The 111,736-nt window shown below is 41.8% G+C and carries 96 protein-coding genes and 1 other RNA gene (1 of these 97 only partly in view); 49 read left to right on the plus strand and 48 right to left on the minus strand.

What is annotated here, in order from left to right; genetic code table 11:
* Positions 1–177 carry the start of a glycosyltransferase family 2 protein gene (locus tag A3IE_RS0104585; RefSeq protein ID WP_020394416.1) on the minus strand. 810 nt of this gene lie to the left of the window's left edge, so the window shows 177 of its 987 coding nt (coding positions 1–177); its start codon is at positions 175–177; its stop codon lies off the left edge, out of view.
* A gap of 14 nt (positions 178–191) precedes the next feature.
* Positions 192–1,589, minus strand: a complete 1,398-nt coding sequence (locus tag A3IE_RS0104590) for a glycosyltransferase family 39 protein (protein ID WP_020394417.1) — start codon at positions 1,587–1,589, stop codon at positions 192–194.
* A gap of 150 nt (positions 1,590–1,739) precedes the next feature.
* On the opposite strand from A3IE_RS0104590, the gene A3IE_RS0104595 reads away from it, so the two are divergent.
* Positions 1,740–2,885: a pyridoxal phosphate-dependent aminotransferase gene (locus A3IE_RS0104595; protein ID WP_020394418.1), complete on the plus strand. Its 1,146-nt coding sequence runs from the start codon at positions 1,740–1,742 to the stop codon at positions 2,883–2,885.
* Between the two features lie 8 nt (positions 2,886–2,893).
* Positions 2,894–3,679, plus strand: coding sequence for an amidohydrolase (locus A3IE_RS0104600; RefSeq protein ID WP_020394419.1), 786 nt, complete (start codon positions 2,894–2,896; stop codon positions 3,677–3,679).
* Positions 3,680–3,713: 34 nt separating this feature from the next.
* Here the strand turns inward: A3IE_RS0104600 and tssA are convergent, their stop codons facing one another.
* Entirely contained in the window at positions 3,714–4,763 is a 1,050-nt protein-coding gene (tssA, locus tag A3IE_RS0104605; protein WP_157832834.1) for a type VI secretion system protein TssA, read from the minus strand.
* Between the two features lie 193 nt (positions 4,764–4,956).
* On the opposite strand from tssA, the gene tssB reads away from it, so the two are divergent.
* The 21 genes from tssB to A3IE_RS0104710 all read left to right on the plus strand — a co-directional run bounded on the left by tssB (position 4,957) and on the right by A3IE_RS0104710 (position 33,320).
* Positions 4,957–5,514 carry a type VI secretion system contractile sheath small subunit gene (gene tssB / locus A3IE_RS0104610; RefSeq protein ID WP_020394421.1) on the plus strand — a complete coding sequence of 186 codons (558 nt, stop codon included), beginning with the start codon at positions 4,957–4,959 and terminating at the stop codon, positions 5,512–5,514.
* Positions 5,514–7,004: a type VI secretion system contractile sheath large subunit gene (gene tssC, locus A3IE_RS0104615; RefSeq protein WP_020394422.1), complete on the plus strand. Its 1,491-nt coding sequence runs from the start codon at positions 5,514–5,516 to the stop codon at positions 7,002–7,004. The genes tssB and tssC overlap by 1 nt, the downstream gene beginning before the upstream one ends.
* A 37-nt stretch (positions 7,005–7,041) precedes the next feature.
* Entirely contained in the window at positions 7,042–7,527 is a 486-nt protein-coding gene (locus tag A3IE_RS0104620; RefSeq protein ID WP_020394423.1) for an Hcp family type VI secretion system effector, read from the plus strand.
* Positions 7,524–8,315, plus strand: a complete 792-nt coding sequence (locus A3IE_RS0104625; protein WP_020394424.1) for a type VI secretion system accessory protein TagJ — start codon at positions 7,524–7,526, stop codon at positions 8,313–8,315. The genes A3IE_RS0104620 and A3IE_RS0104625 overlap by 4 nt, the downstream gene beginning before the upstream one ends.
* Positions 8,315–8,911, plus strand: coding sequence for a type VI secretion system baseplate subunit TssE (gene tssE, locus A3IE_RS19885; protein WP_020394425.1), 597 nt, complete (start codon positions 8,315–8,317; stop codon positions 8,909–8,911). The genes A3IE_RS0104625 and tssE overlap by 1 nt, the downstream gene beginning before the upstream one ends.
* 2 nt (positions 8,912–8,913) lie before the next feature.
* Positions 8,914–10,785 carry a type VI secretion system baseplate subunit TssF gene (gene tssF / locus A3IE_RS0104635; protein ID WP_026154781.1) on the plus strand — a complete coding sequence of 624 codons (1,872 nt, stop codon included), beginning with the start codon at positions 8,914–8,916 and terminating at the stop codon, positions 10,783–10,785.
* Positions 10,749–11,759, plus strand: coding sequence for a type VI secretion system baseplate subunit TssG (gene tssG, locus A3IE_RS0104640; RefSeq protein WP_020394427.1), 1,011 nt, complete (start codon positions 10,749–10,751; stop codon positions 11,757–11,759). The genes tssF and tssG overlap by 37 nt, the downstream gene beginning before the upstream one ends.
* 114 nt (positions 11,760–11,873) lie before the next feature.
* Entirely contained in the window at positions 11,874–13,139 is a 1,266-nt protein-coding gene (locus A3IE_RS21875; protein ID WP_083900574.1) for a vWA domain-containing protein, read from the plus strand.
* Positions 13,140–13,155: 16 nt separating this feature from the next.
* Positions 13,156–14,676, plus strand: coding sequence for a serine/threonine-protein kinase (locus tag A3IE_RS0104650; RefSeq protein ID WP_020394429.1), 1,521 nt, complete (start codon positions 13,156–13,158; stop codon positions 14,674–14,676).
* A gap of 102 nt (positions 14,677–14,778) precedes the next feature.
* Positions 14,779–17,505: a type VI secretion system ATPase TssH gene (gene tssH, locus A3IE_RS0104655; RefSeq protein WP_020394430.1), complete on the plus strand. Its 2,727-nt coding sequence runs from the start codon at positions 14,779–14,781 to the stop codon at positions 17,503–17,505.
* Between the two features lie 10 nt (positions 17,506–17,515).
* Entirely contained in the window at positions 17,516–19,039 is a 1,524-nt protein-coding gene (gene tagH / locus A3IE_RS0104660; RefSeq protein WP_020394431.1) for a type VI secretion system-associated FHA domain protein TagH, read from the plus strand.
* Entirely contained in the window at positions 19,029–20,363 is a 1,335-nt protein-coding gene (gene tssK / locus A3IE_RS0104665) for a type VI secretion system baseplate subunit TssK (protein WP_020394432.1), read from the plus strand. The genes tagH and tssK overlap by 11 nt, the downstream gene beginning before the upstream one ends.
* Before the next feature lie 13 nt (positions 20,364–20,376).
* On the plus strand, positions 20,377–21,684 hold the full coding sequence (gene icmH, locus A3IE_RS19895) for a type IVB secretion system protein IcmH/DotU (protein ID WP_020394433.1): 1,308 nt from the start codon (positions 20,377–20,379) through the stop codon (positions 21,682–21,684).
* Between the two features lie 15 nt (positions 21,685–21,699).
* A complete protein-coding gene (gene tssM / locus A3IE_RS0104675) occupies positions 21,700–25,119 on the plus strand; it encodes a type VI secretion system membrane subunit TssM (protein WP_020394434.1) in 3,420 nt (1,139 codons plus the stop codon).
* Entirely contained in the window at positions 25,104–25,883 is a 780-nt protein-coding gene (gene tagF / locus A3IE_RS0104680) for a type VI secretion system-associated protein TagF (protein ID WP_020394435.1), read from the plus strand. Before tssM ends, tagF begins: the two co-directional genes overlap by 16 nt.
* Positions 25,884–25,892: 9 nt before the next feature.
* Positions 25,893–26,630, plus strand: coding sequence for a PP2C family protein-serine/threonine phosphatase (locus A3IE_RS0104685; protein WP_020394436.1), 738 nt, complete (start codon positions 25,893–25,895; stop codon positions 26,628–26,630).
* A gap of 11 nt (positions 26,631–26,641) precedes the next feature.
* Positions 26,642–28,828, plus strand: coding sequence for a serine/threonine-protein kinase (locus A3IE_RS21880; RefSeq protein WP_020394437.1), 2,187 nt, complete (start codon positions 26,642–26,644; stop codon positions 28,826–28,828).
* A gap of 12 nt (positions 28,829–28,840) precedes the next feature.
* Entirely contained in the window at positions 28,841–30,553 is a 1,713-nt protein-coding gene (locus A3IE_RS0104695; RefSeq protein WP_026154784.1) for an FHA domain-containing protein, read from the plus strand.
* Positions 30,546–31,952, plus strand: coding sequence for a serine/threonine protein kinase (locus A3IE_RS19905; RefSeq protein ID WP_020394439.1), 1,407 nt, complete (start codon positions 30,546–30,548; stop codon positions 31,950–31,952). Before A3IE_RS0104695 ends, A3IE_RS19905 begins: the two co-directional genes overlap by 8 nt.
* A complete protein-coding gene (locus A3IE_RS0104705) occupies positions 31,949–32,416 on the plus strand; it encodes a hypothetical protein (RefSeq protein ID WP_020394440.1) in 468 nt (155 codons plus the stop codon). The genes A3IE_RS19905 and A3IE_RS0104705 overlap by 4 nt, the downstream gene beginning before the upstream one ends.
* A gap of 34 nt (positions 32,417–32,450) precedes the next feature.
* A complete protein-coding gene (locus A3IE_RS0104710) occupies positions 32,451–33,320 on the plus strand; it encodes a Tll0287-like domain-containing protein (RefSeq protein ID WP_020394441.1) in 870 nt (289 codons plus the stop codon).
* 131 nt (positions 33,321–33,451) lie between these two features.
* Here the strand turns inward: A3IE_RS0104710 and A3IE_RS0104715 are convergent, their stop codons facing one another.
* The 10 genes from A3IE_RS0104715 to A3IE_RS0104760 all read right to left on the minus strand — a co-directional run bounded on the left by A3IE_RS0104715 (position 33,452) and on the right by A3IE_RS0104760 (position 45,711).
* Positions 33,452–34,099 carry a CHAP domain-containing protein gene (locus tag A3IE_RS0104715; protein WP_020394442.1) on the minus strand — a complete coding sequence of 216 codons (648 nt, stop codon included), beginning with the start codon at positions 34,097–34,099 and terminating at the stop codon, positions 33,452–33,454.
* 34 nt (positions 34,100–34,133) lie between these two features.
* Complete coding sequence (locus A3IE_RS0104720) at positions 34,134–34,526, minus strand: hypothetical protein (protein ID WP_020394443.1); 393 nt, start codon at positions 34,524–34,526, stop codon at positions 34,134–34,136.
* Between the two features lie 47 nt (positions 34,527–34,573).
* Positions 34,574–35,047 (minus strand): hypothetical protein, encoded by a 474-nt coding sequence (locus A3IE_RS21885; RefSeq protein WP_020394444.1) that lies wholly within the window; start codon positions 35,045–35,047, stop codon positions 34,574–34,576.
* A gap of 21 nt (positions 35,048–35,068) precedes the next feature.
* Positions 35,069–38,503, minus strand: coding sequence for an RHS repeat-associated core domain-containing protein (locus A3IE_RS0104730; RefSeq protein WP_169333049.1), 3,435 nt, complete (start codon positions 38,501–38,503; stop codon positions 35,069–35,071).
* Positions 38,504–38,513: 10 nt separating this feature from the next.
* Positions 38,514–39,479, minus strand: a complete 966-nt coding sequence (locus A3IE_RS19915) for a PAAR domain-containing protein (protein ID WP_020394446.1) — start codon at positions 39,477–39,479, stop codon at positions 38,514–38,516.
* A gap of 1 nt (position 39,480) precedes the next feature.
* A complete protein-coding gene (locus tag A3IE_RS0104740) occupies positions 39,481–40,605 on the minus strand; it encodes a tetratricopeptide repeat protein (RefSeq protein ID WP_157832835.1) in 1,125 nt (374 codons plus the stop codon).
* 113 nt (positions 40,606–40,718) lie between these two features.
* The gene (locus tag A3IE_RS0104745; protein WP_020394448.1) at positions 40,719–42,905 is read right to left on the minus strand and encodes a type VI secretion system Vgr family protein; all 2,187 of its coding nucleotides are present in this window, start codon (positions 42,903–42,905) and stop codon (positions 40,719–40,721) included.
* 142 nt (positions 42,906–43,047) lie between these two features.
* On the minus strand, positions 43,048–44,274 hold the full coding sequence (locus tag A3IE_RS0104750; RefSeq protein ID WP_020394449.1) for an NAD(P)/FAD-dependent oxidoreductase: 1,227 nt from the start codon (positions 44,272–44,274) through the stop codon (positions 43,048–43,050).
* Positions 44,275–44,298: 24 nt separating this feature from the next.
* Entirely contained in the window at positions 44,299–44,610 is a 312-nt protein-coding gene (locus A3IE_RS0104755) for a MocE family 2Fe-2S type ferredoxin (RefSeq protein ID WP_020394450.1), read from the minus strand.
* 18 nt (positions 44,611–44,628) lie between these two features.
* On the minus strand, positions 44,629–45,711 hold the full coding sequence (locus A3IE_RS0104760) for a fatty acid desaturase family protein (RefSeq protein ID WP_020394451.1): 1,083 nt from the start codon (positions 45,709–45,711) through the stop codon (positions 44,629–44,631).
* A gap of 136 nt (positions 45,712–45,847) precedes the next feature.
* On the opposite strand from A3IE_RS0104760, the gene A3IE_RS0104765 reads away from it, so the two are divergent.
* Entirely contained in the window at positions 45,848–46,876 is a 1,029-nt protein-coding gene (locus A3IE_RS0104765; protein ID WP_020394452.1) for a LacI family DNA-binding transcriptional regulator, read from the plus strand.
* 127 nt (positions 46,877–47,003) lie between these two features.
* Entirely contained in the window at positions 47,004–47,837 is an 834-nt protein-coding gene (locus tag A3IE_RS0104770; RefSeq protein WP_020394453.1) for a TIM barrel protein, read from the plus strand.
* A 38-nt stretch (positions 47,838–47,875) separates the two neighbouring features.
* On the opposite strand, the gene A3IE_RS0104775 is transcribed toward A3IE_RS0104770, so the two are convergent.
* Positions 47,876–48,247 carry a hypothetical protein gene (locus A3IE_RS0104775; RefSeq protein WP_020394454.1) on the minus strand — a complete coding sequence of 124 codons (372 nt, stop codon included), beginning with the start codon at positions 48,245–48,247 and terminating at the stop codon, positions 47,876–47,878.
* A gap of 78 nt (positions 48,248–48,325) precedes the next feature.
* Positions 48,326–48,694 (minus strand): hypothetical protein, encoded by a 369-nt coding sequence (locus A3IE_RS0104780; protein WP_020394455.1) that lies wholly within the window; start codon positions 48,692–48,694, stop codon positions 48,326–48,328.
* A 327-nt stretch (positions 48,695–49,021) separates the two neighbouring features.
* Between A3IE_RS0104780 and A3IE_RS0104785 the strand changes: the two genes are divergently transcribed.
* From A3IE_RS0104785 to A3IE_RS0104795, 4 genes are all read left to right on the plus strand, one after another.
* A complete protein-coding gene (locus A3IE_RS0104785; RefSeq protein ID WP_020394456.1) occupies positions 49,022–49,444 on the plus strand; it encodes a hypothetical protein in 423 nt (140 codons plus the stop codon).
* Positions 49,445–49,448: 4 nt separating this feature from the next.
* Positions 49,449–51,689: a M48 family metalloprotease gene (locus A3IE_RS0104790; RefSeq protein ID WP_020394457.1), complete on the plus strand. Its 2,241-nt coding sequence runs from the start codon at positions 49,449–49,451 to the stop codon at positions 51,687–51,689.
* Positions 51,690–51,828: 139 nt separating this feature from the next.
* A complete protein-coding gene (locus A3IE_RS22415) occupies positions 51,829–52,011 on the plus strand; it encodes an IS1 family transposase (protein WP_083900575.1) in 183 nt (60 codons plus the stop codon).
* 76 nt (positions 52,012–52,087) lie between these two features.
* Positions 52,088–52,279, plus strand: a complete 192-nt coding sequence (locus tag A3IE_RS0104795) for a hypothetical protein (RefSeq protein WP_020394458.1) — start codon at positions 52,088–52,090, stop codon at positions 52,277–52,279.
* Positions 52,280–52,304: 25 nt separating this feature from the next.
* On the opposite strand, the gene A3IE_RS0104800 is transcribed toward A3IE_RS0104795, so the two are convergent.
* From A3IE_RS0104800 to A3IE_RS0104825, 7 genes are all read right to left on the minus strand, one after another.
* Positions 52,305–52,655 (minus strand): RidA family protein, encoded by a 351-nt coding sequence (locus tag A3IE_RS0104800; RefSeq protein ID WP_020394459.1) that lies wholly within the window; start codon positions 52,653–52,655, stop codon positions 52,305–52,307.
* A gap of 108 nt (positions 52,656–52,763) precedes the next feature.
* Positions 52,764–54,878 (minus strand): GmrSD restriction endonuclease domain-containing protein, encoded by a 2,115-nt coding sequence (locus tag A3IE_RS0104805; protein WP_020394460.1) that lies wholly within the window; start codon positions 54,876–54,878, stop codon positions 52,764–52,766.
* 363 nt (positions 54,879–55,241) lie between these two features.
* On the minus strand, positions 55,242–55,919 hold the full coding sequence (locus tag A3IE_RS23035; protein ID WP_211206799.1) for an ABC transporter permease: 678 nt from the start codon (positions 55,917–55,919) through the stop codon (positions 55,242–55,244).
* A 39-nt stretch (positions 55,920–55,958) separates the two neighbouring features.
* The gene (locus tag A3IE_RS23040; protein WP_020394462.1) at positions 55,959–56,291 is read right to left on the minus strand and encodes a hypothetical protein; all 333 of its coding nucleotides are present in this window, start codon (positions 56,289–56,291) and stop codon (positions 55,959–55,961) included.
* Between the two features lie 32 nt (positions 56,292–56,323).
* Positions 56,324–57,856 carry a sugar ABC transporter ATP-binding protein gene (locus A3IE_RS0104815; protein ID WP_020394463.1) on the minus strand — a complete coding sequence of 511 codons (1,533 nt, stop codon included), beginning with the start codon at positions 57,854–57,856 and terminating at the stop codon, positions 56,324–56,326.
* 74 nt (positions 57,857–57,930) lie between these two features.
* Complete coding sequence (locus A3IE_RS0104820; RefSeq protein WP_020394464.1) at positions 57,931–58,863, minus strand: sugar ABC transporter substrate-binding protein; 933 nt, start codon at positions 58,861–58,863, stop codon at positions 57,931–57,933.
* Between the two features lie 399 nt (positions 58,864–59,262).
* Positions 59,263–59,973, minus strand: coding sequence for a hypothetical protein (locus A3IE_RS0104825; RefSeq protein ID WP_020394465.1), 711 nt, complete (start codon positions 59,971–59,973; stop codon positions 59,263–59,265).
* A gap of 117 nt (positions 59,974–60,090) precedes the next feature.
* Here A3IE_RS0104825 and A3IE_RS0104835 point away from each other — a divergent pair, with 117 nt between their 5' ends.
* The gene (locus tag A3IE_RS0104835; RefSeq protein ID WP_020394466.1) at positions 60,091–61,200 is read left to right on the plus strand and encodes a right-handed parallel beta-helix repeat-containing protein; all 1,110 of its coding nucleotides are present in this window, start codon (positions 60,091–60,093) and stop codon (positions 61,198–61,200) included.
* A gap of 35 nt (positions 61,201–61,235) precedes the next feature.
* Here A3IE_RS0104835 and A3IE_RS0104840 read toward each other — a convergent pair whose 3' ends face one another.
* Positions 61,236–62,501 carry an MFS transporter gene (locus tag A3IE_RS0104840; RefSeq protein ID WP_020394467.1) on the minus strand — a complete coding sequence of 422 codons (1,266 nt, stop codon included), beginning with the start codon at positions 62,499–62,501 and terminating at the stop codon, positions 61,236–61,238.
* Positions 62,502–62,613: 112 nt separating this feature from the next.
* Positions 62,614–63,225, minus strand: a complete 612-nt coding sequence (gene gstA, locus A3IE_RS0104845; protein WP_020394468.1) for a glutathione transferase GstA — start codon at positions 63,223–63,225, stop codon at positions 62,614–62,616.
* A gap of 245 nt (positions 63,226–63,470) precedes the next feature.
* Here gstA and A3IE_RS0104850 point away from each other — a divergent pair, with 245 nt between their 5' ends.
* The 5 genes from A3IE_RS0104850 to ppnP all read left to right on the plus strand — a co-directional run bounded on the left by A3IE_RS0104850 (position 63,471) and on the right by ppnP (position 68,089).
* The gene (locus tag A3IE_RS0104850; protein ID WP_020394469.1) at positions 63,471–63,746 is read left to right on the plus strand and encodes a YiaA/YiaB family inner membrane protein; all 276 of its coding nucleotides are present in this window, start codon (positions 63,471–63,473) and stop codon (positions 63,744–63,746) included.
* A gap of 11 nt (positions 63,747–63,757) precedes the next feature.
* Entirely contained in the window at positions 63,758–64,423 is a 666-nt protein-coding gene (locus A3IE_RS0104855) for a PspA/IM30 family protein (RefSeq protein WP_020394470.1), read from the plus strand.
* A 175-nt stretch (positions 64,424–64,598) separates the two neighbouring features.
* Complete coding sequence (gene htpG / locus A3IE_RS0104860; protein ID WP_020394471.1) at positions 64,599–66,488, plus strand: molecular chaperone HtpG; 1,890 nt, start codon at positions 64,599–64,601, stop codon at positions 66,486–66,488.
* A 158-nt stretch (positions 66,489–66,646) separates the two neighbouring features.
* Positions 66,647–67,759, plus strand: a complete 1,113-nt coding sequence (locus A3IE_RS0104865) for a hypothetical protein (protein ID WP_020394472.1) — start codon at positions 66,647–66,649, stop codon at positions 67,757–67,759.
* An 18-nt stretch (positions 67,760–67,777) separates the two neighbouring features.
* Entirely contained in the window at positions 67,778–68,089 is a 312-nt protein-coding gene (gene ppnP / locus A3IE_RS0104870; protein ID WP_020394473.1) for a pyrimidine/purine nucleoside phosphorylase, read from the plus strand.
* Here ppnP and A3IE_RS21890 read toward each other — a convergent pair.
* Positions 68,086–69,291: a TlpA family protein disulfide reductase gene (locus A3IE_RS21890; protein WP_020394474.1), complete on the minus strand. Its 1,206-nt coding sequence runs from the start codon at positions 69,289–69,291 to the stop codon at positions 68,086–68,088. The two genes, ppnP and A3IE_RS21890, sit on opposite strands and share 4 nt — an antisense overlap.
* 103 nt (positions 69,292–69,394) lie before the next feature.
* On the minus strand, positions 69,395–69,946 hold the full coding sequence (locus tag A3IE_RS0104880; RefSeq protein ID WP_020394475.1) for a DUF4124 domain-containing protein: 552 nt from the start codon (positions 69,944–69,946) through the stop codon (positions 69,395–69,397).
* A gap of 548 nt (positions 69,947–70,494) precedes the next feature.
* Here A3IE_RS0104880 and A3IE_RS0104885 point away from each other — a divergent pair.
* Positions 70,495–71,676, plus strand: a complete 1,182-nt coding sequence (locus A3IE_RS0104885) for an acetyl-CoA C-acyltransferase family protein (RefSeq protein ID WP_020394476.1) — start codon at positions 70,495–70,497, stop codon at positions 71,674–71,676.
* Positions 71,677–71,796: 120 nt separating this feature from the next.
* Entirely contained in the window at positions 71,797–75,687 is a 3,891-nt protein-coding gene (gene purL / locus A3IE_RS0104890; RefSeq protein WP_020394477.1) for a phosphoribosylformylglycinamidine synthase, read from the plus strand.
* Here purL and A3IE_RS22420 read toward each other — a convergent pair.
* The gene (locus A3IE_RS22420) at positions 75,659–75,862 is read right to left on the minus strand and encodes an IS1 family transposase (protein WP_083900576.1); all 204 of its coding nucleotides are present in this window, start codon (positions 75,860–75,862) and stop codon (positions 75,659–75,661) included. The genes purL and A3IE_RS22420 overlap by 29 nt on opposite strands.
* Before the next feature lie 267 nt (positions 75,863–76,129).
* Here A3IE_RS22420 and A3IE_RS0104895 point away from each other — a divergent pair, with 267 nt between their 5' ends.
* The 4 genes from A3IE_RS0104895 to A3IE_RS0104910 all read left to right on the plus strand — a co-directional run bounded on the left by A3IE_RS0104895 (position 76,130) and on the right by A3IE_RS0104910 (position 79,200).
* Positions 76,130–76,663, plus strand: coding sequence for a DUF2878 domain-containing protein (locus tag A3IE_RS0104895; protein WP_020394478.1), 534 nt, complete (start codon positions 76,130–76,132; stop codon positions 76,661–76,663).
* Positions 76,641–77,162, plus strand: a complete 522-nt coding sequence (locus tag A3IE_RS0104900) for a chalcone isomerase family protein (RefSeq protein ID WP_110721364.1) — start codon at positions 76,641–76,643, stop codon at positions 77,160–77,162. Before A3IE_RS0104895 ends, A3IE_RS0104900 begins: the two co-directional genes overlap by 23 nt.
* Before the next feature lie 13 nt (positions 77,163–77,175).
* Positions 77,176–77,727, plus strand: a complete 552-nt coding sequence (locus A3IE_RS0104905; protein WP_020394480.1) for a DUF3833 domain-containing protein — start codon at positions 77,176–77,178, stop codon at positions 77,725–77,727.
* Positions 77,728–77,874: 147 nt separating this feature from the next.
* Positions 77,875–79,200: a hypothetical protein gene (locus A3IE_RS0104910; RefSeq protein ID WP_020394481.1), complete on the plus strand. Its 1,326-nt coding sequence runs from the start codon at positions 77,875–77,877 to the stop codon at positions 79,198–79,200.
* A 38-nt stretch (positions 79,201–79,238) separates the two neighbouring features.
* On the opposite strand, the gene A3IE_RS0104915 is transcribed toward A3IE_RS0104910, so the two are convergent.
* The 17 genes from A3IE_RS0104915 to A3IE_RS0104995 all read right to left on the minus strand — a co-directional run bounded on the left by A3IE_RS0104915 (position 79,239) and on the right by A3IE_RS0104995 (position 96,513).
* Entirely contained in the window at positions 79,239–79,985 is a 747-nt protein-coding gene (locus A3IE_RS0104915; RefSeq protein ID WP_020394482.1) for a hypothetical protein, read from the minus strand.
* 29 nt (positions 79,986–80,014) lie between these two features.
* Positions 80,015–81,412: a hypothetical protein gene (locus tag A3IE_RS0104920; RefSeq protein WP_020394483.1), complete on the minus strand. Its 1,398-nt coding sequence runs from the start codon at positions 81,410–81,412 to the stop codon at positions 80,015–80,017.
* Positions 81,413–81,493: 81 nt separating this feature from the next.
* Positions 81,494–82,126, minus strand: a complete 633-nt coding sequence (locus A3IE_RS21895) for a tail fiber protein (protein ID WP_020394484.1) — start codon at positions 82,124–82,126, stop codon at positions 81,494–81,496.
* The gene (locus tag A3IE_RS0104930; RefSeq protein WP_020394485.1) at positions 82,126–82,587 is read right to left on the minus strand and encodes a hypothetical protein; all 462 of its coding nucleotides are present in this window, start codon (positions 82,585–82,587) and stop codon (positions 82,126–82,128) included. Before A3IE_RS0104930 ends, A3IE_RS21895 begins: the two co-directional genes overlap by 1 nt.
* Positions 82,588–82,639: 52 nt before the next feature.
* Positions 82,640–84,451, minus strand: a complete 1,812-nt coding sequence (locus A3IE_RS0104935) for a hypothetical protein (RefSeq protein WP_020394486.1) — start codon at positions 84,449–84,451, stop codon at positions 82,640–82,642.
* Position 84,452: 1 nt separating this feature from the next.
* Positions 84,453–86,075, minus strand: a complete 1,623-nt coding sequence (locus A3IE_RS0104940; protein ID WP_020394487.1) for a baseplate J/gp47 family protein — start codon at positions 86,073–86,075, stop codon at positions 84,453–84,455.
* Positions 86,068–86,469, minus strand: a complete 402-nt coding sequence (locus A3IE_RS0104945; protein ID WP_020394488.1) for a contractile injection system sheath initiator — start codon at positions 86,467–86,469, stop codon at positions 86,068–86,070. The genes A3IE_RS0104940 and A3IE_RS0104945 overlap by 8 nt, the downstream gene beginning before the upstream one ends.
* A 10-nt stretch (positions 86,470–86,479) precedes the next feature.
* Positions 86,480–87,127, minus strand: a complete 648-nt coding sequence (locus A3IE_RS0104950; RefSeq protein WP_020394489.1) for a hypothetical protein — start codon at positions 87,125–87,127, stop codon at positions 86,480–86,482.
* The gene (locus A3IE_RS0104955; RefSeq protein WP_020394490.1) at positions 87,127–88,377 is read right to left on the minus strand and encodes an anthrax toxin-like adenylyl cyclase domain-containing protein; all 1,251 of its coding nucleotides are present in this window, start codon (positions 88,375–88,377) and stop codon (positions 87,127–87,129) included. The genes A3IE_RS0104950 and A3IE_RS0104955 overlap by 1 nt, the downstream gene beginning before the upstream one ends.
* 27 nt (positions 88,378–88,404) lie before the next feature.
* A complete protein-coding gene (locus A3IE_RS0104960; RefSeq protein WP_020394491.1) occupies positions 88,405–89,040 on the minus strand; it encodes a phage baseplate assembly protein V in 636 nt (211 codons plus the stop codon).
* Between the two features lie 12 nt (positions 89,041–89,052).
* Positions 89,053–90,219, minus strand: a complete 1,167-nt coding sequence (locus A3IE_RS0104965) for a hypothetical protein (protein ID WP_020394492.1) — start codon at positions 90,217–90,219, stop codon at positions 89,053–89,055.
* Between the two features lie 28 nt (positions 90,220–90,247).
* Entirely contained in the window at positions 90,248–91,678 is a 1,431-nt protein-coding gene (locus A3IE_RS21900) for a DUF6046 domain-containing protein (protein WP_020394493.1), read from the minus strand.
* A gap of 13 nt (positions 91,679–91,691) precedes the next feature.
* Positions 91,692–92,723: a hypothetical protein gene (locus A3IE_RS0104975; RefSeq protein ID WP_020394494.1), complete on the minus strand. Its 1,032-nt coding sequence runs from the start codon at positions 92,721–92,723 to the stop codon at positions 91,692–91,694.
* Entirely contained in the window at positions 92,720–93,811 is a 1,092-nt protein-coding gene (locus tag A3IE_RS0104980; RefSeq protein ID WP_157832836.1) for a hypothetical protein, read from the minus strand. Before A3IE_RS0104980 ends, A3IE_RS0104975 begins: the two co-directional genes overlap by 4 nt.
* A gap of 1 nt (position 93,812) precedes the next feature.
* Positions 93,813–94,724 carry a hypothetical protein gene (locus tag A3IE_RS21905; RefSeq protein WP_157832837.1) on the minus strand — a complete coding sequence of 304 codons (912 nt, stop codon included), beginning with the start codon at positions 94,722–94,724 and terminating at the stop codon, positions 93,813–93,815.
* A gap of 8 nt (positions 94,725–94,732) precedes the next feature.
* Positions 94,733–95,128: a hypothetical protein gene (locus tag A3IE_RS0104990; RefSeq protein WP_020394497.1), complete on the minus strand. Its 396-nt coding sequence runs from the start codon at positions 95,126–95,128 to the stop codon at positions 94,733–94,735.
* A gap of 11 nt (positions 95,129–95,139) precedes the next feature.
* Positions 95,140–96,513 carry a phage tail sheath C-terminal domain-containing protein gene (locus tag A3IE_RS0104995; protein ID WP_020394498.1) on the minus strand — a complete coding sequence of 458 codons (1,374 nt, stop codon included), beginning with the start codon at positions 96,511–96,513 and terminating at the stop codon, positions 95,140–95,142.
* A gap of 458 nt (positions 96,514–96,971) precedes the next feature.
* Here A3IE_RS0104995 and A3IE_RS0105000 point away from each other — a divergent pair, with 458 nt between their 5' ends.
* The gene (locus A3IE_RS0105000; RefSeq protein ID WP_020394499.1) at positions 96,972–97,661 is read left to right on the plus strand and encodes a response regulator transcription factor; all 690 of its coding nucleotides are present in this window, start codon (positions 96,972–96,974) and stop codon (positions 97,659–97,661) included.
* Here the strand turns inward: A3IE_RS0105000 and A3IE_RS0105005 are convergent.
* The 4 genes from A3IE_RS0105005 to A3IE_RS0105015 all read right to left on the minus strand — a co-directional run bounded on the left by A3IE_RS0105005 (position 97,612) and on the right by A3IE_RS0105015 (position 104,072).
* On the minus strand, positions 97,612–98,928 hold the full coding sequence (locus A3IE_RS0105005; protein ID WP_020394500.1) for a sensor histidine kinase: 1,317 nt from the start codon (positions 98,926–98,928) through the stop codon (positions 97,612–97,614). The genes A3IE_RS0105000 and A3IE_RS0105005 overlap by 50 nt on opposite strands.
* 102 nt (positions 98,929–99,030) lie before the next feature.
* Complete coding sequence (locus A3IE_RS21910) at positions 99,031–101,529, minus strand: tetratricopeptide repeat protein (RefSeq protein ID WP_020394501.1); 2,499 nt, start codon at positions 101,527–101,529, stop codon at positions 99,031–99,033.
* 312 nt (positions 101,530–101,841) lie between these two features.
* Positions 101,842–102,202, minus strand: a transfer-messenger RNA (tmRNA) gene (gene ssrA, locus A3IE_RS22425).
* Between the two features lie 55 nt (positions 102,203–102,257).
* Entirely contained in the window at positions 102,258–104,072 is a 1,815-nt protein-coding gene (locus A3IE_RS0105015; protein WP_020394502.1) for an endonuclease/exonuclease/phosphatase family protein, read from the minus strand.
* Between the two features lie 116 nt (positions 104,073–104,188).
* Here A3IE_RS0105015 and A3IE_RS0105020 point away from each other — a divergent pair, with 116 nt between their 5' ends.
* The 7 genes from A3IE_RS0105020 (at position 104,189) to A3IE_RS0105055 (ending at position 111,248) form a co-directional block, all read left to right on the plus strand.
* Positions 104,189–104,935 (plus strand): AzlC family ABC transporter permease, encoded by a 747-nt coding sequence (locus A3IE_RS0105020; protein ID WP_020394503.1) that lies wholly within the window; start codon positions 104,189–104,191, stop codon positions 104,933–104,935.
* Positions 104,932–105,258, plus strand: a complete 327-nt coding sequence (locus A3IE_RS0105025) for an AzlD domain-containing protein (protein WP_020394504.1) — start codon at positions 104,932–104,934, stop codon at positions 105,256–105,258. Before A3IE_RS0105020 ends, A3IE_RS0105025 begins: the two co-directional genes overlap by 4 nt.
* A gap of 240 nt (positions 105,259–105,498) precedes the next feature.
* Positions 105,499–106,491, plus strand: a complete 993-nt coding sequence (locus A3IE_RS19950; RefSeq protein WP_020394505.1) for a nuclease-related domain-containing protein — start codon at positions 105,499–105,501, stop codon at positions 106,489–106,491.
* 86 nt (positions 106,492–106,577) lie between these two features.
* Complete coding sequence (locus A3IE_RS0105035) at positions 106,578–108,554, plus strand: peptidase U32 family protein (protein WP_020394506.1); 1,977 nt, start codon at positions 106,578–106,580, stop codon at positions 108,552–108,554.
* A gap of 13 nt (positions 108,555–108,567) precedes the next feature.
* The gene (locus A3IE_RS0105040; RefSeq protein WP_020394507.1) at positions 108,568–109,197 is read left to right on the plus strand and encodes a LysE family translocator; all 630 of its coding nucleotides are present in this window, start codon (positions 108,568–108,570) and stop codon (positions 109,195–109,197) included.
* Positions 109,198–109,923: 726 nt separating this feature from the next.
* Positions 109,924–110,697 carry a hypothetical protein gene (locus A3IE_RS0105050; RefSeq protein WP_020394509.1) on the plus strand — a complete coding sequence of 258 codons (774 nt, stop codon included), beginning with the start codon at positions 109,924–109,926 and terminating at the stop codon, positions 110,695–110,697.
* Between the two features lie 38 nt (positions 110,698–110,735).
* A complete protein-coding gene (locus A3IE_RS0105055) occupies positions 110,736–111,248 on the plus strand; it encodes a hypothetical protein (RefSeq protein ID WP_020394510.1) in 513 nt (170 codons plus the stop codon).
* The last annotated feature ends 488 nt before the right edge of the window (positions 111,249–111,736 follow it).

Here is a 111,736-nt window from a genome sequence, read left to right on the forward strand (position 1 = left end):
GTTTTTAATGGTTTGATCGGTATGATCTGAGCTACCATCATTCACAATGATAAATAAAAAGTTCGGTATGGTATTTTTTAAACTAGCGTGTAGTGCTTCAATAAAGCTTTCTAAATTTTCCGCTTCATTATATGCTGGAATAACACAGCTTAGTGTAAATTGTTCAGGTCTTGACATTGTTCAAAGAAGCCCTAATTGCTTTGGATAATGCCCAAATAATAAGTTTGGTTTTGGATAGTCAGTGGCTCTTGCCATTGAGTAGTTAATTGATACTGATCCTGTAGTGCTTTAGCTAATGCTGTGGACTCACTAATGACAATAGCGCCTTGTTGCTTTAAAGTCCCCAAATTAATCCAAGGCGATTTGTTTAAGTCCCCATCAATAAAAACTAAAGGGCGTTGAGTGCTATGAAAGCTAGCATTACCCGCTAGCCAATGTGAACCAATAATAGCGTAGGGCGCTGTTTTGTTTTTCCAGACGCTTTGCCATGCTAGGCTTAATGCTTCACCTTTGAAGTTCATTCGACTAAATACTTTGCCGCTTAATTGGGCGCTTATTACTACACTAATAAACAATACATTGACGGCTAAAATAAGTCTAATAAAGCGTTTAAGTGTCGTTGGGCTTAAGTCGCTGGTGTGGTAATGGAGTAGATATAAGGGGATGAAGCTTAATAGCGGTGTTCCCCACATGCTACGTAGACGCATTCCTGTCATGAGGCCAATGAATAAGCTCAGCATCAGGGGCAGCCAAGCTAAGGCAAAAAGCGGGGTCAAGCTTAAGGGGGATCTTTTAAAGGGGAACAGCATTAGCCCTATGCCAACGAATACTAAGGCACCAGCTTGAACGAGGCTAAAATTGAGCGGGGATAATAAATGATTAGCAATAAAGCTAGATTCTGAGCTAGCACCGCGTCCTAGCGCATAGCGAAACGGTAAAAAATCATGCTGTATTAGCCACATCAAGTGTGGTACTAGCAAGAGTATACAAACTGTAAGCGCTATATAAGGTTTTGCTGTGGTGAGATGCTTCCTAGCAGTTTGATTTAGAAAGAAAAATAATACGAGAGTTAGGCCTAGTAAGACGCTGAAATATTTTGTGTAAGCCGCCAGTGCCAATAAGATTCCTAGCCCTAGCCAATCGCGCCAGCGATTCGTTTGTAATGAGCGTATAAAAAAGTAGCCAACCCAAGCCCAAGTAGCTAGTTGTAAGGTATTAGGGTTAAATTCAAGGCTGGTGACATTGAAATAGTAAATCATGCTGAGGGCTAGCGTGGCTAAGCAGGCACGTGTCGGATCAGTCAATAGGCGTGCACTGTAATAGACACCTAGCATCGCAGTCAGGATGGTTAATTGGGCTAATAAGAAATACCCGAAAGGGTGGGTATGAAAAACATGATAAGTTGCTTCCAATAACCAAGCTTGCAAAGGGGGGTGTTTGTAATAGCCCCATTGCAGAGTTTGCCCCCACATAAAACCCTCATTGACATCCAGCGGTGGATTAGGAAATAGCCATGTCGGTAATAAAGTCCAAATCAGTGTATGTAGAATAATAAAGAGCCAAATGGATTGCGGGCGTGATAGAGGCATGAATAATCGTTTTAAGCGAGTTAACAAAGCATGCAGTATCGCATAACTCGTTCTAGCAGGTAGCACTCTCTTAAGAGCGCTTTGTGTGCTTAACTTTCAGAGGCATTCGCTGCTAGACTAGGTTTTTTTGATCTTGTTGAGTGCGAGCTGATGCGCTATCCCGCCACAAAACTCCCCAAAGTGGGTACAACGATTTTCACCGTCATGTCACAACTGGCTTTGGAGCATAAGGCGATTAATTTGTCACAAGGTTTTCCTGATTTTGATGGGCCGTCAAGTCTGTTGGCTGGCGTAGGCGAGTATATTGCTAGTGGCGCTAATCAATATGCTCCTATGGCGGGTATGCCGGTGTTGCGTGAGCAAATTGCTGCAAAAGTAGCGCGCTTATATTGCAATCCGGTTTCTGATCAGGAGGTCACCGTTACTTCGGGCGCAACGGAAGCGATTTTTGATGCGATTGCGGCAGTGGTGCGGGCAGGTGATGAGGTGATTGTCTTTGATCCAGCTTATGACAGTTATGAGCCAGCTATTGCATTGAATGGCGGAAAAACAGTGCATTTGCAGTTGCAGCCACCTAGCTTCCACATCGATTGGCAGCGCTTAGCAGATGCTATTACTAATAAAACTCGCCTGGTTATCATTAATTCGCCGCATAACCCAACAGGTGCTGTGTTAAGCCGAGCGGATTTGGATCAATTGGCGGAAATAGTACGCGATACGGATATCTTACTATTGGCGGACGAAGTGTATGAACACATCGTATTTGATGGGCGCGTGCACCACAGTTTCCATACGCACCCTGAGTTGTATGAACGTAGCTTTGTGATTTCTTCCTTCGGAAAAACCTATCACACCACAGGCTGGAAAATCGGCTATTGTGTTGCCCCTGTACCCTTGACCGCTGAATTTCGCAAAGTGCATCAATATGTCACTTTCTGCACCAGCACGCCGATGCAATTAGCGTTGGCGGATGTATTGCGTGATCACCCTGAACATGCCGAACAATTACCGCAATTTTATCAGCAAAAACGCGACCAATTTTTGCAACTCATGCAGGGTAGTAAGTTCCAGATGCAGCCTGCGGAAGGGACTTATTTCCAATTAGCTGATTACAGCACCCTTAGCGATTTGTCGGATCAGGCTTTTTGCCAGTGGCTGATTCGTGAGGCCGGTGTGGCGGCGATTCCCGTTTCCGTATTTTGTGAAACACCGCCTGAGATGCGTTTAGTACGTTTTTGTTTTGCAAAAGGTACAGCTACCTTAGAACAGGCCGCACAACGCTTGCGAGCACTATAGGATTTCTTATGAATAACAGTATTTTACGTGTCAGCTTGGTTCAAACCGAACTAACTTGGCAGAATGCAGCGGCGAATCGTGCGCGCTTTACTGCGCTACTAAAACCCTTGGCAAACCACACGGATTTAATTGTTTTGCCGGAAATGTTTACCACAGGTTTTATGATGCAGCCCGAAGCTTATGCAGAAGCTTTTGAGGGTGAAACATTAACGTGGCTAATACAAGAAGCTCGGCAGTTAAATGCGGCTATCGCTGGATCCGTCGCTATGAAAGTGGCGCAAGGTTTTGTCAATCGCTTACTGTTCGTCACCCCCGAAGGCGATGTGGATTATTATGATAAGCGCCACTTATTCCGCATGGGCAATGAGCAGCAGCATTATCAGGCCGGAACCGAACGCAAACTATTCAATTATCGGGGCTGGCGCATTTTGCCACAGGTTTGTTATGACCTACGGTTTCCCGTATTTATGCGCAATCGCAATGATTATGATCTAGCCATTGTTGTAGCCAATTGGCCTGCAGCACGTCGTTTGGCGTGGCGCACCTTGTTGCAAGCGCGGGCGATTGAAAACCAGTCCTATGTAGTAGGTGTCAATCGTGTGGGCAAGGATGGTAATGGTTTGGAATATAGCGGCGATTCTTTAACCATCAATTTTCGCGGTGAATTGATGATTGATCAATCGATTGGTGAAGCCTTTATGGAAACAGCGCGTTTAGATTTAGCAACGCTGCAAACCTTTCGCAAGCAATTTCCCGCTTGGCAAGATAGCGATACTTTTGAGCTAAAGCTTTAATCTAAACACTGACTTGTCTAGCTGAATAATAGTTTTAGTCTTTGATCCCAAAGAGTTGCTCAATGTGACTGACACTGTCAGGGTTTAAGTCTTCTACAATAGCAATAAAACTCTTACCCACTAAACGTTGGGCGCGTTTAAGTAAAAAAGGAATTGGGCTACTGGGCTCATAACGTGCGTAATAAGCACATATTTGCTCTAAAGCTTGAATAACCTGCTCATTATTCTGAATGGGCATAGTTTTATCGCGTACACTATTCGACATGTTCTGGACTTGTGCGGGGGAGTCATGGTTTGTTGACGCCTGTATGTCTGTTGGCTCATTCGAAATAGGTTCTGCAGTAAGCTGTTTAATTTTGTTCTCTAACAGTTTGCTGGCTTTAGTTAGTAGCTCAGTCAGTGCATTTAGCTCAAGCGTTTCCTCATTCGATATCGTGTGACTATCAAATAACTCGTTAATCGTTTTGACTTGTTGTGTACAGGACTGTAAGACCTGTAAGCTGCTGTTTAAGTGCTCAGGCTCAAGCTCTTGAAATAGACCCTCTATGAGACGGTAACGGTGTTGTTCTTCTTCTACAGTGGAGTTCTGAAAAGCCAAGCTTTCTTGCAATTGGCTAAAGCTAAATTTGCCAAGGCGTGGCGAGGCTAAGAGGGGTAACTTACTGACGCCTTGTACAAAACGCAAACTGGTCAATTCTAGTAAAGCATTTCTACGCATGAGTGCCGGTGTTGAATCTTCAGGATCTAGCTCAGGATATAAGCACTCCCAGTAGTTAGTTAAGAGTTTGTGAATCACATGTAGACCTTGTTCTAAGCCTTGAAACCCTTCTAGGTAAGTGAGCGCAAGGGTTAGATTGCTAGCGACGCGAAGGTCATGAGTAGTTTTGGAGAGCTTTAAGGCTTGCACTTTAACCTCTTTCCAATTCGGTTCGACCGCCGCTATGACGGAATCACCGATTTGGCGTTCTGGTTCCCCTTGCTTGGCTTTTTCCATGGCTAGGAATGCCTCATGGTATTCTGCCAGCTCACCACAAGCTTGCTGGTCGCTAATAGGTTTTGTGAGGTCTTCAAGATCAATCATCATTATTTCCATAAATAAAAATAATTAAATATAGATAAATTATATTAATTTTTGGTATTTAGAAGTACCAAAAAAGACTAACTTATATCTATACTAAAATTCAGGTTATCAATCCAATTATAGTTAAGTCTTACCTTCAGCTTTTAAAAGTAGTTGAATTAGGTTTTTAGTCGCTGTCAGCGTTTAGGAGGTTGCTATGGCTAAACAAAGTAGCCAAAAATTTCTAGCGAAAAATCGAGCTCCACGCGTTCAAATTGAATATGATGTAGAAACTTATGATTCTGATAAAAAAGTTCAACTGCCTTTTATCATGGGAGTAATGGCCGATTTATCGGGTAAACCCGCCGAAGCACTTCCATCGATTGATAAGCGCCAATTTCTTGAAATTGATGTGGATAATTTTGATGAGCGTATGAAAGCCATGAAGCCACGGGCTGCTTTTGTAGTGCCCAATACCTTAACAGGTGAGGGTAATCTTAGCGTCGATCTTACTTTCGAAAGTATGGATGATTTTTCGCCTGATGCGGTGGCACGCAAAGTAGACTCTTTGCGCCAATTGCTGGAGGCAAGAACCCAGCTTGCTAATCTCTTAACCTTCATGGATGGTAAATCAGGGGCAGAAGACTTGATTACCAAGGCACTCAATGATCCAACGCTGTTACAAGCGTTGGTTGCAGCACCTAAGCCTAAAGCAACTGAAACACCTGCCCCTAGTACAGATGAAGGCAGCGATAAGACCCAGACGGAGGCTTAATGATGGCAGAGCTTATGCAGCAGGGTGCTTCCACATCCTTGGGGTTAGCAGAAACTGATACTTTCGCTGAGTTATTGAAAAAGGAATTCAAGCCGAAAACGGATGAGTCGCGTACTGCGGTTGAAAAGGCCGTAAAAACCTTAGCTGAACAAGCGTTAGCAAATACGACCTTAGTAACCGATGATGCGATTAATAGTATTCAGTCAATGATAGCTTTGATTGATAAACGTTTGTCTGAACAGGTCAATTTAATTATTCACCATGCCGACTTTCAAGCTTTAGAAAGCAGTTGGCGCGGCTTGCATTATTTGGTGAATAACACGGAAACCGACGAGATGTTGAAAATCCGTGTTTTGAATATTTCTAAAAAAGATCTTTATAAAAATCTCAAGAAATTTAAAGGAACAGCTTGGGATCAAAGTCCGGTCTTTAAAAAAATCTATGAAGAGCAATATGGCCAGTTTGGTGGTGAACCATTTGGTTGTTTAATGGGCGATTACTACTTTGATCAGAGCGCACCGGATGTTGAGCTGTTAGGGGAAATTGCAAAAATTTCCGCAGCCGCACACGCCCCTTTTATCTCAGCTCCTTCCCCGACCTTATTAAACATGGATAGTTGGCAGGAGCTCAGTAATCCGCGTGATCTCACTAAAATTTTCCAAACCCCTGAGTATGCTGCATGGCGTTCTTTACGTGAGTCAGAAGACGCACGTTATATTGGCTTGGCTATGCCACGTTTTCTGGGACGCCTACCCTATGGGGCGACTACCAATCCAGTCGAAGACTTTGCTTTTGAGGAAGAAGTCAAAGGAACCAATCACGAGCGTTATTTATGGGTGAATGCTGCTTATGCGATGGCACGTAATATTAATCGTGCTTTCAAACTTTATGGTTGGTGTTCGCGCATTCGCGGTATTGAATCGGGTGGGGCGGTAGAAGATTTACCTGCTCATACTTTCCCCACCGATGATGGTGGGGTGGACATGAAATGTCCTACTGAGATTGCTATTAGCGATCGACGCGAGGCTGAATTAGCGAAGAATGGTTTTATGCCTTTATTGCATAAGAAAAACTCAGATTATGCGGCTTTTATTGGTGCTCAATCCTTACAAAAGCCTACCGAATACGATAATCCTGATGCTACGGCGAATGCTAATTTATCAGCACGTTTGCCTTACTTGTTTGCGACTTGCCGTTTTGCACATTTCTTAAAGTGCATTGTGCGCGACAAGATAGGTTCTTTCAAAGAGCGCTCCGATATGGAGGATTGGCTGAATCGTTGGATTCTTAATTATGTAGAACCGAACCCTGCTAATGCTTCGGAAGAGGATTTAGCCCGTAAGCCTTTAGCAGCCGCTCAAGTCGTAGTGGATGATGTGGAAGGTAATCCGGGTTATTACACCTCAAAGTTCTACTTAAGACCGCATTATCAGTTGGAAGGTTTGACTGTGTCACTGCGTTTAGTTTCCAAGCTTGATCGGAAACAATAGCTTATTAATCAAAACTGTTAAACGGAGGAGGTGAATAATGGCTGTTGATATTTATTGTAAGATTGAAGGGATTGAGGGCGAAAGCTCTGATGCTAAGCATGATAAATGGATCGAGTTAGATCATTATCATGTTGAAGTGTCTCAACCTGTTTCGGGTGAAAGTCGTACGGGTGGTCGTTCGGCTGGCAAAGCGGATTTTAAGGAGTTTACCATTCAAAAAACCGTGGATAAGTCGACACCTGATTTAAATATTTATTGTGCAAGCGGTAAACATATCCCTAAGGTGGAGATCGAGTGTTGCTTGGCTTCTGAGGAAAAGCATGTCTTCATGAAATACACCTTGGAGGATGTCATTATTAATGGTGTTACTGGTGGCGGCGCACACTCGGATACACGTCCTGCTGAAACAGTCAGATTCCGCTATGGCAAAATTAAATGGGAATACACCCCTATTGATCATAAAGGAAAGCCAGGGGCAAAAGTGGATCGTACTTGGGACATTGAGAAGAACCAAAAAGCATGAAGTATGAAGCATACTTGCGGTCAGGACAGTTGGAGGAGGCGCTTAATAGCCTTCAAGAGCAAATTCGTGCTGAACCTAATGTCGCCAAGTATCGTATCTCCTTGTTTCAACTCTTACTCATTTTAGGCGAGTGGCAACGTGCCTTAAAACAATTAGATGTATTACGGCAGATGGATACCAGTACACTAGCAATGGTGTATTTGTATCGTCCTGCCATTATCTGTGAAATGGTACGCGAACAGGTATTTAAGGCTAAACGTGCGCCCGTATTTGTGGGACAACCCAGCGATTGGCAGGCTTTATTAGTTCAAGTGTTAGGTTTAGTAGCGGATGGACGTTATGCCGAGGCGAGTAGCTTAAAAGATCAAGCATTTGAGTTAGCCTCAGCTAGCCAAGGTCAAATTGATGCTAAGCCTTTTGAGTGGTTAGCCGATGCAGACAGTCGTCTGGGGCCTAATCTGGAAGTGATTATGGAAGGAGGCTATCGATGGGTGGCCTTCAACCAAATTCAAGCGATGAGTATTGAGAAGCCTACTGATTTGCGAGATTTAGTCTGGTTACCAGCTCGTATTCGTTGGGTAGCAGGTGGTGATACAGCCGTGCTAATTCCTACCCGCTATCCTGATTCACAGAAACGTGCTCATGATTTTGCGTTGGCACGTAAAACGGAGTGGGAAGCGTTGACAGATGACTTTTATATTGGTTATGGACAGCGCATGTTGACTTCTAACCTAGATGATCATGCTTTGTTGGATACGCGTTTGATTGAGTTTTCTGGCAGCACCTAATGACGCTTACTTATCTGCCTTCTATTTTAGATCGTCTCGCAGATAATTCCTATGCACATAACTCTTTGGAGCTACATCGTCAATCGATTGCAAAGCTCGAAAATCAGTTAGCTGCTCCAGAATTATTAGAAGGGGATAGGCAAGCATTAGTGAATGAGCTACGTCAACAACGCTTGAGCTTTACCCTGTTGCAAAATACCTTAGGCTCATTACAAGGGATACGGGATTGTGTAAAACGTGATTTAGCATGGCTATTGAACGCTACCAATTTGTGCAGTGCTGAGCTATTGGAGTCCTATCCTGAGGTTACAACTTCGGTATTGAATTATGGTTTACCTGATTTAGCAGGCAAGACAGCCTCTAGTTTAGAAACCCTTAAATTAGAGTCTATGCTTGAAAAGGTTATTCGTACTTTTGAACCCCGTATCTTATCTGATTCTTTAAAGGTCAAATTAATCCATGACCCCACGGCTCAGTCCCATAATGCACTCGTGTTTGAGATTAATGGGTGGTTATGGTCTGAGCCTACGCCTTTGCGCTTACAACTGACTACGCAACTGGATTTGGAAAGTGGCGATATGAAGGTTATTGATTAGCTATGCACCCAAGGCTGCTGGAATATTACGAGAAAGAACTAAGCTTTTTGCGTGGAATGGGCAAGGAGTTTGCAGAGCGTTTTCCTAGTGCAGCACAACGCTTAGATTTGGGACGTTTTGAGTGTGCTGATCCTTATGTTGAGCGATTGCTAGAAGGATTTGCCTTTTTAACGGCACGTATTCAATTAAAAATAGATGCAGAGTTCCCACAGTTTACTCAGTATCTATTAAATATGGTTTACCCGCATTATTTATCCCCGATTCCTTCTATGTCGATTGTGCGTTTTAATCCTGACCTAGACGGAGGAGTAACGGAAACTGGTTTTGATTTACCTAAAGGCACTCGGCTTTTTACCCGATCGGTAGTAAGCAATGATACGCGCTGTGAATTTCGTACAGCACGTGATGTGAGGCTTTGGCCTATCCAACTGACGAAAGCGGATTATTTGGTGGCAGCCGAAGCAGGCTATTATCCTATTAAACCTAAAATCCCTAAAGCAGGTTTAAGGTTCAATCTCCAAGCTTGCAATGGCATTCCTTTAAAAGCCTTAGCTTTAGATGATCTAGTTTTCTATATTGATGGTGTCAGAGAAACAAGCGGACGTATCTATGAGTTACTGGCTGCACATACCTTAGCCATTATTGCCCAGCCCGTTACCGACGCTAATAGGACGCCAACGTGGCGTCAGGTATTGCCAGTCAGTGCGCTAGAGCTATTAGGGTTTGGCAAAGATGAAGCCTTATTGCCTTATACCGATGCTTCATTTGAGGCTTATCGGTTATTGCAAGAATATTTTGCCTTTCCAGAGCGCCTGCTATTTTTTAGGATCACAGGCTTAAAAAATATTTTACAACAGCTTCATGAGCAAGAATCATTAGAGTTAGTCTTTTTATTTAAAGAAAAAAATGAATTACTGCAAGGTGTATTAAGTACAGAAAATTTTATTTTAAATGCTGTTCCAGCCATTAATTTGTTTTCAAGGCGTGCTGATCGCATTCATGTCTCTACTACCACTCACGAGCATCACCTTGTTATTGACCGAACTCATGCTCAGGACTATGAGGTTTATGCCATACAAGAGGTCGTGGGTTTTGATGTTAACTTACGTGAACAACAAAGCTTTCGTTCTTTTTATGATTATCGTGGTGATCAAAAAGAGGGTAGTGCTTATTATACATGGCGACGTGTCCCTCATTTGCCACCTGCCAATCAACAAGCGGGGCGTCATTATCAAGCCAGTGAAGTTTATTTATCTTTAGTTGATAACAAATCAAGCCCTTATGCAGCCGATTTACACCAACTTGGGGTGACTGCTTTATGCACCAACAAAGACATTCCAGCCTACAGTTTTTATAATAAAGGCCGAGTCGCCTTTACTTTAGATGCCAGTGCACCAGTGAAAAGTGTCGAAAGTTTGGCAGGGCCAAGTCAACCCTTGCCTGCAGTAGTGGAAGGTGAATACGCTTGGCGGCTCATTAATCATCTCTCCTTAAATTATTTATCCCTGTTGGATAATGACCAACAACAAGGCGCTGCGGCTTTGCGAGCTTTGCTGAAGCTCTATGCAGATTTAGGTGTGGCGAGTAGACGCAAACAAGTTGAGGAGGGCGTGCTTTCGGTTAAAAGCAGGCCTATAGTACGCCGCATAGCGGGTGGAGGCCCCATTGCTTTTGGGCGAGGTATCGGTATTGATCTTCATTGTCAAGAGCGAGCATTTGATGGCTTAGGTGCTTTTTTATTGAGCTCGGTATTGGAGAAGTTTTTTGCCAAATACGTGACACTTAATAGTTTTACCCAATTAAGTTTAAGTACCGTGGAACGTGGGGAGGTAATGCAGTGGCCGATTCGCACAGGCACGACCATCCTGTTATAAAAGCTTTACATGAACAGCCCACTCATTACGAGTTTTATGCTGCCTTGCGCCAACTAGAGTGTTATTTTCGTGATAAACCCCGTTTGGGTGAAAGTGTGCGCTCAAGCGATGATCCAGTCCGTTTGGAACAAGAGCCTTCCAATCTCTTTGCACCTTCTAGCTTGTTTTCCTGCTCCACACAAGCAGATGGATATATGCGCTTACGTGTACTATTTTTCGGGCTGTTTGGGCCTAATGGTGCCATGCCTAATCACTTTACCGAATATGTACAAGAACGTAGACGTGTTGAGGTGCGTGATGAAGCGACACTGGCTTTTTTCAATTTATTTCATCATCGCTTATTAAGTCTTTTTTATCGTGCATGGGCAGAAAAAGAGCCAACCGTTCAACGCGATCGGCCAGAGACTGACCACTTTAATCAATATGTAGGTTCTTTACTAGGGCTGGGCATTGAAGAGCTTCAGAATCGTGATGTCATGCCAGATGACAATAAACGCTACTTCTCAGCTTATTTAGGCGATTCGCGTCATCATGTCAGTGGTCTCGTTTCTATCGTTGAGACATTTTTGAAGATTCCTTGCCGTATACAAGAATTCGTTGGTGAATGGTTGTGCATTCCTGAAGAGGCTCGCTCGCGTCTAGGAAAAAGCTCAGGTGGTCATTTAGGTATCGATACAGTATTAGGCTCACACAGTTGGCAGTGTCAATACAGGTTTCGCCTTATAGTAGGGCCGATGGACTTGGATGATTATGAATCCCTCTTACCTAGGCAAGCCAAATTTGATTTATTAAAAGCCCTAGTGCGGAATTATTTGGGTGATGAATTAAATTGGGATGTGCAGTTGATTTTGAAAAAAGAACAAGTGCCCACGAGTCAATTAAAGCACTATGGTTTATTAGGTTGGAATACGTGGCTTAAGGCAACAACGCGTTTAGAAAATGCCAAAGAACTAATTTTGGGAAGGCATCGTTAGTACCTATTATTGTAGATGTGTTGATTTTTTCACAAAATATCCTGTTGGTGATAATGAATATGCCTTTCTAAAGGCGCTAGTTTTAATCCTTCACTATTTTTTATAAGGGGACAAATGATGAAACATATTTTCTTTTACCTAAATTTAGGCTTGCTACTTGTCTTTTCACCTCTAGTACAGGCTAAAGATAGTGCTGTTATTGTTTTTGATGGCTCTGGTAGTATGAAAGCCAAGGTTGAGGGTAAATCAAAAATTGAAATTGCTCGCGAGGTAATGGGTGATCTTATCAAAGATTGGAACGAGGATATTGATTTGGGTTTGATGATTTATGGTCATCGTACCAAGTCTTGTGACGATATTGAGATGGTCGTGCCTGTTGGAAAGCCAGATGGAAATCGCATTATTGAGTCAATTAAAGCAATTTCACCTAAAGGAGAAACACCTATTGGAGAGTCCTTAAAGCAAGCTGCTGATAAACTGAATTATGTGGAAAGTCCCACTACCGTTATTTTGATCAGTGATGGTGAAGAGAGTTGTAATTCCGATCCTTGTGCTGTAGCAAAAGAATTAGAAGCGAAAGGTGTTAATTTTACGGCACACGTCATTGGCTTTGATGTCAGTGGAGAAAAACAAGCAAAAGCGCAAGAACAATTAAAATGTGTCGCAGAGAGTACCGGCGGAAAGTTCTTTGAAGCAAAAAATGCTGAAGGTTTGAAATTGGCTTTAGCAGAGACTGCTAAGGCGGTAGCACAACCGGCTCCCATAGAAAAAGCTGAGCCCATTAAAGCGTCTATGGAGGGAGATATTATATGGGAGGATTCGTTTGACCGTGATGACTTAGGTGAGGCTTATGAAGTAGTGGATGCCGATACCGATCGTATGGCGTTATCGGAAGGACAAATTATGATGGCTGCCAATGATCAAGGTAAGAATCGAATTCGCTTGAAACAAACGCTGGACGGGGATTTTGTTGCTAGCTTGAAATTAAGTTCTGATTTAAATCCATTTAATTATGCAGGGATCAAATTTGTTGCGGATGATACTAATTCAGTGGGATTATGGTTTGGATGTTTTAATCCAGGCTATGTCGTGGATGTGGCTTTAATTAAATATATAGGTGATGATGATAATAGTGTATCCAAACGTTCAGAGACTGAATGTAAAGAATCCAATATTTTAACAAAATACCTAAAACTAGAGAAAAAAGGCTTTAATTTTAAGGCTTATGCTAGTAATGATGGTGCAGTATGGGATTATGTTGGGGAGCAAACTATCTTTAAAAAAACAGGAAATATTGAAATATATAGTGGCAAAGAATACGGTCACGCAGTAGATGGCACTTTTTACTTAGATGATTTAGTGATCAGAAAATTAAAGTAGAGGTTTGTTTAATGGTATGACTAATCTACCAAAACTGATTAACTACGATATCAAACAGATTCTTGGGCAAGGTGGGATGGCAACGGTTTATCTCGCCGAACATATCTTATTGAAACAATCACGCGCTATTAAGTTAATGGCGGCAGAAATGTCTCAGGATAATCTGTTGGAGGCAAGATTTATCCGCGAAGGCCAGATTATAACTCGTTTGCAACATCCGCATATTGTTACTATTTATGACATTGGACTGTCAGATGCTGGTTATTTCATGGTCATGGAGTATTTAAGTGGGGGAAGTTTAAAAGATAAAATTAAACAAAAGGGTCGGTTATCCCAAGAAGAGTCATTGTCTATTGCCCGACAAATGGGTTCAGCTTTAGATTATGCCCATCAACAAGGTGTTATTCATCGTGATGTGAAGCCAGCTAATATTCTATTTCGTGAGAATGATATAGCTGTTTTATCTGACTTTGGTGTTAGTAAACAACGAGATTATGCAGGGGATTTAACCCGTGTCGGCTATACTATGCTGGGTACGCCCCGCTATATGAGTCCAGAGCAAATTACTGCAATGCCTGTGGATGGACGTTCAGATTTATATTCTTTGGCCTTAATTTTCTATGAAATGTTGACAGGAAAAACGGCTATTCAAGGTGATACGACCGTTCAGATAATGCGCGAGCATACGCTTGAGCCAAGCCCTACTTTACCTTCACCTTATCAACATTTTCAAGCAGTTTTAAATAAGGCTTTAGCTAAACAAGCTGAAGATCGATATGCAAGCGCTGGGCAGTTTATTGATGCTTTAGAAACAGCGGCTAAAACTAGCTCAGAAGAAGATACGATAATCATGGATCGGGGTGCATTAGTCACTAGCGCTAAGTTTGAGTCAGATTTACAATCTAAAAAAATCAAGCAAAAGTCTTGGAGTTATATAGTTGCTTCACTAGGCATTTTGTTAGTCTTAGTTAGTGGGGGATTGTGGTGGTGGCATACTATGCCAATAAGCAAAACACCTGTAGAGCAAAATAATTTGCATCCGGTAGTAAATGTAGAAAGTGATAATAAATACTCAGAACCTCTTATCCACCCAACCAGTCCAAATGAGCACCAAGCAATAATACCAAAGAAGCCTGTTGAAGCTTCTTCAGTAAAGTCTGAAACATTAGCACCTGCTATAAACGTCAACCCACAGAGCCTATCGCTTAAGAATCAGCAACCCTTAGAACCTCAATCCTCTAGTTCTTATGAAGGGAATGCGGCTAAGCTTGATGATCAAACTCCCATAAGCTCAACAACGCTAGTGAATACTCATGTGTCCAGAACGGCTGATTTCGTTCGTTTAGCTGCTAAAAAACCTTATATCACGCTCTATGATAGCTTTACAGAGAATCGATCTTCTTTGGCCTTAGTGCCAACTGGATCTGAGCTTAGGGTTCTTAATACTCTGAAGGATTCGGAGGGTATAGAGTGGTATGAGGCCGAATTTGAGGGTAAAAAAGGTTTTGTAAAAGTAACCCAAACAAAACCAAAGTGATCTACAAACCTGTAGAAAGGATATATACTTAAATCCTAGTCATCCAATATTGGTTTATTTTGGTTATAAATCCAATAAATCGATTGCACAAGGAGAGAGTCAATGTCCGAAATCAGTCGTGCAGCCTTGTTCAGAAAGCTTAATCCTCTCACTTACAAATCTGTTGAAAGTGCTACCGTATTTTGTAAATTGCGCGGTAATCCAAACGTTGAATTAGGGCATTGGTTTAATCAAATACTTCAACTACAAGACTCAGATCTACATCGTATTATTCAGGCTAGTCAGCTTAATCTTGCTCATTTAAGTCGCGACCTCACTGAGGCGACAGAGCGTTATCCTAGCCGCGCTAATGTGAGTTTAGATTTTTCATCAGATGTGATGAATGCTATTGAGCGTGGGTGGGTTTATGGAACTTTGATGTTTGGTGCTAGTGCGGTACGTTCTGCTTATTTGCTCATAGGTATTTTGAAGACAGATAGTTTACGAGATGTTTTATATGCCTTATCCAAGCAATTTACCAAAATTAATATTGAACAGTTAAGCACCGATCTAGCAAGCATTATTGCAGGCTCACCAGAAGATGTCCAAAAAGCGACGGATGGCTCACATTTAGGGGATGGTCCCCCCGGGGAAGACACAGGTGCTATTGCTCCAGCAGCGATGGGGAAACAAGAGGCTCTCAAGCAATTCACGATTGATCTAACCGAGCAGGCGCGCAGTTCAAACTTGGATCCTATTGTAGGGCGCGATACCGAAATTCGGCAAATGGTCGATATTCTCATGCGGCGTCGGCAGAACAATCCTATTTTAACGGGAGAAGCGGGCGTTGGTAAAACCGCAGTAGTAGAGGGATTTGCGCAGCGTATTGTCAAAGGCGATGTGCCGCCTGCCTTAAAAGATGTATCGATCCGAACCTTGGATCTCGGTCTATTACAAGCAGGTGCCAGTATGAAAGGCGAATTTGAGAATCGCCTTAAACAAATTATTGAAGAGGTCCAAGCCTCTGAAAAGCCTATTATTTTATTCATTGATGAAGCCCATACGCTTATTGGTGCAGGGGGGGCTGCCGGAACAGGAGATGCCGCCAATCTATTAAAACCGGCATTAGCGCGCGGTACTTTGCGCACTATTGCTGCGACGACGTGGGCGGAATATAAAAAGTATTTCGAAAAAGATCCTGCGTTAACACGCCGTTTTCAGGTGATCCAAGTTGAAGAGCCGAGTGAAGAAAAAGCCGTACTCATGCTGCGGAGCGTGGCGTCGGTCATGGAGAAGCATCATCAGGTTTCGGTACTTGATGAAGCCTTAGAAGAAGCGGTAAAGCTTGCGCACCGCTATATTCCTGCGCGCCAATTGCCGGATAAAGCAGTTAGTGTCTTGGATACCGCTAGTGCGCGAGTCGCGATTAGTCAACATGCAACACCGGCTGAAGTAGAGGACTGTCAAAAGCGCATTCAAGCTTTACAAGTAGAGCTTGACATTATTGCGCGTGAGGCTGCCGTCGGCTTTGATGTCACTGAGCGTCAGACCTTAGCTTCCCAGCGTTTATCTGAGGAGGAACAGTGTTTAGCAGCATTATCACAACGCTGGAATGAAGAGCGTGAACTCGTTAAGCAAGTCTTAGCCATACGGCAACAATTACGCACGGGTGCTAATCAGGCAGAAGGAACCCATACTGATCGAGAACAAGCAAGTGATGCGTTGGTAGAAACCGCTCAGGATAATTCAAGTCGTGCGCAATTATTGGACGAGTTAAAACAGTTGCAAGCTAAATTAACGGAGTTGCAAGGGGAGGCTCCTTTAATTTTGCCTGTGGTGGATGGACAAGCTGTGGCTTCTGTAATTGCTGACTGGACCGGGATTCCTGTAGGGCGCATGGTCAGAAATGAAATTGCGGCTGTCTTAAATTTGAGTGAGCGTTTAAACGAGCGGGTTATTGGGCAGCGTCATGCCTTAGATATGATTGCACGTCGTATTCAAACCACTCGTGCTGGCTTAGATAGTCCTGATAAACCGATCGGTGTTTTCTTATTGGCGGGCCCTTCTGGAGTGGGTAAAACTGAAACGGGTATCGCCTTAGCTGAGGCGTTATATGGGGGTGAGGAAAACATCATTACTATCAATATGAGTGAATTTCAGGAGGCGCATTCAGTATCCACCTTAAAAGGTTCGCCGCCGGGGTATGTTGGTTATGGTGAGGGTGGCATTCTAACGGAAGCGGTAAGACGTCGACCTTATAGTGTTGTTTTATTAGATGAGGTGGAAAAAGCGCATGCTGATGTCCATGAAATCTTTTTCCAAGTTTTTGATAAGGGTTGGATGGAAGACGCCGAAGGACGCTATATCGATTTTCGTAATACTTTGATTTTGCTGACCTCGAATGTAGGAACGGACTTAATCATGAGTATGTGCGCTGACCCTGAGCTCATGCCTGAGGTTGAGGGTTTAACGGCTGCGTTAAAAGAACCTTTACTTAAAGTATTTCCACCCGCCTTACTAGGACGCGTTGTCACTATTCCTTATTTCCCATTAAGTGATGAGGTATTGCATCTCATTATTCGTTTGAAGCTCAACAAAATTGTGCGTCGTGTTGCACATAATCATGGTGTGAACCTGAATTATAGTGATGAAGTAGTCCAGTTATTAGCGGCGCGTTGTAATGATGCAGAGAGTGGTGCACGGGTGGTTGATGCGATTCTAACCAACACGGTGCTGCCGACTATTAGCCAAGAGTTTTTAGAGCGGATGCTGGAAGCTAAGCCTTTGGAGTCAGTACACATTAGTGTCATGGATGGCAATTTCCACTACTCATTTGGTGCAAGTGCGTAAAGGATAGTGTATGGAGCTGACGCTAACGGTAACCTCATACAACAATCGACCACCCGAGCAGGTGCTTACTTATACATGGTTACAACAAGGTGGCAGTTTAGGGCGTTCGGTAGATAATGCGTGGGTTTTACCGGATCCACAGAAGATTGTTTCTGGAAAACATGCGCTGATTGAATACCACGATGATGGCTATTGGATTTGTGATACCAGTACCAATGGCTTATTTGTTAACGGGAGCGTGAAACCTTTAGGGAAGGGGAATCGGGTACGCTTGCAGGCTGGTGATGTATTGCGTTTAGGTTTGTATGAATTAACCGTTGCTTTAAAAGAGAGTAGTCTAGATCCTTACGCCGTTCTGAACCCTATTAATAAGCATATCCCTGCCGCTTTGCCTGATCATTTTAGTAATCAGTCTGATCAGATTATTGCGAATTATTCTAATGACGACCCTTTTGATTTTTTGATACACGATGCTATAGCTGTCCGTTCGGCAGAACAGCCTAAGCAAGCTCGACCCTCATTGGTGGCTGAGCAGGTTATCTATATGCCAGAGCCACAGCCTGTGGAGCGTGTTGCGCAAAAAAACGTGGAAAAAGTGCTTGTTGATACCAATCCTAAACCTGAGCCCATACCGAATGATCTGCGAGTACCGCTAGGGTGGGTTAATTTACTGGATACCCCAAATCCTCCTATGCCTGAGCTAGGGGGGGAGCACCAACGCATTGATGAGTCGATAGAAAAGATCATCCCAGATCTCATACTAGAGCAGCCGGAGCCTTTAGGATCTGCTCCTCAACTTGGTGCTGGATTTGATCCCTTTCTTGAACTTAATAAGCCGCCAAGTCGTGAAGCAGTGGTGAGTCCTACCCCCAATTTGAGCTTGCCCGAGCAGCCATCTTTATCTGATACCGTAAGAGCCCCTAATGATAATCAAGTGATTGTTGCTTTTTTTCAAGGACTTGGTTTGGAGCTCACTCAAGCACAGGTATTGTCGAAAACGCCTGATGAGTTATTGGCCTTGGGGCGTCTGATGCGCATTGCTATTCAAGGCACCTTGGATGTGTTACATGCCCGTGCTGAAATTAAAAGTGCCTTGCGTATGGATATGACCACGATTCAACGTATTGGTAATAATCCACTGAAATTCTCTATTAGCGCAACAGATGCCTTAAACAAATTATTGCTAGCTCGATCTGAGGCTTATCTGAGTCCGGAGCAGGCGCTGAATGAGGCTTATGAAGATATTAAGGCGCATCAATTAGCTGTCATGGCTGGTGTGCAAAGTGCTTTAAAACAAGTATTGAAACGTTTCGAGCCAAACAAATTGGTCGAGCGTTTAGAGAAAAATAACCCGATTAGCGCCAATATTCCCATTCAACGTCAAGCTAAATTATGGGGCTTATTTGAAACTTTATATACCGAGTTAGAACAGGAATGTGCTGATGATTTTCAGCGCTTATTTGGACTGGAATTTGTGCGGGCGTATGAGGCACAGATAGCTCAACTCAAGGGAGCTTCACACGATGGAAAGTAGTAGTGTTATCTGGCAAGAGGGTTTGTTTTTACGTCCGCAGTTATTTCAGCAGCAAGAGCGTTTTTTTCTCAATTGGATCGAGCAGCGTTGTAGTGTGTTAAGACCTTATCATTGGGGTTTGACGGAGCTGAAAATTGACAATGAATCCTTGGCACTGGGAAAGTTAGCTTTATTATCTTGCAAAGGCGTTTTTCCTGATGGCACTCCTTTTGATGCACCCACCAAAGTACCTTTGCCAGCGCCTCTCAATATTCCAGCTGATTTGAAGGATTGCAGGATTTTTCTGGCGCTAGCCCTTCAACAAGAAGGGGTAAGTCCCGTCGCTAATTCGAATGAGCTTAATCCTTTAGCACGTTATGAAGTCACCGATAAACCTATTCAGGATCTATGTACACCCGGATTAAATGAGACAGCGGAAGTACAAGTGGGTGTATTACGTTTATCCCTGCTGACCCAACACGATAATACACGAGCATTTGCCCTCATTCCTTTGGCACAAGTTCTAGAAAAAACCAGCGAAAATCTTGTGCGCTTATCCACTAGCTTTATTCCTAGCGTTCTACACTACCAAGCGACCCAGCCCTTAATCGGCTTTGTGCGTGAAATTTGTGGACTATTAAAGCAGCGCGGAGATGGTTTAGCTCAAGATTTGGCGAGCCCAGGCGCTGGCGGTGTGGCTGAAGTGAGCAATTTTCTTCAACTTCAACTGATTAATCGCTATGAATTATTGTTTGCTCATATAGAGCGTATGAGTGAATTACATCCTGAAGAAATCTATCGTTTACTACTAATGTTAGCAGGTGAATTAGCCACGTTTACCCGCAATGAACGGCGCACAGTGGCTTTGGATGCTTATTATCATCATGACCTAGAACTTTCTTTTAAACCTTTGATGTTGGAAATTCAGCGTGCTTTTAGTACGCATACCATCAAAAAAGCCTTACGTTTGGAAATTACCGAGCATAAATATGGCATTTGGGTAGGGAAAATTCCTGATAAGACCCTACTGAGTCAGGCCAGTTTTGTCTTGGCATCCAAGGCTAATGTAGCTCCTGAAAAGATTCGCCAAGCTTTCCCCAAGCAAACCACGATTTCGACTATTGAAAAAATTGCGACCTTAGTGAATTCGCATTTACCCGGTATTGATCTTTATCCCATGGCCGTTGCGCCACCGCAGATTCCTTATCATGTCGGCTTTACTTATTTTGAGATCAATACACAAGATGCTAATTGGAAGTTATTAGAAACATCAGGTGGTTTAGCGGTGCACATTGGCACAAGCTTTCCGAATTTAGAGCTTGAATTATGGGCTATTCGTAACTGAGAGGAGTTAAATAATGAGCCCAAATAACGATGATCCCTTTTTCATGTTCTCCTCCGATAGTGATCGTACCGTAATCCGACCGATACCCGGAGGTCGTACCCAAGATATACAGCAGCGTGGTCTTCCCAAAAGTCCGCCGGTTCAAACGATCTCCCTAGATCAATTAAGTAAAATTAACCCTTTAATCAATGCTGCATCCACTTTGTTGGGTTTATCCGCTAGTTTATATGGGCGACCTTCCCATCCTGCACCTAAACAATTACGCCAACAGTTATCGGCTGAACTACGTCAGTTTCAACAAAAAGCCTCTCAAGTTGGCATTGACCGACAAACTATTCAACTGGCCAGCCATGCACTCTGTACTACTTTGGATGAGGCTATTTTTAATACGCCTTGGGGACAAGAAGCTGGTTGGGCAGAACATAGTTTATTAAGTGAGTTTCATAGTTCGGTAGCCGGTGGTGATGAGTTTTTTCAGCACTTACGTGACCTTGGTAATAACCCTGCCCAAAATTTACACCTATTAGAACTCATGTACCTTGCTTTGAGTTTTGGTTTTAAAGGCCGTTATCAATTAGTCCAAGATGGAAAAACCAAACTAGAACAAATTCAGTCTTGGTTAGTACAGCTTATTCGCCAGCAACGTGGAACCAGTGACAAAACGCTGTCACCACATTGGCAAGGTGTTGAAGCAAAAAATCGTGGCGTGAAACGTTTTATACCGCTCTGGGGTATTTATGCTTTATCTGCTGCTGTGGCAGTACTCGCGTTTTCTGGTTTTTTACTATCGCTCGGGGCAAATGCTAGTCCCATTAAGCAAAAAATTAATGAAATAAACTTTGCCGCGAATACGGTGGTTCCTACCCCTGTAGTACCAGCGATAGGTGCAAATTTGAAACAGTTTCTTGCACCAGAAATTCAAGCCAATTTGGTTTCAGTGGGCGTTGCTAAAAATGGTCATCCTTTGATTCGCTTGAGAGGGGAACAAGGTTTATTTCAATCGGGGAGTGATGTTCTGTTGAGCCAGCGCGAGGCAGTAGTCAATAAGATTGCGGATGCTCTTGCCGATCCTCGTTTTGCGATAGGTGCTCTGACGGTGATAGGGCATACCGATAATGTACAGCTCAGCAATCGGATTCGTTTCAACGATAATTTTGATTTATCCAAAGCACGTGCAGAAAGTGTCAAGCAATTATTAGTATCACGTCAGCCTAAGCTGAAAATTAGTGTGCAAGGTAAGGGGCCGATGGAAAGTATTGGGGATAACAAAACTCCTGAAGGACGTTCTGTCAATCGACGCGTTGAAATCATCTTGGACTAAGCACGGAGCTACTTTATGCGTTGGTTGAGTACGATTATCAAAAGTTGGTTAGGGTCTTTAATCGGTTTACTGGCCTTAGGTAGTCTTATTTATTTCTTAGGCCCTGCCTTAAGTATTAAAGGTTTTCGCCCACTGGATTCAGCAGTATATCGCTATTTAGTGATTGGTTTACTGTTCATGCTTTGGGCGGCATGGCAAGCTTGGCGTTTTTGGCAGGCACGCCAAAAAAATCGCCAAATGATTAATCAGCTTGTTCAGCCTAGTACCCCCAGTTTATCACCCGATCAAGTGGCTTCTAAGGAGGAGTTGGATCAGCTTTCTGAACGTCTACAAGAAGCATTAAAACACTTAGAAAAAGCCAAGGCAGCTAATAAAGACTCTATGCATTTATATGAGTTACCTTGGTATATCATTATTGGCCCACCAGGCGCTGGTAAAACCACTTTATTGGCTAATTCGAGCCTCCATTTTCCTTTGTCCGATAAGTATGGCAAAGATGCAGTACGAGGCGTTGGTGGAACACGCAATTGTGATTGGTGGTTTACGGATGATGCGATTTTATTAGATACCGCAGGGCGTTACACCACACAAGATAGCCAACAAACAGTGGATCAGGCGGCTTGGTTAGGCTTCCTAAAACTATTAAAACAATACCGTGGGCGTCAGCCGATTAATGGTGTGTTGATTGCGGTTAGCCTCACCGATTTAGTGCAACAAAATACAGACATACAAGCGCAACATGCTAAAGCGATTCGTCAACGTGTTCAGGAATTATACGAACAATTAGGCATTCGTTTTCCAGTATACATGTTATTTACGAAAGCTGATTTAGTGGCAGGATTTACCGAGTTTTTTGACGATTTAGATAAGGAGGGTCGCGAGCAAGTCTGGGGCATGACCTTCCCTTATCAGGCTCAAACAGAAGATAATAAGGTCGGCCAATTCTCGGCCGAATTTAGCCTCCTAGAAGACCGGCTCAATCAGCAAGTGATTGAAAAAATAGATAAAGAACGCAGTGCTGAGCGCCGACGTGCGCTTTATCTTTTCCCGCAACAGTTCAGCTCGCTCAAAGAAAATCTACAACGTTTTTTAGATCAAGTTTTTCAATCTAATCGTTATGAGCAGAATGTTTTATTAAGAGGCGTTTATTTCACCAGTGCCACCCAAGAAGGGATGCCGATTGATCGCATTATGGTGTCCTTGGCTAATAGTTTTGGTGTCAATCCACAGCAGCTAAGTCGTTTTTCACCTCAAGGTAAAAGCTTTTTTATCAATCGTTTATTAAGCCAAGTTGTTTTTAAAGAATCCGGTTTGGCCGGACGTAATCTTCAAGTTGAGCGCAAATTACAATGGCTACAAAGTGGCGCTTTAGTGAGTGCAGTAGTACTAGGTTTGCTAGCGCTTAGCTTATGGGCTGTTAGTTATTGGCATAATCGCCAAACCCAGCAAGTCTTCTTGCAACAAGTGTCTGCACTTCAACAACAGATCGCTACAATACCTGCCAATGATACGAAAAAAGTTTTAGTTGCCTTAGATAATATTCAAACCTTAGCTTGGGAATACGCAGCGACTAAACCCTCATTATCATGGTTTAGTCGTCTTGGTCTGAATCAAGAATTACCCTTGCGTAGGGCAATGGATGACCAGTATCAAGTTCTATTGAAAGAGTCCTTAAGCCCACAGTTAAAGCAACTGCTAGAACAGCAAATAAATAATAGTTTACGTAAGCCTGACAAGGCCGATGTGCTCATGGGATCTTTGAGAAATTATCTCTTTTTGGGTGGGCAAGTGCCAGCCGGTATAGCAGCGCCGGCTGAAATACAAAGGTTGGATTGGAATAATAATGGGCAAGCGGGTGATGCTGAAGATAATAGCATTGCTATACATACTAAAAACTTATTGGGACTGGGCGGTACCGCGACTATTGATAAAGCCTTAGTTGAAGAGGCTCGACGTTCTTTACGTGAGATTAAGATAGATAAATTGGCCTATCTAGCGCTACAGCAAAAAGGCATTGAACAAGCGAGTTCTTTTAATTTTATTATCACTGACAAGAAAAACCTTTCTGGTATCGAGCAATCGTTTCACAAAAAGTCAAGAAAATCATGGACTAATAATGTTCCTGGCTTTTTCACTAAGCAGGGTTATGAAGCGGCTTTTTTGCCCAATTATAAAAAGGCAGCAGAACATTTTGCGAATGAGGCATGGGTATTAGGTTCAGACGTGGGGCGCTTACAAGACAGCAAAGAGCTAGCTGCTGAGTATGAGCGCTATTATCAAGAGGCTTATATCGCAGCTTGGCGTGATTTTTTGCAAGATATTACGGCAGCACCAGTCAAAGATTTAGAGTCTGCGAAAGCGGTACTGCTTGGCCTGACTTCTAATGCGGATAATATGTTATTTCGCTTAATGGAAGAAGTGACAGCACAAACTAATTTTGCGCCTAGTCAGGATAAGTCTTTAGTCAGTTTTTCTAATGAAAAAGTCCTTCCTCCCTTAGTTTTGGTTGATACAGAATTTAAAAAGTTACATGAGCGAACTGATGCAAAAAGTTTTCAGCGTATTAACCAATTAATTGATGATATTTACGCAAAATTAAATCAACCTAATGCTTTAGGTGCACTTGAAAATAATGCCCTAACCAATGCTTTAGGTGAGCTAAACAGTGAGGCTTTAAAGCTACCGCCTTTAATAGGTGACATCGTTAAGCAACTCACCCAATCCGTTAGTCAACAGGTTGTAGGTGAGATTCAGCAAAATCTGCGTTCTGATTTTGCTAAGGCATTAAAAGAGCAAGTGGGGGATTTTTGCAAAGAGCAGATAGCAAAACGCTATCCCCTAGTTGCTACTGCTTCATTGGGTGTTGAATTGGCTAATTTCACCAGTTTCTTTAATTCAGGTGGACGTGTAGCACAATTTATTGAACAGCAGGCAAAATCAATGCCTGTCGATAAGCTCACCCTACAAACTGCTCAAAACCAATTAGCTTTGGCGGTTCCGATCCGGAACGCTTTCTTTAGAACCGGTAGCTTAGAGTTTCTTTACGACATTAAAGCAGTTAATTTGTCGCCACAATTTCAAACTGTAGAGTTGCATACAGGGACGCAACGTCAAATCTTTAAAAATGGTGAAAGTAAAACATTCAAATGGCCTGATGGTAATAAGATTTTAGTACAGACCAATTTATTTCCTCTCCCTACTACACCGACTTCAGCAACCCCAAACGCCACAACTAACCCTAATATTCCTTTAAGCACTAATGAACCAGAAATAGTTGCCAATGAGCAAGGTGATGAGTGGTTGGTTTTTCGTTTGTTTGAAAAGAAAAAATGGATTCTGCCGGGGGTGGTTGAGTTTCAGTTAGTTGCGGGTACGGATGCTGCCTTTCAAGTGGCTACCAAAGAATTAAGGAGCTTCAAATGTCCGAGCTTATAAACAAGGTAGCCCGTCAAGAGGTCGTGGGGTATTACGGTAAAGTGCCGACGCAGGGCGATTTTGTAGGCAAGGGCTTACCACGCCAGTTTCGCGATAGTTGGGATACTTGGCTGCAAGAAGTGATTCATATCAGCCAACAACAGCTCGGCAGTCATTGGCTGCAATATTACCTGACTTTTCCCTTATATCGTTTCGCCTTATCAGCAGGCTTATGTGGTGAAAAAACATGGTTAGGCGTCATGATTCCTAGCGTGGATCAAATTGGGCGTTATTATCCCATCACGTTATGCCGCTCCTTGGTTCAGCCTACTAATTTGCTCAATGTGTTTGTACAGCATCAGATTTGGTATGAGAAGGCTGAAACGTTAATTTTATCTTGTTTAGATGACGCTTTTGTTTTAGAGCAGTTTGAAGAGCAGTTGAGTGCTATGGAGCGGGAGATTAATACTGCTCCCAATCCACTGGATGAATCAACTAGCATACAGCGTTTAGTACAAAAGCATGAACATGAAGCGTGGCGTGTTGGTATCAACGATAGTAGCGCGATAAATGACCTAGCCCCCTTATTCTTACCCCAACTATTACAAGACTGTTACGCGACCTATAGTGTTTGGCTCACCCAAGGCAGTGAACAGTGTCCTGCGTCTTTTTTATTAACCAAAGGGCTTCCTCCTTTTAAAGGTGCTACAGCCTTATTAGATGGTCAGTGGCAGCAGTGGGGATGGGAGACACAGTATAACCCTCTAGCAAAAAACGCTGGTTAAGGAGCGTTCATGAAGGACTCAACTTACCCAATACAGTCTTATGGATTAAGCCATCAAGGTAATGTGCGTGACCATAATGAAGATCATTTTCTAGATTTAAGTGCTGAGGGGATTTGGGTTGTTGCGGATGGTGCGGGTGGACATGATCGGGGCGAAGTCGCAAGCCGTTTAATTATAGAGGGCTTACAAATGATAAAGGCTTCAAACCTTTTGGGTAAATTTTTAGAAACGATTGATAAAACCCTACAAACCACGAATCAGCAACTGATTCAGATGCGCGAGCGTCCAGGAGCGGAGGGTATTTTGGGTAGTACAGTCTGTGTCTTAGTGATTCATGGCAATCAAGGTATTTGTCTATGGGCAGGGGATAGCCGGATTTATTTATTAAGGCATGGTGCCTTAAAGCTACTGACACAAGATCACAATCGTATGGATGAGTTTAGAAGCGCAGGTTTTACTGATCAGGAGTTGGCTAAATATCCAGTAGCACGCCAATTGGTTCATGCGGTAGGCGTTGAAGTACCTTTATTTTTAGAGATGAAGATGCAGGAGTGTTGCTCAGGTGATGTGTTTTTAGTGTGCAGTGATGGTCTGCATGGGGAGCTAGAGGATAAAACCATTGAGCATATTTTAAATAGCTACCCACAACCACAAGCAGCGGCACAAGCGTTAGTGCAACGAGTGCTTGAGGGTAAAGCTAAGGATAATGTGACAGCTTTAGTTGTCCAATTGACTACCACAGCCTAAAGATACTTGCCATGAGCCTAGAAATACCAAATTACACCATTGAAAAAGAGCTAGGTAAGGGTGGTATGGCGACGGTTTATTTAGCACGTCAAAATTTGCTAAGTCGCTCTGTAGCCTTAAAAGTTATGTCAACCGAGTTCGCAAGCAGCTTAAATTTTCAAAATGCTTTTCTCAATGAAGGTCGTATCGTTGCTCAGCTCGAACATCCCAATATTATAAAAATCTATGACATTGGTAGTTTACAAAACACTATCTTCTTTATGGCGATGGAGTATCTGAGTGGTGGTAGTTTACGAGATCGTTTAAAGCAGCAAAGCTTTACACCATCAGCGGTGTTAGCGGTTCTTAAAGAAGTGGGGGCAGGCTTGCAGTATGCTCATGAACAAGGGTTTTTACATCGCGATATAAAGCCAGAAAATATCTTATTTCGTAAAAATGGCTCTGCGGTTTTAACCGACTTTGGGATTGCTAAATTACAAGACTCAACCAGTGATATGACGCGAATGGGGCTTACTGCTGGGACTGTGCATTATATGAGCCCTGAACAGGCTACCACCAGTAAGCTGACAGAGCGCTCTGACTTATATAGTTTAGGCCTTGTTGCATTTGAAATGCTCAGTGGGGAGAAGGTTTGCAAAGCAGATAGCTTAGTCAGTGCTATTTATCAACACACCAGCCTACCAGTCCCTAAATTACCAGCTTCTTTAACGTATTTGCAGAGCATTATGGACAGGGTATTGGCTAAGCAAGCTGAGGATCGTTATGCGTCTGTGAATGATTTTGTTCAAGCATTGGAGCAACAGTTAGCGCACCATAAGCATTCCGTCACTGAAGAGTTGCCAGTTAGTCGTTATCAAGAACGAGCCACGATCAGTCAAGCTAGTGCGACTGGTAGCGAGATGGACTCGGATGAAACTATTCTTTTCCAACTGGATACGAACAGTGCACAACCGCATGATCTAGCGCTAAACGAGCAGCCAAAGGCCCAAGCCTTTTCAAGCATTATTGAGCCAGAAGCGAATGAAAAACCTAAGGTTCTATGGCGGCAACCTTTATTTTTAATGTCTGTAGTAGGGGGGCTAATACTAGGCTTAATCATTTATGGCGTATTAGTTTTTAAACCGTATGAGTCTGACCTGAGCTCAAAGCTTCCCAATCAAATAGTATCCCCCAGCTCTACAAGCTCTTTGCCGAGTGTGGTTAGGCCTGACGCTAGGTCTGGAGATCAAGCTTATTCTAGCCAAGAGAACAATAGTGTTATTAAAACAGCCGAGCCTCAGCAGCCTAACACGAATCCCATGCAACGCCGCTCAGAGCCCAGTTTAGTGAATAAAGAATTTACTACTAAAATCAAGTTAAATTTACGGGCTGAGCCTAATGCAAATTCTCAGATATTGTCTGAATTGGCTGCTAATACTGTAGTAAAGGTCATTAACCCATGGGTCTACGATCAACCCATTAGGGAGATGACAGGTAGCTGGGTATTAGTGTCTGTGCTAAACCAGCAGGGCTATGTTTACAATGGCTATTTAGAGCCCACTACCCGTACTAACACATCTAATACGCAACCCCCTAAGCTAGATAATTCAAAACCTGCGGACACTAGCTTGGCTAATGCAAAGCCTGCGGAGACTAACTCCGAGGCGGCCTATGTGGTGAAACGTAGTGCAGCTAAATTGTATGAAAAACCTGAGGCTAGTACGGCGGGTGTAGACTTGGCACTAAATAGTGTTGTTTTTCTACAAAGTAAAGCAAAAGCGGGGAGTTTAAAGGGTGAGAATGGGCAGTGGCTATATGTTAAAACCCCACAAGGTAAGTCGGGTTATCTATTTGATTTGGACGTTTTTCCTTTAGTACGAGTTAGTCCATCTCACGACAAGGCTGAGGTTTTTAAATTCGAGCCTTATACTGATGTTGGTGTGATGCATTTTAAACCTAAGGAAAGACGCAAAGTTTATAGCCTGATCGCTGATAAAGGTCAAAAGTTGTCATTAACCCCTAAGCAGCCTGATCTTAGTCAACAGGTACGTTTATATATATTTGGTGATAAGGATTTAAGTATTCTCGCGAACAGTGTTACTGCTGTAAATCAAGTAACTTTACCGAGTAGACAGCGTTATTTTGTTAATTTTCATTGGGATGGTGAACAATCAAACCTCCCAGAAGAACTTGAGTATGAATTATCGATTAAATACTAATTAGGTGATGTTGTGCAGGACGACGATAAAACAATATTAATGTCTCCTTCTCAGTCAAATATATCTTCTTCAGCAGAGGGTGAGCCAACTTATTTTGTTAAAGATAGTATTGTCATAAAAGTCCTACAGTTTGGCGAGCAAATTGGCCAAGACTATATTGTTCAGCAGACAATTCGTGTAGGGCGTGCGGCCGATAATGATATTCCGTTAAGTTTTAGCATGGTCAGCCGTTATCATCTTATTATAAAGCGTGGGATTGATGGTTGGTATTTACAAGACTTAAATAGTGCTAACGGTACTTTTATTGCTGGTGAGCCAATTAAACAGCAAGTCCGTCTTAATCTTCCTGTTAGCATTCAAGTTGGTGATTCCGCCTGTTTCTTAGAGCTAAGCTATTTAGCTGTCAGGGACTCAACAAGACTACTTTCTAATAATGAGAGTGATAATCTAGAGTCTGGCTCTGCTGAACCGTTTATTAGTTTAAGTCAAGAGCAATTTATAGCAAAGAACTCCAAAACAGATTATTCAAAAACTACTAAGGCTTTATCGAAAGATAATATTCGTGCGCGCTTGTTAGCAGAGACTGAGTCCGAGGATGCCGGTGACTACACTAAAATGGTGAGGTTATTGATTCACGAGGATCGATCCAAACGTTCTAGAAAATATCGTTATATTATTTTGAGTATTATTATTGTATTAGCAGTTTGTATAGGTTTGTTAGTTAATCAGCAAATAGCCATAACTCGTGCTAAGCAACTAGCCATCGATATGTTTTATGATGTTAAACAGCTTGAGATTAGCCTTGCTAAAGCTGAAGTGAGTTTAGAGGAGCAGACCGATAAATTAAAAGCAAAGCTTGCAAACTTAGATCAGATAACTCGTCAACAGGAGGAGCAGCAACTTGCTCAAGTGGAAGAGCAAATAAAGCAACAAAGAAAAAAGCTTTCTGCCATGCGCTCAAAGTATCGAGAGTATGTGAAAGAGGTTAATTCATTACGTATCAGCTTACCAGGTTCTACCAATTATGAAGAAGAGCTGATTAGGCGCGTTGCTAGTGAGCTGGGCGAAAGTGAGTTAGAGATTAGTAGTGATTTTATAAAAGAAGTCAAACGCTATATAGGATTTTGGAAGCAATCACCACGCCTTAATCAAGCGATTCATCGTTTAGAAGAAAATAACTATAAGCCAATTATTTTACAGGCCTTAAATAAACAACATATTTCTGAATACTTTTTATATTTGCCTTTGCAGGAAAGCAATTACAATTTAACCGCGATTGGGCCGGTGACGCGTTTTGGTATTGCGAAAGGCCCTTGGCAGTTTTTAGCTGGAACAGGCGGTGATTTTGGCTTAAAGACAGGCAATTTAAGCGATCAGCCTATATATGATGTTCAGGATGAACGCTTTAACTTTGAAAAAGCTAGTCAGGCTGGCGCAAAATATCTGAAGCACATCTATAGTACTGAGGCTCAAGCCTCGGGTTTATTAGTGATGGCGGCTTATAATTATGGTCATAATCGTGTACGTACTTTAATTCAGGCTATGCCAGAGAGTCCACGTGAGCGGAATTTCTGGAAGTTTACTCAGCAAAATAAGATTCCACAAGAAACCTACGATTATGTCTTCTATATTGTTTCTGCGGCGGTCATTGGTGAGGATCCTAAGCACTTTGGATTTAAGTTTGCTCCACCTTTGGCGGCTAAAAAGGGGATAAAAGATGAGTGATCGCTCTAGTCTTTTATTGCCTGAAGGTTTTAAACTGGGCTCTTACGAAATTCAAAGTGTCTTAGGCGCAGGTGGATTTGGGATTACTTACCAAGCCTATGATCACGTGCTAAATCAATTAATCGCAATTAAAGAGTATTTTCCTTATGGAGTCGCTGCTCGTCAGCAAAATAGTTTAAATGTTATTGTTCCAGCTACTCAGCATCAAGAAATTTATGCTTATGGCCTAGATCGTTTTTTAAGTGAAGCTCGCGCTCTAGCGAAATTTAAACATCCTAATATTATACGCGTCATTCAGTTTTTGCAGGCTAATCAGACCGCTTATCTTATTATGGATTTTGAGAAAGGTAAGTCGCTAGCGCAAGTTTTAAAGCAATTAAAAACCCTGAGCGAAGCACAAGTACTTGCTACTTTTATCCCTTTGCTGAAAGGCTTGCAGCATATTCATAGCCATGATTTTTTGCATAGAGATATTAAGCCAGCCAATATTATTATTCGTGATGATAATTCTCCTGTGCTCATTGATTTTGGCTCGGCTCGACAAGCGCTTAATCAAAATGATCTTATGTTAACGGCGATGGTAACACCAGGTTATGCACCTTTTGAGCAGTATTTTAATGATGAGCAACAAGGCATTAGTGCTGATCTTTATAGTTTAGGGGCAACCTTATTTCATGCGATGACCGGAGAAGTGCCTCTTGTTGCGATAAAGCGTATGGCACTGTCAAAAGAGCAACAGCCAGACCCCGTTTATAAAAAATTACAGGAATTTCATAACGTTTATTCTAAAGAGTTAATGAGTACTGTCGAATGGCTATTACAAGTAGATGCAGCTAATCGACCTAAAGATATTGCGGTAATTCTACAAAAACTAGCTACGATTACTGTAAAAGAAGAGGCTCAAGACCAAACACTGACCCAGTCCTATGCAGAGTCAATAGCAATCAAAGATGATTTAAAGGGTCTACGTGATTCGTTAGCAGAAGAAATAGGGCCTATAGCAGATACTTTGTTGAAAAAAGTTTTAAAGCAGGAAAGTGATTTAAGTAGTTTAACTAAATTGTTGGCTGAATTTATTCCTACAGAAGAGCGTCGAAAAAGGTTTTTAAGTAAGCATACTAATAAAAGATCACATTCTGTTGTATTCACCGGAGCTTCTCAAGCTGCAGCTATTGATTTGAAAAATAATGCTAATACCTTAAGTACTGTTGAGCAGGATAACGAGTTTATTGATAAGGTTAAAAGTTGTTTAACCCTATCGATTGGGCCAATTGCTCCTATTCTTGTTAAAAAAACCTTGAAAGAAGCTAGCACACGCGAAAATTTTATAGAAAAGCTTTGTATCCATATAAATAACCCTATACAGGTTCAAGATTTTTTGAGAAGGATGAAGTTATGAAGTGGAGAGTATTGGCATTTTTAATAAGCTTTAGTTTTTTTACTGAACTGGCCTATGCAGATGATGCTGTGAACTGGCTATTATTGGAAGGTGATGCTTCAGGGTGTCGAATGCAAAGTGTGAAGAAAACCATGGATGATGGACAAGGTGAAACTAAAATTTGGTTAGAGCTTGATTCAAAACAGATGATTATAAAAACACAATCTGAGATTGATAGTGCTTATAATGATTTGTCTATTCAAGTAGATGATGAAAATGAAATAAAAAGCACTCAGATTGTTGATAAGAACAATCTTGTATTCCAGAGTGATATTGAGATCATAACTGAGGAATTCATCAAAGGGAAAATTGTTAAAGTAAATTTAAGATTTTGGCCTACATGGCCTACTACGGGGCTAAAAACTACTGAATTCAGTTTAAAGGGTTTTACTAAGGTTTATAGATCTTTAAAGCCATGCCCTTAAATTAGCTATATCATTTGCATCAGGAGGAGAGGTTATGAAATTAGCCCTTAAATTTAATTTTATAATAATAACAGTACTACTGCTAGGATACTTAATAGCAGGTTATGCTTCCTATTATGTTTTGAAGAAAAATGCCCAGCAAGAAATTCTTGAGAGGGCGAATTTGTTGATGGAGTCTGCACAGGCCGTTCGGAAGTATACTGTTGAGGAAATAAAGCCTTTACTGACGGTTCAGAATAAACGTCAGTTTTTGCCACAAACTGTGTCAGCTTATGCGGCGGTTCAGACGTTTTTACATTTGCAAAAAAATCATCCCGAGTACAGTTACAGAGAGGCAACGCTTAATCCTACTAATTTAAGAGATAGGGCGGTTGATTGGGAAAGTGATATTATTCAGAACTTTTCTAAAAATGAAAAAGAAGTATTTACCACTACTGAACGGGATACGCCTTCGGGTCGTTTATTTTATGTTGCTAGGCCTATCCGTATTACCGATCCAGCTTGTTTAAGTTGCCATAGTACACCAGATGCTGCACCTGCTACTATGCTTGAAAAATATGGTTCGGCTAATGGTTTTGGTTGGAAAGTGAATGAGGTAGTGGGCGCACAAATCATTTCAGTGCCTATGGCAATTCCTATTAAAAATGCCGAAAAAGCATTTATGACTTTTATGTCAATTTTGGGAATTATCTTTTTACTGGTTATTGTTATTTTAAATATTCTTTTACGTGCCATGGTGACTAAACCTATTGTGCAAATGGCGAATATGGCGGATCGAATTAGTAAAGGTGAGCCGGACCTTCCTGAGTTTTCTGAAACTGGAAAAAGTGAGATTGCTGTGTTAGGTGCTGCGTTTAATCGTATGAAACGGAGTTTAGAGCAGGCTATGAAAATGTTAGAATAAAGACGTTGTCAGCGTCAACTCACTGGAGTTTGTGAAGTCCTATCTCTTCGTCAGGATTGGCATTCAAGCAAATAAAGATGTAGCGGGCAATGCCATTCCTGTTAGTTATCGGATGAAGTTCTAAAATAGTTCTATTTGGGTTGAGGGCGGTAAAACCAAATTTGACCTGTTACTGTAATGGTAATTTTTTCACGGTTTTCCTCTATGGTTGTATCAGAAAAGAAAAGCTTAGATTTCCGTACAACCAAGTCTTTTCCTATAGGCCCTTCAAAAGAAGCAGAGGCGTATTTTGCTTGAATATTTTGCTCAATCACTATTATAGAGCCATCTTCATTTATACTTTCCACAATCGCAGTATGATGAGGACGCTCAATAGATTTCCAAGAGCCATCTGGTTTTTCTAGTTTTACTTCATAGTCACGAAACTGAATAACATCACCTGCTTGGAGTTCTTTTTGAGTGATTGGCTTTCCCCAAACATAATCAGCATCACCAAAGTTTTTCTTCTCACCGGTATAATACATTTTAGATGTTTTAGCACCTGCTTTTGTGAGTACGCTCTCAGCTAAGTCCCAGCATTGACCTTTACCGACACGTTTATCCAAAGTGTCTTGAGCAAACCTCAACACTTTAGCCCCCAACGTTTCGCTGCTCGGTTGTTCAGTGGCTAAACCAACAGGGCCATTTGATGGTGGAGGTGTGAGTGTATGAATGGAGGGGCTAGGGGAAGGAGCTGCTGAACTGACACCAATTGGGCCAGGTAGAGTTCGGTTTGGCATGTTCTTCCGCTCCTATTAAAAATAAGGTTTTTTATCAACGCGTTATGTTGAGTATAGTCAATTTTTCTTTATAAAAAGGAATTACCCGTAGTTGATAACTTACTTGTACGTTTTCATTGAGTTGATAGGTTGGAGGTATTTTTTGGTCTGAAGCGTTCTCTGAGTAATAAGCAAGGCGACCATCTGGTAACTGGATAGTGTAAATATAGCGATCTGGTATGATGTATTGAGTATCACGGGTTAAATGGTCAGGGTGGCGAATACTACGAATTTCGGTTCTTTTAACGGTTTCTCGTGATGCAAATTGGATATTTTTGATTATGCCGGTTTGTTGTTGGGTGGGGGTAGAGCGGATTAGGAAATGCCAAATAATAGTAGAAAGAAATATGCCTAATAAAACTATAGCGAATAGTATGAGGAGTTTCATACTAAATCCTACGTTTCTTTCTGAAATTAAATTTCATTTAAAGAGCTTCAACCAGTTTCAATAGTGTACTCTATGCTTTCTGCCTCAATAATCCAGTTTGTTGTTAGAGAGTAATTATACCATTCAATTTCATGTATTAAATACCCAGAAGAAGATAAGCGAAATTCATCGTATCTCCAATCACCATGTCCATCTTTAAGATTGTAGGTTTTTATATCAAGTGAGATTATGTTTTTATAAGAAAATTTTAATTTTGAATCATTAAAAGCTCCTGCGAGAGTTATAAATAAATTAATTTCTTTGATATCATTAAATTTTCTGGATTCTTGAAAAAATAAAGAATCGAGCCAAGCATCGTGCGGAGATCTATGATCATTGAAATCATAATACCATCCTGAGTTTATTAAATCATACAAATTTAACGGGATAAAGTCCTTTATGGACTCTATATATTGATAGTATTTTTTAAATGCAGCGCTAGTATTTTTGTCTCTTTCATCTTTTGCTAAAATATAAGTCATCTCTTTTCTCTAAAAAATTAGTCATCTGTTACATTTTACAAGAGCTTTCCATCTGTCACCTTTGACGTTTGCTTTACCTTTAGGTGGAAGATTATTACGCTTTCTATGCTCGCTTATTATAACTCCTTTTAATTTTTGTTGCGTGATTTCGGGCAGGTTGGAAGGTGCACTTTTTTTACCATGTTTATTGATCCAATCAGTATGGCCATGTACACCAACCTCTCTACCTTGAGGATCGTAAACATGTATTTCAAAACCCGCATTACCTCTATTTTCAAAAGTGTCTATACGCCCTCTATAGCCTGCACCTAAATTTAATGGTGATTTGGAGTCCAACCCTAAAGGATCAATATATTTACAAGGGTTTTTCAGAAAAGAAGAGTAGTTAATGTTGCCAAAGAGGCCAATCGGATCAGAGGTTATGTAGCTAATCGCCTTTAAATTATAGTAACGAAACCTATTATAATAAAGTTGTGATTCGGAATCACACCACTGACCCTGAAACCGAATCGGACAGTCAATTTTATTCGGATTATTAACTTTAAGCTTGCCAAAGGTAAGTAGTCGGGCGCTCCAAGCTATATCACCCTTATTATCCACTAACTCTAAAGGAGTTCCAATGTGATCATTGATGCTAAAATATTGCTGTTGGCCATTCTCCAACTTATACAGCGGGGAAAAATCATGTGGATGATATTCCCAAAAGTGATTTGTTTTTATTTTTTCTTCATGAGTTTCGTAATGAATCTCATGTAAACCTACATCACCATCCCAGACAAAAATAGTTCTTACAGTGGGGCCTCTTTTTTCCACACGACGGCTTAAAGCATCATAGCGATAGAACCATTCACTCCCATCAGGTTTTTCAATGGATATTAACTGACCTTGACGATTCCAGCGGTAATGGGTAATTCCATCATCATCTTGTTGGCGAATGAGCTGTCCATCAGCATCATAACTATAGTGTTTTCCCTCACTTTCAATTAATTGATTGCCGCGCTGATATTGCCATGCTGCGTTGTTATTATTTATCAGTTCTACAGCCGTATTTCTTTTGATGTGATGCTGTTGGTAACTCTTGATATTGCTATTCGCATCGTAGCTAAAGCGTTCTAGGATTTGATCAGGGTGTAGTGTGCTTTCAATACGCTCCAAGACATCGTAGGTATAGCGCGTTGTACCCCATAAGGAATCTTGTTTGACTAATAGATTACTGGCGGCATCGTAGTGATAATGGCGCTGCGCTAATGACTTGTGAGGAACTTCTTGGTGTTTTAAGGCTTGCTCAATTAAACGTCCACGTGAATCTACTTGTTGAGAGAAATGGAGATTAGCGCCCAAGCGGCGGCTTGATTCATAGCCACGTTGATCATAGCTAAATTTCACCGGCTCAAAACCCGCTGCTTGCACTTGTGCTATTTGCCCATTCGGATTCCAAGCGAATTCGGTAATATTCTCGAATGGACTGATACGCCGAATACGGTTGTTGAGTGCGTCATATTCATTATAAATAGTAAGTTCGCCCTGTGTTTCTTGTACCAAACGGCCTAAAGCATCATAAGCAAAACTGACAGAGCACATGCTATTATCAGCCTTAACCAAAAGTCCTCGAGCATCGTAGTGGTAATGGATACTCGAACCATCATCATTCCATAGCTCTGTAATGCGCCCAGCAGCGTCATAACTATAGCGACTTGAATAACCAGAAGGTTTGCGAATCTCACTAACTTGCCCAGCAAGATTATAGGTATAGCAGGTGGTCGCACCAGAAAAGTCGGTTTCTGTCACTAGGCGTTCTTCTTCATCGTACTCAAAATGATAGACCTCTCCTTTTTCGTTGGTTAGATGCGCTAACTGACCGGCGACAGCATTCCAGCCATACACAATTTTATGGCCATCAGGTTTGAGTTCCTCTTCAATATTGCCGCAGTTGCAGTATTTCCAACGTGTAGTGATGTGGTTTTCATCGGTGTAGGATTTCAGATTGCCATAAACATCCCAGTCATACGAACGTGTATTTTCATCGGGCAGGTTAATCTGTAGTAGATGACCCAATCGATCACGTGTCATCCGTGTAGTGTGTCCTACTGCATCGGTATAGCTAATGAGATTACCGAAGGCATCCCATTGATAATGGGATAGTTGTCCAAGCCAATCGCTAGCACTTGCTAGATTACCGTATTGATCCCATATAAAGTGGCGCTGATTACCTGCTGCATCGGTATGCTCAATAAGGTCACCCATGTCGTTATAGCGGAAAAACTGACTCGCGCCGAGCGGGTTTTGAATGTGGGTTAAGTGTCCCTGTGGGTCATAAGAGCGCTGCCATTGATGACCTAAAGGATCAGTAATCTGAATAACTTGGTGTTGCTGATTAAAGGTGTAAGCTACAGTCGCACCATGCGGTGAAATGATCATGCAACGATTGCCATGCTCATCATAGACATATTGAGTGAGTAAGTTATCAGGTTTTATTTCTGCGACAATACGACCTTCATCATCATAACGTGTCGTAGTCAGTAGACCAGTCGGTGAAACCACCTTCTCAACTTGATAGTTTTCATTCCATTGATAGAGGGTGGTATGGCCACTGCTATTAGTAACTTCGGTACGGCGTAAATAATTGTTATAGACCAGTGTGTGTCGATCAAAGTCATTTTGTCCGCTGTTGTAAATACAGCGATCTTGCTCATCAAATTGGAAAGTATAGATCATCCCCCCTAAGGTTTTTTCATTGATCATTCGATGCTTGGCATCGTATTTATAATAGCTACTCTGGCCAAGAGCATTGGTGAATTTGATTAAATGCCCGTGTTCGTCGTAATCATAATGTACCAATGCTGTCTGCTCTTGTTGATCTTTGGCGAGAGCATCGGTTTTCCGATAAATGCGCGTGACAAAATTTTGGGTATTATATTCTAAATGTAGGCTGCGTTTTTCACGGGTTTGTTTAATACTGATTAAACGTTGTTGAGCATCATAGTCAAAAACAAGACTATTACCTTCTGCATCTTCACGGCGTGCCAAAACGGTTGGTTGTGTACTGTGGGGTAGTGGGAAATAGTCATGCACAACACTCCCTTTCTCAACATCCCAAGAAGTCACACAAAGCTCATTATTGTGGAGACTTAAAGCGTGATAAGAGCCAAGATTGTAAGCAGTATGGCCTTGCTGTAATTGATAGTGTGTGGTGTTAAAAAATATTTCGGTTTCACCAGAAATATCTGTCAGGCTATATCCATCTAAATCACGTGTTATTTTTCTATCTAATGCGCAATGCCAACCTAACCCAAAAAATCCTTTTTTATTACCCAAAGCGCTACTATACCGACGTGGTAAGATTAAGTTGATGCGCCCCTGTAAGGTTATATCCTCAAAGTCGTGATAAAGCACACCAGTAGCTATATTAACAGGATGACCTACTGATACATAACCTTGGGCTGGGCGAGATCGCATAGTGAATTCCTCAACAATTACATGTTTTTTGCCCATCAACGGAAGCGTTTGGCTTACCTTGCCCGCGTTTTTTTAGCAATCCTTTAAGAATATTCATTAGACCCTTTGCAAGTGCCATGGTGGCAATCATAGGAAAGCCGCCAATGATGACATTCACAGCCCCTGGCGTAATAATAGTACCGGGTGTTCCGGGTGGGGCGGCAGGGTCTTTGCCCATAGCTGCGGCTAATGCCATAGCTGCTGCATCAGCTGCCATTTGTGCTGCCATCATCGCTGCATTTTGCGCAAGCGCTGCCGACATAGCAGCATTATCACTTTCTACAGATTCCACCACATCTCCAGCAATTGCTAAGCCTTGAGCTGCAATACCACCTACTTGCATCACTTTGCCAGCGATGGCTATGGCCTTAGATAATTTAGATACTTGCTCTGCTGCTTGTTGAGCCTTTTGAGCAGTAGCTTGTGCACGATTGCCAGCACTGTTAACAACAGGGCAATGCATAGTGATATCCATTAGTTGGCGCGCAGCTCTAGCACCACCAATAAATACATTAGATGAGCCAGTCTTGATTTCACCCAGTGGTAAAATGCCACAACAGGTGGGATTTAAAATGATGTCACCGCAACGTGCAGCGGGCATCCCATTGATTAATACTTGGATGGAAACCCCAGCCGTAACAGGTCCCATCGGTGGTAAAGGCGTTGGTGGAATAGGGGGGGGGCCACTGGGGGGGTGTGCTACATGCGCATGAGGCAAACCTAGTGTCAGGGACATTAAAGTTGCCGCAGGCATTGAAGGAAAAACGGCAGCAATACTAGAAGTTGCTTTAGCAAAACCTACTTCAAATTTTTCTACGAGCTGTTGAGGTGCTCCAACCACAGATGATATACCTTGGGAAATAGTATGTAATGCATTGGTGGGCCTAGTGGGAGGGTAAGGTTCTGGTGCTTTAGGTAGAGGAGGAGCCGCAGACATCTTAATGAACCTTTCCTAACTCGTGTAGTTCTAGTACATAGGCTTGACGCTGAACTTGAGAGAGCGGTATATGAGCTTGCGTAAGCTTGCCTAAAGTCTCCACTAATTCTTCTTTAAAATCGAAGCGGCGACAAATCTCTAAAGCCTTTTCCCATAAACTAATAGCTTGAGTAGTATTTAATTGTTTTAAAGCGCAATCTGCCTGTTGATGAATAGCATTTAAAGCGCCATCTAAATGGAGCATTTTGTAAGATAATTGCTCCACTTGCGCATAATACTGCTCTGCTAATTGAAAGTTATTTCGATTATATTCTGCATTAGCTAAATTAGTAGTAACATTATTTAGAAGTACAGCAGCTTTAGATTGAATAGCTGGCTCAATAGCGCCCTCATAGACATGAATGGCTTTGTCAAACTCGCCTTGGCGCGCATAAATATCGCCAACTGCATTAATTGTTACTGCTTGGAGTGCATAATTGTTGGTAGATTGATAGTAGCCTAATAAACGCTTAAAGTAGTCATATGCTAGGTCAAATCGTCCATGAGCACTGTCGATCATGGCTTTTTGTAGCATGGCATCAAAGCGTTCCTTATTAGTTAAAGACTCATCATAAATAACTTTTTCAAGAGCGTTATCAATCGCTTGGGGCGACATATCAAAGCGATTGAATTGGATGCGAGGTAGCTGAGCCAAAGAAGGTGACTGTATTAAAGGGTCTGGCAAATCGCGAAAAATGAGGCGCAAGCCCTGCATCCCATCACGAATACCTTGTTGGGGCGTAAATGAGGCTATTAAATCATGCCAAGCGGCACGATTTTGAATAGACTGAGGATACAACACCCAAATAATTTTATGCTCGCCTATATCGGGCACTAAAGAGCGTGTATACATCATTGCCAAACCTAAACGCTGTAGTGGACTATATTGCGAATTTTCTAAATCAGGAGATGGCGGCTTTAAAGGTTGCAGCTGCTCTTTTTCAGCTTCTTGATTAACCATTTCGAGTTGGAGTTTTAAATGTTTTATAGTGAGTTCGGTATAATTAACACTATCTACAAAATCATCAGCAAAAAATAAAAAGACATCAGATTGTGTTGCATCTTCTATATCACGAATTAATTTCATCACAAAACCTGCTTCATTGTCAGTGCAAGACAAAATCATTACTAAATTCTGTCTTTGAGTAAGGAATTCATTAACTTCATGATTTAGCTGATCAATGATGCTTTGCATGATACTTAATTTATTTTAACTAATGCTCCGGTTATATTGTGAGTTCCTACTGCTGCCGAGGTTATTTCTGCAGCACTGGATGCAATTTTCGTATTGTCGAAAGTAGTATTTTGTGTGCCTACACCTACTTCTACTTTTTGCGTGCCTAAAATGGATATATTCTTGCCAGCTAGCTTGATAGTTCCATCTGCTTTCATTAATAAAAGACTGGCACCAACATGTAGTTCAATTTCCGTAGCAGCAGTAATGGTTATTTTTGCAGTGGAAGAAGTGATATTGATATTACTATTGACGGTTGTGCTTTGTTCGTTTTTGAAGGTTTCTGTAACTTTGCCATTAACGATATGTTCTTCACTGCCCGTCTGAACATCTAGTTTGTGATTGCCATTTTTTATGGTAACCGTTAAGTTTTGAGCGATGGTAGTCGTTTGGCTATTATCAAAATCCTCTTTAACTAATTGTTCAACATGCCTCGTTTCCGTTCCTTTTACTACATCATGTAAATAGTTGCCCTCCAATATTTTGATTGAAGTATCTTTGGTAATATTTTCTGTATGAGTACCTAGTACATCAATTTTCTTGTCATTATCAATTTTTTCACTTTTATTATGGCCTACATGCAAAGAGCGGTCATGACCTACATCTTCGCTACGATCGTTTTCGGTAATATTGGTATGATTTCTTTCCGCATGGATATAAAGCTGCTCCTGCCCTTTTTTATCCTCCATACGAATTTCATTGAAATTTGCACCGGTGCCACCTTTGGAGCTACGACTTTTAATGCCACTTTGGGTTTTATTGGCAGGCAAACCATAAGGTACAATTTGCTCACCGTTATAGACACGCCCAGTAATAATAGGGCGATCAGGATCACCTTCTAAAAACTCGACAATGACCTCTTGTCCAATGCGAGGGATATGAATGCCACCCCAATTTTTTCCCGCCCAGAGTTGGGAAACGCGTACCCAACAAGAAGAATTTTCATCCGATTTACCATAGCGATCCCAGTGAAATTGTAGTTTTACGCGACCAAATTCATCGGTGTATATTTCTTCGCCAGCAGTGCCTACTACAATAGCCGTTTGTGGGCCACGAATATGGGGCTTGGGTGTGAGGCGAGCAGGACGAAAGGGGGTTTTGCTATCAATGACATTAAAGCTATTGCTATAGACAGGTTGTTGGGTCGCACTACGAGCTTCATAAACATCCTCATTTAATAAATGAGTAATGGAGGTGATCAAATACTCGCGGTCTTGATCAGGTCGTGCATAGTCTTGTAGCTTGAATAAACCGCCAGCAAGCATGTTGCGTGCATTACTTTGGCCATAAGCTTGTTCATAAGCCGCTTGTAATTCTTCTAAGCGAACGCGCACATAATTACCACCCTCATCCAACTGTTCGTATTCCCCCGGATAATCATAGACTTCATAATCAGCCAAACTGTGGGTTTGAATAATGGAGTGATTGGTGCGTAAATCAGCTTTAGGCCGCTTAAAATCGAAATCTTTGAGAACATACTTTCCCGGTAAGACTTGCTTAGAGACTTGCCAATACGTGCAATAATACTCTTCACGTGCTGTGGCATCCGGAGGATAAAAAGTTAGTTTACTTTGTGCGGGGATGGGTTGGTGAGCGCCATAATTGTCCGCTAGGATGAGATCATGTTTGCCGTTTTCGTGGGTAAAGTAATAATAAATACCTTCTTGCTCCATGAGGCGACTGACAAAATTAAAATCGGTCTCACGGTATTGGACACAATAATCCCAATTAGCATAAGTTTGGCTTAGTTTTTCCTTAAAATCAGTATAACCCAAATAACGAAATACGGCTTTGATAATGTCTGGGACGCTTTGTTTTTGGAAAATACGGCAATCAGCAGTACGTGTTAAAAACCATAGCCAAGGTGAAATAGTAGCTTCATAGACGGCATAAGAACCTTGATTCATACTTTGCGCTAGTGCGGTGACATAACCGTTGAAATAGCGTGTCCCACTTTCTAAACTAAGACGAATAGTGACCTTGGTGCCTAATAAGTCTTCGAATTTAATATTTTCTTTGAGGCTGAATAATTGGGCTTGAATAGTGGTGAGTTGAGAAAGTTGCTCATGGATAGTTGCGCTACGTAATACAATAACATCCTTGCCTAACGAAGTTTCGATGGCTATCTGTCGTTGTGCCTGCGTAATATCCATAACAACCCAACTCCTTCCTCTTAGTATGGTTAGGGTATCTTTATGGAATTGTAGCAAAGCTTAAGGCATTGTGGCTGAAAATATTGGACTTATTAAAAATTTAGAGAAAATTAAATTTATAACCCCATCTAAGGTCTAAATTTTATTTTAATAACTTCTTCAAATTCAGGTTCGGATCTGCTAATAGCTGTGGCGCAACCTTAGCTTTCTTAGCAATCAGTAGTTCTGCAATACGAATAGCTTTTGCCACCGCTGTTGCAACGCCAAGCCCCGCTGCCATCACAAGATGACCTGTTGAGTCTAATTCAAATTCAATCAAGGAGTTGTCGCTCAAATAACGTACAACACGTTGATGTTCGGGCTTGGTCAGTCCAGCGACTTGTAAACCCAACTCATATTGATCCGACCAGAACCAAGGTACAGCGCTATAGGGTTGTTGTACTCCTAATAAATTGTTTGCAGCGAGATTGCCTTGTTGTTGAGCACTGCGCCACGTCTCTAAACGCAGTCTGCCCTGTGTGGCATGTAGAAAGTTACAACAATCACCCGCTGCGTAAATATGCGGGTCTGCGGTTTGCAGATATTCATTCACCACAATACCATTATCAACAGCTAATCCAGCCGTTTGGGCTAAGTTGACATTGGGTGTTGTACCAATGGCAACAATTACTGAATCAGCACGAAGTTCAACACCCGTCTTTACTACCAAGTTGATTTTGTTTTTATCTTGGTAAGCGCGCTGAATAGTTCCATTATAGATTAAATGTACACCTGCTTGTTCGTGACGTTTAGCAAGCGCTGCGGCAATGTTTGCAGGAATAGCGCGACGCAAGATGCGGCTATCCGCTTCTACGACCGTCACTGCTGCCCCTAATTGGCGGGCGCTGGCGGCGAGTTCTAAACCAATTAAGCCACCACCAATCATGACTATATGTTTGCCAGCCTTTAAGCCTAGACGAATGCGTTGTGCATCCTCAAAGGTTCGTAAGTAATAGCAATCTATCCCCATTAAGGTTGGCAATTTGCGTGGGCTTGCACCCGTAGCCAGCAGGAGCTTGCTATACGCTAGGGCTTGGGATTTGCCATTCGTTTCAAGCGTAATGACTTGCAGTTCACGTTGAATGGCCGTGACTTTGCTAGCTAAGTGCAACTGAATACGCGCTGCATCAAATTGTTGCGCTGAGGCAATGTAGTAGGGTTCAAGTTTAGGTTCAAGCAACGCTTGTTTGGAGAGTGGTGGACGTTCATAGGGGAGTTGATGTTCTTCGCTGATTAAAGCGATTTCACCACTGAAGCCTTGTTCACGCAGTGCAAATGCTGCTCGCGTACCACACTCGCCCGCTCCTACAATGACTATTCTCTCAGTCATTCGCTCTCTCCTCGATGACCACAGTTAGACTTGAATATAGAGCGTGTTGTTTTCTACCTTCACGGGATAAGTTTTTAAATTCACGCACACCGTCGCTCCCAATGCAGCACCTGTTTTATAGTTAAAACGTCCATTATGCTTGGGGCACTCAATGATATTATCCATGACCAATCCATCGGCTAGCTGCACTTTTTCATGGGTGCAAAGCCCGTCAGTAGCATAAAATTCACCTTCGGGACTATGATAAACGGCGTAACTGTGTCCACCATAATCAAAACGTAATACATCTTCTGCGTCGATGTCATCTGTTACGCAGGCTTCAATCCATTGGCTCATGATGCCCTCCTGTGTTGGCTAGGCTGCTGTTATAAAATGATGAGAGTTGGTAGTGGGCGTTTCAGGTGTTGCAGGGTTAGGTAAGGGACGCTTGATGTAATAGCTCGGGTCAGTTAATTGCCGTTTTAGTGCAGGAATAATCTCTTGATAAGCTGCCAACATCGTTGGATAGGGAGGAGGGCAATCCTTTTCCATTGCTTCATGCAGTTCGGGCAAGCGGTGATAGGGTACCATCGGGAACATATGATGTTCGAGATGATAGTTCATATTCCAATAAATAAACTGGCTGACAGGATTCATGTAGCAGGTGCGACTATTTAAACGATGGTCGAGAGTGTCTTCTGCTAAGCCTGCATGTTGAATTAGGCCGGTCAGCACATGATGCCAAGCACCATAAATTCGCGGTAAGCCAATCAGCACTAAGGGCAGCCAAGAGCCAACACTTAAGCTTGTGGCAATCGTGACGGTATAGATGGCTGTCCAGATACGAGCGACTTGATAAATCTTAGACCATTCGTTTTCCGGTACATAGTCCTTGTCTTCGGCACGCATGTGCCCAGTCGCATTCATTAGCATAGTTTTCATGGCGTGATAAACATCTATCACGCCAATAAAACTTAAAGCGATTAAGCACAGATTCGGTGGACGTTTGACCGCAATCTCAATATCACGCCCCACAATAAGGGTGTCAGTATGATGGCGTGCATGACTCCATTTCCACGTCACCGGATTGCGCATCATCATAAAGCAAGCGATTTGATAAACTAGATCATTTTTCCAAGCGGTTTTGAAGGCTGTGCCATGACTGCATTCATGCCAGCGACTATCACCAGCGGAGCCATATAACACACCATAGGCCATGAAAAAAGGTAGCGCCCACCAAGTCCCCCACAGAGCAATGCCACAACTCGCAAAGACTAGCATTGAGCCTAGCCATAAGACGGTATCATGGGTAGCAGGCCCATCGGAGCGTTGCATCAGTTCTTTCAGGCGTTTGCGTGGAATAGCGGTTTTATACCAAGTAGCATTGGCTAGGCCGCACTCGACAGCACGAGCGTTTTCGGGGCCAGTGAGTGAATAATCACGTCCTTGAATAGACATAATGAACTCCAACTCCTCTTGTTCCAGACAGCACTGACTATCCGTAAACCATCTTAAAAATGCAAGTTTTTGCAGTATTTAGTATCATTTTCTATCATGCATTTGAATTTAAAATGATAGAGAGATTTTCAAATCTATGGCTAAACGCATAACGATTGCCGATGTTGCCCAAGCAGCCGGGGTGAGTATAGCAACGGTAGATCGGGTAATGAATAAACGTCATCCGGTACGTGAAGTCACCGCTAAACGCGTTTATGAAGCGGCTACTAGCATTGGTTATCATGCAGCGAATGTGATAGGGGCACGTTTACAGCACGATTTGCCGGTGTATCGGGTCGGTATTTTATTACAACGCCCCCAGCAAGCTTTTTACCAAGCCTTGGCGCGTACCTTAGAACAGCAAGCGCAGTTACAAACGCAATGCCGCTTGATTGTGGATATTGAGTTTCTGGAGTCCCAAGTGCCGTCCACGGTGGCGCAACGCTTACATAAGCTGGGGCAACGTGTGCAGGCCGTTGCTATAGCGACTATTGACCATGCCAGTATTACGGCGGTCGTTGAGGCGTTAAAGGCGCTTGGGGTGCCAGTATTTAGTTTATTGTCTGATATGGCTGATGGTGTAAGAACCGGCTATGTGGGTGTCGACAATCGTAAAGCCGGACGTTTGGCGGCTTGGCTAATTAGCAAAATGACTAAAAGAAGCAGTGGCAAAGTGGCTTTATTTGTCGGTAGTCACCGCTTCTTGGGGCATGAAATGCGCGAACTGGGTTTTCGTACCTATTTTCGTGAACATGCACCTGAGTTTGAAGTGATTGATACGGTATTAAATTTGGAGGATCTCAGTTTAACGCATGAGGCAACACTCGATTTATTGGGGCGTTATCCTGACTTAGTTGGCTTTTATGTCGCTGGAGGGGGCATGGAGGGAGCGATTGCCGCCCTACGGGAAGAGCAAAAAAATGGTCAACTGATGGTAGTGTGTAATGAGTTGACCCCTGATTCACGGGCGGCCTTAGTGGATGAAATTATTACCCTAGTCATTTCCACGCCATTGGTTCCTTTGGCGCAAGTGCTTTTTACTCAGATGATAAACGCCCTAGAAGGTAAAGCTTATCAGAGCCAGAGCTTCTTAGCATTTGAGGTCTACACCTCCGAGAATCTTTAAATGCAATAAATCTCGCATACTTTTCATAAAAGCTTGCAAAATTTGCGAGCTAATGACTACCACAATCTTGACCTAACGCCAGCAAATCGTGATAACTCTGGAATAGCTATTAATGAGGAGAGTTTTCATGAGTGCCACTCAAGTACAGTTTTGTTTGAACCATATGACTACCCCGAATCTGTCCCTAAAAGACTTTTTTGCCCTCAGTAAAAGTTTGGGCATGGATGCAGTCGAAATTCGTAATGACCTGCGAAATAACGCCATTATGGATAGTACTCCCCCTGAGCAAGTCAAACAGCTTGCACAGGCAGCCGGTGTGAAAATCGTGTCCATCAATGCTCTGCAACGTTTCAATGCGTGGACGCCAGCGCGTGAACAAGAAGCGCTTGCCTTAGCGGATTATGCCCAAGCTTGTGGCTCAGAAGCGCTAGTCTTAGTACCAGTGAATGACGGTTCGGGCAAAATGGAAGGCGAGCGTCAGGCGAATCTGATGACGGCTTTAGTTGCTTTAAAACCACTGTTAGCGGCACGTGGTTTGATAGGTTTAGTCGAGCCATTAGGGTTTGAAATCTGTTCGCAACGTTCCAAGCAAGAAGTCGTGGATGCGATTAACGCGGTGGATGGTTTGAATACTTTTCGTATGGTGCATGACACTTTTCATCACCATTTAGCGGGAGAAAATCAATTTTTTCCAGCGCTAACGGGCTTGGTGCACATTTCAGGGGTGGCTGATCAAGGTGTGCCTGTGTCTGACATGCGTGATCCACACCGTGTATTTGTCGATAGCCATGATAAATTGGGCAATATTGAGCAAATTAATACTCTACTGAACCAAGGCTATCAAGGCTATTTCTCGTTTGAATTATTCTCAGGCGACGTGCACAAATTGCCTCAGCCAGCTAAGGCTATTCAAGCCAGTATGGATTATATTCGGAATGGTTTGGCGCAATTAGCCACTTAAGTTATCCTACCCTTGTCATATTTGAATTTTGACAAGGCTTAGTGGATTTTACTGGCGTAACAAGCATTGAGTTCTTGGTCGCGCGAATCGAGGTAAGCAAATAATACACGCGGCGGCATTGGAGCGCCGATCAGCTCACCGCTCATGTGCCGTTCGCAATAGCGATAGTAATCCTCATAAACACCCCACCATCTTTCCACCGGCGCTAAGTTACATTGTGCCAGCATATTACGGTTGTTTTGTTCAAGATGACGGTTGGCGTAAGCATCACAGGTTTGTTGAATCACGACCTGAGACATGCGCGGCGCCTTAGGGACAACAGGCGCGCTAGGTTTGGCAGTAAAATCCTCTGCAAAGCTCAAATGAGTTAATAGCAGGCAAGACAAACCCAAACGGATAGGTGTTTTCATGAATTCTCTCTCTGGGTGGAACAGTGTTATAGGGTTAGGAGTTTACTACCGTATAAAGTTCCATAAAAATACCAAAAGTCAGTATATTTTACTGGAATAGCAGGCGTTCAATTGCCGCTCTCGATCTTGGATATAGTCATCCAAACTATTCGCAGGCAAGGGAGCGTTAGGTCCAAAAATGCCTTCCGTCAACCATACTACACATCGGTCATACCACTGAGCATAAGATGACTCCCATACCTCTGGTGGCTGTAGGTTGCATTGAGCAGCACGATTGCGCTCGTTTTGATCTATAATTTTAGCGGCATTAGCGTTACATTTCTGCACTACCCACATGGGTATAGCGGGTGGTTTAGGGTTAATAGGTGCACGTTCCGTTAGCCATGGATTAGCGAAACCAGTACTAGCTAGCAATAAACCAGTGAGTCCTAAACAAATTTTCTGCATAACTTTCCTCCTAAAGAAACGCAAACTGAGTAATTATTATAGGATAAAAAGATACCAAAATAAATCCATATTTTATGAATGACTCGGTCGAATAGAGGGTGGTAATGCAGTTTAAGAGTTGAAATACTATTTGCTTGTTACTCTTCTAACCTCATCACACAATTTTAGCAAACAATGGAATATAGATGATTCAACTCATTTAACGCCCTACCATTTTTCTGATGTATTTCACCGTTATGCGAGTTCTTAACCTTTCTATTTATTGAGCAAACTGTAGCCAAAAACTGTTAAGCTACTATATAGTTACTCATCATGTGAGGTCTTGTCATGAAAAAGTGGTTTGGAAAACGTTTCAAAAAAGCCTTAATCCCTCCAAGCTTGACTGAAAGTAAAGTAATTGTTGAGGCTATTAAAATCCTCCAAGTTAACCAGTCAGATAATACTGGCATGGGTTTTCATAAGCTTGAAAAAACTGCGCAATCTATTGTTAATGCTCAGCGCATCCTAGAAGAGCATGGAGTCAACTTAACCAGCCAAGAGTTAGAGCAGCTTGTACAATATATGCAAGACTTGCAAGCCTATAAACAGGCATATATTAGACTAGTAGTGCAGCTTATACTTACGTTTATTGTAATAGCGGGTGCTATAAGCTTTATAGCCTTTAAGAATCCATCAGATGAAGTCATTAAAGCTTTATTAATATTGATTGCAACAATTATTGGTTATTGGTTTTTCCGTTCAAAAGGCTAGTCAAATGAAAAAAGTATCAGAGAAGAGAAATAACCTAAATGCAAATGAGTACTTAATTTATAATAATAGTATATCTAGCGTATTATTTTTAGCTAGCATTTTTTTGGCGATAACCTCTTTATTCACTCTTATACCATGGGAAAGTCTGAAAAGCTGGCATAACAACACTCTATCCTCCAATGAAGTAGTTAGAGTTCTATTTTTTTTAAGCTCTCCTATTTTGTTAGGATTAATTATTTTTTTAAACTGGTGGCGACATCAACAGCAAAAAAAATATATTTTAAATAGTACGCACTCTTTAAGTTGGAAGACAATTGAAGAATACATTACTTTAAATGAGCTTTATAAACACTATCCAACTTTAAGTACAGTACATCTGTACATACGAGGCAATTTATCTGAAATCAAAGAAAATGGGCAAAAAATACAAAGCTCCCCTTATAGTTATCTTTTAAATGAAAAAATAATTGTATTACCAGCATTATTATGGAAGCGTCTTCAACAACATCCTGTTGCTCTGCAAGCTATATTAGCTCATGAGCTTGCGCACTTTCAACACAACGATATTCGTTGGTTAGAATGGATTAGACACTTATTTCAAGCTATCTTTATCCTGCTTTTAGCAGATTATCTTTTAAAGATTTTTACATCAATGCCTAGCTTAAGCTGGCCTATTTTGCAAGCAACATTAGCTGGAAAGTCATTTTCTTTTACTAACTTACTAATTTTAACCTTGCTTTACTTTTTTACAGTAAGCTTAGAAAAATGGCGTGAGGCTTTAGCTGATGCTAAAGCTATTCAAGTAGTAGGTGAGCAAGATTTTCAACAGGCTGAAGAATTAATCTCAGGAAAAAGAGCAAGCCAAGAGCAGCGCTATGCCTCTTGGTTATTAACCCCATGGCACTGGTTTGTTCTGGGTGTTTTTATTGTGGTAATTAGCAATCAATTGGCAGCCCCCTTTGCTTATATAATACAAAACCATGCTGTAGAAAATCAAGTTATAACACTAGCATTTCATATATTCACTAGTTTTCTACCTTATTTATTTTTTGCGAAAGTCTTAGATATTTATAATAATCAGATTCCTCTAAAAAAACCAAAGACTATTGGATCGCTTGGGTTTATGTTAATACTAGGGAGTGTTATAGGGCATATACTAAATCAGGCTATCCCTCATATTATTTCTACACTTGCTATGCCTGCTGGCTACGACTATGTCTATAAGCATGATCCTGCCGCCCTCTTAGGACAAATGCTACTAGCTGGATTTACTAATTTTTCTTGGTTGTTTTGTCTTGTGCTTTTAGGCTTTGCTCTAGCAAAAACTATAAAAATAAATTTTATAATTTGGATTCCAGGTTTAATCTGGATTTTTTTAGCACCTTTTGAGGCAAATACTTTTCCGGAAGCCTTCAACGGTTTTTTCACGCTTTTTATATTAATAATATTAATGCTGCTACTATTCTTGATGGCTTTTTATAGGCGAATGTTAGTTTTTCCACTTGGATTGATACCCTTGCTAATGCTAGCAAGCGGCTATTGGGTGGGTTTAGGTGATATTAATCATCTTTCAGAAAGCTATTCACAGGCAGCAGTAAAAGCTGAGCACCTACAAAAATGGGATAGAGCCATTGAATTATACAAAAAAGCTGCTTTTTTTGCCCCAGGTATGGGTGAAGCAAAGCTTCCTTTAATTTTGGCATTACACCATACCCAGCAGCTAAACGAAGCGATCGAAATAGCCGAGCAAGCTATCCATGCACCTTTAACATCAAGTTGGAGCAAGCGCTTTACTTTGCTTACTACAGCAGCAAATATGTATTTTACTAGAAGAGAGCCTAATGACCTTATTAGAGCTGCTGATCTGTACCAGAAAGCGGAGATGCTTTGGAGAAATAACTCTCGTTTAGATAACAGAGAAGTTGCATCCATGCTATATAATCAAGCTTGCTTAAGCATTTTTCAGCATGGTGTAAATATTCATGCACTTGCCCGTTTGTTAGAGGCTATTGCACTTCACAGGCCACTAGCGTTAGATATTCAGAAGGATGAGGATTTATACCACTTACACTTAGAGAACTTACCCAACTTGTCAAAACAGCAAGAACAGCTATTGGAGTTAATATTAAATCAGCAGGATATTAGTGCTCCTAAATTAGTCAATTTAGCTGGGACTCATCATCAACTTTATAGTACTGTTTTTTTGCATGTGATTCGTAATATATCTCTAGGGCAATTGTTTTAAGTAAGTTTTTGATTAGCTTGAGATAGTTCTAAAGTCAAGAACGATTTCTTGTAAGAAAGCACTTATAGTGAATTTTGATTAAGAGGCTACATATCATTTTTGGTGCGAACCCTAGAACAGTTGATTTTTACCAGCAATCATGTGTAGTCTGTTAATCAAAATTCACTATACTCAGTCGATTGAACGGCAAAATCTCAACTTCCGTACCCGCATCAAATGTCTGGCTCGCAAGATCTTATGCTTTTCCAAATCCCTCGAGATGCACCACAAGTTTATCGGCGAGTTTATTAATAGAATTTTTTTCAACTCTTCTAAAGCATGACCTAGAGGGTTATAGGATTATTGAGTGATAGCGTGATAAGGTTGTTCATCTGTGAACTGATGGCTGAGGCGTTTCCATGCTTACTGAACGTGATCGTAATTTCTTCCAGCCCAAATGGCGGCGCGTAGTGCTTACGGCAGTTTGTTTTGCTTGGGCGGCTTTTGAATGGTATGGGCAGAATGCTTTTTGGGCGATAATCGCTACCGGTGCTGCCGTGTATTGCTATTGGGAATATATTTATAAATTCGATCAGGATAAGGGCGCGTAAACTCAAACGCACCCTTGGCAACATCTTAAAGGGCTGCGGAAACTACTATCTCTACTTGGTACGCATCACCTGCTAAAGCGGTTACCCCCACGGTAGCACGAGTTGGTGCATTGCCTGCACTGACCCATTCCTCCCAAGCTTGATTCATCAAATCAAATTGGCTCATATCGGTTAGATAAATGGTCGCGCTTAGCAGTTTGGATTTATCCGTTCCGGCTTCGGCTAATAGTTGATCGATCTGGCTCAAAATAATCCGCGTTTGGTGATCTACGGGACCGCCACTATCCGTTTCATCGACTTGTCCAGCCAGATAAACGGTTTGATTGTGAATGACGATTTGGCTCATCCGAGCGCCGCTGTGGAGACGTTTGATCATGGGAACTTCCTTATTTTCTATAAAATCCCACTATTGCATATCAATAGCAGGAAGGGTCAATAGTAGCCTTATGAAGAAGATTGAGAGTAGTAGGTTAACTTTTGGTGCTTAGACCTCAAACTCACTACTCAATTGTTTTTCGAAGGATTGCCTGATTAAACTCATGATGTAAGGTAGATCGTCTAAAGACTCTAGTCCTACTTCGACATCACCATTACCCCAATGACCTAGATCGGTTGTATCTTTGCAAATTTTCCGTGGGTCGTTGACCTCAGCGAATTTCATATTTAAGGTCAGGCGTAAACGCTTGGCTTGTGGAACCACATCAACGAAGTTAGTTTCGGCTTTGTAAGCAATGTAAAGCTTCAAAAATTCCTCCGTTACACTAGGGTCGAGTGCCATTATTTCTTGTCTTAAGGTATCAAACAGTTTTTTGATGAGGTCGGACTTTAAATAAGGGTGATCAGCTATACTGTAAGTGGAGTGAGTGTTTTTGTTCTGATAAGTTTTTGATAGGTGTTCATCTAACGCAGGTTTTGCCCAGACGGTTAGGAGCTGTTCAGCTAGTGCTGTTGCACGCGCTTGGATGCTCGCCTCATTCCACACATCGATACTGCCTAAATTATATTTTTGATCGTCTAACAGGAAAGTCATTTGGTTGACCTTTAAAGGACTCAATTTAAAGCCACCCTCCATATCACGCTTGGTAAGAAATGGATAATTGCGATATTCAGAGTTGTAACCCGTAAGTGTTAAATTGCCTAAGGTGTGTAGCCATTGACTATGAATCGTTTTCCATTGGTCGCCAAGGTCACTTTTCCATTGTTCACTCAAAGTTTGGGGCATAATATGTTCAATGGTGTATTCGTCAACGGCAACCCGTTCTTTACGTTCAAAGTTCTCCAAGCGGCGTAGCCAATAACCCCGATTTCTGAAGTTATACAAATCGCGTATTTGTAACTCACGTTTGAATTCTTCATCAGTAGGAAAACGCCTATACGAGGTTTGTAAAAGAAATTCTGCTTGAATACTTTCTAGATAGTGGCTTTTACGCAGCTTACGCCCAAATTGGGCAAAGGTTTTGTTCATTGAGTTGGTGGGGAGTGCGCAAACAGTGCGGCGAAACACATAGCTTTCTATCATACGTGCAGCTGTCACGAAATCATCACGGCTGAGTACTTTTGATTGATAGTCATCATACAGCTCTAGCAATAACGGATAAGCGACGCTGACTTTTAATTCACGCAAGTCATAAAATACTTCACTAAGCTTTTGATCTGTTTCATTACCTAATGCCATTGCACAATAGTAATCAGCGAATTTTTTAATATCTGCTACTAAACCCTCTGTTTCACCTTGAAAGTTTTGAGCGTAAAGCTTAAAAGCCTCATAGACTTGTCGAATATTAGGAATATCACGTGTTTTAAAGGTAAGGTAATGGCGCATGAATCCATCAAAATGATCAGTATAAGCAGCTTGGCCGAAATTAGTTTCCATAGGCCGCCAATATTCGGTATATAAGCGAGTCTGTAACTTGTGCTCTAAACCCATCAAAATATAGTTGCGTATAAGATCAGCTTGACTAAGGGCTTTCCCAGTCGAGTTCATGCTTTCAAAAATCAGTTGGGGATTATCGTATTGACGGTCAAGAGATATATCGACCAACATCAGTTTAACGATACCCTGACAGAGTGCTGAAAGCTCTTCTTGGTTATTTGCCAGTAAATCTTTGAATAATTGATAATTTTGTACAATGCGTATTGAGCTTTCTGTGGGTTGTTTTTTTCCGTCTAGTAAGGCTATGAGCGAGGCTTTATCAGTTTCTGAAAGTAGTAACTTATAATAACTTTCGTTTCCTTCTTCTTCTGGGTTTACTAAATAATAATTACGAATTTTACGCTGTGTAAAACCATCAAAAGGCTCTCCCGCACCTACTTGCTCAGAGAGTGCAGTCAGCAATAAGGTCATAGTAGTTAAGCGTTGTTGCCCATCAATAACAAGTAATGCAGATTGACTAGATACCGAGTAAAGACCGCGTTCAACGTAGACTATAGAGCCGATAAAATGTGCTTTTACCCTATCATCTTGACCGGTACGTAATATATCTTCCCATAGCTGCATACACTCTTTTTCAGTCCATGAGTAATTTCTTTGATAAATAGGAATGATAAATTGCGGTGATTTTTTTAGAAAATCTAGTAACTTAGCCTCGACTGCTTTCATGAATGCCCTGTCTTATAAAAATTCTGAAGTTGAAGTGGCCATACTATAATTAAAAAATTAGCGGCTTCAAACTATTTATCTAAGTAGCTCTCTTTCATAAAAACATTTTTAAGCAATCTAACTGCTCAATAAGCTTATAATTAGGGGAAACTAGCAAAACTATAGAAAGGTTCTTGATATAAGCTAGAGCGGGCTGGTTTTTGATTTATGAAAGGGGGGCAGTGTATAGGTTTAAAAGTCTGTACGAATTATGAATTAGATTTTTAGATTGAAAGGTCATGGATTTTTCTAAATACAAAAATCCCGCTTTTAATCAGAAAAGCGGGAAGGATGGGCGTGTAGTCTAGTAGAGAAAATATTAGATCAGCGACTTTTGCGCAACTTGTTTTGACGTTGTTGGTCAATAATCACGGCGATCACAATAATGGCACCTTTAATGATATCTTGATAATAGGCATCAATTTTTAGGAAGGTGAAGCCCGATAAAACCACTCCCAAAATTAAAGCGCCAATCACCGTACCCACGATTTTGCCGCGTCCTCCAGAGAGTGAAACACCGCCAATTACTGCGGCGGCAATAGCATCTAATTCATACATCATCCCGATACCGGATTGAGCGGTTTTAATGCGAGCAATCGCTACCATCGCCGCCAAACCCGCTAGTAGTCCTGCAATAACATAAACTTTAATCAGGTGATTTTCGATATTAATCCCAGAAACACGGGCGGCTTGTGGATTAGCGCCAATCGCATAAGTAAATTTACCGAAGCGGGTGTAGCGCATCACGACGTGAAAGATTAAGGCCACGACTAAAAAAATCACGACGGGCATCCAGCGGTCTAGGCCGTTGCCAATCACAGCAAAGCTTTCAGTAAAACCAGAGACTGGCGAGCCGTCGGTGTACCACCGTGCAATACCACGGGCAGAAACCATCATGCCCAAGGTGGCAATAAAGGGCGGAATTTTGGTTTTGGTAATCAGCCAACCATTCACAAAACCAGCTGTTGCACCAATGGCTAAGCCGACAAATAAAGGAACAATGAAAGGTAGGTCGGTGAGTGCTGGGTGAAAGGCCTTAGGCTAATTACTCGATTGGGCAAAGGTCGCGGCAATCATGGCTGACATGGCCACTACAGAGCCAGAGGATAAATCAATGCCGCCAGTGATAATAACTTGGGTTACCCCTACCGCAATAATGCCGATAACCGATACTTGTAAGATAATGATTTGTAAACGACTGGGATTGGCGAGAAAACTTTGACCGACAAAAATCCAGCCTAATATCTCAAATAAAGCCGCAATACCTAATAACACTAAGAAAATACTAAATTCAGGGGGCAAACGCCGTTTATTTTTTTCTTTGGGAGTAGCCGGTGGGCTAGACTCAATCCTTTCTGATAAAACAGCAGCCATACATTCTCCTCCTTAACACGCGGTGAAACGCCTTAGTTGGCGGCTAAATCCATAATCTTGACTTGATCAGCTTCAGAACGGTCTAAAATGCCAGTGATACGACCTTCGTGCATGACTACAATCCGATCACTCATGCCTAAGACTTCGGGCATTTCCGAGGACACCATAATCACGGCAACCCCTTTGTGTGCCAGTTGTGTAACGAGGCGGTGAATTTCGGCTTTTGCACCCACGTCAATACCACGTGTTGGTTCATCCATAATCAAAATTTTGGGTTCGGTTAGCAGCCAGCGCCCAATTAAGACTTTTTGCTGATTACCACCGGATAGATTTTCGATGATTTCAAAGAGACTAGGTGTTTTGACGCGCAGTTTTTGGCAAATATCCGCACTATCATGATCTAGGTTTTTTTGTGAAACAAAGCCGCGTGTCACATAGCGCTCATGCAATACCGCAGGTTGAATGTTTTCTTGTACGGATAAGGGGAGAAAACAACCGGTTTCCTTACGATCTTCCGTGAGTAAAGCCATACCTTGATGAATCGCATCTTGTGGGCTTTTAATATTGACTCGTTGCCCGCGAATTTCGATATGTCCACGGTCATAGGGCTTTACACCGAAAATGGTTTCTACTACATCAGAGCGTCCTGAACCCACTAGGCCCGCAAAGCCTAGGATTTCACCGGCACGTACTTCAAACGACACATCTTGGAAGGCTTTACCGCGCGATAAGTTGTGCACCGAAAGAACAACCTCACCAATCGGTACCGCTTCTTTGGGGAACATCTGTGATATTTCGCGTCCGACCATCATGCGAATAATGTCATCACGTGTTACCTCGCTGGATAAATGCGTACCGATATATTTGCCATCACGAAATACTGAAAACTCGTCCGCAATTTCAAATAACTCGTTCATCTTGTGCGTAATGTAGACAATGCCAATGCCTTGGGCGCGTAAATCACGAATAATTTTAAATAAGTGTTCAACGTCTTTTTCAGTGATGGCTGAGGTTGGTTCATCCATAATCAAAACGTCAGAATTAAACGATACAGCTTTCGCAATTTCGACTAATTGGCGACTCCCTACTGTAAGCTTACCAATTTCAGCGCGTGGATCAAGATGGATGCCCAAACGTTGGAATAAGTCTTCCGTCATCTGAATCATCTTGGCGTGGTCGATGAACCCGAAGCTATTTTTAGGCTCACGCCGAATCCAGACATTTTCTGCCACCGTCATGGAATTCATCAGGAGTAATTCTTGATGAATCATTGCAATACCGGCTTCTTGTGCCGCTAGCGGAGAAGGGAGGGTTACGATTTTGTCGCGTAATTTTATAGTGCCCGCATCAGGTTGATAAATGCCTGCGATGATTTTCATGAGTGTGGATTTGCCTGCGCCATTCTCACCCATCAAAGCGTGTACTGTGCCAGGGCGGATTTTGAGTTGTACATTATCTAGCGCAAGCACACAGGGGAATTCTTTTCGCACCTGCTCAACCTCGAGCACGTATGGATAATTGCGAGCCTTGGCAATAGGTTGTGTAAGAATGCTTGGCTTAGACATTGTGTTGAACTCCTCCTGTGGTTTTAGGGCTTAAAGGTAAGTCATGATTGACCTACCTTGGCGGAAACACCGAACTATTTAGCCATGTATTGATCCATATTTTTCGGAGTAACCAGTTCGAAAGGAATCCAAACTTTTTGATCGACCGCTTCGCCTTTCGCTAGCTTGACAGCAGCATCAATTGCACCTTTTCCTTGACCCGCAGCACTTTGAAACACAGTCACATCAAGATCACCAGCTTTCATAGCGGCCAGCGCATCGGCGGTAGCATCAATACCGGCAACAATCACTTTATCCATCGATTTGCCTGCTGCTTTTAAGGCTTGAATAGCTCCTAAAGCCATTTCATCGTTGTTGGAAACTACAGCATCAAACTCAGTGCCTGCCGATAGCCAATTGGTCATCAAGTCATTGCCTTTAGTGCGAGACCACTCGGCTGTTTGTTCGGCAACAATCTTAATATCTTTGCAGCCTTCCTTAGCGATGACATCATGAACATCTTTAGTGCGTTGAATGGCTGCTTGGTTAGATAGTTCGCCCATCATCACCACAATATTGCCTTTGCCTTTCATGAGCTTGCAGACTTCTTCCATTTGCAAGGTGCCAGAAACGGCCTCATCAGAAGCCACAAAGGCTTGGTTGTCAGGGAGCTTATCAACATTAATCGGTTGGCGATTAACATACACTAAAGGAATTTTGGCCTTTTCAGCTGCTTCACTCATACCGATTGTGGCATCAGTATCAACCGGATTGACAATAATCGCTTTTACTCCCGAGGCGACAAAGTTCTGGATTTGGTTAAGTTGGGTACCCACTTCGTTTTTTGCATCTTCAATTTGTACTTCGATGCCTTGTTCTTTGGCAGTGGCCTCAATGCTATTGCGCAAGGTGGTGAGGAAGTTGTCATCAAATAAAGCCATAGAAACACCGACTTTACTCGGATCAGCAGCAAAGGCAGTGCCAGAAAATATAGCGGACAGCATAAGAGTTAGGGCTAGCTTCTTCATGGTGTTCTCCAATGGGTCACCTAAGTTTAGTGCTACATCAAGTAGAGCATAGGGATTAATTAGTACAAGTCTGCAAGGAACAATTGTTTTTAGCCTGAGCTGGTTGGCTTAGTGTTTTGGAAATGAAAATTCCGAATTTAATAAATTCAGAATATTTGTTTCATGTTGCCTGTGCAGCACTAGCTTGTCAACCTTTTCGATGGCTCACTCCAAAAAAATTAACTAGCAGAATTTGATAGAATTATCATCAACTAATAGCAGGACAATGCACTAGTTTTCAGGGTTTTAGCTTGATAAGTGGACAGTTTCTGCACCAACCTAGTGATGGTGGTACGCATTTATTGCATGTTAGGTTTTGAAGTGTGTTCAGTAGAGCCTGTTCAACCATCCAAGCATGGTTTAAGGAGTAGTAGGTGCTTTGGGCTGGACAGTTGTCGGGTTAGTAGTTTCTGGGCGGTAAGCAATATCTTCAAGTTTTTCATTAGGATAAAGAACAATAATTTTATAATTAGTATTTTCGCGCCATTGCTTCTCTTTTAACAGCCATTTTTGTACAAACTCACTAATGGTTTTGCGTCCTAGCTCTTGTGCTTGTTGTTTATAATGGTTTAATTCAGCACGTGTGGCTAATACTGGTGTAATAGATTGTTCTAATAATAATAAGTTATGATTTTTATTGAATCGAGCCCAGCCATTAGCCGTGTACTTTTCCATTTTTGTACTATCAAAAGCCACCGGTAATGTAGCTTGTAATTCATTAACATGCACAATACAAATTTTCTGGGCATTACATTCTACCGGCATAGCTTCTGCTAGATTGATATGATAACGGTAGTAAACAGGGACATTGATTTGTGAAATCGTTTCTCCCAGTGAAATACCCCCAAAATTTTTCGTATCAGTACGGATAAAGCGTTCAGTGGTTTTTAAAGCAGCCACCTCCATGGTACCGCCAGCGGTACGGATAGAGATCAGTGCTGTCCCTTGAGTAGTGGAGGTCTTACTGGATTGGTTAATACGTGGATAAATTTTATAAACGTAAAAGCCTAAGCCACTGAGAACTAAGGTTAAAATCAAAAAGAAAGCGCTAAAGCGTAGTGTAATTTGCATGATAACAACTAAAAAAATTCAGAAAGATCAGTATTATACTAAACGTAAAGCACATGGACACAATAATAGGCTTTTGCTCCGCAAATCATTCCTTCAACTTAATAGGATGTTAGAGCTATGAAATATGTAATTGCATTAAGTTTATTAAGTATGAGTACTATGGCTTATGCAGAGCTTAGTAGTATTAGTCTTGTTAATACTACTTGCCCTGTACTAAATGGCCAAACTATTCGTGTCAGTTCCAATTTGACTTTGCCCAAAGCTTGTTTATTAAAAGATACATATTTTTTATTTGAGAGTGTCCAAAATGTTAGTTTAAACCTTAATGGTGCTACACTGCAAAGCAGTAGTTTAAACGATGCGATCCGATTTAGTACGACTAACCCTAAAAAGCCAACACGCAATATACTAGTGAAGAACGGTATCATTAAAGGTTATGGAACGGCTGTCTGGGTTAATCGTGCTTTAAGTGCTACTGAGTTAAAAAATCTGCGTGATAATCCCAAGGTTTATTATCCAGCTATTCAAAAAACGGCTACACAAAATATTATTATTGATAATTTATATTTTGATAACCCTCAGGGTACTGCAGTGTTTGTCGGTGTGGCAAATAGTCAAGTCACTATAAAAAATAGTAACATCATAGGTGCACGTGGCCCTGCGATTTATTTGGATACAGGCTCTTATAATAATATTATCAATAACAACACTATTACCCAGAGTGGTTTTTTGCATCCAAATGGCTCACCAAGATTTGGGCGCGGTCAACGCGAAGCTATTGCAGTGGATGGCAGTTACAATAATAAAATTACTAGTAATTACTTGAGTGATAATGCAGGTGGTGGTGTCCACCTTTATTCAAACTGTGGTGAAAAGGTTAGTAGCGACCCTAATTATGTGCCTCGTATTTTTGATGCTGAGAAAAATACTATCAGTGCTAATGTGATTAGTGCTAATGGCTTAGCTGGTGCTGTTGAAATTGGAAAACGTGTTGATTGGAATTTAGAGAGTTGGGATTGTGCTAAGCCAGTTTTTGCCAAAATGCTATCATTGAAATTTTATTGGGATAATTCTGGCTATAATACCGTGCAAGATAATACAGGTGATGGCACTATTTATGTACGAACGGATAATAATAAAGTAATCAATAATACAATGCGTGTTGAAGTAAATAGCCTAGTACGTAATTTAAAAAATAGGCCCTTGGTAGGGAATGTTGTAAAATAGTGATGATAAAGGCGCAGTGAGCGCCTTTTTACTGATTAGGATGTGCTTGTCACTAAAGTATTGGGCAGATTTGCTTCTTCAAAACGATTTACTTGGCGAAGGCTTGGGAAGAGGCGCATCCAAGTACCAGCCACCGCTAAAGTAAAAATGCAACCTAGTACTGCTGCAGGTACAAGCCCAACCCAAGCCGCCATCGCCCCAGCACGAAATTCCCCTAATTCATTAGAAGAGCTAATAAATAGCATATTCACTGCATTGACTCGCCCTCGCATTTCATCGGGTGTTGAGAATTGAACAAGCGTGGAGCGAATATAAACGCTGACCATGTCCGCCGCACCGGCAAGTATTAAGGCTAGAAAGGATAGCCAAAATAGCTTGGATAGAGAGAATAGTAGATTAGCTAGGCCAAATAGAATTACCGCGCCAAACATAATTAAACCTAAATGGCGATTAAAAGGTTTAATGCTTAGATAAAAGCCGAGTGTTACTTCACCAATCGCCATGGCACTGCGTAATGCACCTAAGCCTTGAGAGCCAACTTGTAAGATATCGCTGGCATACATCGGTAATAATGCAACGACTCCACCTAACAAGACAGCGAATAAATCTAAAGAAATCGTGCCTAAGATAATGGGACGCGAGCGAATAAACTGAATGCCTGCAGTAAAGCGTTGCCATGCACCGATATCTTTTTGTTGCGGCTGTTGTGTACCATACAGTACAGGAATCCATTGCAATAAAATAATGGCGGCCATAAAGCTTAAAAAACATAAGCTATACGTTAATTGACCGCCACCTACTGCATATATAAAGCCACCTAAGAGTGGGCCAGAAATCGAGGCAATGCGCATAATCATACTATTAGCAGCGATAGCAGCTGCTAATTGATTTTTGGGAACAATTTGCGGCAATAAACTTTGTAAAGCAGGACCAGTGAAAGCACGCCCAGCGCCATAAATTAATAAGACAAAATAAAACCAAGTCGGAGTGTTAATCTGTAGAACGCTCAATAAAGCGAGAGCCACACCGCATAACCCTTGTATACCCCAACTTAATAAAAGAATTTTTTTGCGATCAAAACGATCAATTAAATCCCCAGCGGGAATTAGTAACAATAGCATGGGTAGGAATTGTGCTAGCCCCACATAGGCTAAGGTCATGGGGTCGCGAGTCATGGTATACACTTGCCATGCGACGACAATGCCTTGGATTTGTGCTGCGAAGAAGGCTAATAAACGACTGAGGGCAAAAGGTAAAAAACCACGTTGGCGATAAATACTGGTTGGAGCAGGCGTTGTCATGATTTGTTATGAAATGAATTTGGGCTTGAAATCTTCATTTAGGGGCTGGAGTGGCTAAGGAGTTATTGAGTTTTTAGTTACTTAGTTTATGGCTAAGTAACTAAAGAATCATTTATCTTTTTAAACCTTCCGCTATTAAGACAGCTTGAACCGCGGGACGTGCGGCAACACGTTCTTGGAAGGCTGCAAGGTTCTGCCACGGCTCTAGGCTTAATTTGGATACTTTGAGCCAGCGCGTTACGGTAAAAAGATAAGCATCGGCTACACTGAATTGTTCGCCCAGTAGATAGGATTTTCCGGCTAAATGCTCATTAATGTGGCTATAGCGATTTTCCAAATTAGCTTTCATCGCCACACGCCATTCTTCACAAGCTTCATTGGCATGGAAAAAAGGGACGAAAGATTTGTGCAATTCGGTACCAATATACGTCAGCCATGCTTGCAGCTGATAACGCTCTAGCGTGCCATTAGCGGGTGCTAGGTTTTTGCTAGGTGCTTGGTCGGCAATGTATTGCACAATTGCAGGCCCTTCGCTGAGTAATTCGCCAGAATCGAGCAATAAAGCAGGTACATAGCCGCGCGGATTAATGCTAGTAAAATTTTCGCCACTGGCCGTCGTTTTGGTTTTTAAATTTACTGCCTCTGCTTGATAGGGCAGACCAGATTCTTCCAAGGCAATATGCGGTGACAAAGAGCAGGCACCTGGGGAGTAAAATAGTTTCATCGTGTAACTCGCTATACAAACCAATAAGTATTTGAGCATAAGCTGGGCTAGGCTTGCCAGCAAGCAGGTTTTACTCAATTTTGCATTGGAAGTGTGAGCGTGGAAACCCCAAGAAGTTGCATTATATGCTACTTAGAGCTGTGCCTAATTCGCCTTAGGTTTTATAATTTGAAGCCAAGCCTTGTTTTCTTTAATCTGCCTCTATCGAAACAAGAAGCCCACACTAAGTAATAGAGGTTAGCCCCATGAATGAGAATACGCCCGCTCTGCCCAGTAGTACCGCTTGGACTATGTTTGTGAAAATAACCTTCATCGTCGCGCTACTTGCCATGGGCGCTTTCGTGTTCTTCATGAAAGGTGATTTGTTGATGAAAGGTTATTTGGCGCTCAATTCATTATTTTTGGTTAGCTCAACCATTATGCTGTCCAAAACCTTGCGCGATGATCATGAAGCACAACGCTTATTAAATAGAATTGAAGAAGCGAAAACGCATAAAATCCTAAAAGAATTTGGTCATTAAGGAGTAGCACCATGTGGTATTTAGTGAATAAGTTAATGACCGCCGCGCGTGGTGGTACGCGAGAGGTATTAGAGCAAGCCGTGGATGTCAATGCCTTGCGTATCTTGGGACAGGAAATTTATCAAAGTGAAGCTTTATTGCGAGAAGCGAAAAATCACCTCGCTAAAGTAATGGCTGAGAAATTACAAGCACAACGCCAGTTGGAAATATTAAAAGGTAAAATCAGCCAGAAAGAGCAAGTGATTCGTGATCATTTGCAAGCTCAGCGTGAGAGCGAAGCATTGGCTTTAGCGCAAACCCTAGCGGCTTTAGAGGCTCAGGCTCAACAAAGGCAAACGCAGGTTGATCAGTTGCAACAGTATGAAGAACGTTTATTACAACAAGTAAAAGATGCTGCACAACAGTTAGATCATTATCGCAGCTCGCTAAGCATGGCAAAGGCTACTCAACATGCACAAGCGGTTACGCAAAAACTGCATGGGACTACGCAATTACAGACAGATCAATTTGGTGCCATGCAGGAAACCTTGGAGCGCATTGAACGCAAGCAACAGTTAGAGGCGGATCGCTTGAGTGCGCAACAAACGATTCATCATTATTTGCATGATGAGCCAACGATTGTTCAACAGCGCCAGCAACAGGCCTTGTTGATTTTGGAGCGCCTAAAGGCGGCCTAGTAGCTTAGATTTTTAGCACCCAACTTCGTTTGGGTGCTTTCATGTTGGTTCGTCCATGTTTTGTTAGCGTTAAACCGTTTGATAACAAATCGCATTGAAGGGCTTGAAATTCATCCAGCCAGCCCCATCTATCGCTCATTAATGATTAATGAAGCACCTGAGAGGGACTTAGTTTATGAGTGAAACTGCTGCAAAAGAGAACCTACAATTTCAAACCGAAGTGAATCAGTTATTGCATTTAATGATTCATTCGCTGTATTCCAATAAAGAAATTTTCCTGCGCGAATTAATCTCCAATGCGGCTGATGCCTGTGACAAATTACGTTTTGAGGCGGTAGGCAACGATAGTTTGTACGAAAATGATAGTGATTTGCGGGTCGAGGTTGAATTTGATGCCGACGCCAAAACCATTACGATTCGTGATAATGGTATTGGGATGAGTCGTGATGAGGTAGTGAACAATATCGGCACGATCGCACGTTCGGGTACGAAAGAATTTTTACAAAAATTGTCTGGCGATCAGCAAAAAGACGCTCATTTAATCGGTCAGTTTGGAGTTGGTTTTTATTCAGCGTTTATTGTTGCCGATAAAGTAACGTTAACGACACGCCGAGCTGCCACTGCGAAAGATCAGGCGGTGCGTTGGGAGTCAGATGCAAAAACTGGCTACACTCTTGAAAATGTTGAGAAAGTAACACGCGGCACCGAAATCGTTCTACATCTAAAAGATGAAGAAAAAGAGTTAGCCAATGCGTGGCGTTTGCGCTCCATTATTACCAAGTATTCTGATCACATTCCATTCCCCGTTAAAATGCGCAAATCGGATGATGAAGGCAAGGAAAGCGCAGAATGGGAAGCGGTGAATAAGGCAAATGCTTTATGGCGTCGTTCAAAAAGTGAAATTAGCGATGCAGAATATCAAGAATTCTACCGCTATGTTTCTCACGATTGGCAGGATGCCTTAGCCTGGTCACACAATAAAGTTGAGGGCAAATTGGAGTATACCTCGCTCTTGTATCTGCCCTCTAAAGCACCGTTCGATTTGTTTGATCGTGACCAAAAACATGGCCTGAAATTATATGTGCAGCGTGTATTTATCATGGATGACGCTGAGCATTTAATGCCACGTTATTTGCGTTTTGTGCGCGGTGTGATTGATTCCAATGATTTACCTTTGAATGTGTCACGCGAAATTCTACAAAGCAATAAAATCATTGACTCGATGAAAAGCGGCTCAGTGAAAAAAGTGTTGGGCTTGCTAGAAACCATGGCACAGGATGAGCCAGAAAAGTATGCGGGCTTCTGGAAAGAATTTGGGCGCGTGATTAAAGAAGGTCCTGGTGAGGATTACACCAATCGGGAACAGATTGCGAAGTTGATGCGCTTTGCCTCAACCCATACTGATAGCGCCGAGCAAACCGTTTCTTTGACGGAATATATCGCTCGTATGAAAGAAGGTCAGGATAAAATTTACTTTATTACTGCCGATTCCCATACCGCCGCAAAAAATAGCCCGCACTTAGAAGTGTTCCGCAAAAAGGGCATCGAGGTCTTATTATTATCGGATCGCGTGGATGAATGGTTAACCGGTAACTTGCACGAGTTCGAAGGTAAGTCCTTCCAGTCTGTGGCCAAAGGGCAATTGGACTTAAGCAAACTAGAAAGCGAAGAAGATAAAGCGGAACAACAAAAGGTTGAAGAGCAGTCCAAAAGCTTAATTAATCATGTGAAAGAAGTTCTGAAAGAGAAAGTCGAGGATGTACGCGTGTCACATCGTTTGACCTCTTCACCGTCTTGCATCGTCTTAAGTGAGCATGATATGGCACTGTATATGCAAAATCTGATGAAGCAAGCGGGGCATGAACTGCCACATACCAAGCCAGTGCTCGAAATCAATCCCAGTCATCCTTTGTTGATGCGGATGGAAAAAGAAACGGATGACGAGCGCTTTGCCGAATGGTCAAGCTTATTATTAGATCAAGCCATTTTGGCAGAAGGTGGTCAATTAGAAGATCCTGCAGGCTTTGTTAGCCGTTTAAATCGTTTAATGCTATCGATTGGCTAAGTTTTTTAAAGCGTAAGTGCCAACTATTAAGCCTCTAGTCTTTTGGGCTAGGGGCTTTTTTATGGTGTACGGGGTGGCACAAATCCGACATTGCTTAAGATAAATGCAAGTCTGAACTGGCATAATGGCGAGCCTGAAACAGTGTCGAATCACATAGTATGAATCCTAAACATTTACTGGTTGATATTTCTGCCCACGGTTTTGGTCATGTTGCGCAAACAGCAGCCGTTTTAAACGCATTAGACATGCAGCAAATTCGTTTGACGATTCGCTCTAAAGCGCCAGAGGCGTTGCTGCGCGCGCGTATCCAGCATCCCTTTAAACTCATTCCTTATCAGCAAGATAATGGCATGGTCATGCATGATGCTTTACGGGTTGATGTGTTGGAGACGATGCGTTGGTATAAAGCCTTTCATGCGGATTATGACGAGCGTAAACGCGAAGCTGCCTTAGCTTTAGAAAAATTAAAAGTGGATATGGTGTTTGCCAATATTCCTTATTTAAGTTTGGCGGGAGCACGTTTAGCAGGTGTGCCAGCCATTGCCTTATGTTCATTGAACTGGGCTGATATTTTTAAGCATTATTGTGCGCAAATGCCGCGTGGCGCTGTTTATTATCAAGAGATGTTAGCAGCGTATGATAGCGCGCAATATTTCCTCCAGCCCGAACCCTCTATGCCAATGCCGGAGCTAAATAATGCTAAGGCGATTGCACCGATTGCTCAAGCGGGGATAGCGCAACGTGAACAGTTGTTAGAGTCTCTAGCCTTGCCAGATACCGCTAAATTAATCCTTGTTGCCTTAGGCGGTATTGGAATGCAATACCCTCTAGACACTTGGCCTGCTATACCGAATGTCTATTGGATTTTTCCAGATGAAATTATTGAAGCTCATCCGCGCCGCGATTTTATTCTGCAATCTGAAGCGGAGTTGAGTTATATGGATTTAATGGCTTCTTGTGATGTGGTGATAACCAAAACTGGTTATGGCACGCAAACGGAGGCAGTGATGAATCGCATTCCAGCATTGTGTGTGCAACGTCCGGATTGGCCGGAAACGCCGTTTTTAGATGCTTGGCATTCCGAGCATGGTGAAGTGGAATTTACCACGTGGCAGCAGATTCAAGCTGGCGCTTTTGGTGAGTTGATTCAATCATTACTGGAGCGTGCTTGGGCAAAACCCAGTATTCAGGCTAAGGGTGCAGTCCAAGCGGCTGAGCTCATCCAACAGATGTTAAGCCAAACCACAAGCTGCTACACTGCGCGCTTTTAAGTTGGAGCTGAGAACCTTATGAGTCGCCTAGAAAATGTGAGTTTAGAGCCAGTTGCGAATGTGTATTTCGACGGTAAATGTGTTAGCCACAGTTTTGTAACTGCGGAGGGAGCCCGTAAAAGTGCAGGGGTTATTTTACCTGCTACCTTAACGTTTAATACCGCTGCCCCCGAAATTATGGAAATTAAACAAGGGCATTGCCGTGTACGTTTGGCCGGTGCGCAAGCTTGGCAAGACTATAAAGCAGGGCAATCCTTTTCAGTCGGGGCTAATAGTGCCTTTGATATTGAAGCACTTGAGCCTACCCACTATATCTGTCATTTCGGCTAGTTTTTTACGGTTTGGGCGGGCAGGGCTTTAATGGCAAACTGTTGCTCCAAGGTTTGAATAATGTCGGGGGCATCCCATTCTAGTCCCCCTTCATAACCCAAACGAATGGCGCCTTTCTGATCAATGACTAAGGTAGTAGGAAAGGCGCGTAATTTCCACGTTTTGGCAACTTGTTCCTTAGCATCAATCAGATTAGGATAATCAATCGTAAATTTATCTAAAAAATCGGCTACTTCATCTGCGCCTTCACTCATATTGACTCCCAATACAACTAAATCATCCTTACTGAACTGTTGTTGTAGACGGTTTAGCGAGGGTAATTCTTTAACGCAAGGTGGGCACCAAGTAGCCCAGAAATTTAATACCACGACTTTACCTTGATAGGTTTTCAAGTCATGCAGCTTGCGATCTAAATCTTCCAATTTGAGCTCAGGCGCGATTTGACCAGAATAGGACTTTAACTCGCTTTTCTGACTGGCCTTTTCTGTACTAGCGTTATGCTGTTCTGGCTGATTTTGCTTGCTTTCTAAGTACGCAATGGCTTCCATGAGGAGGCTGGGGAAAATTGCCACTTGCATCATGGCGTCTTCATTTAGTTGATTTTGCTCTAGGAAACCGGCTTCGACATCAGCCACTTGTTTGACGCTTATGGAGTGACCCGCTTGCACCAGCGATTGAACTAAGTCATTCGCTGATTCAGAACCATGCGCAGGCTGAAAAATATAGCTAGGTAAAGGCTTGGTAAATTTAGCGTTTAAGTTAGAAAGCTTTACCTCAGGATAAGCCAGCAATAAACCACCTAGTTTGTTATATCGTTCAGGTTTTTGCTTTTCTAAAGTCTGTAATGCTTTTAAGGTTGGCTCGGTTTGTTGACCTAAGGCCATGACATAAAAGGTTTGTGCTTTATTTTCAGGTATCAAAGCACTTAGGAGCTTAACAAGATCGGTTTTGGGCTGAGCCAGCCAAACACCAAGCCCCGCGTCTGCTAAGGCGCTGGCAAGCGGTAAATGCTGCGGCTTTGCTTCTTGCGCCAGAATGAGTAATTGAGTGCTCGCCGTGGTTGAGCCAAAGCGCTGCACTTCGAGTGTATTACCCTCGGTTTGAAGCTGAATGGTTTCAGGATTCAGTGTTGCTGCATAAGTTTGTGGTAGTAAAGCACAAAGGGCTAAGCCCAGAGTAAAAGCTAATTTATTTAAGTTCATTTGCCTATCCCTTGTTATCTTGAGGCGCAAGACCAACCCGCCTGCAAGGTGGGGTGGTAGTTTGCCTGAAATTATTGATAAGACAAAGAAAAGGCTAATAGGTTTAGGGATTTTTTGTAGGTGTGGGTAAAGCAGCTGACATCCCACTTTGAGTAGTAGACTTCAAAGTACTAGGGTGAGCAGGACCTTCGGGAAGTATATCGGCATTGCAGAGCGTGCTTATATTTTTTTCTATTTCAGCAATTTTGTCGGTGCGCTCTTTCGCTGTGAGAATTTTGGCTTCTTTCTCACCATCTTTCAAACGGATAAGTGGATTTGCCACCATCTGACGCAATACTTTATTTTGCTCATCGCAATAAGCGAGTTGCTTTTCTTTATTGGTATTACCTTCAGCACGCGCTTGTTCCAGTGTTTTTTCTTCCGCTTTAACGGAAACAGGTTCACTCGGGGGAGGTGCTACCGTACTTTTACCAATGGCTAAATGCTTTAATTCTTCAACATTTTTAACTTTTTCGTCTTTACTGGGGGGTTTTTGGTCATAATGAACTTTGCCTTGGCTATCAACCCATTTATAGATGTCTGCTTGTGTAGAGGACATCATCAGTATAGACATAGCAAATAGGCTTGCACTCAAAACGTACATGGGGGATTTCATAGAAAAACCGTCTCCTTTCAGGAGTAATTATTTTAATTTAATGACTATAGTTTATTAGAATTTTCTAATTTACTGCACTGGTATCAATGCAATATGGGCTTAATAATAAATTCTAATTAATAAGGGTATTATGCCATGAAAGATTGGAAAACATGGATGCTAATTGTCGGATTGTTAGTGATTTTTTAAAGTTTTTGTTTAAGCGCAGATGCTTATAATTGGCTATTAAGCAATAAGCTCCTAAGGTGGCTATGGATTGACTAGCTCGGTATTGTTGACAATGTATGATTCATGTTGTGTGGCTTGACGCTCACTAGGGATAACACTTCGCTAAAAAGTAGTGAATTGATCCTTGGTTTTCTTATTTCTTCACTCTCTTTGTCGATAAGCTTTAGTCTCAAGCGAAAATGCAGTATTTTGTAGCGCTTCCTAAAGGCTGTTGGGAAATAGTCGACAATATGCCTCTTGGATGCTGTAATGGTTGCGTTTTTTGGTTATGCTGTGCTCGCGTTGAGGACGGGTAATTCACCCCTGCAAGGAGAAGTCTAATGAGCCGTGATGTTGTTGTTTTAAGTGCTGTACGTTCCGCAATTGGTGCTTTTGGTGGAAGTTTAAGCAGTATAGAGCCAGCGGAATTAGCTGGTCAGGTCATGAAAGAAGCAGTACAACGTTCTAGTGTTGATCCTGCACAAATCAATTATGTAACGGTTGGTAATACCATCCCCACCGAATCACGTTTCCCTTATGTTGCTCGTGTCGCTTCGATTCAAGCAGGTTTATCCATGGAGTCGGTTGCCATGGCGGTGAATCGTTTGTGCAGTTCTGGTTTACAAGCGATTGTCACGACTGCACAAGGCATCATGTTAGGTGATTATGATTATGGCGTGGGCGGCGGTGTGGAAGTCATGTCACGCGCGGGCTATCTGTCAACAGCGATGCGTAATGGTGCGCGTATGGGCGATACCAGTATGGTTGATATGATGGTTGCGACCTTAACCGATCCATTTGGTGTTGGCCATATGGGCATTACTGCGGAAAATCTAGCAGCTAAGTGGAATATTTCACGCGAAGAGCAAGATGCTTTAGCCGCTGAATCACAACGTCGTGCTGCGAATGCGATTAAAGAAGGTCGTTTCAAATCACAAATTCTGCCTATCACCCTGAAAACGCGTAAAGGTGAAGTGGTATTTGATACCGACGAGCATGTTAAGGCTGATACAACGGTTGAAACCTTAGCGAAAATGCGTCCAGCCTTTAAGAAAGATGGTACGGTTACCGCTGGTAATGCTTCTGGTATCAATGATGGTGCTGCTTTCTTCGTGTTGGCTGCTGCTGATGTGGCTGCCAAAGCGGGTCAGAAGCCGATGGCACGTTTAGTGTCTTATGCCGTTGCGGGTGTACCCAATGACGTGATGGGTGAAGGCCCTATTCCTGCCTCTAAGCAAGCGCTGAAAAAAGCGGGCTTAAGTTTAGATCAAATGGATGTGATTGAATCTAATGAAGCGTTTGCGGCACAAGCGATTGCAGTCTCCAAGGGTTTAGGCTTAGACATGAATAAGACTAATCCAAATGGTGGCGCGATTGCTTTAGGTCACCCGATTGGTTGCTCTGGTGCATTTATTGCGACTAAGGCTATCTATGAATTACAACGTATCAATGGCAAATATGCGCTAGTCACCATGTGTATTGGTGGCGGGCAGGGTATTGCTGCTGTATTTGAGCGTATGTAAATTATTTAGTTTAGGCTCCAAACCCTTCTCATAAGCGCTTGAGAGGGGTTTAATTGCTACAACCTCCCGCCAATTTCCATTATCATACTCGCCTTGATGAACTGCCCATGAGTTGAACCTATGCTTATTCTGCCTGGTAGCGTTGCTCTTTCAGAGTTTCGCCGCGCTAAGTTATTGACTAACTTACAAACTGTTGTGCCGAGTGTTACACAGTTATCAGGTGAATACCTCCATTTTGTGCGTATTACCCATGAGCTGAGTGAACAGCAATATGCTCAGTTAATAAGTTTACTAACCTATGGAGAGGAGCATGGAACACCAAGCAAAGATGGCCTACTGTTTTTAGTGACACCGCGTGCCGGAACTATCTCGCCTTGGGCAAGTAAGGCTACGGATATTGCCCATAATTGTGGTTTGACAGTAGTCGAGCGCATTGAGCGAGGCATTGCCTATCATGTGCAAGCTGATTCTGAACTGCCTGAGTCAGAGCAGCAAAAAATAGCTACTGTTTTACATGATCGCATGACCGAAATGGTCTTGTCTGATCCGCAAGAGGCGATTGTACTGTTCAACGTAGCAGAGCCTGAAACCTTGCGTTATGTGGATATTAGTGGTGATGCTAAAACTGCTTTAACGAAGGCCAATCAAGAGTGGGGTTTGGCTTTATCGCCTGATGAAATTGAGTATTTAGCGGAAAACTATGCGGAGTTGGGACGCAATCCTACCGATGTGGAATTGATGATGTTTGCACAAGCAAACTCAGAACATTGTCGCCACAAAATCTTTAATGCCGATTGGGTTATCGATGGTAAGCCACAGCCCAAGTCGCTGTTTGGCATGATTCGCAATACCTATCAACACGCACCCGTGGGTATTCTATCAGCTTATAAAGATAATGCTTCGGTGATTGAAGGCTCGCAAGCTAGCCGCTTTATGCCTAACCCTCACGATCAAAGCTATGGCTATGTCCATGAGCCAGTCCATATCTTGATGAAAGTGGAAACACATAATCATCCTACGGCAATTTCACCTTTCCCTGGGGCAGCGACCGGTTCAGGGGGTGAAATTCGTGATGAAGGTGCAACAGGCATTGGTTCAAAACCTAAAGCAGGCTTATGTGGCTTCTCGGTGTCTAATCTAAAAATCCCCGATTTTATCCAACCTTGGGAACAGGATTTTGGTAAGCCTGATCGTATCGTTTCCGCCTTAGACATTATGTTAGAAGGACCGATTGGTGCTGCCGCGTTTAACAATGAATTTGGTCGCCCGAATTTAACGGGTTATTTCCGCACCTTTGAGATGCTGGCACCAGGTGCTAAAGGCCCAGAATTACGTGGCTATCATAAGCCCATCATGATTGCAGGCGGGGTGGGCAATATTCGCCCTAGCCATATTAATAAGAAAGCTTTGCCAGAAGGGACACCGATTGTAGTACTGGGTGGTCCTGCGATGTTGATTGGTTTAGGCGGTGGCGCGGCTTCGTCTATGGCGAGTGGTGCGAGTTCCGAACAATTGGATTTTGCGTCAGTACAACGCGGTAATCCGGAAATGCAGCGGCGTTGCCAAGAGGTGATTGACCGCTGTGTAGCCATGGGTGAAGAAAATCCTATTTTATCGATTCATGATGTGGGCGCTGGCGGCATTTCGAATGCCATTCCGGAAATCATTAATGATGCAGGGCGAGGGGGGCGTTTTGAGTTACGTGCTGTACTCAACGATGAGCCGAGTATGTCACCGATGGCGATTTGGAGTAATGAAGCCCAAGAACGTTATGTGTTAGCCATTGCTGAAGAGCGTTTGTCGGCCTTCCGGGCGTTGTGTGAGCGCGAGCGTGCTTTGTATGCGGTGGTGGGTACAGCCACGAACGATCAACATTTATTAGTAGGTGATTCGCTCTTTGACAATAATCCTGTTGATTTACCCATGAATGTATTGCTGGGCAAGCCCCCTAAAATGCTACGCCAAGTGAATCATCAAACTTTTTCTAAACCTGAAGTGGATTTGCAGGGCATTGAATTAAAAGAAGCCGTAAGACGTGTGTTAAGTCTTCCGACTGTGGCTTCTAAATCTTTCTTGGTGACGATTGGTGATCGTACCATTACGGGCATGGTGGCGCGTGATCAGATGGTGGGGCCTTGGCAAGTACCTGTGGCGGACGTAGCGGTTACTTGCTCCGATTATTTAGGGTATACCGGCGAAGCAATGGCGATGGGCGAACGCCCGCCGATTGCCCTAGTGCATCCGGCCTCATCCGGTCGTATAGCAGTCGGGGAGGCATTGACCAATTTAGTGGCTGCGGATGTGGTTGAACTGGCTAATGTACGTTTATCCGCCAACTGGATGGCAGCCGCAGGCTATGGTGCGGAAGATGCCGCTTTATTCGATACGGTGAAAGCGATTGGAGAGGAGCTTTGTCCACGTTTAGGGATTGCGATTCCGGTGGGTAAGGATTCGCTGTCTATGAAAACGGTTTGGCAGCAAGAGGGTGAGCCCCGTGAAATGACGGCGCCTTTGTCTTTGATTATTTCCGCCTTTGCCGCGGTGAAAGATGTGCGTAAAACCTGGACGCCGCAAGTACGTACTGATCAAGGTGATACTGACCTGATTTTGATTGATTTAGGCAAAGGCAAGAATCGCTTAGCAGGGTCGGCCTTGGCGCAAGTCTATAATCAGGTTGGGCATCATGCCCCCGATTTAGATGATCCTGAGATGATCAAGGCTTTTTTTGCGGCCATGCAAGAGTTGCGCGAAGAAGACTTAGTTTTGGCCTATCATGATCGTGCGGATGGTGGTTTATTGGCTACCTTAGCAGAAATGAGTTTTGCAGGACATGTCGGTATCACGGCAAGCTTGGGTGAACTCGACGATCATCCACTGCGTGCCTTATTCAATGAAGAATTGGGTGCAGTCCTCCAAGTAGGGCATGTCGATACAGAAACGGTATTAGCGATTTTACGTGAGCATGGTTTATCTTCTCACACGCATGTGATTGGGGAGTTAAACGATAGTGATGAATTGATTTTGACGTTTGGGCATGGCGAAGTATTGCGCCAATCCCGCGCCGAGCTGCAACAGCTTTGGAGTGAAACCAGTTATCGTATGCAAGCACTGCGCGATAATGCAGATTGTGCCAAACAAGAGTTTGAGCGCATTGCGGACACGCAAGATCCGGGTTTGCCGATTTCTTTAAGTTTTGATCCTAGCCAAGATATTGCCGCGCCCTTTATCCAAACGGGTAAGCGCCCAGCTGTCGCGATTTTGCGCGAGCAGGGTGTGAATGGTCAGAGTGAAATGGCCGCTGCTTTTGATCGTGCGGGTTTCCGTGCGATTGATGTACATATGACCGATATTATTAGTGGCCGTATTAAGTTAGCTGATTTTAAAGGTTTAGTGGCCTGCGGTGGTTTTTCGTATGGTGATGTACTCGGTGCAGGTGGTGGTTGGGCTAAAACTATATTAATGAATCCACAAGCGCGTGATGAGTTTGCTGCGTTTTTTGAACGGAGTGATTCCTTCGGCTTGGGCGTGTGTAATGGTTGCCAAATGTTTGCGCAATTGCGCGATATGATTCCGGGCGCCAAGCATTGGCCACGTTTCTACCGCAATCGCTCTGAGCAATTTGAGGGACGTTATGCGGTGGTAGAAGTCCTGAAATCGCCTTCATTGTTCTTACAGGGTATGCAAGGTTCGATTATTCCTGTTGCAGTGGCACATGGTGAGGGGCGTGCTGTATTTGATAATTCAACGCCAGAGCAGGTATTGAGTGAGGGTTTAGTAGGGCTACGTTATGTGGACAATTATCGTCAGGCCACAGAGCATTATCCGGAAAATCCCAATGGCTCGCCTTTAGGTATCAATGGTTTAACCAATAACGATGGTCGTTTTACAATTATGATGCCGCACCCTGAACGCGTATTCCGTAGCGTTACCAACTCTTGGCATCCTGAAACTTGGCGAGAAGACGGACCCTGGTTGCGCATGTTTAGAGAGGCACGTGTCTGGATCGGCTAAGATTAGCGGGGCATGAGATAACCGGGCTGAAAAGGTATTTTTCGATACAAGTGCCCATGACTTTATCGTGAATTTTGACGGGCTTGGAAAAACAGGGGGGCGCTAAACGCTCTATCCCTGTTTTTAAATTCAAGCGAAGGGAAAGGTGGCGAGTTTCAGCATACTTAACTTCCATTGCTTTGACTAGCTATGCGAGAGCACTGACTAGTCAGTATGTGTGTTTCTTAATAGTCTTCATAAGATGATCAATAGTGCTGCTTAGCTTCTGCCTAAGAGATAAACCAAGCACTGATAGTTGATTCCAATTCTTCCGCTCACTCTTTCACATTACTTTGACATTCACCTTGCTAGAGTCACTCCTACTAAAACTGTGAGGGTGACTCCTTATGATTCTCGCCTCAGCAAACTTAGTTAGTCCATCTAGTGGCGGATCAACCTGAGTATGCCTATGAACACCCGACCTTATGTGTGGATTGATGCGCTGTGGTTTCAAGCGCTGTGGTGGTTGATTGCCTTGCAGCGCGACCAAGCAGGTTTGCCAGTTTTGGCGTTATTGCTGTTGCATCTGGTGCTATTTCCACAACGCCGTCTTGCCTTGGTCAGTGCTTTATTACTTGCACCTTTAGGTTATCTGAGCGATGTGGTGTGGGTGCATAGCCAAATCCTGAATTTTAACAGTGTGCAAACAATTCCATTGTGGATATTAGGACTGTGGGTTGGCTTAATTTGGACACTGCAATGGAGTTTGCACTGGCTTAAACACCTTAAATGGTATTGGCAAGCCTTGATCGGCGCACTAGGTGCTAGCACCAGTTATTACGCCGCCGCTCAACTCGGCACACTTCAGTTTGAAACCTCACTGGAGACAAGTTTGCTCTGGCTTGCGCTGGTTTGGGCGCTGCTATTACCCAGTTTAACGTATGCAATGTCTTATTTAGAGAGGCGTTTTAGTGATGCACAAACCTCGATATCTTAACTATCTGCTGAGTATAGCCATAAGTGCTGTGTTACTTAGCTCAACTGCCTACGCGAATCCAACTAACTTAAAGCCTGTGGGTGAGGCTACGATGACATGGTGGGGGTTTACCCTCTACCAAGCCGCTTTGAAAACCCGTACAGGTGCGTATCAAGAGCGACAATACCCGCTTTATTTGGAATTAACCTATGCACGACCGATTAAATCGGAGTGGATTTTGCAAGCCACCGATCAACAATGGCAACACTTAGGTGTCACTGAGGATAAACGCCAAACATGGTTAAGTGACTTAGCAGCATTATTGCCTGATGTGCAGACCGGTGATCGTTTAGCCTTATATATGCCCTCAGTTCAACAACATCTGTTTTATCACAACGGCAAAGTACTAGGTCGCGTGAGTGATCCTTTATTTGCCGAACAGTTTTTAGCAATTTGGTTATCGCCGCGTACCAGTCGCCCTGAGATACGTGCCCAATTGATTCAAGCCAACAATCCTTAAAAAAGGAGTCCTTATGAAATCGCTCTATCAACGCTGGCTTATCATGCTTACAGGAGTATTTATTATGTTAGGACTGAGTAGTTGTAGTCATATTAATCTTGAAAAAACGCCGACTAATGATCAAAAGCTATTATTAGAAGACTATTTCAATGGTAAAACCCGTGCACATGGTGTGCTATTAGATCGTGGTGGTGCGCCACAGCGTTATTTTGTTGCTGATATTCTCGGCACATGGAATGCACAAACCCAAACTTTGGTGTTAGATGAATCCTTTGTGTTTTCCGATGGTGAACGCAGTAAGCGGGTATGGACAATTAAAAAAGTTGATTCGAATCAATACACAGGCGGTGCAGCAGATGTGGTGGGTGAAGCACAGGGCAAAATCAATGGCAATGTGTTTAATTGGACTTATACCCTTCAAGTATCTTACAAAGGACGTACCATTAATGTTGATTTAGATGACTGGATGTTCTTAAGCAGCAATAATGTGCTGTTAAACCGTGCGATCATGACTAAATTCGGCTTTAAAGTGGGTGAGTTGGTGCTGAGTTTTGAAAAACTCTAGGAGTGAAGATAAAGCAGGTATTTCTAAAACTATCCCTCAAATAAGTGAGTTACTTTTTTAGCCATTTTGCTGTATTTATTGGTAATAACGACAGTATAGAAAGCCAAGACTCATCACTAAATCATTTGCTTAAAGGGATACTTTAGTATGGATATGCCTGCCAACACCCTGATTTACCCTGGGAATTTTGATACTTACAAAAACCCACCCTATATTTCGATAGTTGGTAAGCAGCGTAATCGTGATATTGGCATTACCTATGATATTCCTGCTGGTAAAGTGGTTTATATTAAAAAACTCAAGATAGAGAATACGTTTCTGCCTTTAGTTAAAAAAGGTGAAGGGCAACTCACGATTGAAGATTTGGAAATCAAAGACTTCGGCGGTGATGCCATTAATATTCGGGGCAGTAATGTACGGATTAATAAGCTCTCGATTAGAAATAGCACACCTACTCGTCCCTATAGTCCTGTCTGGATCCCTGAATACTCCGAAAAAGCTATTTTAAAAGCACTTGCTGATAATAAAGAGCAGGTCTATGACTGGCGCTTGCTCGAATGGCTACCGGTAAGCAAAGATAATATCACCACCTATTATACACCGGGCTATCATGTAGATGCAGGTTTACAAGCCTATTATGTACCGAGTATGCGTTTGCAAGCCACCTTCCCAATGCCAAAACCAGGCAATGCTTACAGTAGCAGCTTACCCACTTTAAGTAGTGCGAATATAAATGTGGTAGCGCAAGATTTATATCCCAATCGTGAACCACCACGAGTGATGGCTAAACCTGCACAAGCAGGGCAAGCAGCTCCTCACAAAAAAGTACAGACTCAAGCTGATCCGGCTGTGCTACGTTTATTACAAGATTTAGCCCGAGCAGACATCCCGTATGAGACACAGGTAGCACATACGGGTTCACAGCGGATTACCCAAATTATGCCTTTGCTCGATTTTAATCCTAAACCCCCGCGTTTATTAGCAAGACCACGTACAGGCGGCCACCCCGTAGTAGGACAATCTAGCAGCAATACTGAAGAGCCCATTATTTCTAACATACGCATTGAACAAGCAGATATTAATACGGATTCTTTAGTTGAAAATCCAACGACGCAACAAATACAAGCGATACCTAATCCTAAAGCGCAAGTTTTTATGTTTAGTGAGCCACACCGTTATACTAATATTCATATTGGTAACAAAGGCTTAGCTGTCAAAAGCAGCTATCGTTATTGGTTTGCAGCTAATACCTTAGAAAGCTCTACTATTGGCAGTTATATCAGCCCTCCACGGGTGCAACTGACTAAGAATCCATCGCCCACTGGCTGTGCACAATTACCGTGTATTCGTATTGGTGATGGTTTGGCAGGGAGCCCCTATTTAATCAAGCCGTCCATGTATTCCACTAAAGAGGTGACCCTTATTCGCGTGGATAAAAAGCAGGAAGCCCCTGAACAAGTGGTGTATCGCTAGAGATGCATTAATGCTGACAGGCCTCAGATAATAACGGATTAATAGGACTTAATTTTAATAGCTTTTATAGGCTTATCCATTGGTGGTTCAACTTTTAATAGTAAGGTCATTTCTAAATCACCTAGTAGTAATAATTTAATTTTGGTTATTGAGCTAGATATATCCGCCCTACTAAAACCATGAATTTGCAATTGAGGATGATGCAAATGAAATGACAACCCAGAATCTGGCGACTTGGATTTTTCTGAAATAGGTTTTGTTAACGCTAAGCCATGAGTAGAATAATCAATAATTGATTGTATTAAAATTGCCAATGCATCGTGTAGTTCTGCTTCATTATGTTTTGCTAGCAACTCGATATGTATCTTAACTGCACGTCTTTCTTGATAACCTATTATAGGCTTAGATAAGTAAATAGTAAGTGGTAAAGTTGGTTCACGCAAGGATTTACATTGATAGATTTTTTGCGCGGGCGCATCATGAGTTAAGTGGTAGCTTGCTATCTCCAATACTTGGTTATTGTTATCTCGCACTTCTAGTAACTGTGCGTCTTCAGAAAGTGCTAATATTGATATAAAACCCTGCACTATTGGATCTTTTGTTATTTTAACTTCTTTATCAATAACCGCTTTTTGCTTCCCATGAATAGTATGACTGATAGGCGTACCAATAGGTTGATCTAGAGATTCTAATAAATACTCCAAATTAACAACTATAAGAGTCACTGATTTTAGACTAACTGGGGGCAGGTAGCTTTCTAATAACTGTTGCAGAGCATTTAACATTTAAACAAACGCCTAAAATACTATTAAGATTAATGATTATTAGTATCAGATAAATATCTAATATCCACTAATAGTTGTTGTTGAAAATTTGAATTTTTTTTATTCATATCTGCTAATTTATTTGCATACAGAGGTAACCATCCATTAGGTTTTATTCTATAGAGCGCTTCATTAAGCGCTTCATTATAAATATCTGTACGATAATACCAGATCACGTCGTAAGCCTCCGTCTGTAGCACGATCCACCAACGTGTAGCCGTTAATTTAATAGGCTTAAGCCACTCAAAACGCAGCCAAGCTCCTTGCTGCAATAAATTTAAATTAGGCTGTTTTATTGTGTGTAACGGCGCAAGCGCAGGCAATCCTTGTTCATCAGCATGTAGACTGACAAGAATAGTTAAGGCTACCTGATTCAAACTTTTTAAATAAATATGGATAGCTGATAAAGCAATTTCCTCCTTTAATGTGAAAGCTTGTGCCGCTGAATAATAATTATTACACAACTGACCATTCCCATATTCTTCATTATTCTTCGCCATCTTTGCTCCTAGCGATAGCTCATTTCGCTGAGCTACTACTGCTTCAATTTTTTTAATGGGCATTGGAGTATGATTGATAAATTCTTGCTCACTAAATTCAATAGTTGTTCGATTAGCAGCTTTGAGTAGTAATGGAATAATTTCGGTTTCAGGATGGTCGTCAATATAACGATTAAGAGCCTGTTTTAATCCATGAATATTAACTGGATTATGAGGTAATACTCCTTGATGCGACCAAAAAGGCAGATCATCGCCAATCGCCATGCTAACATGACAAGCCTGTTGAGTGATCTTTATCTTAAGAGAATCTTGATAATTAAGGTGGATTTTGGTAGGTAATAATACCTTATCTTTAGCTTCTAATAGTTCTATTAGAAGCTCGCTAGCTGCGACGACTGGAAAATCAATATCAATTCTGCCATTTTCATCAGCTTGAAAAGTATCAATAGGTACAAGTGGTAGCCAAACTCCTTGACTAGCTATTTTAATACGTATACTAATACTGTTATTTTTAATAGGAGATTCAAAATATATACCCGCTATTGCCACCTCGACAGGTATTTTATTATCTTCTAATTTATTTTCTAATTTTGAGAAAATTCTAGCGATAACTGGATTTTCTGATGACTGATCTACTACCGAATTAGTAAAAAAAATTCTTATAATAGAAGTATCTATTTCATTTTTTTCAGACGTGGGACTAACTTCTAAAAAATCTTTTTTATTCGAAACAATACTTAATACTGCTTTATCCAACTTATTTCTTGATAAACGATGTACTATGAAAGGCATTCCTTTGACCGCAGAATGCACTTCTAAAGGTTTACCAACTTCTATCAATCCATTTATGCTAGTAAACTTCAAATTAATCTCCTGTAATTTATTCATTATAAATTACTATATTAAAGTTTTACCAATCACAATAAAAAACTCCCTATCTTCACAATCATACTCCTTATTTTAATTGCTTTACGTTTTCATAATAAAAGCAAGTACATAATAAGGTGGCATTAATACCTTATCACTTAAAAATTTTATAAGAATATCATGTTTATGTTCACCATCTGTCGATGTAGAGGTCTCTGAGAATAGTTTCATATCGTTATCAATGTCAATGCTTGTAAATCTGCCGTCCTGATAATTTTGTGCTCTCCACCGGGAAGGAAGTGTTTGCTTATGAGAATGACTTCCAGCTAAGTTTGTTTGATTATTTATATCAATGGATAATTTATCGCCATCGCTTTTAGTTCCAATGTTATGAATTAAATTGGCACCCAAAACAAACTTATTCGTTAAATCGGGCGTGCTATTACTTCCATCGCATAACACCCATCCTTCTGGAAGCGTGTCACCAGACCACATGATTATAGAACCCTTAGGTAATCTTTTGCCAATATCCTCTGTCAGTTTTTTGCTATCACCCAGCTCCTTTTTTAATTGCTCATTTATTTTTTTTTGTTTTTCTATCTCCTCGGTTAGATATTCTTTTACATCTAGAATATCTTTTTTTATTTTAATTTGTAAATCATTCCATTCTGCAGCTAGCATTAAATCGCCCGCATTTTTAGGAAAATACGGCTTAGTAGCGTCTATATCGCTCATTAGAATTTAATCTCCCAACCTAAAGTCATATCTAATTGACTCGTACGTGTTATAGTAGGAAAGGTTACTTGATTATATAAAACCTCCTGATCTTTATTGAATTCTTTTAAAACTAATCCAGCGGCAGTAATATTTTGCGCATTAGCGGTACTAACAAGTTTTGGAAAAACAGCTTGAATTTTAATAACTGCCCATCGTGTTCCGTCTATGTCGCGTGTTTCAATAGAAGGATTATGAAGTTCAATTTCATTAACACTCGCGCTATTGAATAATTCTTCTTTATTTTCCGCGACTCTAACCTTTATTTTTTCAATACGTGATTGACCACAAAAAAGGCGTGCTAATAATACCCGTCCCTCCGGTGTAATAGAGTTATTAGCCGTACGTCTTTCGACAATAGTACCACTATTATCCATCAGTGAAATTTCTAACTGCCCTGTAATAGCATGAAATACCTTCAAAATGCCTCTCCCTAAACAACGAATTCTTTTAAAAAAATCAGCAATAAACTACTTATGCCAACAACATAAAATCAATATGGGTTAAATCATACATGCCTGCCAATAGCACCTCTTGACGTTCAAGATTATACTCGTCCTTTAACAATAGATTCATAGAAAATTTCGGAGTATCTTCATGAGGAGAAATAGATTCCCAAGCATCACTAATCAAGTATAAATTTATATGCAAAGACAAGGTTGGCTCATTAAATTGATGCTCAATATCATCTAAACTCTCAGGAAAAACTAATTCCGCACGTATACCAGCGGTACGATAACGCTTCAGATCATCATGAACTAATTGCAGTGCTCCTCTTTGCAAAGCAGCGTCCATATAATGATTATGTCTGTGATGTTTTTTCGGAATAGTAAGTCGAAAATTAAAAGGAGGGCGAGTAAACCAATGTAGTTCTAATGAAACCCTTAACTCTGACTGCTCTTCAGTTGTTGATTTGTTGCTGGGTGTTACATCTTGCCATGAAAGCAACCAGATATTATCACCAGGTAATAACTTTGGAGGTCTGATTATTCTCTCATCTGAACCAAAGCGTAGTCCTTGGGTTGAATCGGTTTCACCAAAACGACAATAGATAGGGTCAATATTTTTTCCATACTCAAAAAATACGGATCCTGTTGTATAATGATGATCGTCTTTGCTCAAACGCTTCACATTACCGTTCGTTTTCAGCTCTGTTTTACCTTCAGGATAATCTTTGAGCCACTGATGATGTTGTATTTCTTCATAAGTCTCGAAATAGCCCAGCTCTTCCTGACTCATGAAAGGATAAATAAATAGTTCATCGCCTTTTTTTAGTTCTTGATTTATTGTTAATTGCTCACCACTACGACGACTCTTCATACTTAGACTCTTTACACCCCCACCCACGACCTTAATCTTAATACTAGGTCTATCCTCCCATAAACTATCGCTTTTCAGTGTAAAAGCCTCGGATAGCTTTAATAATGGCTTAGATTCTTTAATAGGGTGGATAGGATTATCCGTAAGCCAGGCTGTTATGACAGCATTGTGCCGACAGGAATGATGGTTAATAAATGTATTGTTGGTACAGTTAGTACATTGCGTACGGTACTCTAATGGCATACCCCATGCTATGGTAGTATCTTTATTATCAATTAAATCGGGATATTTGATATTTGGACAAGGCCATACCCCTAGATTAGCCAAAGCACGCGATAAAATAGCGCGAGGTGTTCCTGTGCCCTGATGTAATAAAAGAGCCGTAATTTGCAAACGTTCACGAAATAATTCTGAGGGCTCAGGTTTTAATAAAGCTTTAAATTTCTCTAAAATATCCGGATTATAGTTATTATCTGTATTTACTCGAAAGTTTTTTTGATCTTCATTTTTATCTGGAAATTTGAATTTTAAACCTACGAACAAGTTTTCTAACCATTCTGCATAATATTGCTGTAAACCTTGGTTGAGATTTTTACTTGGATAACCAACTAATATGGATAAGGATTCAGTGAGTTCTTTACTAGAACGAAAGTAAACAGTTAATCCTTGTTTGTCTTCAATACTACTTAAATGAGTCAAACGTGAAGGTAGACGATAAACCTGCAATAGCGCACCTAAGCGATCTAATGCACTGGTTGATACTTCGCCTACTGCATTATTAGGAATAGCACCTGTAGCTAAAGCCACCCAACGATCATATAATACTCGGCGCATTGACTGATCTAAACCGTGCAATTGCTCAGCGATTAAATCCAATAAAGCCCCTAGAATACTTTCTTTATTTTGAGGTGTTAATAGTGCAGGTAAATGCTTGCTGAGACGTTGATAGTATTGATCAGATGACATTTTAGTTCCCAGCTACGGAAGTACTATTGTCAGCTTCCCGCTCAATAATCACTACAGAACGTAATTGCAACACTTCACGAAGTTGAAGTGGTTCTTTAAAATTATTTTTGTCAAATTCACTTGCAAGCTTCTGTTCATTAACGATTAATTCGACTACCTTCCCTGTGTTTTCATGAACCACTGTAATGGTTAGCTGAACAATATCATCTTCCTCAAAATCGTTAGCGTCATTTTTTTTATTCCAGAATTCCTCAGCATTAACATGATAAATTTTGTCCTTTTTGTTATTAATCAAATCATTTATTAAATTAATAAAATTAGCAGTAATTTTTTCTTTAGCCTCAGCCCTATTCAAAGACTTTTTCAAGTCATTCTTTATTTCAAAAGCAATATCCAAATAAACAATGGGTTCTGGCCCTTGCATTAATAAACGTATTGGACGTTTATCTATTGATAATACAGCACACCCATCAGATGGAATCATAATATCACCGCTGCCATTTCGATATAATGGAGTATTATCTTGCCATGAAATATTCGGTGTATTCTCGCCAAGACTATACACTTTCATTAAGAAGTTATTATTATCCAGTGATTCACAGGCAGCGACGGCTTGATGACCGAGCAGAATACTGCGAATTTTTTCTTGCCGAATAGGCATACCTGTGGTGATTTGACTAAAATATTGTTTGATTTTTCCTATTAAATCCATCTCTATTGCCTGTTTTTGTAGAGATGAGAAATTACCTTCCAAGGTTAATACAGCCGCTAAATCAATATAAAAATGGCGCGTTTTACTAGCTTCTACCAATATACCAGCGGGTCGCACCTGTTGAATACGTTGTCTAATATGCGCCATGGTTTCGTCGCTAAGATTTTCATCACCTACCACCACTTTAATACGCCCTGGTGCCAAACTAGGCTCATCGGGATATTCTAAAATTTTTACTTGCTCTATACCCAACGCACGCACAGACTGTTCCAATGCCGCCACAGTTCCACTCTGTACCGAATGTAGCGCATGATGTGAGCGTTTACGTAGAGCTTCGTCATCCTCACCTTGCTGACGTTTGACTAATGCCAATTCATTATAAACCCGCTCTATCCCTGTAATCGGGCGTGGCATTATTTTTAAGGATTGTGCAGGAATTGCATCTTCTTCTTGAGCAGGCTCTAAACTTTGTATTTCGACCTGCACCACTAACTCACCATGAGATAAGGTAGCATCTTGTAAGGTGGCACATAACAACACATCTTTACCCGCCACTAGCGTACCTGCTGGTATATAAATATCCTCTGGTGCTGGCAAGCTACGTGCAAAACTCACGCGACCTTCTAAATGACCTGGCTGGCGACGTTTAATCCCTAATAGCCAGATGACCTTATCTAAGGCTGCGCCTTGTGCAGTATCCAAATAAGCATTTTGATAGACCGAGTCTAACTGTTCATAAACCACAGCCAACTCACGAGCAAACACTTCTAATAGAGTGCGGGTAACACTGCCCTCGCGTGCATCGGTAAGGCTAATACGCCCACCACCACCTTTCGCAGCATCTTCTAATAAATCACCGACTAGTTTTGCAAAATCTTTTTTAATAAAGGGGGCTGGCTGCTTATCAAGCATCAATACTCACTCCAATCGGTAAGGGTTGAGCATAGCCAATCGCTTTAATCTGCGCGAATACTTGAATACTGTTTAGGCTATCCGCTTGCGTACTAACACTTACTTGCAATACCTCTTCCACCCGATCATCCTCCAGTAAGGTCTTACGCACATAACGCCGAATGAGCTCTCGATTAGCTCTATCAAGAGGCTCACCTAAAAAGTCGCGAATCCGACTGCCATAACGTGGATGTCCTAGTTTGCTTAGCTCACCTTGATCTAACAATAAGCGCAACGTCAGGGCTTGCACTAAATTGTCCACACCACTCACCGTTTCTACGCCTGATACCCCTGCTAAATGGATGTGATTAGTATAAAAATCCAATTTTAAGTCAACACCAAACCTATCTTGCATAGCAATAAACCTACATAAATTTGCCTGGAGTTGTAGTCGCTCCAGGCGGGCAAGCAATGCCGGGGGCTACCATCACTTGTGCTGTAAATAAACTGAATCCTAAGTCCAAGGTTTGTGCGATTACCTTGGCTAAATCAGGCGCATACTCACCTGCAATATGATGTTGTTGCAAAAAACCATTAACACTCGCTTCCAAACTAGTCTGTAGCGGCACAGGCATGAATCTGCCAGGTGAAGTGCTCACAAAGCCTGCTACAGCTATACCAGGTAATACTTTAGATTGATGGGTAAATAGTGTTATGGCTTGTGCAATACTGGCGGCTACAGCCTTAGCCAAATCCTCTGCATATTCGCCACGCAACCCTTGTCCAGCCAATAAACTTTTAAGCATACCTTCAATGGGCTGTGCTCCTGGTCCACCTGTGGGTGGCGGCATTAAACTTCCCATGCCAATCGTCGAACCACTACCACTAATAGGATCGACAGCCGTAGGAATACCAGGCATAACCATACCCATTGCCAACAGCAAACTTAATGTTTGTGCCACCCCTTCGCTTAATGCTTTAGTTAAACTAGGTGCAGCTTCACCCTGTAAACCAGCTGCTTGAAAAAAGCCTTTAGCAGGGGATTCGATTTGTGTTGCAACGGGCGCTGGCATTATTTAGGCCATGTAATATTAATGGTGCTGTTTTTAAAGGCTTGTTTCCAACCTACATTAATAATAATGTGGTAGCCTTCATTAAAAACCTCCTCGGCAAACTTAACTAATGCTTGACCATTATTCTCTTTACCTGATCCTGCTTCTAATAAATAGCATTCCCCATTTGGTGTAAAGGCTACTGCCGTATCAACAGCATCTACAAAGGGACGACCACCCTCATCACTATGAAAAACACGATTAACTTTAGATTCTTTAGGGCAGTGAGCGCCAATCACACTATTAATCAATTGTGCTATGTTAAATACAGCGTTACTGATATTACCGACTACTTTACCTATCTTATTCGTACTCTCTGTTTCTACAATTTTATTTGACATGTTCTTTACAGTTTCTTCAGACTCATGATCAACAATTCTAGAAAAACGTGCGGGATTCTCTTCGTAGACCGATTTGACAGGCCAAATAGCGAATAAATCATAATCACCTACCACAGCATTCAAATAGGCTTGCTCACTCGTATAATTAAGATGTGGGTTTGTCATGATCAGTAAGGGAGCAAAGTCGTTTTTAGAAGAGCCTATTTTTTCTTTCATACTTTTATATAAATCTTGATACTTAATTTCCTCCTTACCTTCTTTTACTTTTTTTGTATTTTTTTCCTCAAATTTTCTAATTATTTCTTCTTCAGTAGATTTTGTATATATTTCGCTTGGTTTGTATAAGACTTTCCAATTTTTTGTACCAGTATCCCATTCCAGTTTAAATGAGTAGCTTTTATTACCTTGTATAAATAATCCTATTTTATTTTTTTTATCCTCACTTGTAATAATTATATATTTTTTACTTAATAGCCAGTTGACACGTTCTTCACTAATTCTCAATTCTGTCGTACCAGATCTTACCATCACTACAGAACCATCTTTTTCTTTTGCAGCCCCTTGCTCATAAGCATTATTCAAAGACTTATTGTTTTCATAAAGATTGTCAGCCAATCCCTCAATAGCATTCTTATTAAAAAAAGGATCAAAACAGATAAAGCCAGCAGCGACACCTGATTGGCAGGATTTTGCTTTAACATGGAAACTTTTAGCGTCATAACCTTCAGCTAATAAACCTTCACAAGCTTCACCTGGTGTTCTGGTTAAAATAATACAGTTTTGACCCTTCGCTACCTGTAGAAAAGCCTTCTTATGAGCTTCTGAAATACCTTCTTTTTTTAGTTGTTCTGGAGTAATTTTACTTAACATATATAATCCTCTTGTAATTAGGGGTCATTATTTTGCTTTGACATGAGCTGATGCCTTTAAAGGTTTGCCCGTGAAATAACACTTATGACTTTTTTCAGTAATTACCCCAGAGCCACCATCACCTAACTCTATTTTGCCTGATGCATCAATTTTACAATCTTTACATTTTACATTGACGTCACCTTGTGTTTCGATACTTAATTGACTTTCGCCTTTAATATCAATATCACCATCTTTTTTAATAGTAATAATAGTCTTGCCTGCTTGAATAGTAATAGACTCTTGTTTGCCAATAATAATAGAAGTCTGTTGATCCTCTATAGACGACACAAAATGGAGTTCTTTTGCCTCGTGAACAGGTGGATTAGCTTTATCGGAATAAAGCCGTCCCACCACAATAGCCCGATTAGGATCACCATGTACGTAATTCAATAGCACTAGCTCACCTACAGTTGGTAAACTCACCATTCCAATATGCGGCGTTGCAATAGGTACGTAACGTAATTCCAAATTACTTTCACGTAATTTGACATTACATTCATAATTATGAGTATCACCTTCTTGGTGAGGAAAAATACTGGTCACCACAGCAATATCAGCTATCCGTAACTGCTGTAATTCCTCTCTAATAAGAGTACGTATGAGTGCTAATGAGTCGATCATAGGATTGATTAACTATTTATTTATCTGTGGATCATCGCTTATAGGATGATTACTTGCTTTCTCATTTTTTTTCTGAGATGGATATGGTACAGGTTGACAAATTATTTCTTTATCTGTATCTAAATACATTAACCGATTAATAGTTTTAAATCCCAATCCTTTTTCTTCTTTTATTTCATTAACTTCTTGGAAATTCTTAATATTTTCCGCCATATCATCTTTAATATAGCCAAGTTGGTCTAACATCTTTTCCAATTCTTTTTTAGCATCCTCTTGTATGCTCTCGGGTAATTTAAAATTTTTACTAAGATGCTCAATTCTGCTATCTTTACTAAAAAAGATTGACGTAGAAGAATTATTTGGTTTTCTAGCACCACCTTTCACTTGATTTTTCACAATTAAATCTGATGGTAAATGCAAACCTAGCCATCTTAAATTATGCTTAATATCCGCTTTATAATTAGCTCGAATATTACATTCTTGATACAATAACCATTGTAATAATCTTATTTTGCCTGTTTTATCTATATCAATTAGCCCATCCTCAGTGTATTTAATTACTAATAACTCATATAGCGCTTTTTTAATAACTTCAATATCTTCTGGTTCAGGAATAATTTCCACATACTTATTTAAACCATCGATAACCGGTTTAATGCCTGGGATCATATATTCATCTTCTTCATTATGCGAACCTTTCTGCGCTAAATTTTTATCGTTTGAGAGGATAGCTTCAGCCATATTTTGAATATCCTCGAATGTAGATTTTTTTAGCATCTCAGTTAATAGTTCGGAGGATACCTCCCACATAGCCTTTAAGGAATCACCTTTTTTCAAAAACTCTTCCATCACAAAAACGTAACACTGAATAAAGGCGAGTGCATCGATAGTATAACCAATACCATTGGCAAGCTTTTCAGAAAAGGCATCGCTTTTTAATTCATTATTTTCATAACTTAAATATTCATTGAGTCTGGCTATCCTTTGCCATTTAGTCATTTGTTCAGTTTCGCTACCTTGTATATTTTTTACATCATCTAAACTTTTTTTCAACGAGTTTACAACCTTAGAAAAAGTTATAAATACATTGGGCTTATTTTCGCGTGCAATTTTTGCTAAAGCCTTAGGTTGAATCTCTACTAATTCTTTAAAATTGCTATTTAATTGTGTTTCTGCCATAAAAACTCCTCACTATAGAAAATAATTCTTAAGCTGTTAATTGCGTTTTATTTATATGAGAATCTGAAATAGATTTCACCAATAAATTATCAAATCCTATACTCACTAGCTGCAATCCCTTGCCCACTTCCAAAATTTTATAAAAACCAGATTGCATTAAAAAATCTTCAGATTTATCTAATAAAAAGCCAACTTCATTCTTAATAGAGTTGACCATACTCAAGACACCATCTACTCTATTCCCGACTACGGAATTACTAGATTCATCTATTAAATATAAAAATTCTTTAAAAAAATCTTTTAAACCACTACTTGCCTCACCCGTAAAGTCCAAAATAACTTTATAAGATGTAATAAAAATATCAATCAAAGAAATCAATTTAATAAAATTTTCTATTTTTTTGAAAACTTCAATGATAAAACTAATTTTTTTTATCAAAAATTCTTTAAGACCCGCATCTGACAATATCTCAGCAATTTTTTTTGTAATTTCATGACTCAAAATCTGAGATATTTTTTCTAAAAAATTCTTCAATATATTACTTATTGATTCCAGTTTTTTATTTTCAAATAATTTCCTTAAATCATTAAAAACCAAGCCTTTACTACCTACTAATTTTACTATTTCTTCAGATATGTCTATTGCTTTACTACCGACTTCTTTAAATAATTTTAAATAATCGAGTCCGCCAGAAAAAATCAACTTTCCTAATTCTGTTAATTTTGAAAAATCTATCTTCTTAATACCGTCTTTAACCTGATCCCAAACCTCTGAAATTTTATCGATAAAACCACTGAACCCTCCTGACTTTTGAATACCATTTAGTAAATCAGCCCCTTTTTGAGGATTCACATTAGCGATTGAGGTAACTATTCCACCTAATTGCTCAGGCTCAAGCTTATCGATATTACGGGTAATAGATGCTCCCACATCATCCATATCCAGTTTTTCTACTAAGGCAGGATTTTTTGCCAACTTATCAGACAAGGAGGCTGGATTCTCGACTACATCAGCCGTTGCTAACGAGCCTTCTTCCCACTGTTTAGCCTCTTGTTTAGCAGCTTCATTGATAGAAGCCGTATCCGCATTTGATTTAACAGGCTCTTCAATATGCTCACGTAAACGCATGGAAAACCGAATACGATTGGCATACCCCGCGACTTGACGCGCCTCAAAACTTTCAATAACAACATCGGTTAATTCAGAGCCAATCACAATATCGGCGGCAAAAGGGAGCGGACTCGCCTTAGCCTGTGCCTGACGTAATTGTTCCATTTGCTCAAAGGCTTGCTCGCCTAATAACAAGCCTTCTAACACCAAGTTAATAGGTTCGCGCCCCATATCTTGGAATACACTGCCTTGTTGTTCAGGCACACGTTGTTCTACCAGTGTACGTGCTTCTTCGGTATAAAGGTTTTGTGCGCCTGGTAAACTGATCTTCCCTAAACGAACTGCCATGTATTAAGCCTCGCTAACATGTCAAATGGGTAACTAAACCCGTTTGCCGACTTAATTCATGCCGAACGCAGCGAACTCTAAGAGGATGATTGTTTTCTTTTAATAATGGGGTAACGCTGTGATCTTTTGGAATTTTATCTAATACAACTAGATCAGCGGGCATCACTGATGCTGTGCCATGTACACTAATCTTTCCTCCAATACGTCGCGATGCTAACCACGTCATACGCGCTAGTGCAGACTGCTCAACCGCTTCCTGTGTTCTCAATGCGCCATCATAAACACGTCTCACTTGTTTGCCTAAGCTACCACTGCGTACATTGCCCTGCTGATCAAGGCTAACCTTACTCGAAATACTAGAAATATCTGCACTAAGCCAATGTGCTTTTTCTGCGCCCTGTGTACCACCAGCGCCTTCACCCCATAACTCTATACTGTCAAACGGCAAACGCTGTTCAATCACCTGCAAAGCACGAATTTGACGCCCAAACTCAAAATGATGTTCTGTACCCCGTTGTGTAGGGGTAGTTACATAGATTTTGCCATCACCTTTACAATAAAGATCAGCACCACAACACTCTGCTAACTTGGTTAGATGACTTAATAGAGGCTGATGAGGATGAATGAGATAAGACTGTACCTCAGCTCCTTGACATATTTCACCACACTCAAGATCAGCTTGACTGATTAAGTCTTTGATGATGAAGTGTAGTTTTACCTTTTCATACACTATTGCTAACTGTTTACTGGCTAAGCGTGAAATAGCGTCAAGGGCTAAAATTTTTTGAGTTCCAGCGCTAATTTCCATATCAGTCACTTGCCCTGTAAATACAGTGTGCATCCCTTGACCTGTATTTAATTCAACTTTAACGCTTTCACCGATGGCTAAGGGTTTAAAATTCGCTCCCGATAACTCAAACTGACAAAACCCACCTAAGCCATCCATGCCTAATTCTGTAGTTAAGGACAGTAATAAGCGATCATTGTCTTTAATTTGATTAGTCGCCACATAACTACCCGCAGTAACTTTGTAAGCAAGTGTCATGGCAATAAACCATGTCGGCGAACAATCAGTTTTAACTGTTCATTAAAAACTTCCAGACAATTACTAGGATTCTCTGCACTATGCTTGGTGCGATCCTGTTTTCCTGTAAAAGTGGAATCAACAAATAAAGGCTCAGCACGATTAGCGTGAAACGTAGATGCAACCTGATCACTCTGTTCTGGTTCTATGCTGGAATTGGGCGGCAAAGGTGTTTGATAAGTCGATTCAAACACAGGCTTTGGCAAATAAGACTCTATCGACTGTGATGTTGAAGCACCTACAGTTTTTTTAGCGCGGATAGGCAAACCATAGGGGGTGTTATTCACTACTGGTAATGCAGTTTGAGTATTTGTCTGACGACTACTGACTTGCTTACTCCTAAGATTCTCCAACGCAATGGCTTCAGTAGGTAGCATTGAATAATCATGTATAGGTTTAAGGTGATTTTGTTCTTCAATAATCTCTAATGGCTTAGAGACACCATCAATATTTTGCGTTAGTTCATGCTTTAAGTTTGTATGAACCATAACACTGGTAAGCTGATTACTAGGGGAGCTACTGGTACTCGTTTGCTCAGAAACAGGTGAGAAATGCTCCCGATCGTCTGCTAAAGAATTTGCTTTATAGGTTACGGGGGTCGCATGAAGTTGACTTTCATTACCCCTCGCCACCAGAAGATGATTGCCTGTAGCCAGAATAGGTTTACGATTATGGATAGGCTGCACTTGAGTTAACAACGGTACAGCATTCAACGACGCCTCATCCATGAAATCATTACTTTTTGCTAACATAGTATGGACTGGCATCTGTAACAGAGCCTGTCCTTGCTTATGAATAGGCATTACTGTTGAGCCAGATACACCCGTTGATGGCCTTAGTTGAGAAGTGCTTGGAGTAGTTGTAGAAGAGTCTGCAACAGTTTTACTGGCTGGAACATCAAGCACCCTTGAGACCTGAGCCTCTGATAACGCTGCTGGCACACTTAACTCCATTTCTAAGTGATACAAAGCATCTTCCATGCAACGAGTAATAGGCTCTAATAATCTCATCAACAAGGTATCTATAGATAACTGAGTTAACCTATGCATGTTACTCATCCTCAATCTGAATCAATACCGCATCTGGTGCATCTGCAAGCTTAGATCGTTGTGGAGCAGAGCGAACAGGTGGCGATAATGGTAGTAGTGGTGAACATGTTTCTACTTGATCTAACATAGCTATTAAGCGATCTACTTCAAAAGCGGGAGTTGCCCACACTTGACTTGGAGTCCAGCCTAAGGCCTTACATAAACGCAAGGTGCGCTTAGCAATGTATGTTGATAATTGTTGACTTTGTGTTAATCCATCGCCTGTTAATAAGGCATCCAACCCCGTGTGATTTGGCATATTAAGTTGTACCACTTGATTGAATAAAGTGGTGGTTTGCGCTGCATTTAGGCTATCTAACACGGCTTCAGGCAGATCAATCACACAAGCTTTAATCATAAGGTTTAAGTAGTTGATAGGATCAAAGTAATGGTTTTGTTGGGCATGATCATCAACATGAAATAAACTTGCGTTCAATGCGAATAGGCGTTGCTGCTCAGCCCACGGCTTTAAGGTAAACACCTTACCTTCGTAATGAAATTCAGGGTTATTAAGCCCTGTGGTTAAGTCGGCCTCATTACCACCATTCAACCACCACAGAATCAAAGCCGTTATAGAAGCAGATGGTTCGATAGCAAGATTATTATCGGTTAATACTTGCTCGATTAAGCTTTCAACGCTTACGCTAAGACCTGTTGACGTAATGACTAAACTATTGCGTAACGCTCTTAAGTGCTGAGCATAGTGCCAAACCTGCAAACAAAACGGTGTAGGCGTTAAAACCTGCAATTCATACCCTGCGCCCTGGTAAATCAGACTCCACAATACACCATCTAACACTATTTCATAGTTGGCAGTGAGTCGGTCTGATTGAGACCTAGAATGACCGTTAGGAGCAAAGCCCTCCTGTGCCATAAACTGTTTTACTCTTCACGTACACGAGTAGCCGTGAATACATAGGTAGTGACGACGGTTCCACCTGCACCAATACTAAAATCCTTACTCTCCACAAAACACTCATCAAAAGAGACTACACGTTTAGCTGAGTTCGCCGACTCATCTTTTTTAAGATTTGCAACGATTTGGAATTGGGCTTGTTTATCTAATAAACTATCTAACTTGTAATGTGCTGAACGCACTGTCATTTCACCTTGCACTACCCGTAAACCGAAATTAACAGTAACACGCTCGCCACTCCCAATTGCACGAATATCTTCACGTTCAGTGACAATGCGATAGGCTAAAGACTGTAGCCCCTCAACCACTTCGCCATCGACCAATACATTACTACGGTTAGCACTAAAAACAGTTGCTGCCATGCTGGGTTTCCTTAAACTTGTACAAGAACAGTGGCGTAAATGAAATCAATGGCTCGTACTGGGCGAACAGCCATATCAATACGCACAATTCCCTGCGCAAAATCGGTTTGACTGGAATAAACATTCACTTTAAAGGCTGGATCAGAACCGTCGGTGGAGGGCACAAGTGCACCTTCTTTTTCCATTTGCATTAAGAAGGCAATGAGTTTTTGTTTGAGAGCAATGCGCCCATCTTCGTTATTCAAACGACCAATAAACAGTTCACTAATACTTTTGACACCGCGTACTGCATGGTCGGCAATACGGCGCACACTGATTTGATCACCATCACTGGTTAAACCCCTGAGCACAATAATACCGCGTCCCTGATAACTCACGACAGGAACGATATTTTGCTTCAACAGTGCTTCTTGAGTTTCAACGCCTAGACTAGGGCTTACCGAAGCAATGGATAATGATTTGAACGTAGGTGATTGAAAATAATCAAGACTACCTATCATGCCTGCAACCGCTCCAGCAGTAGATGCGGGTGCAACCAAGACCATACGATCAGAATGCAATGTTTCTGACAATTTCACTGCATTCTCTGAAATTTCTTGTTCTGATGACCCTATTACTTGAGCAAAACCAATCCGACCTTGGCTTTTTTTACTCATTTCTTCGCAATGACTACTGATTTGGCTATAAATTTCTTTAGCAGCGTCGATATCAACAGTCGAAGGTATAGATACCATTACCATATCGACATCAGGTTCATTTTTTAATTTATTGATGGCATCGCTAGTTAGATCGTTCCAAGATTCATTACTACCATTAGCCAGAGGAATTCTTACTTCTTGTGTAGGAGTGTTTTGGCTGGAATTTTCTTGTTTTGGAAAGGAAACAGTATCAAGGACACGTAAAAAACTTGAATTATGTTCAAGCTGTTTTAGAAAATCAGATTCTTTGATATTTCTATGCGTCTCTACTAATTTTTCCTTAAAATAAATTTTTAGATCACAGGCAATATTCCCACTAATACTTTTCCAAAACACAGAATATGCAATTTCATTTCCTAATGTTCCAGGTATTTTACTTTCAAGTTTGAAGTTCCCTTGATCTGAATGAGTATGATTTGCTTTAGTAATTTTATCTTTATATTCTAGGGGAATAATAACCAATTCTGATACACCATTACTAAGTGCTTGCAGAACCTCCGGCATAGTGTAGGCACTAGCAGAACCAAATAACTCAATAAAACGATTCCAACTTTTAACGCGCCCTAGACCTTGTGTTGGTATTTTCTCTGTTAAACCAATAAGTCCCAAGATACCAGAAGGAGCTAGTTGTGGTGGCAAAACCTCTTTAACAACTTTTACTTCAACGCCCGGAATAATTAATGTCACTCTACACTCCTCGCAGTAATTTCATCCCTTATTCCAGTCAAAATAAAAGATATTTTAAGAGTCTTTTAAAATTTTTACTTAGAATAACACATTAAACTTAATGATTTAAAAAGTTAATCATTTTAAAATCATGTATATTTTTTATACATCTTGAGTATAGTAGCTAATCCATAATTAACACAATGCACTTTAGTTGTAAGAGAGGTCATGTCTTAGAAGAATTGAATGCTGGTGTTTATACCGTTAAGCATCATCCGATGCTGTAGTGGATACAGAGGTAGTGTGATAGTCACACTCGCGTTGAAGTGTCGTTACTGTGAGAGGAATGAGCAGTATTAAACCGTGCGATTACGACTAAATTTGGCTTTAAAGTAGGTGAATTAGTGTTGAGTTTTGAAAAATTATAAATCCGCCCTACTATAACACTATCATCCCCCACTGAATGTAATACAGCGCCGATGTTAGTGTTATTGGTTGAAGATCATCGTTTACTGGCACAAACCATTATGGACTACCTCAATAGCGAACAGATTGAGGTAGACTATGCCGCCCACGGCTTACAAGGTCTGCACCTCGCCACGACCAATACTTACGATGCCATCTTATTAGATATAAACCTGCCTGAAATGGATGGTTTTGAACTCTGCCGCCAGCTCCGCCAACATTTTGCCATTGATATTCCTATTTTAATGCTCACGGCACGTGATCAATTGGATGATCGACTCACGGGCTTTGAACAAGGCGCGGATGATTATTTAATTAAACCTTTCAATAACAAGGAGTTAGTGGCAAGACTCAAAGCCTTAATCAAACGTTATCGCGGTGAAGTTGCCTCCAAACGTTTGCAATGGGGTGATTTAGTCTTAGATACTGGCACACAGCAAGTGTGGCGGGAAGGCAGGGAAGTCATTTTATCACCCACTTGTTTTAAAATCTTACGCATTCTGATGCGTGAATCTCCGCAGGTGGTGAGCCGCGAACAGTTACATAATGAGTTATGGGGCAGTGATACACCTGATACCGATTCGTTGCGTAGTCATATCTACAATCTACGCAAAGCACTCGACCAACCTTTTCAAGCAGAACTGATTCAAACCGTTAAAGGTGTTGGCTTGCGCCTATTTGCGCCTGTGCAAAACGCACCTTAACACAAGTCCCTTGTTGGGGCTGGCTTTGAATGGATAGTTGCCACTGATAGCGATCACACAACCGTTTTACAATATCCAGCCCTAAGCCATAACCTTGTTTTTCTTGTGTTTTCGGCAAACGTTCAAAGGCTTGTTGCGCGACAATAATCTCTGCTTCACTCATCCCTAAACCTGTATCACACACTTCTACTGCATCGGCTTGGATATGCACGGTCACACTACCTTTGAGGGTGTAATTACAAGCATTTTGAATCAGGTTGCCTAATACAATATTTAATACTTGGCGCGGTGCTTTCACTACTAAAGAAAAATCCGCCTTGAGTTGTAAACTGACATCATGTTGAGTGAGATGATGGGTCTGCGTGACTTGCTCTAGTAAGGCAGTGGCTAACTCATTGACTAAGACATTTTCTTCAGCAGCATGATTTTCTTCTCGCGCTAATAACAACAGTGTTTCAATCAAGGACAGCATATCGTCACTGGTACTTTGCATACGATTAATCACCCGTTGCTGCAAAGGTTCTTGCGCTTGTTTTTCCAGTAACTCTAATGAACCTCGTATCACCGCCAAGGGTGTACGTAACTCGTGGCTCACATCACGCGTAAAGGCGCGTTCACGCTCCAATTGACGTTTTAGGCGTTGGGTAAATTCTTGTAGAGAATCCGCCAAAATACGCGCCTCATCATTTAGAGCTAACTGATTATAACCTTCTAATTTTAAGGCGTCAGGCTGATCACGGCGCACATCAAAGTCACGCACGGTTTGCGCCAGCGACACCAAGGGGGATAAACTGTTTTTTGACCAACGATAAGCCAACCATGCCGATACATAAATCACCATCAAGGCAAGGCTTAACGGTACAACACCAAAATAAAACGACAGTTTACCAACACTCTGTTCATCAAAAACCAAAAACAAACGGTCGCCGTGTTTCTCTTCCACATAAATAATAGGCTGACGTCCATCAAAACTAATGCGCCGAAAGCCGAGTGGTACGGACTTTAGAGTGTCGGGAATCTGGCTATAATCACCTTGTTTGGCAATATAACCCATCAGATTATCCGTATTGGGGGTCGGATGATTGGGGTCTTTTTTTAACAGATTCCAGTAATGAATTGCCTCACCTTCTAAGGCAGCTTTAATCATAACTTTTTCGACAATGGTGGCGGCGATATACACGCCCAAAACCGTGATCGCGCTAATAAATAGCATTTGTAAGACAAATACTTTTACCAGTTTGCGATAAATTCCACTGGGCTTGGACATAGTAGTGATTCCTTAGTAAATCGAGTCTTTATTGTGTTGGGGCAAGCTTCGTGAGGTATTCGCTTCGCCTTAATGAAGAGCGCTTACCCTAATAATACTTTATTAAGCGCTAATCCGATTAGCCAAGGCTTGCAAACGTTCAATGTGTGGATGCCCATCTCGTTTGGCTTGCGCAATATTGCCCGACAAATCCCAACCCGTAGAACGCTCACCATTGGCTAATAAACGCAGGATTTCGGCTTCAGCTTGTAGGTAGTCATGGGGGAAATGAGCGAGGCAATAGAACCAGAGTTCGAGTTGTAAACTGGGGTCTTCGGGCTTATTGTCAAAGGCTTGTTCGAGTAAGGTTTTGCCCTGTGTGTAATCGCCCTTGATCAGTTTGAGTTGAGCGTAATTGGCGTAGGGATAGGGATCATTAGGATTTACTTTAATCGCTTGCTGGTACAGTGCTTGCGCACGGTCATAATCGTGGCGGATTTTCCATAAGAAATTGGCGAAGTTGCCAAGATGGTTGGCAAGCTTAGGATAGGACTCAATGGCTTGCTGGTACAGTATTTCGGCACGGTCGTAATCGTGGCGGATATGCGATAAGAAATTGGCGAAGTTACCAAGGTGGTTGGTATGCTGAGGATCGGTCTCAATGGCTTGCTGGTACAGTGTTTCCGCATGATCGTAATCATGGCAGATTTCCCATAAGAAAGTCGCGAAGTTGCCAAGGTGGTCGGCATGCTTAGGATCGGCCTCAATGGCTTGCTGATACAGTGATTCTGCACGGCCATAATCGTGGCGGATTTGCCACAAGAAATAGGCGAAGTTGCCAAGAAGTGTGGGTTCTTTTGGAAATACTTTTAATGCAGTTGTGAAAAAGGTTTCATTATTTTCCCAATCCGTAGGCAGTCGACCTGCAAAGCTTTCTGTTTCTAACCATTGTTGCATTTCAAAAGAATAAAGCTTTCTAATTCTTTTTTTTATAATGTAAAAAAATTTTTTATAAAGTGTTGCCCCTGCTAAAGTAAGCTCAGATACATTGTTCGCTACCCTCATCTTTTGAGCATTATTGAAGGTAAGCAAACTACCTAATCCCAACCAAAAAGCCTCACGATCATGTCCTGTATAACGTTGCTCAAAAGCCTGATCTGCCTTAATGCTATGATAAGCACCTTCCAATAACAAAGGATTGTCAAACTCAGGTAGCGGTGAATCTTTTTCACGAGCCCAATTTTCTAGTTTAGCTTGCAAATGCTCCCAATCTGTTTTTTCCTTTATCCATTTTGCCAAGCGCCCATGAAGCGCGGCACTGACGCTATCCAGCCACACGCCTTCACGCTTTGCCCAAGCTTCTAATGCGGCTCGTGTTTCATCATGCAAGAAATACAGATCAGGGTTTTGCTCCCGATACACCAAGCCTTTTTCCTCATACACACGCAAACGCGCTAAGCCAGCTATTGCGCCCAGTTCTTCGGTCGGAAACAGTAAGACAGCCATCTCGCGTTGTACAGATTGCCGTGGCAAAGCCAAACGCCAAAATACACGATCATCAGGTAACACATGGGTTAGTAAACGTTGCGTGACATACAGCAATAAACCGTGACGTTCATCGCTTTGGTAACTGTTTAGTAAGGGTTGCCATTGCGCCGCTTGCCAATCCCATGTCGGCTGCCAATCCACCATTAAACGCAGCACACGATCCAATAAAAAAGGATTGCCCACCGTCAATTGTTGCAAACGTTGAATATCATTGGTTTCAGGCGAGCGGATGTGGCGCGGCAAACTGGCTTCTAAATACTGCTGAATTTCCGCAGCCGTAAAAGCCGGTACTTGGATCGTGGGGGCAAAATAGCTGGCTGGCAATTGCCCCAGTTCACGCAAAGCGGGGGGGCGACCTGCAAAGGTGAAAATCACAGGTTTATCTAATAAAAAATGCGCCAAGCCCGCACAGTAAGCTAACCAAGGCATGGGCTGTGCGTTTTCTGTGACAGGGGTTCTTAGTTCACCATCATCCATAAATTGCAAACGGGTGGGTAGGCTCTTTTGGGCACTTTGCTCCAAGGTATCCACCAGAATCACACCACCTTGCGCAAAGTCCTCCGCCAACGCACGAATTAATTTTTCTTCGGGCTGTTTCAGTAAACTCTGATGTTGCTTGTTTTCAGCACGCTGCCAAAAATCATAGACAGCCTTGCCCGCGCCTTTAACCGTGTCGAACACCAGACCATAATGCTCATCGACATGCTTTTGTAATAAATCAGCCGCATTGCTGGCATCATCCCCATACACCTGCAACAGATTGCTAAAACTTTCGTAGGTACTGTGTAGCTTTTTACGTTTTTCTTCAAAATACTCCACATGGACCGCTTCTAAGCCCAACCACATATCTAATGCAGTTGCCACCGTCAAATGCGGCAAATCAATATACAAAGCGGGAATAGAGTGCTTGTCGCAATAAGCAAAAAATCGTCGCAGCAAACTGGTTTTACCTGCCCCACCCACGCCAATCAGCGGCAATACATAAGGCTTTTTATCCGCCAATAAAGCCACAAACTCATCTTCAGCAACGCGATGAATCCAGTTATTTGGTTGAGCAATACGCGGAATTGGCATGGGCAAGCGCTTTTTGAAAAGGTTGAGGGCTTAAGCATTGATAGTACAATGAAATGCTGGTTTGATGTGCTGTTTGTTCAGAACGATATTAGACACCCAGCTATTACTTCAGTGAGCAAATTTCTTTATGGCACTGATAATACATTCTCATATCTAAACTCATATTGCATTTGCCGCAAATGTATAAACCCACACACTGCAAGTCCTAGAAAGTTTAGCGAGTCAATTGGTTTGAGGAGAAACTTAGAGACACTAAAACCCTGACTCAACAGGGCTTTAGCAGGTCTGGAAGGTCTATGGTAGACCTAGAATTGGTGGAGGCGGGGGGAATTGAACCCCCGTCCGCAAATCCGCTGCCTGAAGGCACTACATGCTTATTCAATCTTTGATTTAACCCGCAACTCGCCGATTGACAGGCTCATTGAAGGCTAGTTTAGTTTGGTTTTAGTACCCTTGCCCTAAACAAACGCCGGTACGATCTTATGTTAGATGATGCCTGAAACCCGAACGCATAAGCACGGACTCGGTCAGACAGCTTTCAACTGGTTATTAAGCAGCGAGAGCGAAAGAATCGTCGTTTGCGACTATTTTTTGTGACTAGTGTTTAAGTGGTCACCACACCCACTGCATGCTCCCCAGGGTTTGTAATCCACGTCGAAGCCATGTCGCCCCCTAGTGATATCACTACCTAAGTGAATGGCGCATTCTACGCAGAGCTGGCGCATTTGTCATGTTTTTCCTGCAAGCGGTTTAAGCGAGTGATGGGGTGCAAGCATGGCATACATAAGTTCTTGATTATCCAACAGGATATTAGCCTTTTCTGGGCTGTCCATTAAAGGATTGCGTATGCCTAAGCGTTTTTGTACCCAGTGATTGTAGGCGATTTCCCATGGATCAGCGGGATCGCTCTTCGCCCAAGCGACCAAGGTGTCAATATGTTGCTGATACAGTTCATCAATACCATAGACCAATAACATATAAAGTAAGGCACGCGCCACATAGCCACGGCTGCGAGTCGGGATCACCCATTCATTTTCGGCATCAAAACCAGCCATTGCCTGATCTTCTCTCATGCTTAATTGCGGCGGGCGCACAATTTGGTCGCCATCCAAGTCAAAGGGGAAACTGGATCGGCGTGCATTAAGTAGGCGTTCTGAAGGTGCTAGGTTGAAAGGATTAGTGCTAGCACCATAACGCACATGGCGTGGCATCCGTTTATTGATCAGATACGCATCCAGAAAATTGAGCGGAATTAAGTGCTCGATGCTATGGGCTTCACGTTTACGTAGCTCACTGACGGGCATATCCCCATAGACTGATTTCACCCAGCCATATTGCCCATCAAAGAAAAAGCTCCAGAATTTTTCGTATTTATCCGAGCTGCTCCATTGTTGGTAGTGCCGATTGGTTTGATAAATGCCACCCGCTAAATCAATGAAATCTTGACGGGTGCTGAGGTTAGTACGCGATTCCGGCAAGCTACGACCCAAAACAGGCAGGTTAGCACGATCTCCAATGGGAAGAATTTCAACACATACTTGACCATGATCGGATTGCAGACGATTTTCAATGCCATCCTCATTCAGGTGGAGATTATAAGCCCAGTAATTTAACACTTCGCCCAGCGCGTTCGGGTTATTCGCATTAAATTGATTGGAAACTAAAATATGATCCAGTGTGGTGCCTTGCCCACGGTGGATATGAGTGAAAGGGCGCGGATGTTGACGCATATTGGGAGCCAGTCGGAAGGCATCACTAAGGCGGTAATCATGTAAATAGCCTGCTACGGTTTCAGGCCAATCCTCCTCAGGAATACCACCGATTTCATAAATTTTGTCTTGCATCGTGATGGCATTAAACGGCGAAGAATCTGCTTCGTCATTAAGGTCACCCAAAATGACACAAGGTAGTTTAGGCTCAGACAGCAATGACTCTGCCACATAATGATATAGTAAGGTGGCTTCTGCGCCGCGCTGAATGAGCGAACTAATGCTGGCACGTGAAAGGCGCATCAAGGTATCTACGCTACGATCACGCCAGTGCATAGCTTCAGGATAACTAATAGCTAACGCTGAAGCGCGTTTGGATTTCAGGTGGACGACACACACTTTTATGTTCCCAGCGTCAGGAACTTCAAGTTCAGCACAAACCGGCAAGCGGCTAAATTGAAACTGATCCCCCAAACGTAATTCGTGCTTGACCGCTGTATTTAATGGAACACTAGCTATGTTTTTTAGCGGCCAACGGGAGGCTAAAGCGACTACAGAACGGTTAAACACCCGTGGATCCTCAGGTATCGTGCCTGAGACATCAACCGTTGCAAAATGCTCATAACCCGCCGCACGACATAAAGCTTGCAGTGGCTCAATACTAAAAACTTCTTGAAAGCCCACTACATCGGCATCCATTTCAGCCAAGCGTTTTTGAATCCATTCCTGTTTGGCTTGCCAATCGTTGGGTGTATAACTGGCCTCAGCCTTAGCCTCATACCAAAACTGCCCTGGAGCAACAAACTGAAATAGATTAAACGTCGCCAATTTCATACGTCGATCCCTTAAAAATTTGATTAAGCATATCACTAACTTAAAAAAGCGCTGTAATCAGTTTTGCTTAAGCGCTTTGAGCTATGCGACACTGCTTGCTTTTCGGTTGGGAAGTCATGTCAGTCAATACCGTCCCTATACTCCATAAATGGCCAGCTATGCGCTTTGGCGCTTTGGTTTCGCTACCCATGATTATTGGTAATATGCCGTTTGGTTTTATTTTTGGTTCACTCGCAGTTAGTCAAGGTTTACCTTTATGGGTGCCTATGGCTATGTCATTTTTTGTTTTTGCAGGGTCTGCACAATTTGTTGCGATTGGCTTATTAGCGGCTGGTGCGCCGCTGTGGGTTATTATTTCTACTACTTTTATCGTGAACTTGCGCCATTTATTATACGCGGCTGATTTTATGAAATATGTGCGGCATTTAAGTTTGAAGTGGCGCGCACTTATGGCCTTTGGCTTAATTGATGAGACCTATGCTGCGGTCACTCCCTATTATCAAAATGGTAGATTGCATTTAGAAGTCGGCCATTGGGCGTATTTAGGTTCATTTTTAGCGTTTTATACCATATGGAATGTGACCACTTTTCTCGGTGTGGTGGCCGGAAAATATATTCCCAATATGTCGCAGTGGGGATTAGAGTTTGCGATGGTTGCCACCTTTCTGGGCATTATTACCCCTTATTTGCGAAGCCTACCTTACTGGACAGTCTTTTTAGTCTCAGGTGGGCTGGCTGTAGTGTTGTATAACTTGCCCAATAATTTAGGCATGTTAATAGCAGCATTGTTGGGTGTAGCAGCGGGACTCTTAAGCGAGCAAGTCCAGACCCGCTTCAAATCCAGCGCTGAGGTGCAACCATGAGTACTACCTTCTTAATAGCTGTTGTTTTTGGTATGTTTGCGGTGACTTTTGCTATTCGTTTTGTGTTATTAGCGCGCGCCCATCGCACCTATTTACCGGCATGGCTGGAGGAGGCGTTGCGTTTTGTGCCTGTCGCAGTGCTGACTGCGATCATTATGCCCATGCTCTTAATGCCGAATAAGCAATGGGATTTGGACTGGCATAATCCTTGGCTTTTGGGCGGGGGGGCTGCATTTGTTACTGGCTTGGTATTACGCAAACCATTGATTACGATTGTGTTTGGGGTCGTGGTGTTTTTTGTGAGTAAAGCGCTGATAAGCTAACTATTTGAAGGTAAATGTTGTTATCTGGCTTGGCAACAGGTCGGGCTTTTGGTGAATTTTTAGTAGTTTGATGCTAAGTTTGAGTAATAGGGTAGTGCTTCAGACGCCTTGGAAATTTGGACAAACAGTTATTGATGCTATGCCAAAATGCGACTCATAAAAGCTCAGCATGAGAGTTTTCAACGCATGAGTTGCACTACCTCAATTTGAGTTATTCGATATACTAATAAGGTTAATAATATGCTCATTAAATCTGCTGATGATAAAGCTCCAAGCTTGGCAAGCTTAGAAAAATTTCTCACTTATCCAAATCTTACCGATAGCCAAAAGAAAGGGATTGAACAAGAGTTGCGCTTTATAAGAGCTGGCCTAAAAGTAGAAAAGGAAGTCGCCTATTTAATTGATTTTGATTTCAAAGATTCAAAAAATTATGCAGTGCTTCATGATTTACGTTTAGAGGTCAACGGTAGAGTAGCGCAAATTGATCATTTGCTAATTAACCGAACCTTAGATGTTTTTGTATTAGAAACTAAATCATTTCACGCAGGGCTTAGAATTAATGATAATGGTGAGTTCCTAAGGTGGAATGATTATAAAAAGAGTTTTGAAGGGATGCCCTCACCCATTGAGCAAAATCAACGTCATGTAAAGGTTTTGCAGGATGCTTTGGAGCAAATTGAATTGCCGAAGCGTTTGGGGTTTCGCCTGATGCCTAAATTAATTCCGTTAATATTGATTTCACCAAATACTCGTATTGATCGACCTACGAAGTTCGATACGCATTCTGTGATCAAAGCCGATACGCTTAAGCGCTATATCATGGAATTTTACGATGATTCAATTGGAGCTACTTTTAAAAATTCTTTGGGTACTTTGAGTGCTGCTGCAAAAATAGTGGCTTCAGATACGGTTGAAGATGTAGCTAGAAAGTTGGCGGCTTTGCATAGCCCAATTGCCATGAATTACAACGCGAAATTTGATATTCGTGAGTCAGTTCAATCAGGGCATGTCTGTCGCCATTGCAAAAGCAACCATATAGCAGTTTTGTATGGCAAGTATGGTTACTACTTTAAGTGCCACGGCTGTAGTGGTAATACAGCTATAAAACCGCAATGCGATAAAGATAAATGTGGTGCACGTATCCGAAAGGAAGGAGATCAGTTTTTCCGAGAATGTGCCGAATGCAAATTTAGTGAGCTTTACTTCACAAATCCGACGACACAGTTGACGTAATGTCGCTAAGTGAATTAAGGATTCTGCTGCGTGGCGAGTGCGAAATGTTATACTGCGCACTCTTAATTGTTACTTAGCCAAACACCATGAGTCTCCAACCCCACCAAATCGAACTACTCTCACCTGCAAAAAACGCTGATATCGGTCGAGAAGCCATTTTACATGGCGCGGATGCGGTTTATATCGGTGGGCCTGATTTTGGGGCACGGCATAATGCCAGCAATACTATTGCCGACATTGCTGAATTGGTGCAGTTCGCACACCGTTTTCATGCGCGGATTTTCGTTACCCTCAATACCATTCTGCATGAGGCTGAACTAGAGCCAGCGCGGCGGCTGGTCAATGATTTATACAATAGCGGTGTGGATGCGCTGATTGTGCAGGATATGGCACTCTTGGAAATGGATATTCCACCTATTCAATTACATGCCTCCACGCAATGCGATATTCGTTCCGCCGCTAAAGCAAAGTTTTTATCCGAGGTAGGTTTCTCGCAGCTTGTCTTAGCGCGTGAATTGACTATTGCACAGATTCGCGAGATTGCGCAAACGGTGGGCGATGGTGCAACGATTGAATATTTTATTCATGGTGCTTTGTGTGTCGCGTTTTCAGGGCAGTGTTATATCAGTCATGCGGAAACGGGGCGCAGTGCGAATCGTGGGGATTGTTCACAAGCGTGCCGTTTGCCTTATACACTGACCGAGTCAAATGGGGCGGTGATTGCTTTCGATAAGCATTTATTGTCGATGAAAGACAATAATCAGTCTGCGAATCTAGAGACTTTATTGGATGCCGGTGTGCGCTCGCTAAAGATTGAAGGGCGCTATAAAGACGTGTCGTATGTGAAAAATATCACTGCGCATTATCGCCAATTACTCGATCAAATTTTGGAGCGTCGACCGGAGTGGGCGCGTGCCAGTTCGGGTGCTAGTGAGATTTTCTTCAAACCAAATCCGGATAAAACTTTCCATAGGGGCAGCACCGATTATTTTGCGACCGGACGCCAAGCCGATATTGGTGCGTTTGATTCGCCCAAGTTTGTGGGATTGCGTTTAGGTAAGGTGCATCAAGTTAGCAAAGAGTGGCTGGAAGTCGTAACTGCTGAGGCGATGGCCAATGGCGATGGTCTGAATTTCATGCGTAAGCGTGAGGTGGTGGGCTTGCAAGCCAATACAGTGGAGCTGCGTGACAAAACTAAAGACGGTGAAACCATTTGGCGCATTGTACCGAACGATCTGAGCATGTTGGCGGGCTTAACAATAGGTACGGACGTGTCGCGTAATCGTGACCATGCTTGGGAATTAGCAGTTTTGAAAAAATCCGCTGAGCGTTTAATTCCAGTGTGGCTAAGTTTGCATGAAACACCCACAGGGTTGAGTTTAAGCATTACTGATGCGGACATGATTAGTGCGACAGTGCAGCTTGATCTGACCTTAGAGCCAGCACGTCAAGCTGATAAAGCATGGGCGAGTTTGCGTGAAAATCTTGGCAAGTTAGGCAATACGATTTTCGTTGTGCAAGATATTCAACTCAATTTGAGCCAGCCGTGGTTTGTGCCAGTCTCAAGCTTAAATCAATTACGCCGTGATGCGGTGGCTGCTTTAGAGCAAGCGCGCTTAGCGGCTTGGCAACGTCCGACACGAAAAGCGCCGTTAGAGCCTGCGCCGATTTATCCTGAAACTAGCTTGTCGTATTTGGCGAATGTCTATAACTCACTGGCTTGGCAGTTCTATCGTAAGCATGGCGTGGAAGTAATTGAACCAGCATATGAAGCACACGAAGAGGAGGGCGAGGTAAGTTTAATGATCACCAAGCATTGCCTGCGCTTCTCTTATAATCTCTGCCCGAAACAAGCTAAAGGTGTGCAAGGGGTGATGGGGCAGGTGCGCGCTGATCCTTTAATCCTCAAAAATGGCGATGAAACTTATACCCTGAAATTCGAATGCCGCCCTTGTGAAATGCACGTAATGGGTAAGATGAAAAAACATATCTTGAAACAACCACCGCCGAGTGTCGTGCCTACCGCACTGCCGTTAACCTTTTACAAACAGCGTCCTGTCTAATAACGAGTGTCCTATGCAAGCTTATTTATCTCTATTAGCTATTACTGGCTCACTGGCTGTTGGCGCAATGAGTCCGGGACCAAGTTTCGTCGTAGTGGCTCGTAATTCTATCGCTTTATCCCGCCAACATGGTTATGCCACTGCTTTAGGGATGGGCACGGGCGCTGGTACTTTTGCTTTGATTGCTTTGCTTGGCTTGCACGCCGTCTTAAGTGCTGTGCCATTGGCTTTTTGGGCGTTCAAAATCGCGGGTGGGTTGTATTTATTATATCTGGCTTATCAAATTTTAAGCCATGCCCGTGAGCCGCTTCCGGAAGTTAAGGGCAGTGCCAGTCTGATGAGCCTAAAGCGTGCATATTTTTATGGTTTATTGACACAACTCAGTAATCCTAAGACCGCAATTGTATTTGCCAGCGTATTCTCAGCGCTTTTACCGCCAGTGATTCCGCTGTATTTCTATATTGCCTTACCGGTACTGGCTGCTTTGGTCGATGGTTGTTGGTATCTCCTAGTCGCTTATCTACTTTCGGCTGAAACCCCTCGGAAAACCTATCTCACTTATAAAGCATGGATTGATGGTCTGGCAGGTACGGTAATGGGATTGTTAGGGATTCGTTTGCTGCTGAGTAAGTTGCCAGCTTGAGTCTAGTTTTTGAAACTAAAATTTTTCCACTTGTTTATTGCGACGTTTGGAATATGTGCTAGCAAAAACCAAGGATGCGGTATTAGCAAAGGCAGAGGAATTAAAAAATTCACCTTTATCTAAAGAAGCAAAAAAAGTTCCTACGCAAAGCCACTCAGGGTTTAGCCTTTTACAATACCTCGCGCCTACATCGGGCTAATGGTGGATTCTCTCTTTTAGCGTATGAGGCTCAGTTCTACAAAAAGTTCGCTTAGGCTCTCCAAATTTAATTGAGCATTACAAGTGGCTGCGATCACGGCAGCGGTAGAGACCGCTTCTTGCCTTGCCATGGCAGTAAGACGGTCAGCTTATCGGAACGCTTGCCATCAGAACCTCACAGGACAAAATCTGCATCTTGCTGCAAGGCGGACTTCAACTTCTCTAAAGCACGACCGTTGGATTTAGTCTGGCTAATAAAAATATAATCTTGCGAAAATTTTATTATAAGGGAGATTTTATTTTTATATCTATAACCTATTTGTTCGATTCTAATTATTTGTGATGTAGTAGTTGACTTATTGGGTTTCGTGATGTGCTTTGCATTGAGTAAATTATTATGAATGCTTTTTTTGAAATTTCTTGACAATTTTTTAATCATTAACTATTAATAATAATGAGTTTTAAAGATAGAAATCATCTAAATTGAAAACTCTAAATTTTGTCAATTAAATCAAAGAGATCTATTTTATGATTAGTAAGTTGCGTAAGAAATATATGCTTTTATGTGGTGTCCTTTTAGCTGGCATGGCAGGAGCATCTAACAGTGCAATGACAATAACACTTGATGATGCTATCTCAGTTGTTGAAACTCAAAATTTAGCTAAAAATAATTATCCTATTAAGACAAGTAAACAAGAGTGGTCTCAGCTAAAAGATCATCAAGCTATGATTGATAAAGCTCAGATTGCTAAAGAGAATTTAGGTAAATTAACTACTAAAGAACTCATTGAGCTTAGCCTTGATTATCCTCTTTTTGATGATGTATTAGCGCATAATTCTATCCAATCTGGCTTTGAGCAGGTTGTTCGTAACTTTAATGGTCTTCAAGATCTATTAAGTAGAGATGATGCTGCACAGGAGTTAGTCAAGAAGTATAAAAAGCTAGAGGTTAATCTGAAAAGAGTAAATCTAAGTGCGGAGGATCAAGTTAATGTTAGCTCGAAAATTCGCAGACTTGAATGGATTTTGGCTCAAGATGCTATTGTTGATAGACTATCTCTTAATGAACAGAAGTTGTTATCTAAATTAGCTTTAAGAAATATAAAGAATAAACAACTAGATAAGGAGCTTTATGGCTCGTTAGGCTATGAGTCTAGTGCGCTTGTATTAGGAAAGTCTCTCATGAGAACTAATAAGGATGCTCTAAGTAGCACTACTCAAGAGTTGTTAGTGAGTGGGAATGGTGCTGTAGCCGAAGTTATTCCTGAGATCATTACTGTGGGAGAAATGGCTAATAAATAAGCTTCGACTTTAATTATATACCTTAGGAAGATTTTATTATGATTCGTAATTTAGTAGCTTTATTTTTTATTGGAAGTATCGGAACGGCATATGCTGACTATAGTTGCAGTTTTTACACTCCGTATGGCACAAGTGTGACTGGAGTTTGTGCAACGTATGAACTGTCTTCTGCCGAAATTCTGTCAATGAATAATTATGTTGCCACTTATTATCCATTGGCGGTACGAGAAACCAATGCATCACGTAGGTATAATTGTCACTCTTATGCCTGGTATAGCCAATCGACAGCTAATACAGTGTGGTTGAATAGCCCTCAAGAAGATAAGTATTGGTTAGATGGTAGCTATAAATTAAAAGCTACTGGCTATAGTAATACTACACCGGCTGCTGCACCAATAGGTGCTAAAGTATCATATATCTATGATGATCATTCAGCTATAAAAGTAGGTGCTTCTGCGTTTAGATCTAAATGGGGACAGCTACCTAGAATGCTTCATTCACCTAATTATACGCCTTATACAAGCAACGGTTATCGCTATTACGCTCCTTAAAACGTAATTTGCTTTTTAGCCTACTATTAACTTAGTAGGCTTTTATGAATGTAAATTTATTATATGATTTTTTGATTTTTTTTATATTTTTCTAAAATTTAGAAGCAAACTAGCAAGAGAGGGATCAAGTGTGAAATTTCATGTTGTTGATATTTATAAAAATATGATTTATTTTAAAATTTAAGCGTTTTTTAGATTGAATTCCTTCTATCTTTTATTAAAAGCATTTCATCTAATAAAAGTATAAATTAGACTGAAGTGTATATATTCTTTAAGGGCATGATTAGCAAAATAATTTAAGTTTTTGGAGAAAACAACATGTCAATTTTTCATGCTAGATCATCTAATGCTGTTGATTTCCATAGAATGGCTAGCTCTAATTACGAGACTGCGTTTGGTCGTCCGATGCCTGGCTCAGTTCCGCGTTGGGCTAGTTCTGATTACGAGACTGCGTTTGGTCGTCCGGTGCCTAGCCCAGTTCCGCGTTG

It is taken from the genome of Thiolinea disciformis DSM 14473, assembly GCF_000371925.1.
Lineage (GTDB): Bacteria > Pseudomonadota > Gammaproteobacteria > Thiotrichales > Thiotrichaceae > Thiolinea > Thiolinea disciformis.

Excerpts from the sequence above, each read along its gene's own strand:
- A3IE_RS0104590 (WP_020394417.1), bottom strand. The coding sequence starts at position 1,589 with ATGCCTCTATCACGCCCGCAATCCATTTGGCTCTTTATTATTCTACAT.
- A3IE_RS0104595 (WP_020394418.1), top strand. The coding sequence starts at position 1,740 with ATGCGCTATCCCGCCACAAAACTCCCCAAAGTGGGTACAACGATTTTC.
- A3IE_RS0104600 (WP_020394419.1), top strand. The coding sequence starts at position 2,894 with ATGAATAACAGTATTTTACGTGTCAGCTTGGTTCAAACCGAACTAACT.
- tssA (WP_157832834.1), bottom strand. The coding sequence starts at position 4,763 with ATGATGATTGATCTTGAAGACCTCACAAAACCTATTAGCGACCAGCAA.
- tssB (WP_020394421.1), top strand. The coding sequence starts at position 4,957 with ATGGCTAAACAAAGTAGCCAAAAATTTCTAGCGAAAAATCGAGCTCCA.
- tssC (WP_020394422.1), top strand. The coding sequence starts at position 5,514 with ATGATGGCAGAGCTTATGCAGCAGGGTGCTTCCACATCCTTGGGGTTA.
- A3IE_RS0104620 (WP_020394423.1), top strand. The coding sequence starts at position 7,042 with ATGGCTGTTGATATTTATTGTAAGATTGAAGGGATTGAGGGCGAAAGC.
- A3IE_RS0104625 (WP_020394424.1), top strand. The coding sequence starts at position 7,524 with ATGAAGTATGAAGCATACTTGCGGTCAGGACAGTTGGAGGAGGCGCTT.
- tssE (WP_020394425.1), top strand. The coding sequence starts at position 8,315 with ATGACGCTTACTTATCTGCCTTCTATTTTAGATCGTCTCGCAGATAAT.
- tssF (WP_026154781.1), top strand. The coding sequence starts at position 8,914 with ATGCACCCAAGGCTGCTGGAATATTACGAGAAAGAACTAAGCTTTTTG.
- A3IE_RS21875 (WP_083900574.1), top strand. The coding sequence starts at position 11,874 with ATGATGAAACATATTTTCTTTTACCTAAATTTAGGCTTGCTACTTGTC.
- A3IE_RS0104650 (WP_020394429.1), top strand. The coding sequence starts at position 13,156 with ATGACTAATCTACCAAAACTGATTAACTACGATATCAAACAGATTCTT.
- tssH (WP_020394430.1), top strand. The coding sequence starts at position 14,779 with ATGTCCGAAATCAGTCGTGCAGCCTTGTTCAGAAAGCTTAATCCTCTC.
- tagH (WP_020394431.1), top strand. The coding sequence starts at position 17,516 with ATGGAGCTGACGCTAACGGTAACCTCATACAACAATCGACCACCCGAG.
- tssK (WP_020394432.1), top strand. The coding sequence starts at position 19,029 with ATGGAAAGTAGTAGTGTTATCTGGCAAGAGGGTTTGTTTTTACGTCCG.
- icmH (WP_020394433.1), top strand. The coding sequence starts at position 20,377 with ATGAGCCCAAATAACGATGATCCCTTTTTCATGTTCTCCTCCGATAGT.
- tssM (WP_020394434.1), top strand. The coding sequence starts at position 21,700 with ATGCGTTGGTTGAGTACGATTATCAAAAGTTGGTTAGGGTCTTTAATC.
- tagF (WP_020394435.1), top strand. The coding sequence starts at position 25,104 with ATGTCCGAGCTTATAAACAAGGTAGCCCGTCAAGAGGTCGTGGGGTAT.
- A3IE_RS0104685 (WP_020394436.1), top strand. The coding sequence starts at position 25,893 with ATGAAGGACTCAACTTACCCAATACAGTCTTATGGATTAAGCCATCAA.
- A3IE_RS21880 (WP_020394437.1), top strand. The coding sequence starts at position 26,642 with ATGAGCCTAGAAATACCAAATTACACCATTGAAAAAGAGCTAGGTAAG.
- A3IE_RS19905 (WP_020394439.1), top strand. The coding sequence starts at position 30,546 with ATGAGTGATCGCTCTAGTCTTTTATTGCCTGAAGGTTTTAAACTGGGC.
- A3IE_RS0104705 (WP_020394440.1), top strand. The coding sequence starts at position 31,949 with ATGAAGTGGAGAGTATTGGCATTTTTAATAAGCTTTAGTTTTTTTACT.
- A3IE_RS0104710 (WP_020394441.1), top strand. The coding sequence starts at position 32,451 with ATGAAATTAGCCCTTAAATTTAATTTTATAATAATAACAGTACTACTG.
- A3IE_RS0104715 (WP_020394442.1), bottom strand. The coding sequence starts at position 34,099 with ATGCCAAACCGAACTCTACCTGGCCCAATTGGTGTCAGTTCAGCAGCT.
- A3IE_RS0104720 (WP_020394443.1), bottom strand. The coding sequence starts at position 34,526 with ATGAAACTCCTCATACTATTCGCTATAGTTTTATTAGGCATATTTCTT.
- A3IE_RS21885 (WP_020394444.1), bottom strand. The coding sequence starts at position 35,047 with ATGACTTATATTTTAGCAAAAGATGAAAGAGACAAAAATACTAGCGCT.
- A3IE_RS0104730 (WP_169333049.1), bottom strand. The coding sequence starts at position 38,503 with ATGCGATCTCGCCCAGCCCAAGGTTATGTATCAGTAGGTCATCCTGTT.
- A3IE_RS19915 (WP_020394446.1), bottom strand. The coding sequence starts at position 39,479 with ATGTCTGCGGCTCCTCCTCTACCTAAAGCACCAGAACCTTACCCTCCC.
- A3IE_RS0104740 (WP_157832835.1), bottom strand. The coding sequence starts at position 40,605 with ATGAAATTAATTCGTGATATAGAAGATGCAACACAATCTGATGTCTTT.
- A3IE_RS0104745 (WP_020394448.1), bottom strand. The coding sequence starts at position 42,905 with ATGGATATTACGCAGGCACAACGACAGATAGCCATCGAAACTTCGTTA.
- A3IE_RS0104750 (WP_020394449.1), bottom strand. The coding sequence starts at position 44,274 with ATGACTGAGAGAATAGTCATTGTAGGAGCGGGCGAGTGTGGTACGCGA.
- A3IE_RS0104755 (WP_020394450.1), bottom strand. The coding sequence starts at position 44,610 with ATGAGCCAATGGATTGAAGCCTGCGTAACAGATGACATCGACGCAGAA.
- A3IE_RS0104760 (WP_020394451.1), bottom strand. The coding sequence starts at position 45,711 with ATGTCTATTCAAGGACGTGATTATTCACTCACTGGCCCCGAAAACGCT.
- A3IE_RS0104765 (WP_020394452.1), top strand. The coding sequence starts at position 45,848 with ATGGCTAAACGCATAACGATTGCCGATGTTGCCCAAGCAGCCGGGGTG.
- A3IE_RS0104770 (WP_020394453.1), top strand. The coding sequence starts at position 47,004 with ATGAGTGCCACTCAAGTACAGTTTTGTTTGAACCATATGACTACCCCG.
- A3IE_RS0104775 (WP_020394454.1), bottom strand. The coding sequence starts at position 48,247 with ATGAAAACACCTATCCGTTTGGGTTTGTCTTGCCTGCTATTAACTCAT.
- A3IE_RS0104780 (WP_020394455.1), bottom strand. The coding sequence starts at position 48,694 with ATGCAGAAAATTTGTTTAGGACTCACTGGTTTATTGCTAGCTAGTACT.
- A3IE_RS0104785 (WP_020394456.1), top strand. The coding sequence starts at position 49,022 with ATGAAAAAGTGGTTTGGAAAACGTTTCAAAAAAGCCTTAATCCCTCCA.
- A3IE_RS0104790 (WP_020394457.1), top strand. The coding sequence starts at position 49,449 with ATGAAAAAAGTATCAGAGAAGAGAAATAACCTAAATGCAAATGAGTAC.
- A3IE_RS22415 (WP_083900575.1), top strand. The coding sequence starts at position 51,829 with ATGTGTAGTCTGTTAATCAAAATTCACTATACTCAGTCGATTGAACGG.
- A3IE_RS0104795 (WP_020394458.1), top strand. The coding sequence starts at position 52,088 with ATGCTTACTGAACGTGATCGTAATTTCTTCCAGCCCAAATGGCGGCGC.
- A3IE_RS0104800 (WP_020394459.1), bottom strand. The coding sequence starts at position 52,655 with ATGATCAAACGTCTCCACAGCGGCGCTCGGATGAGCCAAATCGTCATT.
- A3IE_RS0104805 (WP_020394460.1), bottom strand. The coding sequence starts at position 54,878 with ATGAAAGCAGTCGAGGCTAAGTTACTAGATTTTCTAAAAAAATCACCG.
- A3IE_RS23040 (WP_020394462.1), bottom strand. The coding sequence starts at position 56,291 with ATGGCTGCTGTTTTATCAGAAAGGATTGAGTCTAGCCCACCGGCTACT.
- A3IE_RS0104815 (WP_020394463.1), bottom strand. The coding sequence starts at position 57,856 with ATGTCTAAGCCAAGCATTCTTACACAACCTATTGCCAAGGCTCGCAAT.
- A3IE_RS0104820 (WP_020394464.1), bottom strand. The coding sequence starts at position 58,863 with ATGAAGAAGCTAGCCCTAACTCTTATGCTGTCCGCTATATTTTCTGGC.
- A3IE_RS0104825 (WP_020394465.1), bottom strand. The coding sequence starts at position 59,973 with ATGCAAATTACACTACGCTTTAGCGCTTTCTTTTTGATTTTAACCTTA.
- A3IE_RS0104835 (WP_020394466.1), top strand. The coding sequence starts at position 60,091 with ATGAAATATGTAATTGCATTAAGTTTATTAAGTATGAGTACTATGGCT.
- A3IE_RS0104840 (WP_020394467.1), bottom strand. The coding sequence starts at position 62,501 with ATGACAACGCCTGCTCCAACCAGTATTTATCGCCAACGTGGTTTTTTA.
- gstA (WP_020394468.1), bottom strand. The coding sequence starts at position 63,225 with ATGAAACTATTTTACTCCCCAGGTGCCTGCTCTTTGTCACCGCATATT.
- A3IE_RS0104850 (WP_020394469.1), top strand. The coding sequence starts at position 63,471 with ATGAATGAGAATACGCCCGCTCTGCCCAGTAGTACCGCTTGGACTATG.
- A3IE_RS0104855 (WP_020394470.1), top strand. The coding sequence starts at position 63,758 with ATGTGGTATTTAGTGAATAAGTTAATGACCGCCGCGCGTGGTGGTACG.
- htpG (WP_020394471.1), top strand. The coding sequence starts at position 64,599 with ATGAGTGAAACTGCTGCAAAAGAGAACCTACAATTTCAAACCGAAGTG.
- A3IE_RS0104865 (WP_020394472.1), top strand. The coding sequence starts at position 66,647 with ATGAATCCTAAACATTTACTGGTTGATATTTCTGCCCACGGTTTTGGT.
- ppnP (WP_020394473.1), top strand. The coding sequence starts at position 67,778 with ATGAGTCGCCTAGAAAATGTGAGTTTAGAGCCAGTTGCGAATGTGTAT.
- A3IE_RS21890 (WP_020394474.1), bottom strand. The coding sequence starts at position 69,291 with ATGAACTTAAATAAATTAGCTTTTACTCTGGGCTTAGCCCTTTGTGCT.
- A3IE_RS0104880 (WP_020394475.1), bottom strand. The coding sequence starts at position 69,946 with ATGAAATCCCCCATGTACGTTTTGAGTGCAAGCCTATTTGCTATGTCT.
- A3IE_RS0104885 (WP_020394476.1), top strand. The coding sequence starts at position 70,495 with ATGAGCCGTGATGTTGTTGTTTTAAGTGCTGTACGTTCCGCAATTGGT.
- purL (WP_020394477.1), top strand. The coding sequence starts at position 71,797 with ATGCTTATTCTGCCTGGTAGCGTTGCTCTTTCAGAGTTTCGCCGCGCT.
- A3IE_RS22420 (WP_083900576.1), bottom strand. The coding sequence starts at position 75,862 with ATGGAAGTTAAGTATGCTGAAACTCGCCACCTTTCCCTTCGCTTGAAT.
- A3IE_RS0104895 (WP_020394478.1), top strand. The coding sequence starts at position 76,130 with ATGCCTATGAACACCCGACCTTATGTGTGGATTGATGCGCTGTGGTTT.
- A3IE_RS0104900 (WP_110721364.1), top strand. The coding sequence starts at position 76,641 with ATGCACAAACCTCGATATCTTAACTATCTGCTGAGTATAGCCATAAGT.
- A3IE_RS0104905 (WP_020394480.1), top strand. The coding sequence starts at position 77,176 with ATGAAATCGCTCTATCAACGCTGGCTTATCATGCTTACAGGAGTATTT.
- A3IE_RS0104910 (WP_020394481.1), top strand. The coding sequence starts at position 77,875 with ATGGATATGCCTGCCAACACCCTGATTTACCCTGGGAATTTTGATACT.
- A3IE_RS0104915 (WP_020394482.1), bottom strand. The coding sequence starts at position 79,985 with ATGTTAAATGCTCTGCAACAGTTATTAGAAAGCTACCTGCCCCCAGTT.
- A3IE_RS0104920 (WP_020394483.1), bottom strand. The coding sequence starts at position 81,412 with ATGAATAAATTACAGGAGATTAATTTGAAGTTTACTAGCATAAATGGA.
- A3IE_RS21895 (WP_020394484.1), bottom strand. The coding sequence starts at position 82,126 with ATGAGCGATATAGACGCTACTAAGCCGTATTTTCCTAAAAATGCGGGC.
- A3IE_RS0104935 (WP_020394486.1), bottom strand. The coding sequence starts at position 84,451 with ATGTCATCTGATCAATACTATCAACGTCTCAGCAAGCATTTACCTGCA.
- A3IE_RS0104940 (WP_020394487.1), bottom strand. The coding sequence starts at position 86,075 with ATGCTTGATAAGCAGCCAGCCCCCTTTATTAAAAAAGATTTTGCAAAA.
- A3IE_RS0104945 (WP_020394488.1), bottom strand. The coding sequence starts at position 86,469 with ATGCAAGATAGGTTTGGTGTTGACTTAAAATTGGATTTTTATACTAAT.
- A3IE_RS0104950 (WP_020394489.1), bottom strand. The coding sequence starts at position 87,127 with ATGCCAGCGCCCGTTGCAACACAAATCGAATCCCCTGCTAAAGGCTTT.
- A3IE_RS0104955 (WP_020394490.1), bottom strand. The coding sequence starts at position 88,377 with ATGTTAAGTAAAATTACTCCAGAACAACTAAAAAAAGAAGGTATTTCA.
- A3IE_RS0104960 (WP_020394491.1), bottom strand. The coding sequence starts at position 89,040 with ATGATCGACTCATTAGCACTCATACGTACTCTTATTAGAGAGGAATTA.
- A3IE_RS0104965 (WP_020394492.1), bottom strand. The coding sequence starts at position 90,219 with ATGGCAGAAACACAATTAAATAGCAATTTTAAAGAATTAGTAGAGATT.
- A3IE_RS21900 (WP_020394493.1), bottom strand. The coding sequence starts at position 91,678 with ATGGCAGTTCGTTTAGGGAAGATCAGTTTACCAGGCGCACAAAACCTT.
- A3IE_RS0104975 (WP_020394494.1), bottom strand. The coding sequence starts at position 92,723 with ATGACACTTGCTTACAAAGTTACTGCGGGTAGTTATGTGGCGACTAAT.
- A3IE_RS0104980 (WP_157832836.1), bottom strand. The coding sequence starts at position 93,811 with ATGCATAGGTTAACTCAGTTATCTATAGATACCTTGTTGATGAGATTA.
- A3IE_RS21905 (WP_157832837.1), bottom strand. The coding sequence starts at position 94,724 with ATGGCACAGGAGGGCTTTGCTCCTAACGGTCATTCTAGGTCTCAATCA.
- A3IE_RS0104990 (WP_020394497.1), bottom strand. The coding sequence starts at position 95,128 with ATGGCAGCAACTGTTTTTAGTGCTAACCGTAGTAATGTATTGGTCGAT.
- A3IE_RS0105000 (WP_020394499.1), top strand. The coding sequence starts at position 96,972 with ATGTTAGTGTTATTGGTTGAAGATCATCGTTTACTGGCACAAACCATT.
- A3IE_RS0105005 (WP_020394500.1), bottom strand. The coding sequence starts at position 98,928 with ATGTCCAAGCCCAGTGGAATTTATCGCAAACTGGTAAAAGTATTTGTC.
- A3IE_RS21910 (WP_020394501.1), bottom strand. The coding sequence starts at position 101,529 with ATGCCAATTCCGCGTATTGCTCAACCAAATAACTGGATTCATCGCGTT.
- A3IE_RS0105015 (WP_020394502.1), bottom strand. The coding sequence starts at position 104,072 with ATGAAATTGGCGACGTTTAATCTATTTCAGTTTGTTGCTCCAGGGCAG.
- A3IE_RS0105020 (WP_020394503.1), top strand. The coding sequence starts at position 104,189 with ATGTCAGTCAATACCGTCCCTATACTCCATAAATGGCCAGCTATGCGC.
- A3IE_RS0105025 (WP_020394504.1), top strand. The coding sequence starts at position 104,932 with ATGAGTACTACCTTCTTAATAGCTGTTGTTTTTGGTATGTTTGCGGTG.
- A3IE_RS19950 (WP_020394505.1), top strand. The coding sequence starts at position 105,499 with ATGCTCATTAAATCTGCTGATGATAAAGCTCCAAGCTTGGCAAGCTTA.
- A3IE_RS0105035 (WP_020394506.1), top strand. The coding sequence starts at position 106,578 with ATGAGTCTCCAACCCCACCAAATCGAACTACTCTCACCTGCAAAAAAC.
- A3IE_RS0105040 (WP_020394507.1), top strand. The coding sequence starts at position 108,568 with ATGCAAGCTTATTTATCTCTATTAGCTATTACTGGCTCACTGGCTGTT.
- A3IE_RS0105050 (WP_020394509.1), top strand. The coding sequence starts at position 109,924 with ATGATTAGTAAGTTGCGTAAGAAATATATGCTTTTATGTGGTGTCCTT.
- A3IE_RS0105055 (WP_020394510.1), top strand. The coding sequence starts at position 110,736 with ATGATTCGTAATTTAGTAGCTTTATTTTTTATTGGAAGTATCGGAACG.